106 protein-coding genes and 1 pseudogene (1 of these 107 cut by a window edge) are annotated in these 111430 nt (G+C 64.1%); 56 read left to right on the forward strand and 51 right to left on the reverse strand.

The window, feature by feature from the left end:
• Positions 1-469: 469 nt before the first annotated feature.
• The 3 genes from ACQR03_RS19880 to ACQR03_RS19890 are packed head-to-tail and all read right to left on the reverse strand — an operon-like array spanning position 470 to position 3030.
• The gene (locus ACQR03_RS19880) at positions 470-1180 is read right to left on the reverse strand and encodes a DUF1045 domain-containing protein (protein WP_315752871.1); all 711 of its coding nucleotides are present in this window, start codon (positions 1178-1180) and stop codon (positions 470-472) included.
• 6 nt (positions 1181-1186) lie between these two features.
• Positions 1187-2371 carry an alpha-D-ribose 1-methylphosphonate 5-triphosphate diphosphatase gene (locus ACQR03_RS19885; RefSeq protein ID WP_315752872.1) on the reverse strand — a complete coding sequence of 395 codons (1185 nt, stop codon included), beginning with the start codon at positions 2369-2371 and terminating at the stop codon, positions 1187-1189.
• Positions 2368-3030, reverse strand: coding sequence for a DapH/DapD/GlmU-related protein (locus tag ACQR03_RS19890; RefSeq protein WP_315752873.1), 663 nt, complete (start codon positions 3028-3030; stop codon positions 2368-2370). Before ACQR03_RS19890 ends, ACQR03_RS19885 begins: the two co-directional genes overlap by 4 nt.
• 174 nt (positions 3031-3204) lie before the next feature.
• Here ACQR03_RS19890 and phnC point away from each other — a divergent pair, with 174 nt between their 5' ends.
• The 9 genes from phnC to ACQR03_RS19935 all read left to right on the forward strand — a co-directional run bounded on the left by phnC (position 3205) and on the right by ACQR03_RS19935 (position 11584).
• On the forward strand, positions 3205-4014 hold the full coding sequence (gene phnC / locus ACQR03_RS19895; RefSeq protein ID WP_315752874.1) for a phosphonate ABC transporter ATP-binding protein: 810 nt from the start codon (positions 3205-3207) through the stop codon (positions 4012-4014).
• A 79-nt stretch (positions 4015-4093) separates the two neighbouring features.
• A complete protein-coding gene (phnD, locus tag ACQR03_RS19900; protein WP_315741002.1) occupies positions 4094-5026 on the forward strand; it encodes a phosphonate ABC transporter substrate-binding protein in 933 nt (310 codons plus the stop codon).
• A gap of 95 nt (positions 5027-5121) precedes the next feature.
• The gene (phnE, locus tag ACQR03_RS19905; RefSeq protein WP_315713044.1) at positions 5122-6006 is read left to right on the forward strand and encodes a phosphonate ABC transporter, permease protein PhnE; all 885 of its coding nucleotides are present in this window, start codon (positions 5122-5124) and stop codon (positions 6004-6006) included.
• On the forward strand, positions 6003-6851 hold the full coding sequence (phnE, locus tag ACQR03_RS19910; RefSeq protein ID WP_315713042.1) for a phosphonate ABC transporter, permease protein PhnE: 849 nt from the start codon (positions 6003-6005) through the stop codon (positions 6849-6851). Before phnE (ACQR03_RS19905) ends, phnE (ACQR03_RS19910) begins: the two co-directional genes overlap by 4 nt.
• A 159-nt stretch (positions 6852-7010) precedes the next feature.
• The gene (locus tag ACQR03_RS19915; RefSeq protein WP_315752875.1) at positions 7011-8018 is read left to right on the forward strand and encodes an ABC transporter substrate-binding protein; all 1008 of its coding nucleotides are present in this window, start codon (positions 7011-7013) and stop codon (positions 8016-8018) included.
• Positions 8019-8070: 52 nt separating this feature from the next.
• Entirely contained in the window at positions 8071-8886 is an 816-nt protein-coding gene (locus ACQR03_RS19920) for an ABC transporter permease (protein WP_315752876.1), read from the forward strand.
• A gap of 4 nt (positions 8887-8890) precedes the next feature.
• Positions 8891-9676, forward strand: a complete 786-nt coding sequence (locus ACQR03_RS19925) for an ABC transporter permease (RefSeq protein WP_315752877.1) — start codon at positions 8891-8893, stop codon at positions 9674-9676.
• A 5-nt stretch (positions 9677-9681) separates the two neighbouring features.
• The gene (locus ACQR03_RS19930) at positions 9682-10734 is read left to right on the forward strand and encodes an ABC transporter ATP-binding protein (RefSeq protein ID WP_315752878.1); all 1053 of its coding nucleotides are present in this window, start codon (positions 9682-9684) and stop codon (positions 10732-10734) included.
• A gap of 7 nt (positions 10735-10741) precedes the next feature.
• The gene (locus ACQR03_RS19935; RefSeq protein ID WP_315752879.1) at positions 10742-11584 is read left to right on the forward strand and encodes a phosphodiesterase; all 843 of its coding nucleotides are present in this window, start codon (positions 10742-10744) and stop codon (positions 11582-11584) included.
• Between the two features lie 35 nt (positions 11585-11619).
• On the opposite strand, the gene phnF is transcribed toward ACQR03_RS19935, so the two are convergent.
• A complete protein-coding gene (phnF, locus tag ACQR03_RS19940) occupies positions 11620-12345 on the reverse strand; it encodes a phosphonate metabolism transcriptional regulator PhnF (protein WP_315752880.1) in 726 nt (241 codons plus the stop codon).
• A gap of 119 nt (positions 12346-12464) precedes the next feature.
• On the opposite strand from phnF, the gene phnG reads away from it, so the two are divergent.
• From phnG to ACQR03_RS19985, 9 genes are read left to right on the forward strand one after another with little or no spacing between them, the layout of a single operon-like run.
• The gene (gene phnG / locus ACQR03_RS19945; protein WP_315713029.1) at positions 12465-12920 is read left to right on the forward strand and encodes a phosphonate C-P lyase system protein PhnG; all 456 of its coding nucleotides are present in this window, start codon (positions 12465-12467) and stop codon (positions 12918-12920) included.
• The gene (gene phnH, locus ACQR03_RS19950) at positions 12920-13531 is read left to right on the forward strand and encodes a phosphonate C-P lyase system protein PhnH (protein ID WP_315752881.1); all 612 of its coding nucleotides are present in this window, start codon (positions 12920-12922) and stop codon (positions 13529-13531) included. Before phnG ends, phnH begins: the two co-directional genes overlap by 1 nt.
• Positions 13532-13534: 3 nt before the next feature.
• Positions 13535-14638: a carbon-phosphorus lyase complex subunit PhnI gene (locus tag ACQR03_RS19955; RefSeq protein WP_434841784.1), complete on the forward strand. Its 1104-nt coding sequence runs from the start codon at positions 13535-13537 to the stop codon at positions 14636-14638.
• On the forward strand, positions 14635-15519 hold the full coding sequence (locus ACQR03_RS19960) for an alpha-D-ribose 1-methylphosphonate 5-phosphate C-P-lyase PhnJ (protein WP_316166105.1): 885 nt from the start codon (positions 14635-14637) through the stop codon (positions 15517-15519). The genes ACQR03_RS19955 and ACQR03_RS19960 overlap by 4 nt, the downstream gene beginning before the upstream one ends.
• Positions 15512-16306 carry a phosphonate C-P lyase system protein PhnK gene (gene phnK, locus ACQR03_RS19965; protein ID WP_315825148.1) on the forward strand — a complete coding sequence of 265 codons (795 nt, stop codon included), beginning with the start codon at positions 15512-15514 and terminating at the stop codon, positions 16304-16306. The genes ACQR03_RS19960 and phnK overlap by 8 nt, the downstream gene beginning before the upstream one ends.
• A 19-nt stretch (positions 16307-16325) precedes the next feature.
• A complete protein-coding gene (gene phnL, locus ACQR03_RS19970; RefSeq protein WP_434841785.1) occupies positions 16326-17024 on the forward strand; it encodes a phosphonate C-P lyase system protein PhnL in 699 nt (232 codons plus the stop codon).
• A 15-nt stretch (positions 17025-17039) separates the two neighbouring features.
• Positions 17040-18197 carry an alpha-D-ribose 1-methylphosphonate 5-triphosphate diphosphatase gene (locus tag ACQR03_RS19975; protein WP_316166107.1) on the forward strand — a complete coding sequence of 386 codons (1158 nt, stop codon included), beginning with the start codon at positions 17040-17042 and terminating at the stop codon, positions 18195-18197.
• Positions 18194-18835, forward strand: a complete 642-nt coding sequence (phnN, locus tag ACQR03_RS19980) for a phosphonate metabolism protein/1,5-bisphosphokinase (PRPP-forming) PhnN (RefSeq protein WP_434841786.1) — start codon at positions 18194-18196, stop codon at positions 18833-18835. The genes ACQR03_RS19975 and phnN overlap by 4 nt, the downstream gene beginning before the upstream one ends.
• Positions 18813-19424 carry a pyridoxamine 5'-phosphate oxidase family protein gene (locus ACQR03_RS19985; protein ID WP_315752888.1) on the forward strand — a complete coding sequence of 204 codons (612 nt, stop codon included), beginning with the start codon at positions 18813-18815 and terminating at the stop codon, positions 19422-19424. The genes phnN and ACQR03_RS19985 overlap by 23 nt, the downstream gene beginning before the upstream one ends.
• 47 nt (positions 19425-19471) lie before the next feature.
• Here the strand turns inward: ACQR03_RS19985 and ACQR03_RS19990 are convergent, their stop codons facing one another.
• The 3 genes from ACQR03_RS19990 to ACQR03_RS20000 all read right to left on the reverse strand — a co-directional run bounded on the left by ACQR03_RS19990 (position 19472) and on the right by ACQR03_RS20000 (position 21746).
• The gene (locus tag ACQR03_RS19990) at positions 19472-19693 is read right to left on the reverse strand and encodes a hypothetical protein (RefSeq protein ID WP_315713638.1); all 222 of its coding nucleotides are present in this window, start codon (positions 19691-19693) and stop codon (positions 19472-19474) included.
• A gap of 1291 nt (positions 19694-20984) precedes the next feature.
• Positions 20985-21308, reverse strand: a complete 324-nt coding sequence (locus tag ACQR03_RS19995) for a DMT family transporter (protein WP_315713012.1) — start codon at positions 21306-21308, stop codon at positions 20985-20987.
• A gap of 177 nt (positions 21309-21485) precedes the next feature.
• Positions 21486-21746, reverse strand: coding sequence for a hypothetical protein (locus ACQR03_RS20000; RefSeq protein WP_315825146.1), 261 nt, complete (start codon positions 21744-21746; stop codon positions 21486-21488).
• Positions 21747-21957: 211 nt separating this feature from the next.
• Here ACQR03_RS20000 and ACQR03_RS20005 point away from each other — a divergent pair, with 211 nt between their 5' ends.
• The gene (locus ACQR03_RS20005) at positions 21958-22932 is read left to right on the forward strand and encodes a quinone oxidoreductase family protein (RefSeq protein ID WP_315752890.1); all 975 of its coding nucleotides are present in this window, start codon (positions 21958-21960) and stop codon (positions 22930-22932) included.
• Positions 22933-22982: 50 nt separating this feature from the next.
• On the opposite strand, the gene ACQR03_RS20010 is transcribed toward ACQR03_RS20005, so the two are convergent.
• The 3 genes from ACQR03_RS20010 to ACQR03_RS20020 all read right to left on the reverse strand — a co-directional run bounded on the left by ACQR03_RS20010 (position 22983) and on the right by ACQR03_RS20020 (position 26028).
• The gene (locus ACQR03_RS20010) at positions 22983-23258 is read right to left on the reverse strand and encodes a hypothetical protein (RefSeq protein WP_315713008.1); all 276 of its coding nucleotides are present in this window, start codon (positions 23256-23258) and stop codon (positions 22983-22985) included.
• Positions 23259-23475: 217 nt separating this feature from the next.
• Positions 23476-24465, reverse strand: a complete 990-nt coding sequence (locus tag ACQR03_RS20015) for a hypothetical protein (protein WP_316192889.1) — start codon at positions 24463-24465, stop codon at positions 23476-23478.
• 945 nt (positions 24466-25410) lie between these two features.
• A complete protein-coding gene (locus ACQR03_RS20020; RefSeq protein ID WP_315713004.1) occupies positions 25411-26028 on the reverse strand; it encodes a LexA family transcriptional regulator in 618 nt (205 codons plus the stop codon).
• A gap of 150 nt (positions 26029-26178) precedes the next feature.
• On the opposite strand from ACQR03_RS20020, the gene ACQR03_RS20025 reads away from it, so the two are divergent.
• Complete coding sequence (locus ACQR03_RS20025) at positions 26179-26709, forward strand: GcrA family cell cycle regulator (protein ID WP_434841787.1); 531 nt, start codon at positions 26179-26181, stop codon at positions 26707-26709.
• Positions 26710-26761: 52 nt separating this feature from the next.
• Positions 26762-27361 carry a DUF6456 domain-containing protein gene (locus ACQR03_RS20030; protein ID WP_316195814.1) on the forward strand — a complete coding sequence of 200 codons (600 nt, stop codon included), beginning with the start codon at positions 26762-26764 and terminating at the stop codon, positions 27359-27361.
• 68 nt (positions 27362-27429) lie between these two features.
• On the opposite strand, the gene ACQR03_RS20035 is transcribed toward ACQR03_RS20030, so the two are convergent.
• Positions 27430-27786, reverse strand: a complete 357-nt coding sequence (locus tag ACQR03_RS20035) for a hypothetical protein (RefSeq protein WP_434841788.1) — start codon at positions 27784-27786, stop codon at positions 27430-27432.
• A gap of 250 nt (positions 27787-28036) precedes the next feature.
• On the opposite strand from ACQR03_RS20035, the gene ACQR03_RS20040 reads away from it, so the two are divergent.
• The gene (locus ACQR03_RS20040) at positions 28037-28453 is read left to right on the forward strand and encodes a hypothetical protein (protein ID WP_316166112.1); all 417 of its coding nucleotides are present in this window, start codon (positions 28037-28039) and stop codon (positions 28451-28453) included.
• A 36-nt stretch (positions 28454-28489) separates the two neighbouring features.
• Here the strand turns inward: ACQR03_RS20040 and bamA are convergent, their stop codons facing one another.
• Positions 28490-30811: an outer membrane protein assembly factor BamA gene (bamA, locus tag ACQR03_RS20045; RefSeq protein WP_315825141.1), complete on the reverse strand. Its 2322-nt coding sequence runs from the start codon at positions 30809-30811 to the stop codon at positions 28490-28492.
• 231 nt (positions 30812-31042) lie between these two features.
• Between bamA and ACQR03_RS20050 the strand changes: the two genes are divergently transcribed.
• Positions 31043-32098, forward strand: a complete 1056-nt coding sequence (locus ACQR03_RS20050) for a hypothetical protein (protein ID WP_315825140.1) — start codon at positions 31043-31045, stop codon at positions 32096-32098.
• A gap of 223 nt (positions 32099-32321) precedes the next feature.
• Here ACQR03_RS20050 and ACQR03_RS20055 read toward each other — a convergent pair whose 3' ends face one another.
• A complete protein-coding gene (locus tag ACQR03_RS20055) occupies positions 32322-32555 on the reverse strand; it encodes a DUF6894 family protein (RefSeq protein WP_315712992.1) in 234 nt (77 codons plus the stop codon).
• A gap of 224 nt (positions 32556-32779) precedes the next feature.
• Positions 32780-33010 (reverse strand): hypothetical protein, encoded by a 231-nt coding sequence (locus ACQR03_RS20060; RefSeq protein ID WP_315712990.1) that lies wholly within the window; start codon positions 33008-33010, stop codon positions 32780-32782.
• Between ACQR03_RS20060 and ACQR03_RS20065 the strand changes: the two genes are divergently transcribed.
• Positions 32991-33179, forward strand: a complete 189-nt coding sequence (locus ACQR03_RS20065; RefSeq protein ID WP_315753481.1) for a hypothetical protein — start codon at positions 32991-32993, stop codon at positions 33177-33179. The genes ACQR03_RS20060 and ACQR03_RS20065 overlap by 20 nt on opposite strands.
• A gap of 2 nt (positions 33180-33181) precedes the next feature.
• On the opposite strand, the gene ACQR03_RS20070 is transcribed toward ACQR03_RS20065, so the two are convergent.
• From ACQR03_RS20070 to ACQR03_RS20085, 4 genes are all read right to left on the reverse strand, one after another.
• Entirely contained in the window at positions 33182-33508 is a 327-nt protein-coding gene (locus tag ACQR03_RS20070) for a cupin domain-containing protein (protein WP_315753483.1), read from the reverse strand.
• Complete coding sequence (locus ACQR03_RS20075; RefSeq protein WP_409977957.1) at positions 33505-34167, reverse strand: YqcI/YcgG family protein; 663 nt, start codon at positions 34165-34167, stop codon at positions 33505-33507. The genes ACQR03_RS20070 and ACQR03_RS20075 overlap by 4 nt, the downstream gene beginning before the upstream one ends.
• A 116-nt stretch (positions 34168-34283) precedes the next feature.
• On the reverse strand, positions 34284-35576 hold the full coding sequence (locus tag ACQR03_RS20080; protein ID WP_316201805.1) for an MFS transporter: 1293 nt from the start codon (positions 35574-35576) through the stop codon (positions 34284-34286).
• A complete protein-coding gene (locus tag ACQR03_RS20085) occupies positions 35576-36172 on the reverse strand; it encodes a hypothetical protein (RefSeq protein WP_434841789.1) in 597 nt (198 codons plus the stop codon). The genes ACQR03_RS20080 and ACQR03_RS20085 overlap by 1 nt, the downstream gene beginning before the upstream one ends.
• A gap of 179 nt (positions 36173-36351) precedes the next feature.
• On the opposite strand from ACQR03_RS20085, the gene ACQR03_RS20090 reads away from it, so the two are divergent.
• From ACQR03_RS20090 to ACQR03_RS20100, 3 genes are all read left to right on the forward strand, one after another.
• Entirely contained in the window at positions 36352-37371 is a 1020-nt protein-coding gene (locus ACQR03_RS20090; protein ID WP_315712978.1) for a GlxA family transcriptional regulator, read from the forward strand.
• 194 nt (positions 37372-37565) lie between these two features.
• Complete coding sequence (locus tag ACQR03_RS20095; RefSeq protein ID WP_315712976.1) at positions 37566-37856, forward strand: hypothetical protein; 291 nt, start codon at positions 37566-37568, stop codon at positions 37854-37856.
• Positions 37857-37956: 100 nt separating this feature from the next.
• Positions 37957-38310, forward strand: coding sequence for a phasin (locus ACQR03_RS20100; protein WP_315713636.1), 354 nt, complete (start codon positions 37957-37959; stop codon positions 38308-38310).
• Positions 38311-38418: 108 nt separating this feature from the next.
• Here the strand turns inward: ACQR03_RS20100 and ACQR03_RS20105 are convergent, their stop codons facing one another.
• Both ACQR03_RS20105 and ACQR03_RS20110 read right to left on the reverse strand, forming a co-directional pair.
• Entirely contained in the window at positions 38419-38733 is a 315-nt protein-coding gene (locus ACQR03_RS20105) for a c-type cytochrome (protein WP_315712974.1), read from the reverse strand.
• A gap of 149 nt (positions 38734-38882) precedes the next feature.
• Entirely contained in the window at positions 38883-39035 is a 153-nt protein-coding gene (locus ACQR03_RS20110; protein WP_315712972.1) for a hypothetical protein, read from the reverse strand.
• An 865-nt stretch (positions 39036-39900) separates the two neighbouring features.
• Between ACQR03_RS20110 and ACQR03_RS20115 the strand changes: the two genes are divergently transcribed.
• Complete coding sequence (locus tag ACQR03_RS20115) at positions 39901-41091, forward strand: OpgC domain-containing protein (RefSeq protein WP_410051240.1); 1191 nt, start codon at positions 39901-39903, stop codon at positions 41089-41091.
• 10 nt (positions 41092-41101) lie between these two features.
• Here ACQR03_RS20115 and ACQR03_RS20120 read toward each other — a convergent pair whose 3' ends face one another.
• Complete coding sequence (locus ACQR03_RS20120) at positions 41102-41362, reverse strand: hypothetical protein (RefSeq protein WP_434841790.1); 261 nt, start codon at positions 41360-41362, stop codon at positions 41102-41104.
• Positions 41363-41556: 194 nt separating this feature from the next.
• Here ACQR03_RS20120 and rocF point away from each other — a divergent pair, with 194 nt between their 5' ends.
• Positions 41557-42531, forward strand: coding sequence for an arginase (gene rocF, locus ACQR03_RS20125; RefSeq protein WP_315825134.1), 975 nt, complete (start codon positions 41557-41559; stop codon positions 42529-42531).
• Positions 42532-42586: 55 nt separating this feature from the next.
• Here the strand turns inward: rocF and ACQR03_RS20130 are convergent, their stop codons facing one another.
• Entirely contained in the window at positions 42587-44218 is a 1632-nt protein-coding gene (locus ACQR03_RS20130; RefSeq protein WP_434841850.1) for an NAD-dependent malic enzyme, read from the reverse strand.
• Positions 44219-44414: 196 nt separating this feature from the next.
• Positions 44415-45719, reverse strand: a complete 1305-nt coding sequence (locus tag ACQR03_RS20135) for an NRAMP family divalent metal transporter (RefSeq protein ID WP_316201808.1) — start codon at positions 45717-45719, stop codon at positions 44415-44417.
• A 165-nt stretch (positions 45720-45884) separates the two neighbouring features.
• Between ACQR03_RS20135 and ACQR03_RS20140 the strand changes: the two genes are divergently transcribed.
• Together ACQR03_RS20140 and ACQR03_RS20145 are read left to right on the forward strand one after the other, a co-directional pair.
• Entirely contained in the window at positions 45885-49742 is a 3858-nt protein-coding gene (locus tag ACQR03_RS20140) for an ATP-binding protein (protein ID WP_434841791.1), read from the forward strand.
• Between the two features lie 100 nt (positions 49743-49842).
• Positions 49843-50781, forward strand: a complete 939-nt coding sequence (locus ACQR03_RS20145) for a hypothetical protein (RefSeq protein WP_315753499.1) — start codon at positions 49843-49845, stop codon at positions 50779-50781.
• A gap of 31 nt (positions 50782-50812) precedes the next feature.
• On the opposite strand, the gene ACQR03_RS20150 is transcribed toward ACQR03_RS20145, so the two are convergent.
• The gene (locus tag ACQR03_RS20150) at positions 50813-50998 is read right to left on the reverse strand and encodes a hypothetical protein (RefSeq protein ID WP_315753501.1); all 186 of its coding nucleotides are present in this window, start codon (positions 50996-50998) and stop codon (positions 50813-50815) included.
• Positions 50999-51677: 679 nt separating this feature from the next.
• Between ACQR03_RS20150 and ACQR03_RS20155 the strand changes: the two genes are divergently transcribed.
• On the forward strand, positions 51678-51941 hold the full coding sequence (locus ACQR03_RS20155; RefSeq protein ID WP_316169731.1) for a hypothetical protein: 264 nt from the start codon (positions 51678-51680) through the stop codon (positions 51939-51941).
• Between the two features lie 337 nt (positions 51942-52278).
• The gene (locus ACQR03_RS20160; RefSeq protein WP_434841792.1) at positions 52279-52704 is read left to right on the forward strand and encodes a hypothetical protein; all 426 of its coding nucleotides are present in this window, start codon (positions 52279-52281) and stop codon (positions 52702-52704) included.
• Positions 52705-52993: 289 nt separating this feature from the next.
• Here the strand turns inward: ACQR03_RS20160 and ACQR03_RS20165 are convergent, their stop codons facing one another.
• Positions 52994-53248 carry a hypothetical protein gene (locus ACQR03_RS20165; protein ID WP_434841793.1) on the reverse strand — a complete coding sequence of 85 codons (255 nt, stop codon included), beginning with the start codon at positions 53246-53248 and terminating at the stop codon, positions 52994-52996.
• A gap of 240 nt (positions 53249-53488) precedes the next feature.
• Here ACQR03_RS20165 and ACQR03_RS20170 point away from each other — a divergent pair, with 240 nt between their 5' ends.
• From ACQR03_RS20170 to ACQR03_RS20185, 4 genes and pseudogenes are all read left to right on the forward strand, one after another.
• Positions 53489-54340 carry a hypothetical protein gene (locus ACQR03_RS20170; protein ID WP_434841794.1) on the forward strand — a complete coding sequence of 284 codons (852 nt, stop codon included), beginning with the start codon at positions 53489-53491 and terminating at the stop codon, positions 54338-54340.
• Between the two features lie 33 nt (positions 54341-54373).
• A pseudogene (locus ACQR03_RS20175) lies at positions 54374-54898 on the forward strand (phage terminase large subunit); the annotation flags it as partial.
• A gap of 412 nt (positions 54899-55310) precedes the next feature.
• Positions 55311-55772 carry a GNAT family N-acetyltransferase gene (locus tag ACQR03_RS20180; protein WP_315753505.1) on the forward strand — a complete coding sequence of 154 codons (462 nt, stop codon included), beginning with the start codon at positions 55311-55313 and terminating at the stop codon, positions 55770-55772.
• Between the two features lie 193 nt (positions 55773-55965).
• Entirely contained in the window at positions 55966-57228 is a 1263-nt protein-coding gene (locus tag ACQR03_RS20185) for a CaiB/BaiF CoA transferase family protein (RefSeq protein ID WP_315712958.1), read from the forward strand.
• A 55-nt stretch (positions 57229-57283) separates the two neighbouring features.
• On the opposite strand, the gene ACQR03_RS20190 is transcribed toward ACQR03_RS20185, so the two are convergent.
• Positions 57284-58012, reverse strand: coding sequence for a CBS domain-containing protein (locus ACQR03_RS20190; protein WP_315753506.1), 729 nt, complete (start codon positions 58010-58012; stop codon positions 57284-57286).
• 162 nt (positions 58013-58174) lie between these two features.
• Between ACQR03_RS20190 and ACQR03_RS20195 the strand changes: the two genes are divergently transcribed.
• Both ACQR03_RS20195 and ACQR03_RS20200 read left to right on the forward strand, forming a co-directional pair.
• Positions 58175-58537 (forward strand): hypothetical protein, encoded by a 363-nt coding sequence (locus ACQR03_RS20195; RefSeq protein ID WP_315825132.1) that lies wholly within the window; start codon positions 58175-58177, stop codon positions 58535-58537.
• 209 nt (positions 58538-58746) lie between these two features.
• Positions 58747-60420: a PHA/PHB synthase family protein gene (locus ACQR03_RS20200; RefSeq protein ID WP_409998682.1), complete on the forward strand. Its 1674-nt coding sequence runs from the start codon at positions 58747-58749 to the stop codon at positions 60418-60420.
• A 40-nt stretch (positions 60421-60460) separates the two neighbouring features.
• On the opposite strand, the gene ACQR03_RS20205 is transcribed toward ACQR03_RS20200, so the two are convergent.
• Both ACQR03_RS20205 and ACQR03_RS20210 read right to left on the reverse strand, forming a co-directional pair.
• Entirely contained in the window at positions 60461-62005 is a 1545-nt protein-coding gene (locus ACQR03_RS20205) for an AAA family ATPase (RefSeq protein ID WP_434841795.1), read from the reverse strand.
• Between the two features lie 22 nt (positions 62006-62027).
• A complete protein-coding gene (locus tag ACQR03_RS20210; protein ID WP_315753513.1) occupies positions 62028-63017 on the reverse strand; it encodes a zinc-dependent alcohol dehydrogenase family protein in 990 nt (329 codons plus the stop codon).
• Between the two features lie 250 nt (positions 63018-63267).
• Here ACQR03_RS20210 and ACQR03_RS20215 point away from each other — a divergent pair, with 250 nt between their 5' ends.
• Positions 63268-65961 (forward strand): bifunctional acetate--CoA ligase family protein/GNAT family N-acetyltransferase, encoded by a 2694-nt coding sequence (locus ACQR03_RS20215; protein WP_315712948.1) that lies wholly within the window; start codon positions 63268-63270, stop codon positions 65959-65961.
• Between the two features lie 38 nt (positions 65962-65999).
• Here the strand turns inward: ACQR03_RS20215 and ACQR03_RS20220 are convergent, their stop codons facing one another.
• Both ACQR03_RS20220 and ACQR03_RS20225 read right to left on the reverse strand, forming a co-directional pair.
• A complete protein-coding gene (locus tag ACQR03_RS20220; protein WP_315712946.1) occupies positions 66000-66506 on the reverse strand; it encodes a phage holin family protein in 507 nt (168 codons plus the stop codon).
• Entirely contained in the window at positions 66507-66779 is a 273-nt protein-coding gene (locus ACQR03_RS20225) for a hypothetical protein (RefSeq protein WP_315753516.1), read from the reverse strand.
• 161 nt (positions 66780-66940) lie between these two features.
• On the opposite strand from ACQR03_RS20225, the gene ACQR03_RS20230 reads away from it, so the two are divergent.
• The 3 genes from ACQR03_RS20230 to ACQR03_RS20240 are packed head-to-tail and all read left to right on the forward strand — an operon-like array spanning position 66941 to position 69963.
• Positions 66941-68077 (forward strand): ABC transporter permease, encoded by a 1137-nt coding sequence (locus ACQR03_RS20230; protein ID WP_315753517.1) that lies wholly within the window; start codon positions 66941-66943, stop codon positions 68075-68077.
• A gap of 2 nt (positions 68078-68079) precedes the next feature.
• Positions 68080-68859: an ABC transporter ATP-binding protein gene (locus ACQR03_RS20235; protein WP_315712944.1), complete on the forward strand. Its 780-nt coding sequence runs from the start codon at positions 68080-68082 to the stop codon at positions 68857-68859.
• A 3-nt stretch (positions 68860-68862) separates the two neighbouring features.
• On the forward strand, positions 68863-69963 hold the full coding sequence (locus ACQR03_RS20240; protein ID WP_434841796.1) for an ABC-type transport auxiliary lipoprotein family protein: 1101 nt from the start codon (positions 68863-68865) through the stop codon (positions 69961-69963).
• 10 nt (positions 69964-69973) lie between these two features.
• Here ACQR03_RS20240 and ACQR03_RS20245 read toward each other — a convergent pair whose 3' ends face one another.
• Positions 69974-70291: a c-type cytochrome gene (locus tag ACQR03_RS20245; RefSeq protein WP_315712942.1), complete on the reverse strand. Its 318-nt coding sequence runs from the start codon at positions 70289-70291 to the stop codon at positions 69974-69976.
• 138 nt (positions 70292-70429) lie between these two features.
• On the opposite strand from ACQR03_RS20245, the gene ACQR03_RS20250 reads away from it, so the two are divergent.
• A complete protein-coding gene (locus ACQR03_RS20250; protein ID WP_315712941.1) occupies positions 70430-71143 on the forward strand; it encodes a helix-turn-helix domain-containing protein in 714 nt (237 codons plus the stop codon).
• Positions 71144-71712: 569 nt separating this feature from the next.
• Positions 71713-72444, forward strand: coding sequence for a Crp/Fnr family transcriptional regulator (locus tag ACQR03_RS20255; protein WP_315753521.1), 732 nt, complete (start codon positions 71713-71715; stop codon positions 72442-72444).
• A gap of 29 nt (positions 72445-72473) precedes the next feature.
• Here the strand turns inward: ACQR03_RS20255 and ACQR03_RS20260 are convergent, their stop codons facing one another.
• The 3 genes from ACQR03_RS20260 to ACQR03_RS20270 form a co-directional block, all read right to left on the reverse strand.
• Entirely contained in the window at positions 72474-72662 is a 189-nt protein-coding gene (locus ACQR03_RS20260; protein ID WP_315753523.1) for a TRAP transporter large permease subunit, read from the reverse strand.
• Positions 72663-72868: 206 nt separating this feature from the next.
• Positions 72869-73867, reverse strand: a complete 999-nt coding sequence (locus ACQR03_RS20265) for a TRAP transporter substrate-binding protein (protein ID WP_434841797.1) — start codon at positions 73865-73867, stop codon at positions 72869-72871.
• A 55-nt stretch (positions 73868-73922) separates the two neighbouring features.
• Positions 73923-74609, reverse strand: a complete 687-nt coding sequence (locus ACQR03_RS20270; protein WP_315713634.1) for a GntR family transcriptional regulator — start codon at positions 74607-74609, stop codon at positions 73923-73925.
• A 364-nt stretch (positions 74610-74973) separates the two neighbouring features.
• On the opposite strand from ACQR03_RS20270, the gene ACQR03_RS20275 reads away from it, so the two are divergent.
• The gene (locus ACQR03_RS20275; RefSeq protein ID WP_434841798.1) at positions 74974-77061 is read left to right on the forward strand and encodes a molybdopterin oxidoreductase family protein; all 2088 of its coding nucleotides are present in this window, start codon (positions 74974-74976) and stop codon (positions 77059-77061) included.
• 16 nt (positions 77062-77077) lie between these two features.
• On the opposite strand, the gene ACQR03_RS20280 is transcribed toward ACQR03_RS20275, so the two are convergent.
• Entirely contained in the window at positions 77078-77497 is a 420-nt protein-coding gene (locus ACQR03_RS20280) for a hypothetical protein (RefSeq protein WP_434841799.1), read from the reverse strand.
• A 292-nt stretch (positions 77498-77789) separates the two neighbouring features.
• Here ACQR03_RS20280 and ACQR03_RS20285 point away from each other — a divergent pair, with 292 nt between their 5' ends.
• The 3 genes from ACQR03_RS20285 to ACQR03_RS20295 all read left to right on the forward strand — a co-directional run bounded on the left by ACQR03_RS20285 (position 77790) and on the right by ACQR03_RS20295 (position 82804).
• Positions 77790-81215 (forward strand): acyl-[ACP]--phospholipid O-acyltransferase, encoded by a 3426-nt coding sequence (locus ACQR03_RS20285; RefSeq protein ID WP_316225647.1) that lies wholly within the window; start codon positions 77790-77792, stop codon positions 81213-81215.
• Positions 81215-81952 carry an esterase/lipase family protein gene (locus tag ACQR03_RS20290; protein ID WP_315753624.1) on the forward strand — a complete coding sequence of 246 codons (738 nt, stop codon included), beginning with the start codon at positions 81215-81217 and terminating at the stop codon, positions 81950-81952. Before ACQR03_RS20285 ends, ACQR03_RS20290 begins: the two co-directional genes overlap by 1 nt.
• 72 nt (positions 81953-82024) lie before the next feature.
• Entirely contained in the window at positions 82025-82804 is a 780-nt protein-coding gene (locus tag ACQR03_RS20295; protein WP_315753532.1) for an enoyl-CoA hydratase/isomerase family protein, read from the forward strand.
• A gap of 697 nt (positions 82805-83501) precedes the next feature.
• On the opposite strand, the gene ACQR03_RS20300 is transcribed toward ACQR03_RS20295, so the two are convergent.
• Positions 83502-84611: a DUF418 domain-containing protein gene (locus tag ACQR03_RS20300; RefSeq protein ID WP_315825119.1), complete on the reverse strand. Its 1110-nt coding sequence runs from the start codon at positions 84609-84611 to the stop codon at positions 83502-83504.
• A 145-nt stretch (positions 84612-84756) separates the two neighbouring features.
• Positions 84757-85242, reverse strand: coding sequence for a hypothetical protein (locus tag ACQR03_RS20305; RefSeq protein ID WP_315753536.1), 486 nt, complete (start codon positions 85240-85242; stop codon positions 84757-84759).
• A gap of 211 nt (positions 85243-85453) precedes the next feature.
• Here ACQR03_RS20305 and ACQR03_RS20310 point away from each other — a divergent pair, with 211 nt between their 5' ends.
• Complete coding sequence (locus ACQR03_RS20310; RefSeq protein ID WP_434841800.1) at positions 85454-86278, forward strand: GNAT family N-acetyltransferase; 825 nt, start codon at positions 85454-85456, stop codon at positions 86276-86278.
• A 1-nt stretch (position 86279) separates the two neighbouring features.
• Here ACQR03_RS20310 and ACQR03_RS20315 read toward each other — a convergent pair whose 3' ends face one another.
• The 5 genes from ACQR03_RS20315 to ACQR03_RS20335 all read right to left on the reverse strand — a co-directional run bounded on the left by ACQR03_RS20315 (position 86280) and on the right by ACQR03_RS20335 (position 92366).
• Positions 86280-86642, reverse strand: coding sequence for a VOC family protein (locus ACQR03_RS20315; RefSeq protein WP_316174093.1), 363 nt, complete (start codon positions 86640-86642; stop codon positions 86280-86282).
• 87 nt (positions 86643-86729) lie between these two features.
• Positions 86730-87734 (reverse strand): SDR family oxidoreductase, encoded by a 1005-nt coding sequence (locus tag ACQR03_RS20320; protein WP_434841801.1) that lies wholly within the window; start codon positions 87732-87734, stop codon positions 86730-86732.
• Positions 87735-87940: 206 nt separating this feature from the next.
• Positions 87941-88369 carry a GlcG/HbpS family heme-binding protein gene (locus ACQR03_RS20325; protein ID WP_434841802.1) on the reverse strand — a complete coding sequence of 143 codons (429 nt, stop codon included), beginning with the start codon at positions 88367-88369 and terminating at the stop codon, positions 87941-87943.
• A gap of 167 nt (positions 88370-88536) precedes the next feature.
• Positions 88537-91494 (reverse strand): FAD-binding and (Fe-S)-binding domain-containing protein, encoded by a 2958-nt coding sequence (locus tag ACQR03_RS20330; RefSeq protein ID WP_434841803.1) that lies wholly within the window; start codon positions 91492-91494, stop codon positions 88537-88539.
• Between the two features lie 113 nt (positions 91495-91607).
• On the reverse strand, positions 91608-92366 hold the full coding sequence (locus tag ACQR03_RS20335) for a GntR family transcriptional regulator (RefSeq protein WP_315753548.1): 759 nt from the start codon (positions 92364-92366) through the stop codon (positions 91608-91610).
• 127 nt (positions 92367-92493) lie between these two features.
• Between ACQR03_RS20335 and ACQR03_RS20340 the strand changes: the two genes are divergently transcribed.
• The 6 genes from ACQR03_RS20340 (at position 92494) to ACQR03_RS20365 (ending at position 99232) form a co-directional block, all read left to right on the forward strand.
• Complete coding sequence (locus tag ACQR03_RS20340; RefSeq protein WP_434841804.1) at positions 92494-93699, forward strand: pyridoxal-phosphate-dependent aminotransferase family protein; 1206 nt, start codon at positions 92494-92496, stop codon at positions 93697-93699.
• Between the two features lie 208 nt (positions 93700-93907).
• Entirely contained in the window at positions 93908-95101 is a 1194-nt protein-coding gene (locus ACQR03_RS20345; RefSeq protein WP_434841805.1) for a pyridoxal-phosphate-dependent aminotransferase family protein, read from the forward strand.
• Positions 95101-95898 (forward strand): enoyl-CoA hydratase/isomerase family protein, encoded by a 798-nt coding sequence (locus ACQR03_RS20350; protein WP_316166149.1) that lies wholly within the window; start codon positions 95101-95103, stop codon positions 95896-95898. The genes ACQR03_RS20345 and ACQR03_RS20350 overlap by 1 nt, the downstream gene beginning before the upstream one ends.
• A gap of 132 nt (positions 95899-96030) precedes the next feature.
• Complete coding sequence (locus tag ACQR03_RS20355) at positions 96031-97017, forward strand: tripartite tricarboxylate transporter substrate binding protein (protein ID WP_316169716.1); 987 nt, start codon at positions 96031-96033, stop codon at positions 97015-97017.
• A 32-nt stretch (positions 97018-97049) separates the two neighbouring features.
• On the forward strand, positions 97050-97592 hold the full coding sequence (locus tag ACQR03_RS20360; RefSeq protein WP_315712922.1) for a tripartite tricarboxylate transporter TctB family protein: 543 nt from the start codon (positions 97050-97052) through the stop codon (positions 97590-97592).
• 119 nt (positions 97593-97711) lie between these two features.
• A complete protein-coding gene (locus ACQR03_RS20365) occupies positions 97712-99232 on the forward strand; it encodes a tripartite tricarboxylate transporter permease (protein ID WP_434841806.1) in 1521 nt (506 codons plus the stop codon).
• Between the two features lie 66 nt (positions 99233-99298).
• Here the strand turns inward: ACQR03_RS20365 and ACQR03_RS20370 are convergent, their stop codons facing one another.
• From ACQR03_RS20370 to ACQR03_RS20410, 9 genes are all read right to left on the reverse strand, one after another.
• Positions 99299-102358: an autotransporter outer membrane beta-barrel domain-containing protein gene (locus tag ACQR03_RS20370; RefSeq protein WP_316225650.1), complete on the reverse strand. Its 3060-nt coding sequence runs from the start codon at positions 102356-102358 to the stop codon at positions 99299-99301.
• A gap of 897 nt (positions 102359-103255) precedes the next feature.
• The gene (locus ACQR03_RS20375) at positions 103256-103417 is read right to left on the reverse strand and encodes a hypothetical protein (RefSeq protein WP_315712919.1); all 162 of its coding nucleotides are present in this window, start codon (positions 103415-103417) and stop codon (positions 103256-103258) included.
• Positions 103418-103584: 167 nt separating this feature from the next.
• Positions 103585-104775, reverse strand: a complete 1191-nt coding sequence (locus ACQR03_RS20380) for a CaiB/BaiF CoA transferase family protein (RefSeq protein ID WP_316191404.1) — start codon at positions 104773-104775, stop codon at positions 103585-103587.
• Between the two features lie 137 nt (positions 104776-104912).
• Entirely contained in the window at positions 104913-106133 is a 1221-nt protein-coding gene (locus ACQR03_RS20385; RefSeq protein ID WP_434841851.1) for a phenylacetate--CoA ligase family protein, read from the reverse strand.
• A 126-nt stretch (positions 106134-106259) separates the two neighbouring features.
• The gene (locus ACQR03_RS20390; protein WP_316192900.1) at positions 106260-107096 is read right to left on the reverse strand and encodes an ABC transporter ATP-binding protein; all 837 of its coding nucleotides are present in this window, start codon (positions 107094-107096) and stop codon (positions 106260-106262) included.
• Between the two features lie 166 nt (positions 107097-107262).
• Positions 107263-108549, reverse strand: coding sequence for an ABC transporter substrate-binding protein (locus ACQR03_RS20395; RefSeq protein WP_315712916.1), 1287 nt, complete (start codon positions 108547-108549; stop codon positions 107263-107265).
• A gap of 58 nt (positions 108550-108607) precedes the next feature.
• Positions 108608-109681, reverse strand: coding sequence for a branched-chain amino acid ABC transporter permease (locus ACQR03_RS20400; RefSeq protein ID WP_315712915.1), 1074 nt, complete (start codon positions 109679-109681; stop codon positions 108608-108610).
• A gap of 3 nt (positions 109682-109684) precedes the next feature.
• On the reverse strand, positions 109685-110578 hold the full coding sequence (locus tag ACQR03_RS20405; protein WP_316166153.1) for a branched-chain amino acid ABC transporter permease: 894 nt from the start codon (positions 110576-110578) through the stop codon (positions 109685-109687).
• A gap of 121 nt (positions 110579-110699) precedes the next feature.
• Positions 110700-111430, reverse strand: the end of a protein-coding gene (locus ACQR03_RS20410) for a long-chain fatty acid--CoA ligase (protein WP_316174085.1). It continues 1201 nt past the right edge of the window; 731 of the gene's 1932 nt are visible here — the last part of the coding sequence; the start codon falls outside the window, past its right edge — the gene reads right to left on this strand; its stop codon occupies positions 110700-110702.

Consider the following 111430-nt stretch of genomic DNA (forward strand, 5'->3'; position numbering starts at 1 on the left):
GGCTGCGCTTCATGTCCTGGTCCTTGTCGTGGGCCAGAACGAACTCAAAACTGGATTAAGCCCAGGGGGCAAGGTCAGTTTGACCACGGCGACTCGCTAAGCGGCATGAAGGCGACAAGCCGTCGGCAGATCACGGCGCGGCACGGTGCAAGGTGTCGCACGGCGCACAGTGTTGTCAGCTTTTCAGCAGATCGCGTCTGTTATTTCGCCTTGCTGCGCGATGACCTGACCATAGTCTCCTCGCAGATTTTCATCGGCCTGGGAGGAGTTCATCACCATGAGCGAAACTGTCTCGGCACCAAATGCAAGCGCGAGCCTGTCGATCGATCGACGATTTCTCGCGACCTCAGCCGCGCTCGCGGCAGGATGGGGAGCCCTGCCGCGGGAGCGCGCCGACATCTCGCCGCCACTCTCGGTCTTCGACCGCGAGGCGCCGCCGCACTATGCAGGCCATGCCGAACTGACGCCGCTATCCCCCCTGGACGACCGTGAGCGGCCAGTCTCCGATGATGCGGAAACGTTCGTGGGCATTGGCCTGGCGGAACAGCACAATCCTGTCGATCCGGAGCTTTGTCAGTGACAGTGCCGCGAATCTCTCCTGCAGCATCATCAGGATCGGCCGGCGCCGTTCGTCGGACAGCCGGCAGGTCAGCGTCATGTGGAAGCGGAAATCCTCCATGACATAGGGATAACCCCAACGATCGAGATGATCGCGCTGCCGTGGTGTCAGCAGATCCGGCTTGCGCCGAGCACGGTCGTCGGCCGTCATCGGAGCGCGAAATGGCTCAAAGGCCTGGACACAATCGGCCGCGAGCTGTTGCAGCGCCGGCGACGGCTCGCCGGGGATCATCGCGATGAAGCCGCTGATCGCGTCCACGATCGGACGGATGGCCGGGACGGCTCGCGGCGTGGCCGCGAACGCGGCACAGGCGCTGCGGAGCGCGGCTTCGTTCTCCGCATCGGACAGCTCGAACGGAGCCTTCAAGGTCGCGTGAAAGCCGTATTTGCGCGGGTCTGCGGTCAGCTCAGCCCAGTCTGGAACCGCGCGGACGATCTCGCTCGGAAAGCTGCGGTCATCGCCGCTCCACGCGTCGTATCCGAGCAGGCTCGCGCCGAATTCCGCCAGATCCGCCGTCGCTGGTGGAGCATAATAGATCGCATAGCGCAGAAGATTGGCCATGGTTCGCTACTCCGCCGCCATGGCACGCGCCGGCCGGGCGTTCAGCCGGTCGGTCTCGGTGAGATAGACCAGCCGGCCGGACGCGATCACGGCGACGACATGGGGGCGCAACGGCACGCGGTCGTCGACCAGAATGATATCGGCGCGGCGGCCCTCGGCGAGCGTGCCGCGGTCCGCCAGCCCGGCTGCGCGTGCAGGGCTGCCCGAGATCAGATCCCAGGCGCGCGCCAGCGGAAGAACGCCGTCGGCCGCAAGCCGGTACGCTGCCAGCAGCGGCGCTGGATAGTAGTAGTCGGAGGCCAGCACCGAGCAGAGGCCCTTGGCGATCATGTCGCTGGCCTTCGTCCACCCGGTATGGCTGCCGCCACGGACGACGTTGGGCGCGCCGAATACGATCGCGTCGTCCCCTTGAGCGGCCTCGCGCGCGGTCTCCTCATTGACCGGAAACTCTGCGATGGTCACTCCCTGGCTGCGAAACGCCTTGCGCATGGCCGGGCTGTTGTCGTCATGCGACAGCATGCGGACACCAGCCTTGCGTGCGATCTCGGCCAGCCGCGCGATCGAGGCCGGAACGGCGTCGGCGCGAGCGGCGATGCGCGCGACCAACCGGTCGAACTCCGCGCCGGGCAGGCCGGTGCGGTCGACCATGCGCTGGCGCTTGTGCGGCTTGTCCAGACTCGCCACCGTCGAATCCATGTGATCGTTGAAGGCGAACAGGTCAACGCGCCGGTCGGCGAGCCACCGGCCGATCTCCTCCTCATCGTCGAGATTGAAGGTCTCGTGACGCAGATGAAAGCGCGTGTCGGCTGCGAGCCGCGGGCGCAGCGCTTCGATCGATTCGAGCAGGCGCCGCGCATTGTCGGCGCTGCGCAGGCCCGGCTCCCATGACCAGGTCGTCGCGTGAAAGACCGTGGTGATGCCATTGCTGATGGCCTGGCGGTCGCTGTCGATCAGCGCAACGTCTGTCGGGAAATCGACCCCGGCGCGCGGCATCATCTGGCGCTCGAACGCATCGCCGTGGATGTCGACGATGCCGGGAAGCACAGTGAGCCCCTCCGCATCGAGTTCGAGACCCGACCGGCGTCCCGGTGTCCCGATGCCGGCGATCACGCCGCCGGATATGATCAAGGAAGTGTCTACGAGGTCGGTATCGACGAGGCAGCGGCCTCGCGAGATGCAGATATCGGTCATGGGGCGGCACTCTGCAGCACCGCGACGCGCGCGTCGAGGGCAGCCTCGTATTTGTCGAGAAACGCAGTGATCGCGAGCTTGCGAAAATCCGGCAGCGCCGCGCGCAGCGCCTCGTGATTCCAATCCCACCACGCCAGATCCAGCAGCCGCTGCTCGACCTCGTGCGGAAACCGGCGCTTGATCGGGCGCGCCGGATTGCCGGCGACGACGGTATAGGCCGGAACGTCCTTGGTGACGATGGCGCCAGCCGCCACGACCGCGCCGGTGCCGATGTTGCGGCCCGGCAGCACGATCGCGCCATGGCCGATCCAGACATCGTGTCCGATCTGGACATGATGCTCTCTCCGCCAGGCGAAGAACTCCGCATCGTCCGGCTCTCCTGGAAAATAGGCGCTGGCGCGATAGGTGAAATGGGCCTGCGTCGCCCGCTGCATCGGGTGGTTGCCCGGATTGATCCGGGTCATCGCCGCGATCGAGCAGAACTTCCCGATCCTCGTGTAGGTGATCTGGGAATCGTTGACCACATAGGAGTAGTCGCCCATCGTCACCTCCTGCAGGATGGTGCGGGCGCCTATCTCGCAATAGGCGCCGAGCGTCACGTCCTGGAGCTTGGCCGAGGGATCAACGGTAGGTTCAATCGAAAGCGACTTGCCGGCCATCTCGCGTCCTGTCTCTACGCCTGTGAGGGTGTTGGATCTCCCCTATGACAGAGGCGTGACATCTGCATGACTGTGACCGGCATGTGGACGGACGTGGCGCCGCAGTGTCCCTGTCACATAACTGTAGAATCCAGACGCTAGCGATAGGCCAAAGCGAGGCGTCTGGAGAATTCAATGCTGGTGGTGGATGGCCTGACGTGCCGTTTTGGCATGAAAGCCGCAGTCGACAATGCATCCTTCTCTGTTGCACCGGGCAGCTTCGTCGGCGTGATCGGGCGTTCCGGCGCCGGCAAGTCGACCCTGCTGCGGTCCATCAATCGTCTGAGCCCGGTGAGTGGCGGGCGCGTCCTCTTCAAGGATCTCGACGTGACGGCGCTGCGCGGCCGTGACCTGCGGCAGTGGCGCGCGCGCTCGGCGATGATCTTCCAGCAGTTCAATCTGGTCGGCCGATTGGACGTGCTGACGAACGTGCTGATGGGGCGACTGGCCGAAATCCCGTCGTGGCGCTCGCTGGCGCTGCTCTGGCCAGCGGAGGATGTCGCCATGGCGCTGTCCGCGCTCGAACAGTTCGACATGGCCTCCCTCGCCGCGCAGCGCGCCGATCAGCTCTCGGGCGGGCAGCAGCAGCGCGTCGCGATCGCGCGCGCGATGGTGCAGAACCCCGAGATCATTCTCGCAGACGAGCCGATCGCCTCGCTCGATCCCCGTAACACCAAGATCGTGATGGACGCGTTGCTGCGCATCAACAAGCATTTCGGCATCACCGTCGTCTGCAATCTGCATTCGCTCGATCTGGCGCGCAGCTATTGCGATCGCCTGATCGGCATGGCGACCGGACGGATCGTGTTCGACGACGTGCCGTCGGCGCTGACGGCGCAGATCGCACGTGAACTCTACGATCTCGAGGCGGACGAGGTGATGGGTTCGATCCATCCGGCACCGGCGGCAACGGTGCCGGTACTTGGCGAAGCGGCCGTGGCCTGAGACGCGGATTTCTGCAAGCTCGAGCTTCCGCATGGCGCGGGGGCGAGACCTGTTACTTACTGCAACAAGAGGGCATGTTATGATCAATCGTCGCATCGTTCTGGCGGGCGTCGCTGCGCTGGCTTTCACGGCCTCGGCGTCAGCCGAGGACTGGAAGGCGAAGTATCCTGAGCTGACCTTCGCCGTGGTCCCGGCAGAGAACGCCTCGGGTGTCACCGAGCGCTGGACGCCTTTCGTGAACTATCTCTCGAAAGAGCTGGGCGTGAAGGTGACGCTGCGTATCGCCAACGATTATGCGGCCGTGATCGAAGGCCAGCGCGCCGGCAACATCCACATCGCGAGCTATGGCTCGGCGTCGTTTGCCCGCGCCCGGCTCACCGGGGTCAAGACCGATGCCTTCGCCAACGACATCAACTCCGACGGCAGCACCGGCTACTATTCGGTGTTCTTCGTCAAGGCGAGCAGCCCGTACCGGAAGGTCGAAGACCTCAAGGGCAAGAATCTCGGCCTCGTCGATCCGAACTCAACGTCGGGCAACAACGTGCCCCGCTTCGAGCTCAACAAGATGGGCGTGACCGACGCCGAGACGTATTTTGGCAAGGTTGTCTTCACCGGCAGCCACGAGAACGCGGTGCTGGCCCTTTCGCAGGGGACTGTCGACATCGCGGCCAACCAATGGACGAGCGACAACGATTCGACGTTGGCCCAGATGCTGACCAAGGGCATGCTGAAGAACGCTGACGGTTCGCCGATGAAGAAGGACGACTTCCGCATCATTCACAAGTCGGCGCCGATCATCAACGGCCCCTACGCCTACAACACGGACCTGCCGGACGATCTGAAATCGGCGATCGCCAAGGCCTTCTTCGATGCGCCGATCAAGGACAAGGCCGCCTTCGACCGTCTCTCCGACGGCCAGAAGAAGGGCTTCCACCCTGCCACGACGAAGGACTGGGATGGCACGATCGACCTGATCAAATTCGTCGACAGCCTGCGCAAGAAGGCGTCCTGATCGACGATCCATCGATGGTGAGCCGGGTCTCGTGGGGCCCGGCTCGTCCGTTGAAGAATCCCTCGCACGTCCGAACCAAGAGCAGCACGAAGCCGATGGCTGTTGCCGTTTCGATCCTTCCGAGCCAGCAGCTTGCGGCTCTGAACGAGACCTATCGGCGGGCCGTTTCGCGCCGTCGATTGCGTCTTGCCCTGTCCGCCATGGTATTCCTGGCGGTGCTCTTCGCCGCGGCCATCGGTGCCGAGGTCAATCCGCGGACGTTCTATACCTACTTCGGCAACTTCATCAGCTACTTCGATCGCATCTTCACGCTCGACGACGGGCAGCGGGTCTGGACCAATCTGCCCGAATGGTTCTGGGGCTTCAAGAAGTGGATCAAGCTTCTGGCAGAGACGCTGCTGATCAGCTACGTCGGCACGATGGCCGGAATGCTCGTCGCATTCGGTCTCAACTTCTTCGCCGCCGAGAACACCTCGCCCGCGCCGTGGATCCGCTTCACGGTGCGCCGGCTCCTGGAATTCGCCCGCACCGTTCCGAGCGTCGTGTTCGCCCTGATCTTCGTCATTGCTTTCGGGCTTGGGCCGATCCCGGGCGTCCTCGCCATCGCCCTTCATTCGAGCGGTGCGCTCGGCAAGCTGTTCTCCGAGGTCGTCGAAAACGCCGACATGAAGCCGGTCGAGGGCGTGCGCGCCACCGGCGCGAGCTGGCTGTCCTGCATGCGCTTTGCCGTGCTGCCCCAGGTCATCGCCGGCTTCTCCAGCTACACGCTGCTGCGGTTCGAGATCAACGTGCGCGAGGCGTCCGTGATGGGCTTCGTCGGTGCCGGCGGCATCGGCCAGGAGCTCGTGGTCGCGATCCGCAAGTTCTACTATTCCGACGTCAGCGCCATTCTTGTCATGATCGTGGTCACCGTGTTCCTGATCGACATCGGTACCGGCTGGCTGCGCGGCCGCCTGTTCGGCTCGGAGGCCCGCACATGAGTATCTCCGGCTCACCCGACCCGAAGCAGCTCGCCGAGCGCTATCCGCAGATCTTCAATCGGCCGCTGTCCGCACGCCTTGCAACGCCGCTCGTGCTGGCGTTGGCCGTGGCGATCTTCGTCTTCGGTCTGGTCGATCTCGACTTCTCGCCGTCGCGGATGCTGTCCGGCCTCGGCCAGCTCGGCTGGATCGCGCGGATGATGCTGCCGCCGGATCCCGGCTCATCGCTTCCGATTTATCTCAAGGCGCTCGGCGAGACGCTCTCGATCGCGGTGCTCGGCACCACCTTGGCGGCCGTGTTCGCTCTTCCGGTCAGCCTGCTTGCAGCCAGGAATATCATCCCGTCGGCGATCTTCCGTTTTCCGGTGCGTCGCCTGTTCGACACCATTCGTGGCGTCGACACACTGATCTGGGCGCTGGTCTGGATCAATGTCGTCGGCCTCGGGCCGTTCGCCGGAGTGCTGGCGATTGCGGTCTCGGATTTCGGAGCGCTCGGCAAGCTGTTCTCGGAGGCGATGGAGAGCGCCGACCGGCGGCAGGTCGAGGGCGTTCGCGCTGCCGGCGGCAGCCCGCTGCATGAGATCCGCTTCGGCCTTCTGCCGCAGGTTCTTCCCGTGATTGCCGGCCAGGTGCTCTACTTCATCGAATCCAACACGCGCTCGGCGACGATCATCGGCATCGTCGGCGCGGGAGGCATCGGGCTGCAGCTGGCGGAGCAGATCCGCGTGCTGGAATGGCAGAAGGTGTCGTTCCTGATCCTGATGATCCTCGTTGCGGTGGCTGTGATCGACTGGATCTCAGGCAAGCTGCGCTTTGCGATCATCGGCCGCCGCGCCATTGCTTGAACAGCGCGGCATCCGAAGGTTGCGATCGTTCGCCTACGAACGATCAGGATGCAGTGCCGGCTGTGTGTGCTGCACCGACTGTCGCAAATCCTTCACGTGCCGCCTTTAGGGGAAGCTCCGGAACTGGCTGCCATGCCAGGACATACGGAGTCCGTCTTCATGAAGCTCACTCGCCTCGTTCTCGCGCTGCTCGCGCTATGTGTTGCCGCATCATGGCAGCCGGCCAAAGCCGCGGACGTCATCTGCTACAACTGCCCGCCGGAATGGGCCGACTGGGCCTCGATGCTCAAGGCGATCAAGACCGATCTCGGCTACGACATTCCACACGACAACAAGAACTCCGGCCAGGCGCTGGCGCAGATCCTCGCCGAGAAGAGCAATCCGGTCGGCGACATCGGCTATTTCGGCGTCACCTTCGGCATGAAGGCGAAGACGCAGGACGCGCTGGAGGCCTACAAGCCCGCAAACTGGGATCAGGTCCCCGCCGGCCTGAAGGATGCGGACGGCTACTGGACCACGATCCACTCCGGCACGCTCGGTCTGTTCGTGAACAAGGACGCGCTCGGCGGCAAGCCCGTTCCGGCCTGCTGGAAGGACCTGCTCAAACCCGACTACAAGGGCATGGTGGGCTACCTCGATCCGAGCTCTGCGGCCGTCGGCTATGTCGGCGCCGTTGCCGTCAACCTCGCGCTCGGCGGTTCGCAGGCCAATTTCGAGCCAGCCCTTACGTTCTTCAAGGATCTGCGCAAGAACGATCCGATCGTGCCGAAGCAGACGTCCTATGCGCGTGTCGTCTCGGGCGAGATCCCGATCCTGTTCGACTACGACTTCAACGCCTACCGCGCGAAATATACCGAGAAGGGCAATTTCGAGTTCGTGATTCCCTGCGAAGGCTCGGTGGTCTTTCCCTATGTCGTCGGCCTTGTGAAGAACGCGCCCGACAAGGACAAGGCGAAGAAGGTGATCGACTATCTGCTGTCCGACAAGGGCCAGGCGATCTGGACCAATGCCTATCTGCGTCCGGCGCGCCCGATCGAGCTGCCGGACTCGGTGAAGAACAAGTTCCTGCCGGACAGCGACTACGCCCGCGCCAAGAGCGTGAACTGGGGCGATATGGAAGCTGCGCAAAAGGGCTTCGTCGATCGCTATCTGTCCGAAGTCCGCTGAAGGAGCACCGCGCCTCCGCCGGAGACGATCCGGCGGAGGTGCACTTGATCACATGTCGCACAAATCCTTCGTCCGGCTCTGCCTGCTGCCCCTGGCGGCCGTCACCGCGGCATTCTTCCTGTTGCCGATGGCGAGGCTGCTCGCGACCGGCGCCGAGGGACCGCACGGTCTGACCGAATATCTCGCGATCATTCTCGAGCCGCGCTACCGCACGACACTCCTCAACACGCTGGCGCTGGCGGCGGCCACCACGATCGCGACCCTGGTCATTGCGACGATCGCCGGCCTGTTTCTGCAGCGCCACAGGTTTCCGGGCCGCGCGATCCTGGTTGCGATCCTGACGTTTCCGCTCGCTTTTCCGGGCGTTGTGGTCGGCTTCATGATCATCCTTCTGGCTGGCCGTCAGGGGCTGATCGGCGAGGTCTCGTCCCGGCTCACCGGCGACAAGCTCGTATTCGCCTATTCGATCTACGGGCTGTTCCTCGGCTATCTCTATTTCTCGATTCCGCGGGTGATCCTCACGATCATGGCTGCCGCGCAGAAGCTGGACCCGGGGCTGGAGGAGGCCGCGCGCTCGCTCGGCGCAAGCCCCTGGGCCGTGCTGCGCGACGTGATTCTGCCGGCACTGACCCCGGCGCTGATCGCATCCGGCGCAATCGCGTTCGCGACCGCGATGGGCGCGTTCGGAACGGCATTCACCTTGGCCACGAACATCGACGTGTTGCCGATGCTGATCTACACGGAGTTCACGCTGGCCGGAAACCTGGCCACGTCGGCGGCGCTCTCGGTCGGCCTTGGCCTGATGACCTGGCTGATGCTCGCATTGGCGCGCTCCTTCGCCGGCAGCTCGGTGGCAGCGGCAGGGTAGGCACGTGCGCGACAGAGCCATCTTCATCCTTCAACTGCTGTTCACACTGCTGGTCGCCGCCTTCCTGGCCGTGCCGGCCGGCCTTTCGATCGCCGCGGGCGTGACCGTCAACTACTTCCGCGGCATTCAATCCGGCGTGACGCTGCAGTGGGTGGCCGAGGTCTGGGAGCTCTACGCGGGCACGATCATGGCATCGATCCTGATCGCGCTGGGCACGCTGGCGGTCGCGCTCGTGGTCGGTGTTCCCGCTGCCTATGCGCTGTACGTTCGCGGCGGACGGCTGGCGCGGCTGGTCGAGGAAATCATCACCTTGCCGCTCGCGATTCCCGGGCTCGCCATCGCGCTTGCGCTGTTGCTCACCTATGGCGGGGCGGGAAGCTTCCGCCGCTCATGGCTGTTCATCCTCGCCGGCCATGTGATCTTTACGATGCCATTCATGGTGCGGTCCGTCATGGCGGTGTTCTCGACGATCGACGTGAAGTCGCTCGACGAAGGTGCCGCATCGGTCGGAGCCGCGCCATGGCGCCGCTTCATCGACGTCATCGTTCCCAACGCCGCGCCCGGCATCCTGGCGGGCAGCCTCATGGTGGTGACACTATCTCTCGGAGAGTTCAACCTGACCTGGATGTTGCATACGCCGCTGACCAAGACATTGCCGGTCGGCCTCGCCGACAGCTACGCATCGATGCGGCTCGAGGTCGCGTCCGCCTACACGCTGATCTTCTTCGTCATGATCATCCCGCTGCTGGTGGCCATGCAATGGATCGGCGAGAGAGGAAGCCTGAGGTGAGCACGATGACCCGGCATGGAGCCGCCCTCAAGGTGGAGAATTGCGGCAAGACCTTTGCTGACGGGACCTGCGCGCTCGCGCGCGCCACGCTCGACATCGCGCAGAGCGAGACGCTGGTGCTGTTGGGGCCGTCCGGCTGCGGCAAGACCACGCTGCTGCGGATCGTGGCCGGGCTCGAAACACCCGATGCGGGCGGGCGCGTGCTGTTCGGCGGCAAGGATCTGACGAGGCAGCCGATCGAGAAGCGCAACGTCGGCATGGTGTTTCAATCCTACGCGCTGTTCCCCAACATGACCGTCGCGGACAATATCGGCTACGGGCTCAAGATCCGCGGCGTGCCCAAGCCGGAGCGCGCCTCGCGGGTCGCGGAGCTGGTCACGCTGACCAACCTCGCCGGCCTCGAAGATCGGCGAATCGATCAGCTCTCGGGCGGCCAGCGCCAGCGCGTCGCGCTGGCGCGCGCGGTCGCGATACGGCCGAGCGTGCTGCTGCTCGACGAGCCGCTCACCGCGCTCGATGCGGCCTTGCGAGAGCGCCTGCGCGGCGAGCTCAACGGCTTGTTGCGCACGCTCGGCATCACGGCGATCTACGTCACGCATGACCAGGCCGAAGCCATGGAGCTCGGCGACCGCATCGTCGTGATGCGCAAGGGCGCCATCGCCCAGATCGGGACGCCGCGCGAAATCTATTTCTCGCCCGCCGATCGATTCGTCGCGGAGTTCGTCGGCGCGGCCAACATCATCGAGGCGCCGATCGACGGCGCCCAGCTCGTTCTGCCGGGAGGTCGGCAGCCGATCGCCGATCCCGGTCCACGTAACCTGGCGGTGGCGATGGTTCGGCCGGAAACGATCGGGATCGTCGACGCCGCGGCATCGAGTCTGACTGGCGTCGTCGACAGCGTCCGCTTTGTCGGCGACCGGCAGCGGATCATCGTCCGCGACGCCGCCTCAATTGCACTGACCGTGGACGCGCCGAATTCGATCAGGGTCGCTGCGGGAGAGCGGATCGGCCTATGGATTGCCCCGGACTCCATTCGGCTGTTGCCGGAGAAAGGCTGATCTGCTGATGACCAAGAGCCCCGTCGTCATCGCCCAGATATCCGACCTGCACATCAAGGCGCCCGGCCGGCTCGCCTACCGCCGCGTCAATACGGCGCGCGCGCTGGCCCGTTGCATCACGGAGCTCAACCGGTTCGAGCCGAAATTCGATCTGGTGGTGATCTCGGGCGATCTCGTCGATACGCCGTCGTCGGCCGAGTACGATCATCTCAAGGATCTTCTCGCCGAGCTCGAAACTCCATTCGTCGCCGTGCCCGGCAATCACGATTCACGCGAGCTGATGCGCGCGGCGTTTCCGGACGCTCTGCATGGTCAACCCACCGGTCCGCTGAACCGGTGCGTGGAGTTGGCCGATCTCGATCTGCTTCTGCTCGATTCCAGCGTGCCCGGCCATCCGCATGGCGAGCTCGATGAAGCGAGTCTGCAATGGCTCGACGCCGCGCTGGCCGGATCCAGCGAAAGGCCGGCCCTGCTGTTTCTGCACCACCCGCCGTTCGCCACTGGCATCTGGCACATGGACCGGCAGAACCTGCGCAACGCCGACGATCTCGCGGCCGTCCTCACGCGCCATCCGCGGGTGCAACTGATCGGGTGCGGTCACGTTCATCGCGCGACGCTGACCCGGTTTGCGGGCATCCCCTGCACGATCTGCCCGGCACCGAACCATGCCGTCGCGCTCGACCTGGCCGAGCTTCGCCCGCCATCCTTCCGGATCGAGCCACCGGCCTTTCACCTACATGCCTGGTTTCCGGGACCGGGATTTGGAACGGTCGTCACGCATCAGGTGCCGATCGGGGATTTCGACGGGCCGCATCCGTTCTTCAATCAGGACGGCACGCTCATCGACTGAGGGCGCAAGAACGAAGCGAGGCGGCGGGGTCTGGTCTAGCTCTCGACCTCGAACGTCACGCGCTCCGCCGCGAAGCGCGAGCGCTTGCTGACCAGCGGCGTCCCATCGGCATCGATGTCGGTGCTGTCGACCACCAGCACCGGACGGCCCAGCGCGAGGTCGAGCCGTGCGGCGTCGCTCGCGTCGGCGATGGCCGCCGTGATCCTGGTCGCGCCGCGGCGATAGTCGCGAATGCCGTAGTGCGCAAGCAGCGCCGTCATCGAGCGGAGCGATGCGAAGATGTGGCCGGCCTCGGGAAATCGCTCGGACGACAGCCAGGACGTGCTGACGCAGATGGGGGTCTTGTCGGCAAGACGCAGTGCCTCGATTCGGACCAGCGGCGCCCCCGTCTTCAGTCGGAGCGCGTGCGCGAGTTCGCGCGTCGCCGACTCTTCGGACGCTGCGATCAACTGTCCGCGCGGCTCGCGCCCGCCGGCGCCCACGATCTCGGAGAACCTGGTTCGCGATCTCAGGGGATATGACAGACGAGGCGCTTCGACATAAGTGCCGCTGCCGCGCTCGGCGCGCACGAGGCCGCGCTCGGCCAAGGTCGCGAGCGCGCGACGCACCGTATGACGGTTGACGCGGTAGGTTTCGGCGATCTCGGTCTCGCCGGGCAGGCGGGTGCCGGCCGCGAAGCGGCCGTCGGCGATGTCGCGCTCGATGCCGTCGGCCACCCGGCGCCACAGTGCCACGCCCGAGTCAGCGCCCTGCATGCTCATCTGCGGTTCTCCGCTGCGCGACCTGAAAATCACGCCCATGTCATCAAACAGTCATGGCGCTTCGTTACGAAGTTGTCTATTAACATAGACAACTTCGCGATAGCAAGTTCGGGGTGAAGATGGAAGGCGAGACCGCGATGCAGGACCGGCGCAGGACGGCGATGCGGGTATTGGCGCATGCCTCGCATGCGGACATCCGCGCCAGGCTCGACGGACTGGCGCTGCCTGAGTATCGCGACCTGCGTCCGGCGGAGAATGGTCTCGTGATGCTGCGGGGCCGGATCGGCGGTGATGGCGCGCCGTTCAATGTCGGCGAAGCGACGGTGTCGCGCGCCGCGGTACGGCTGGAGAGCGGCGAGGTCGGGTTCGGCTATGTGCTCGGACGAGACGCCGGCAAGGCGCGTCTGATGGCGCTGTGTGACGCGATGATCCAGTCGTCGAGCCATGCGCGATCGATCGAGACTCAGGTGGTCGCGCCGCTGCAGGAGCAGATGCGCGCATCGCGGGAGCATCGAGCGGAGGAGGCTGCGGCCACGCGTGTCGATTTCTACACCATGGTGCGAGGAGAGGGCTGATGGGTCTCGCGGCATCCGATCTGCAACACGGTTTCGCCGACAATGTTCTGTCCGCGCAATCCACCTTCCGTACCGTCATGGAGGCCATGGCGCGTCCGGGCAATGTGCGGCAGGTCGAGGGCAATGTCGGCCGGCCGTCGTCGTTGATGCCTGGTGCTGCCGCGATCGCGTTGACCTTGTTCGATCACGATACGCCGATCTGGCTCGATGCGCCGCTCGCCGGCACGCCCGAGGTCGGCGCCTGGCTCAAGTTTCACACCGGGGCGCCGATCGTCGCCGATGCCGCGCTCGCCTGCTTTGCGGTGGCGGCGGACCCCGAAGCGCTGCCTGATCTGGATTCATTCGCGCTCGGCAGTGCTGAATACCCTGATCGCTCGACGACGCTGATCCTGCAGGTGCCGAGCTTGTCCGGAGGGCCGGCGTTCAAGCTGCGCGGTCCAGGCATCGACGGGACGACATCGTTCCGTGCAACGGTCGCGCCCGCCGATCTGTTCGAGCGGCTGTCGATCAATGAGAAGCTGTTTCCGCGTGGTGTCGATGTGGTGCTGGTCGATGGCTCGTCCATCGTCGCCATCCCGCGAACGACCCGACTCGTTTCCGCAGGAGAGTGAGGCATGTATGTTGCCGTCAAGGGTGGCGAGCGCGCCATCGAGAACGCGCACCGGCTGCTGGCGCATGAACGCCGGGGTGATCGCGATGTGCCCGAACTTTCGCTGGCGCAGATCTCCGAGCAGTTGGGGCTTGCCGTCGATCGCGTGATGGCCGAGGGCTCGCTGTACGACCGCGAGCTCGCGTCGCTCGCAATCAAGCAGGCACGCGGTGATCTGATCGAGGCGATCTTCCTGGTGCGTGCCTTCCGCGCGACCCTGCCGCGCTTCGGTGCGACCGAGCCGGTCGACACCGGTGCGATGCGGGTGCAGCGGCGCGTCTCGTCGACCTTCAAGGACATTCCGGGCGGCCAGGTGCTCGGGCCGACCTTCGACTATACGCATCGGCTGCTCGATCCGCAGTTGGCGGCCGCCGCCGAGCCGGAGCCGCCGGCCCGTGCCGAGGCGCCGAATGCGCCGACGCCACGTGTCACCGATATTCTCGGCCAGGACGGGCTGATCGAGCCGTCGCCGCAAGCCGATGTTGGCGCGCCGGTCGGCGATCTCACCCGCGATCCCCTAGGCTTTCCCGCCGATCGTGATCTGCGGTTGCAGAATCTCGCACGCGGTGATGAGGGCTTTCTGCTCGCGCTCGGCTACTCGACCCAGCGCGGCTACGGCCGCAACCATCCCTTTGCCGGCGAAATCCGCTTCGGCGAAGTCGAGGTCGAGTTCGTGGCCGAGGAGGTCGGGTTCGCGGTGCCGCTCGGATCGATCGAGCTGACCGAATGCCAGATGGTGAACCAGTTCAAGGGGTCGGCCACCGAGCCGCCGTGCTTCACGCGCGGTTACGGTCTCGCCTTCGGCCAGAGCGAGCGCAAGACGATGTCGATGGCGCTGGTCGACCGCGCCTTGCGGGCGCGTGAGCTGGGTGAGGATGTGATTGCGCCGGCGCAGGATGAGGAGTTCGTGATGTCGCACTCCGACAATGTGCAGGCGACCGGGTTCGTCGAGCATCTGAAGCTGCCGCACTATGTCGACTTCCAGTCCGAGCTCGGCCTGCTGCGCAAGCTGCGCCAGGAATTCGCCGAGGCCAATGCCGTTCCCGAATTGAAGGAAGCTGCGGAATGAGCGCGCCGACCTACAATTTCGCCTATCTCGACGAGCAGACCAAGCGGATGATCCGTCGCGCCATCCTGAAGGCGATCGCGATTCCCGGCTATCAGGTGCCGTTCGCGAGCCGCGAGATGCCGATGCCCTATGGCTGGGGCACCGGCGGTGTGCAGGTCACCGCCGCCATTCTCGGTCCCGACGACGTGCTCAAGGTCATCGATCAGGGATCGGACGATACGACAAATGCGATCTCGATCCGCAAATTCTTCGCCAAGACCGCGGGCGTCGCGACCACGACGTCGACGGAAGAGGCGAGCGTGATCCAGACCCGGCATCGCATTCCCGAGGCGCCGCTTCACGAGGGGCAGGTGCTGGTCTATCAGGTGCCGATCCCGGAGCCGTTGCGCTTTCTCGAGCCGCGCGAGACCGAGACCCGCCGCATGCATGCGCTGGCCGAATATGGCCTGATGCACGTCAAGCTCTATGAGGACATCGCACGCTTCGGTCACATCGCGACGTCCTACGCCTATCCGGTCAAGGTCAATGCGCGCTACGTGATGGATCCGTCGCCGACGCCGAAGTTCGACAATCCCAAGATGGACAATTGCCCGGCGCTGCAATTGTTCGGTGCGGGACGCGAGAAGCGAATCTATGCCATTCCGCCCTATACGCCGGTCGTCTCGCTGGATTTCGAGGACCATCCGTTCACGCGCTACAAGTTCGATGCACCCTGCGCGCTGTGCGGCGCGGAGGATTCCTACCTGGACGAGATCGTGACCGACGACAAGGGCAGCCGCATGTTCGTCTGCTCCGACACCGATTACTGCGAGGGCCGCCAGGCGTCCGGACATCGTGGCGAGCAGAGCGCCGCCCCGCACAAGGAGAGCGCCCATGGCTGAGATGATCAGCGCGTCCGATCAGCCGCTGCTCGTCGCGGAAGGGCTTGCGAAGAGCTACGGCCGGTTGGCAGCCTGCCGCGACGTCTCCTTCGTGCTCTATCCCGGCGAGGTGCTCGCCATCGTCGGCGAGTCCGGCTCGGGCAAATCGACACTCCTGCAGATGCTGTCGGCGCAACTGGCGCCGACGTTGGGCCGCGTGTCCTATCGGATGCGGGACGGGGTGCTGCGCGATCTTGCCGGCCTTGGCGAGGCGGAGCGCCGTTTTCTGTTCCGCACCGATTGGGGCTATGTCCATCAGGACCCGACGCAAGGCTTGCGCATGGCGGTCTCCGCCGGCGCCAATGTCGGCGAGCGGCTGATGGCGGTCGGCTGGAATCACTACGGTCAGATCAGGCAGACCGCCTCGTCCTGGCTCGCGCGCGTGGAGATCGACGTTGCCCGCATCGACGATGCGCCGCGGACCTATTCCGGCGGCATGCGGCAGCGGCTGCAGATCGCGCGCAATCTGGTGACCGAGCCCAGGCTGGTGTTCATGGACGAGCCGACCGGAGGCCTCGATGTCTCCGTGCAGGCGCGCCTGCTCGATCTGATGCGCAGCCTCGTCAACGAACTCGGCCTCGCCGCCATCGTCGTGACCCACGATCTGGCCGTGGCGCGGTTGCTGTCTCATCGTGTGATGGTCATGAAGGAGGGGCGGGTGATCGAGACCGGCCTCACCGACCAGGTGCTCGACGATCCGCGCGAGCCGTACACACAGCTCCTCGTGTCCTCGATCCTGCCGCCATGATGCAATTGGGCCCAATGCGATGACCGTGACGATCGATGTCGAGAATGCAGAGAAGACCTTCACCATGCATCTGCAGGGCGGCATATCGCTGCCCGTGGTGCGCGGCGTGTCGTTCCAAGTCAAGGCCGGCGAATGCGTCGTGTTGTCGGGACCGTCGGGTGCTGGCAAGTCGTCGATCCTGAAGATGATCTTCGGCAACTACCGTTGCGATGGCGGACGCATCGGCGTCCGGCACCTCGGCGAGATGACCGATCTCGCCGGCGCCGAGCCGCGCCTTGTCCTCCATGCGAGGCGGCAGACCATCGGTTATGTCAGTCAGTTCCTGCGCGCGGTGCCGCGCGTCCCTGCGCTCGATGTCGTTGCCGAGCCGCTGCTCGCGGCCGGCCTGCCGCGCGACGATGCGAGGGTGCGAGCGGGGGGACTGCTGCGGCGGCTGAACATTCCCGAGCGGCTGTGGTCGCTGCCGCCATCGACCTTCTCGGGCGGCGAGCAGCAGCGGGTCAACATCGCACGCGGCTTCATCTCCGATGTCCCGGTGCTGCTGCTCGATGAGCCGACCGCGTCGCTCGATGCGGCGAACCGTGCGGTCGTGGTCGACCTGATTGCGGCGAAGAAGAAGGACGGGGTGGCGATGCTCGCGATCGTGCATGATGACGATATCCGTGCGCAGATTGCGGATCGCATGGTCGACGTCATGACATTCGCCGCGGCGGCGTAAAGGGACAAATTGCAGATGAGCGCGAACATGTCCGATCTCGTGATAGGCAATGCCAGGCTGGTCCTCGCCGACCGGGTCGTCGAGCAGGGCTGGGTGGCGATCGCCGGAGGCCGGATCGCGGAACTGGGCGAGGGGGCGGCGCCGGCCGGCAGCCTGGATGCCGGCGGCGACCTGCTGATGCCCGGGTTGGTCGAACTGCACACCGATCACCTCGAGGCGCATTTCGTGCCCCGCCCCAAGGTCTATTGGGATCCCGTTGCTGCGGTCATTTCCTATGACGGGCAACTTGCGACCGCGGGCATCACGACGGTGCTGGATTCGCTGCGGGTGTGGAGCGAGGAGGGCGCCGAGGGCGTCGACGGCCAGGCCAATGTGCTCGCGGAAGCGATCGCGACGGCGCGCGACGGCGGGCTGCTGCGGTCCGATCACTTCCTGCATCTGCGCTGCGAGGTGCCGATGCCGACCGTGGTCGAGGAGGCGCGGCAACTGGCGGGGCGTCCGGATGTGCGGCTGATGTCGCTGATGGATCATACGCCCGGGCAGCGCCAGTTTCGCGACGAAGGCAAGCTGCGCGACTACTATCGCGGCAAGAGCGGCGGCAAGACCGATGCGGAGCTCGACGTGATGTTCGCACGCCGCTTCGCCTATCAGCAGGCCTATGCGGCGCCGAACATGCGCGACATCGTTGCACTGGCGAAGACCCATGACGTGCCCCTGGCCAGTCACGATGACACGACGGAGGAGAACGTCGCCGATGCAATCAAGGACGGCATCGCCGTCGCGGAGTTTCCAACCACGATGGAAGCCGCGCGGGGCCTTCACCAGGCGGGCATCAGCATTCTGATGGGCGCTCCGAACGTGGTGCGCGGCGGGTCTCACTCCGGCAATATCGCCGCCGTGGACCTGGCGCACGAGGGCCTGCTCGACATTCTGTCGTCGGACTACGTCCCGTCGAGCCTGCTGATGGGCGCGCTGCAATTGCCGCAGCGGGTGCCGTCCATCGGTCTTGCGGCGGCCGTCCGCACCGTCACCAAGGCCCCTGCGGACGCCGTCGGCCTGCATGATCGCGGCGAGATCGCGGTGGGCAAGCGTGCGGACCTGATCCGCGTCCATGTCGCGGGCCAGTTGTCGGTCGTGCGCAGCGTCTGGCGGGAAGGACAGCGGGTGGCATGAGCGAAACCGAGGTTGCATCGGCGAAGACGCCCGCGAAGCTCGGTCCCGGCCGCCTGATCCTGGTGGTCGGGCCGAGCGGCGCGGGCAAGGACACCTTGCTCAATGTGGCGCGCCGCGAATGCGCTGGCGACGACCGGATCGTTTTTCCGCGGCGGATCGTCACGCGCGAGGCCTCGGCTTTCGAGGATAATCTCGAGATGAGCGCGTCCGCTTTTCGTGAGGCGCTCAGCGCCGGTGAGTTCGCGCTGCATTGGGAGGCCCACGGACACGACTACGGCGTGCCGCGCGCGATCAAGAATGACATCCTGGCCGGCCGCATCGTGGTCGTGAACGTCTCGCGAACGATCATTCCCGCCGCGCGGCGGGACTATGCCGACGTCATCGTCATCGCCATCACTGCGCCGGCGGATGTTCTCGCCGAACGGCTCGGCAAGCGGCACCGCCCGAGTGACGGCGATATCGGTGAGCGTCTTCACCGGGCGGTGAGCGAGGACGCCGCAGCGGACGTCACGATCGTCAATGTCGGCGATCCCGAGCCGCACGGTCACAGGCTGGCGAACATCATCAAGCGACCGATCGACGCAGAACCGATCGGATCCGAGGGAGGAAGCGGCCATGTCGATCATCACCACGATTGAGCAGCTCGAGGCGATCTATGGCGAGACGGGGCTGGCATCGACGGCGAAGGTGGCTGATCGCGTGACGCCGCACTACCGGATCATGATCGAGAAGTCGCCTTTCGTGGCGCTGGCGACGTGTGGTCCCGAAGGTCTCGACTGTTCGCCGCGCGGCGATCTTCCCGGCTTCATCCGCATCCATGACGACAAGACGCTGATGATGCCGGATCGCCGCGGCAACAATCGCGTGGATTCCTTGCGCAACGTCGTGCGCGATCCGCGGATCGCACTGCTGTTCCTGATTCCGGGATCGGGCAACACGCTGCGTGTGAACGGGCACGGTCACCTGTCGACCGCTCCCGATCTGTTGGAGTCGTTCCGGATGGAAGGCAAGCTGCCGCGCTCCGTCCTGGTCATGACGGTGGGAGAGATCTACTTCCAATGTGCGCGCGCGATCGTTCGTGCCGATCTCTGGAACCCGGACAAGCGGGTCGACCCGCAGCAACTGCCTACGCCGGGACAGATCCTTGCGGCGATGACGGCCAACGACATCGACGGCGCGGCGTACGATCGCGAGTGGCCCGAGCGTGCGCGGAAATCGATGTGGTGAATTCGGAGCGCGGCTCTTCAAAAAAGGGGAGGCCGCGCTCCTAAAGATCAGGCTGCGACATCGAGCAGGCGTGAGGATCCCCTGACGAGCACCTTGCGGCCGGCCATTGTGAGTGTTGCCGCGCCATTGTCGATGGAGGCGAGTCCAAATGCAGTGAGCTCGTCGACAATCATGCCGTTCAGCCTGCGGCGTTCACGCGCGGGAATGCGAAGCGCCTTCAGCGTCTCCCATTGGTCCGGCGTGAGTTCGTGTTCGAATTCCGCGTTCATGCTGCCTCGAATGTTGACGTCCGGCACTCGTCTTAGAAAGTCCGCGTGACGAAGATGCGACCTTCATGCATCCGTACTGATACGGTCCACGTCATTACGCTCGAACCCGCCCGCGATTAATTCAAATTTGAATGATCGCGAATGTGGTGCTGCATTGCAGCTCGCCGTGTTGGTAGCGGTGAACGATCGTCCGTCGTTAACAGATAATTAAGCCATGTGGGCAGCGCACAACGGTAACGCCGCTGTCACATCGGTGTGTCAAACGGCGCCATCGTCCTGCTCGAATCGGCCGGCGCATGTTTGAAGCGAAACACGTTGAATGGCTGACCTGACCGACGTTCCGCCGCTGCGATCGAACCGCAGAATCTGGTTGCGCAGTCTGGGCGGACTGGCCTTGAGCCTCTCGATTGCAGCTGCGGCCGTGTATGTCCTGGCACGCGCCGTCAAGAAGCTCGACCTTGCTCATGTTCTGTCGATCGTCGAGGCCACGGACCTTCATCTGATCGCGATGGCGCTGGCGTTCATCGTCCTCTCCTACGCCAGCCTCACGCTCTACGACCTGTTCGCGTTGCGGACGATCGGCCGCCGGGACATTCCCTATCGCGCCGCCGCGCTCGGCAGCTTCACGAGCTACCCGATCGCGCACGGCATCGGTGCGGTCGCGCTGGTCTCGCCGCTGGTGCGATATCGGATCTACGCGCCGTACCGGCTCGGTGCGATCGACATTGCCAATATCAGCTTCCTGACCGGCCTGACCTTCTGGCTCGGAAATCTCACCGCGCTCGGCCTGAGCTTGATGATCGATCCGGATGCCTTCGGATGGATGGAATATTGGCCGCCGGCGATCAACCGTCTCGTTGCCGCGGCACTGCTTTGCGCCGTTGCCGCCTTCGTCGTGTGGAGCTGGCCCGGGCGGCGAAGTGCGCGCTGGCCCGTTCGACTGCCGTCCGGGCCCGCCGTGCTGCTGCAGATCGTGGTCGGCCTGTTCGAGCTCAGCGCCGCGGCGCTGGCAATGTACGTCCTCATGCCGCCGGAACTCGGCATCGACCTCGCGCGGCTGATGGCGGTCTTCATTGCCGCGACCTTGCTTGGATTTGCCAGCCATGCCCCAGCCGGCATCGGCCTGTTCGACGCAACGATCCTGCTGGGCCTGGGCGGCGTTGACCAGGAGCGCCTGCTGGCGGCGCTGCTGATCTTCCGCGCGCTCTATCACCTGTTGCCGTTTGTGCTCGCCCTGGTCGTGTTCGGCAGCGTCGAGCTGTCGCGCTCCTGCCGGAGGTCGTCGATGGTGTCAGACCGGCGAGTTCAGCTTCAACCCGATCATGCCGGTGATGATCAGCGTGAGGCAGATCAGCCGTGTCGGGTCCGCCGGCTCGCTGTAGAGGATCATGCCGGCGAGGATGCTCCCGGCCGCGCCGATCCCGGTCCATACCGCATAGGCGGTGCCAAACGGCAGTGAGCGCAGCGCGAGCGACATCATCGCGAAGCTGAGCAGAATGGCGATCACGGTGGCGACGCTGGGCCAGAAGCGCGTCAGGCCGTCGGAATGCTTCAGGCCAAGCGCCCAGATGATCTCGAGAGCTCCGGCCGCGAACAGAGCTAGCCAGCCGTTCATGAGGGCCGCGCGCCCAACGGTGTAACATCGCCCACAGATCCGAGGCGGGCCTCGCGAAGCCGCGGATCGCCTGCACCGAGCAGTCCGGCCATTTCGTCATCTCCGCGCCGGTCGAACCTGCCGTCCATCTGCATGGTTTGCGCGACGCGCATATGACAAGCTGGGCGCGCGTCGGGTCTATCTCTCCTCCATCATCGTGAATACGAATCCTGTCAGCGTTGCGCCGACAGCAAAGGACAGCGTCAATACACCGACGAAGATCACGAGCGTCGCGTGCGGATCGACACTGTGGGCGATCAGGGTCGAGATGCCGAACGCATCCAGTTGGGTCAGCCCGAAGGCGAAGCCGAGCCCCATGGCGATGCCCATCAAGGTGTGGCAGGCCAGCTCGATCAGCATGGCCGGATTGACTACTGCGCTGCGTCGTTTGGGCGGCATGGGCTCGGACTCCACGCTATGGCCGATGAACGCTGGAACGGTGAACGTTGTTCCTGTGCCGGCTGGCAAAGCCGATTGCCAAACCGAGCCGACAGCGGCTACGGATGACCGAGGTTCGGTCGCGGAAAAACAAAGCTCGAACGGCCCGCAAGGGGGGCCGGCGCGCGGCCGAGCGGCGCAGCGTCGCGCGATCCGACAGGGAGGATAACCCATGACGAACGCCATTCGTTTCCACAAGACCGGCGGTCCCGAGGTTCTCGCTTGGGAGCAGATCGAGGTCGGCAAGCCCGGCCCCGGCGAGGCGCGTATCCGCCACACGGCGGTCGGGCTCAACTTCATCGACATCTACAATCGTTCCGGGCTCTATCCGGTCCAGCTTCCGAGCGGACTGGGCAGCGAGGGCGCGGGTGTGATCGAGGAACTGGGCGAAGGGGTGACGGACCTGAAGGTGGGCGACCGGGTCGCCTACGGCTCGTCGCCGCTCGGCGCCTATTCAGAGGCGCGGCTGATGCCGGCCGCGCTGCTGTTGAAACTGCCCGACGAGATCGACGACAAGACCGCCGCTGCCATGATGCTCAAGGGCCTGACCGCCCAGTACCTGATCCGGCAGACCTACCGCGTCAAGGCGGGCGAGACCATCCTGCTGCATGCCGCCGCCGGCGGCGTCGGCCTCATCCTCAGCCAGTGGGCCAAGCATCTCGGCGTTCACGTCATCGGCACCGTATCCAGCGATGACAAGGCGCAGCTGGCCAAGGCCCACGGCTGCGAGCACACCATCATCTATACGCGGGAGGACTTCGTCGCGCGCGTCGGCGAGATCACCGGCGGCAAGAAGGTGCCCGTGGTCTATGATTCCGTCGGCAAGGACACGTTCCTGAAATCGCTCGATTGCCTCGCGCCGCTCGGCTACGCCGTGCTGTTCGGCCAGTCCTCCGGCACGGTCGATCCGCTCAATCTCGGGCTGCTCGCCCAGAAGGGCTCGCTGTTCGTGACCCGGCCGACGCTGTTCACCTACGCCGCCAAGCGCGAGAGCCTGGTCGCGATGGCCAACGAGCTGTTCGACGTGGTCAAATCTGGCGCGGTGAAGATCGAGGTCAACCAGACCTATCCGCTCAAGGAGGCGGCCCGGGCTCACGCCGATCTCGCGGCACGCAAGACGACCGGCTCGACGGTCTTTCTGGTCTGATCTGGCGCGTCCTCCGGTCGCGAGATCCCGATAGGGCCGGCGCAGCCGGGTCAAACCCGCTCGTGCTTGCGCAGGTCGCGGAGGTGATCGGACCGGGCGGCCTGCAGGTCGGCGTCCCGCCCATCGATCTCGGGCAGGGCGGCTTCGGACATGATGTCGGCCGTGACGTCGGCAACCGACCGGTCGACGATCTCGTGGATGAAGCTGACGTTCGAATATTCCCCCGACGCGATGCGCGCAACGACGTCGCGCCGGGTCATCTCAGGATCGACCACGGCCTCGCGTCCGCGCCGGCCGTAGTCGATCATCACGACGAAATACTGCATGGAGCGCCGGTTCGCCTTCGGCTGACTGTGATCGCTCCATTATTTCTTTAAATCAGAATTTTGTCAAGACTGATTCGGTCCACCCTCGTCTCACCGACTCCATCCCCAGCCTGCGCGGCCGCGACCACGCCGGTATCAGCGCAGAGATAGTCCAGGCGATGTGACGTGGCGTGCGGAAGCATGTTCCCGCACGCCATGAGGACCGCGTCATCGCCCATCACTGCACGTTGAACGTCGCGCCGGGACATTCGGTGGTCACGCTGATCGGGATCGCCTGCGCCGCCGCCGCGGTCGGCTTCGGCTTCGCAACCACCTTCCAGCGGCCGGGCTTGTTCAGCCAATATCTGTGCCTCGATGTCGCAATGCGGCGCTCGGTATAGGTCGTGCCCTTCCAGATCAAAGGGCCCTTCGGCTTCGGTGCCGCGACCTCATGCCACGGTCCGAACTCGCCGAAGTCCATGAACCACAGATGCCATTCGAGCTTCTGATATTCATGATGGGACGCGACCACCTCGACGATGGGGCGACCGTTCAGCCACGACACCTCGTCCTCGAGTGGCTTGATCTGCTGGCAACGGGTATGCAACGGCTCCTGAACGCGAAGCAGATCGTCTCGCTGGCTTTGCGTGAGCATCGCCGAGGTGACGGGCAGTCCCACGTTCGGATCATCGGCCGGATATGAGCAGATCGGCACCGTCGGCGGCCCCTGGCCCGTCCAGGGATTGTTGCTGCAATAGACGCGCCTCGTCACCGACGAAATGCCGGTGGTCGCCGTTTCCTCCGCCTTTCCGGTTTCCCGGTCCCAGACACCGCTGAACGTCGTCTTTTGATTCGGCGGACAGGCCACGGTCTTGTGGGCCGTCCACCAGTGCGAAACCTCGAATTCATAGTACGAGTAGCGCGGCTCTGGATACAGCACGGCTCTGACGCTGGTCAGCGCGTGGTGCGCTTCGCACGCCGTTCCATAGGTATCCAGCCAGCACACGAGGTGGAAGTTTTCGTTCGGCCAGCATCCCGCACGCGCCGACGACGTAAAGCCGAGTGCGGCGATCACCAAGGTAAAGGCAAGAAGATATCTCCGCATGGCGTTTCCCATGATGGCGTTTCCCCCATGTCCTGCCTGTGCAGCCACAGGTTGAAGATGAGTTTGCTCCGGCGCGGCGCCTGGTCGTTGATCGGGATCAATCCGCTTGCGCGACGCCGTCAACGCCGGCCGGACGTCGGCGATGACGCGATGGCACAGCGGGTCCGCTCGCTGGCGGCCCGTGGATCGTCGGGGCGGGTCACCGCTTGGAGCCGAGATAGCGGAAGACCAGCCTGTCCCACCGCCGCCTCCGAATGCCGACTGCTACGTCCATCGCGATGAGCTGCGGGTCGAGGACTGATCCGGGCGCCGGGCGCGGCTGGTGGCAAGGCGTCACGCCCGTCGGGCGAATCAGGGTCGATGCGCCCGCACGATGGTCCGTTCATGGCCTTCGATCGCCTGCAGACGACGTGTGCGGAAACGCTTGTTTTGGGCGAGGCTTCAACGCATTGCCCCGGTCTGGCCTGCCGGGCCGAAAAATTCTTCTTTCTCTTTTTCAGAATTCATGATTGTCTACGCACATCCCGCCTCATGGAGAGAGGCGTATCGCGGTCGTCACGACACGTGGAGGCGGGGAGTGATGGGCGAGCCGGTTTGCAGCGTGGTCATTCGCGCCGACGAACAACACCGGCTCGTACGGTCAAGTCGCGTGGTCCTGATACCCCGATGCCGGTATCAAGCCTGCGCCGGCGCTGACAGCGCCGCGTGGGTGACGGTGACCAACAAGCCCGGCGCACCGGGGAGAACGCGAAGCAGCCGTGAAAACCATCGCGCAGGGAGGGCCGGATCGTTCCGGCTGGACCTGTGGTACCTGCCGCCTGCGTTTTTTGAGCAGGCGGGCCACGGGCCTCAGTCGAGGTCCGGCCTTCCCTGCACCCTCTCGTTTGAAGAGGGTGAGACCACTGTATCACTCGGACGCCTGGGCGCCGCGAGGCTAAGGACGCACATCCCCATATGTCGCTCAGAATTGTCGATCACGACGGCGCCACAGGCGCGGGGCCTACCCTCCCTTGGAGGCGGGATGCAGGGAGAACGCCGCGGCGTTCCCCCTGCATCCGGCGTCGAGTCTTACTTGTTCGCCGCGCGGGCGCGCGACTTGGCGGCCGCCTTGGCGCGGATCCGCGAGATCTGGCCGCGTGGCAGGGTGACGAAGATCTCGCCGATCCAGTCCAGCTTGACCCCCACGATCGGCTTGGCGTTGAAGCTCTTCAGATTGACCACGGACGGCGATTTGCCGCGTTCAATCGTCTTCAGGTAGCGCTCGCCGGACTTGAGGCGTACCACCGCCTCCTCGCCGTAGAAGCTCGACAGCGGGTGCCGCTGCTCGCGGTAGACCACGATCACGTCGCCATTCTCGTATTTCGGCAGCATCGAATCGCCCGTGACCTCGAAGGCGATGGTCTCCTCGGAGATCGGGAAGGGCAGGGCGACCTCGCCGAGGCCCTCGACGGGCACCTGCTCGTAATCCGGCTCGATCACCGAGCCGGCGCCGACCCGCCCCATGATGGGGACGGAATTGAGCTCCAGATATTCCGTGATGAGCGGAATCTCGGCCGCCTTGATCAGGCGCTGGCCGCCGAGGATCTCGGAGACCGCGCCCGGCCGCACGCCCATGGCGCGGGCCAACCCTCCTTTCGTCTTTCCCGGCTTCTCGAGTGCACGCTCGATCATGGCAACGTCCAACATGGCTTTGACCTCTTTTGCGAATCTCGGAAGGGATTATATGTTTCGAATAATCAGAACTCAAGCTTGACTTTTTCTTCGGAATATCGGAAGATTTGGCCGTCGGGTGAGCCGGCGGATCCGGCGGCCCCGACCCAGAAGGAAGAGGCGAGAATGCAATCCACAGATTGGCCAGACCAGCATTCCAAGATGCTGTGCGAGCTTCATGCCCAGGGGCGGTCCTATGCCGAGATCGCGCGCGCCCTCAATGCGCAGTTCGGAACCGCCTATACGCGGAACGCGACGCTTGGCCGCGGCAAGCGGATCGGGCTGGCCGCGCCGGGCGGGCCGAAAGCCGCGCGATCCGCGCCCCGGTCGATGTCCGCGGCGCCCCGAACCGGACGGCGAGGCGCCGACGCGGCGGTGCGGCCGATGCCGTCCCCGGCGAAGCCCGCCGCGGCCGTCAAGCTGCGTTGCGTCGGCATCAGCCCGCGCCTGCTGTCCCTGGACCAGCTCGAGCGCAACGATTGCCGCTACCCCTATGGCGGCGACCGGGACGACGATCCCATCACCTTTTGTGGCCATCCGCGCCAGCCCGGCTCCTGCTACTGCACGCCGCATTACCATCTCACGCGGCTTCCGCCCGAGGAGGCCGCCGTGCGTCCCGCCGGCCCCTTGATCCTGCGGCTGGTTGCGGCTGCGTAGAGCGCGGCAAACCCGACCCGAACCGACCCCATCCATTTTCCGGAGACGAGACATGGCGCGCCCCAGACGCAGCAAGCCCCATCGCATGTCCAAGACCCACGACCGCAGAGCTCACGACCTGCCGCGAAATGCAGACGTGATTCCCGTGGAGATCGACGATCCGCTGGCGCTCGAGCCCGGTGATAAGATCGTCGCGTTGCGATCGGTCCGCAGCGACCCGCTCGGCCGGCTGCACGCGCATAAGCAGCTGGATGACGCCCAATACCGGGCCGGACGGGCGTTCCAGAATGATTGGGAGCGGGCCGAGCGGGGCCCGCAGGCGATCGATCCCTCGCGCGAGCACGTCGACGGCGCCCGTGGGCGTGAGCCGGTCACCGAAGGCCAGAGGCAGGCGGTGCTGCGGCTCAACCGCGCCGAGCGCGAGCTCGGCGCCGACGGGGCGGCGATCACCCATGACGTCCTGGTGCACGGCCTGACCATGGAGCGGATCGGACACAAGCGGGGGCTCGCCAGCCAGCGCTGGAATGATTATTTCGCCCGGCGCTTCAAGGAGTGCCTGGACCGGCTGGCCGTGGTCTACGGGTTGTCCACCGACAGGATCGCCAGGAAATGCGATGGGGCCGTGCGATCGGGCCGTCGGGGTGAGAGCTAACGGCCGGCACGACCGGCGCTCGTACCGTCGTCGACGGGTACGAGCGCCGGTCGGACAATCGTTTTCCCTCAGGGATGCGGCGTCACGACATAAGTGGTGCTGTAGGGCTCGACGCGCAGCGAGGCATGCGACAGCAAACCGATCTTGGCCGAAGGCGTCATCTGCAGCTCGCCGTTCGGGCCGCGATGAACGTTGTACTGCCAGGCTGAGAGGTCGCCTTTCTGCGCCAATGCGCGCGCAACGGCGCTGGCATCGTTCCCGCCGATCGTCGCCAACTCGTCGCTATTGAGACCGATGACGATCTCGTCCTTGACGGTCACCACCTTGAACAGGGAGGTCGCGCTGTCCCCGGCGCTCGCCATCGAAGCGGTGAGCGCCAGCGCGGCGACGGCGCTGAAGAATGGGCGTGTCAGTCTGGAAGGCATGAGGACTCCTGTTGCCGACGGCATGATGGACGGCGTCGGTGTGCAGCCATTGGTTCCCGACGGGGGGCCGTCGGTTCGAAGAAATCGATGCGGCGGTGGGCTGAACCAGGGGGCGTGACGTCGCGTCTAGGCACGATTGCGGAATGCGTACGTGCCGCCGGACGGCCGGGGTGGTCCCTGAGTTGACACAGGTCAAGCTGCACGCCCGGGCATGTTGTATTTGGGAACGAGTGAAGTGAAGGGTGATGCCATGTTCAGCGGGAAATATCGATCTCCTTCGGCCGGTGGAAAAATCGCGATTGCGGCCGTCGCGGCCATCGCCGTGGTGGCAAGCGCGCCGGCGTCAGCTCATGAGCGGGCGGCGGGTCCGGCCAACAAGCCGGTGGTCGCGACGGCGACAGCCGGCGATTTGACCGATCTCAGCGCTCGCCGGCGCTATCGCCGCGTCTACAGGGGCAATCCAGCCGCCGGCTTGGCCATCATGGGTGCAATGATCGGCACCATCGGCGCAATCGCCGCGCATCAGCACGACGACTATTATTACTATGGGCCCGGCTATTATCCCGGACCCGGCTATTACGGGCCGCCACGGGTGTACTACGCACCGCGGCCATATTATGTTCGTCCGTACTACGGGCCGCCCGGTTACTACTACAGTCCGTACTGACGTGACGCGGCGCTCCGTCCATGTTGCGGTGTCGGCTCAGAAGCCGCCGGCGCTGAAACGGAGCGGCTGCACGACGTCGTACGCCGCCTTGCTGATCGGGACCGCGTAGTCGACGGTAAGCGGTCCGAACGGTGATGCCCAGGTCATGCCGACGCCGACCGAGGAGCGCAGCACGTTCCTGTTCGCCACCTGGACATTCTGGGTCGGGCCGCGATAGCCGAACACGGTTCCGGCGTCGACGAAGGCCGATGCACGCAGGCCGTATTCCTGCGGCAATCCGGGAATGTTGCCCTGCAGCTCCGCCGTGGTCGCCCAAAACAGGCTGCCGCCGACATTGTCCATCGTCGATCCTGGCGTCAGATCGCGCGGCCCAAAGCCGCCCGGCGCGAAGCCGCGCACCATGGTGGGACCGCCGAAGAAGCTGTTGAGCAGCGGCGCCTGCTGGCCGCCCCATCCGGTGATATAGCCGCCTTGCGCGCGCACCATGCCGGTCAGGTCGCTGTTGATCGACCGATAATAGCGGACGTCGCCCGTGGTCCGTAAGAAGCGAACGTCGCCGCCGAGACCGGCGAGATCCTGCGTCAACTGCGAACGAATGCCGCTGGTCGGCACCTTGTTGTTGTCGAGCGAGCTGTAGGTGACGGTATTGCCGAGCGAGGACACCGTCTGCCGTCCGGCTGCGACCGCCTGGCGAACCGGCAGGGACACCGCCGCCGGCGAGATCCCCGGCGCGAGCACCACCCTTTGGTCGTAGAGCGAATAGCGCCACAGCATGGCAGTCTGCTCGCTGACCGGCATGCCCAGGGTGAGGGCACCGCCATAGGTGTTGCTGCCGAACGATTGGAATGTGCTGACCATGCTCTGTCGCGCGAACAGCTCCATGCCGGGTGTCGTTCGGCCGAGGGCGTAGGGCGAGGTGAAGGACAGGCTGGCGCCTCGCGCGAACTGCCCGTAGGTGAAAGTGGCCTGCGCAGTGTTGCCGGTGCCGAGTACGTTGCGGTCACCGATCTTCACCTCGGCGAGCAATCCGTCCGTGGACGAATAGCCGCCGGAGACGTTGAAGTCCCCGGTCGCCTGATCGACTGCCTCGACATCCAGCACCACGCGATCCCTGGCCGAGCCCGGCCGCGTCGAGATCTTGACGGTCTTGAAGTAGTTGAGGTTGCGCAGGCGACGTTCGGCGCGGTCGATCAGCGTCCGGTTGTAGGCGTCGCCCTCGCTGACGTCGAACTCGCGTCGAATCACGTCGTCATGCGTGCGCGTGTTGCCGTGGATCTCGATGCGCTCGACATAGCTGCGCCGTCCCTGCTCGATCTGGAAGGTGACGTCGGCCTGCCGATCCTGCGCATGCCGATCGATCCTGGGCTCGACCTGCGCAAACGGAAAGCCGAGCTTGCCAAGTTCGGCCGCCAGGACGTCCGAGGTCTTGTCGATCTTGCTCTGGTCGAAGGTGTCGCCCTGCTGCGTCAGCAACAATGTGCGCAGGCGGTCGCAGGCCAGCCCCTGCACGTTGCAGGAGACGTCGACTGCGGCGAATTTATAGAGGCCGCCTTCCTCGATCGCAAAGGTGAGGTTGTAGCCGCCATTTGCCGCGTCATAGTCGACGCTCACGTTCGTGACCTCGGCATCGGCGTAGCCGTGGTCACGGTAATATCGCCGCAGCAGCTCGCGGTCCTCGTTGACACGATCTGCGTCGTAGACGTTGCCCCCGGTCACGAAGCTCAGCACGTTGGTGGCCGAGGTCTTGATCACCGCGTGCAATTGTCGGGCGCCATAGGCGCGGTTGCCCGTGAAGTTGATCGCCCTGACCGGCGTCTTCCTGCCTTCGGTGATGGTGAAGACGAGATCGACGCGGTCGTTGCCGCGATCGATGATCTCCGGGACGACGCGGACGTCGTCGCGTCCCGCACGATGATACGCCTGGATGATGCGGGCGACGTCGCCCTGGACAGTTGCGCGTTGCAGGCCGGCTCGCGGCTTTGATAGCACCGCGCCCGTAAGCTCCGCATCCTTCACCTTCTTGTTACCTTCGAAGGCGACGCGATCGAGCACTTTTGCTTCCGAGACGCGGACCACGGTCCGTCCGTCGGCGCGGCTGATCTTCACGTCGTCGAACAGTCCGCTTGCAACCAGCGCCTTCAAGCCGGCGTCGAGCGCGGCGGCGTCGTAGCGCCCGTTGGCGTCAGCGCGAAAATAGGATCGCACGGTGTCGGCATCGACGCGCCGATTGCCCTGTACTGCAAGGGCTTCGCCCGCCACCGCCGGCGGCGCGGACGTCAGCACCGACAGCGTCGCAACGATCAATGCGACGTGTCGCGATCTGCTGTCTCCGCGGTGACGGCTGTTTTGGGTCAACATGCGCGCATCTGCCTGCTCGTCATGCCGGGATGCAAAAGCCGGTGGGCGGCCAAATCATGTCGAGGCCGTGGAGACTCGGGGGCCTGCGATCACGCCTGCGAAGGGTGGCCAGCAGGGAACTGGGCGCGGCCGCAGAATCGACGCAGAGTCGATTCAAACGACGTGCAGCATCGTCCTCATCCGTACGCGCCAGCAGATGCTGATGCGGCGAACGTTTGTCGGGAGCAGACCATGCGCGCGATCGCCTTGGCCCTCATCGCTTGCACTTTCGTTCAATCAGCCCTTGCTGCTGCGGTCGTCCCAGAGATCGACCCACGCGCGTCGCTCGGTGTCGTCCAGAATTGGATCTACAACTATCGCACCAAACCCGACTACGCCCATGTGCCGGCGGCGGTCCGGGTGCTGTTTCATTCGCAGACGTTCAAGGAGCCGGAGAACGCGGGCATCTATCTCGGCTTCATCGCGGGGGCGATCGGCTCCAATCCCGCCAAGGCCGAACAACTCGTCAACAGCTTCTTTCCCGTGCCTCCCGAGGAGGAGTGGGTGGTCGTGCGTGCCATCGCTTATTCGGGTCTGCCGGATTGGCGCAATCTCATGCGCAGGGTCGCGCCGAAGATGCCGGGCCGCCGCGTGATGATCGACGGCTATCTGAGCGGCGCACAGCCGACCTTGATGGACATCCCCTTGGAGGAAACGAAGCCTGGCGTGATGGACAAGCTGCGTGGCGCATTGACGCAGAATCCGTTCAAGAAGGAGGAGCGCAAGCTCGACACGCGGCTCAGCTACGCGACCCACCAGGATCTGCTCGACATCCTCTGGGGTTATTACTTCGCAACCGGCTCGCGCGTACCGATCCAGCGCATCGTGCAGATGCTGCCGTGGTCGAAGAGCCGCGACACGGTCGACAAGCTGACGATCGGCAGCATGGCGCGCTATACGCTTGCCAGCTATTCGGTGCGCGATGCCAGCCTGCGCGACTATCTCCGGGAGGAGCTGGCGCGGCAGTCGGGACCGGTCAAGGAGCCGCTCAGGGAGGTGGTTGAGGCCGCCGATACGGTGCAGCTCGGCGCCGTCCGCAAGGATGCCGTCGCCGCCGTCGAGGAGCTGAAGACCAGGGGCTCTGACGCCCGGCGCAACATGGATTTCTGGGGACAGCTCGGCGTCGGCGCCCTTGCGCTCGGTTGTGTCTCGGCCGCCGCGCTGGGGCAGGTCGCCGTCGGCATCCCTTGCGTGATCGGCGGCTCGGCCTCCCAGGGCCTGCTCTCGTTCTGGGAGAAGCAGCAATAGGCCCTCGGTGGCGCAGCGGCGGCGTTCGTTGGCGGCCGAGGGAAGGGGAGAGCCGGTGGAGTGGACCGGCGGGGCGTCTAGCCCTCAAGGTGCTCTTGCTGCGGAAGCGGCCCGATCGCGTGCCCGATATGCACACTCAAGAGTTGTTCGGCTTTTCGTTTCCTCTACGAAAAGTAGAAAAAGCAGTCAGCGCGCAGTCACTGCCGGCACGCCTATGAAGAAATCAGGACAGGCTGGCTTTCACTGCAGCCGGATAAACCGGCTCGCGGTGAACCTCCGCGCCAGATTCGTCGACGACGACGATGGACAGCCTGCGGTCGGTGATGCGCGGGTCGTGCCGGAGGCGCCGGGCCAAATCCCGGCTGTGCTCGATCGCCCCTGCACTCGTCGCAAATTCCAGGCCGGTCCGGTCTCTGGTCGGAATGCCATCCTTCATATCGAAATAATAAGTGCGCATGGTCTTCCTGCAGCCGCTGTGTCGCGGGAGTGGGCACGGATCCCGAGCGAGATCCGCAACCCATTCTTCCCCCCAAGCAAACTATAGAAGACCTCTAATGTGGAGGACAAGCTTACCGCTGCCGTAATCCCCCCGCCTCGTTCGGTAAACGACCGTTTCCACTGGTATCGTCAGCCAGAAACTGCCAGAAGGCTCAAATTGCGACGCCGAAATCAACCAACCGGTCAGTTCGGCTTGCTGCAAGAGTTGTTCGCTGGCATACTTTCAACCTCGTCGGGTTCCGCACGGTCGATTTCCAGGCGGGCCATCCTGAGGATCAGGGTCGCAGTCGTCAGACCGAGACTTTCAGCCTCGATTGCTGCAGTATCTACCTTGCGTGCAAGGCCTTCACGTTTGCTAAGGACTGGCATTACTGTTTCCTGCCAAAGGTGCGAGATGAAGAATTCAACATTCATCGCGGAGCTGCACACGAAGCTCGGAGCCCCATCGAGCGAAGCCTTGGAAAGCCTTCGTCTGCTGAAGGCATTCCTGAAGCTGGCTCCGGGCCAGCGCATCGAGGTGATCGAGATGGTCGAGCGGTTGACCGCGGAGTCCCTTTCGGAGACCGATCGCCCTCTGTCCTGAGCTCATCCCTCCCGACTACCCGCAATGGTTGCGGGAGGTCGCGTCGCAATCGCATAGATTGCATCATCCAGCGCTTCCGATTCGTGCAGCGTCCCGGCCGGCAGCAGAATCTTGTCGCCGGCCGTGCAGATGCGCTCGCCGCCTTCCCAACGAAACGTGAGTCGTCCCTGGATCACGACGAGGATTTCGTCGACGGGGTGGGTATGGAAGGCGTGAACCTTGCCGGCCGCATCGTGCTGCAGCTCGATGCAGCCCTGCGTCGGCAACAGCGCCAGGATGTCGGGATCGATCGCGAAGCTGGTCTTCGTTCCAGCGATGATCTGGGTCATGCGGCCTGCTCCTTGTCTGCAATGGACGATGGCTTGGTCTGCGCCAGCTTGTGGAAGGGACAGGCCGGCGGCGGCTGGTTGTCGTCGTAGAGGAAGTACTGTTTGAACTCCCGGCCCTCCGGATTGCCGTAGCGTCCGAGCTGGGGCGAAGGCGCCGTCGTGTCGAACGGGACCAGCCGTTTGCGCACCTCGCCGAAGGCCTTGGCGGCCGCCTCCTCCGTGCCGAGCATCCGTTCGAACACCCAGCGCGGCTGGAAGGTCAGCATGAATGCGCTCGAGCGGCGGCTTTGCCGCATCACATGCGCGGGCGTGCTGCAGACGACGAAGATCGGCTCACCGGCAAACGAAAACTCCCACATCGGATGATCGACGGTCTCGGGAATTTCGGCGGGCCACGGCTGGCTGTCGACGCGCGCCAGCTGATCGAGGATGTGCCAGAACTTCTTGTAGTAAGAGTTGATGGTCTGGACCGGGCGCGGGCGCGTGAACAGCACCAGCGAGGTGTTGGGTCCGTGCGAGCGGCTCTCCGAGACGAACAAGGCGAGCTGCTGGCCGAGCACGTCGATGTCGATGGGGTCGAGAAACAGATAACGAAGCTGATCGTGACGATAGCCCGCGACGCCGAATACGCACGGAAAGGGTCTTGCTTCGCTGCTCATCTGAGCCTCGAATTCCGAAAACAGGACACTTTGCCAGGTGCCGGCCTGATGGCCGGATCGGGCTTCGTCCCTTCTCAAATACAAACGCGACATACTGACCCTCTCTGTTCTTATGCTTAAGTACGAAGTATCAATTTGCGCCTCATCATCAGCGGCCCAAGGAGTCCAGGAAGCGACATCAGAACGAGAATTTCGATCAGGGCTGCGTAGCCGGAATCGCTGGCGGCACTGCGCAGGCTTGATCCGATGTCGGGGTTGAGGCCGCTCGCACTCACCATGGCAAAGGCGATCACCGGCTGAGCCAGTCCGGCAAAAATGCCGGCGGCCGTCGTATTGATCGATGCGCCGACGCCGATGCGCTCCGCCGTGTAGAGATGCTTGGTGCTTTTCAGGATCAGCGGCACGGTGCCCCCGGCCACCAGACCGAGCACGGCGAACACCGCGCCGACATAGAAGAAGCCGAAGCTGTGCGCCAGTGCCGGCAACAGCATCACGACGAGCAGCATGCGCAGCAAGGTGATGGAGATCAGAGCTGCATTGAGCGACTGCATCCGGTCCGCGGCATGGCCGAGAAAGACCGATCCGATGGCGTTGCCGACCATGAAAGCGAGCAGGGGACCGCCGGCCGCCGAAGGCGAGATGCCGAAATAATGCGCGACCATCGGGATGCCCCATACCCCGGCGAGCGTGGTCACGACCGCGAAATGGGCAGCGAAGCTCATGGCGCAGCCCCAGGTCGCGGCCGATCCGAGCGCATGCCAGCTTGTGACCAGGACGCTCTTCAGCGTCCGGCTGGTGTAGTTCGCCGGTGCCGATTTCAAGGTCGCGAACGCGCAGGCAAAGTTCACGACGCCGACGCAGGCGATGAAGAGAAAACAGGCGCGCCAGCCGAAGCCGCTGACCGCAGCGGCGAGCGGGGTCGTGGCGAGGACGCCGCCGACATAGCCCGACACCTGGGAGATGCCGGACATCAGGCCGAAACGCTGGTCGGAAAAGCTCTGCGCGACGAGCTTCAGCAGCGCCGTGAACACCAGCGCGTCGCCGCAGGCCACGACCACGCGCGCGACGAAGACGTCGAGCAGGGTGGGCGACAGGGCGAAGGCGGCACTGCCGAGCACCGACGCCGTCATGCTGCACAGCACGACGCGCTTCACACCGTAGCGGTCGACCAGAACGCCCGCGGGGATCTGCATCAAGGTGTAGCCCCAGAAGTAGCTGGAGGCGAGCATCGCGACGCCGGAGGCGTCGGTGCCGAAGTCGCGCATGAAGTCGAGGCCCACGGTCTGCGGCGACATCCGCTGCAGGAAGGCGACGGCGTAGGCGAGCGCGACCGTACCCCACGCAACATAGGCGCGATCGAAGAACCGGAGCGGAGAGGATGCGACCGCTTGTTGTCCGAGCGCCGCCATCACACCCTCGCATAGCCGACGGAGAACAGGGCGTCGGCGGAATCCGGGATGATCCGCGACATCGCGGTCTCAACCAGCGAGGCCCTGCCGTGATAGTCCTGCCTGATGTGCTGGATGTGTCCGTAGGCGCCGCGCATGATCATGCGGGGCACCTCGAGCGGTTTGCCCGGATAGATCGTCGCGCACATCTCGACGCAGGCGGCCTGCAACTCGGCATCCGCCGTCTCATCGAGCAGCGACGGCGCGACTCTCTCGCAGATCTTGGCGTTGGCAGCCCACACGATCGGGTTGCGCGTACGCCATCCGTAAAGAATTTCTTCGCCGGGTGTGGCCGAGCCGGGATGCTTGAGGATCTGCGACGTAAAGAACCCATACAGGCCACGACCCTGATGTGCGGGTAATACTTCGGTCCCACTGCGATAAATGGCCGGCCGCTGCGCGATGGTCATCACGCGATAGACCGAGAACGCGACCAGTCCGACGTGATCGTAGACCAGAACGAGGCCGTATTTGCCGTTGAATGGCGACGAGGCCGCGGTCCAATGCGGTTCGATTGCTTTCCAGTTAATGGCAATGATCGAATTCATCGCATCCATGATCGGCTGCCGATCAGACAGCTCGATCTCCGACGCGTCGGAAAAGCTGTAGACGGTGTAGTCGTCCCAGGGCGAGGCGATGGTCCTGTATCGACCGTCCAAATTGCGCGACATCGCGTGAACTCCACCACTGCAAGGTCGAGCTATACAGGCGGTCCTCCGATGGCTTAAAGGACAATATGCCCTCGAATTCTGCCAACTCTCCCCGGCGTGCTGCGGTGCGTCGAGATAGTGCCGAAAGGCGGCTGGCCATCTTTGCCTTTCCCGGAGTGACGTTGCTCGACGTTTCCGGCCCGGCGCAGGTGTTCGCCGAACTCAGCGAGATCGAGCTGCCGGGGCCGGGCTATGCGCTGAGCTACGTGTCCAAGGAGGGCGGACTGGTGCCGACCGATGTCGGCCTGATGATCGACACTGCGCCACTCTCGTCCCTGAAGCCTGAGGAGGTCGATACGCTGCTGATCCCGGGGGGGCCTGGCATCTGGAAGCTGCGGCAGGACGAGACGGTGATGCAGTGGATCGGCCAGGTGCTCCCCGGTGCCCGGCGCATCGCATCCGTCTGCCTGGGCGCCTTTGCGCTGGCATGGGTCGGCGCGCTGGAGGGCAGGCGGGCCGCGACACATTGGCGCTACTGCCCCCGTCTGCAGGACAGTTTTCCGAACGTGAAGGTCGAGCCCGACGCGATCTTTGTGCAGGATGGCCGGGTCTGGTCATCCGCAGGCGTGAGCGCCGGCATCGATCTCGCGCTGGCGATGATCGAGGAGGATTTCGGCCATACGATCGCGCTCGACGTGGCGCGCCGGCTCGTCGTCTTTCTGAAACGTCCTGGTGGCCAGAGTCAGTTTTCGACCGTCCTGGCGGCGCAGGCGTCCGACGTCGAGGGTCGGTTCAGTGCGCTGCATGCCTGGATCATCGAGAACATCGCCAGCGACTTGCGGGTCGAGGCGCTGGCCGCGCGAGCCGGCATGACGCCGCGCACCTTTGCGCGCACCTATGTCAGCCGCACCGGCATGACCCCGGCACAGGGAGTCGAGGCGCTCAGGGTCGAGACGGCGCGCCTCCTACTCGAAAGCCGCCAGATCGAAAACGTGGTCGAAATCGCCAAACGGGCGGGCTTTGGCGACGACGAGCGCATGCGGCGGGCGTTCCTGCGGCATCTCGGCGTGTCGCCGTCGGAGTATCGGCGCCGCTTCTCGGGCTGAGCGGCGCTTGCCGCAACCGGGGCTGACAAGATCCGCCGGACTCGGCGCCCTTTCCTTTGCTTTCGGGTCAATCCCGCCGCTCGCTTTGAGGCCGGTGCGGCCATGCCTTATGCGAGCGCTCAAAGCCTTCCGTAAAAGGCCACGTGTATAATGCTGAAAATTTGCAGATCCGCCTCCGCCGAGGGGAAAGGCCAATGACCAACATCGTTCCCTTTCGCACGAGGACACTCTCTCCTGAGGCCGCCTTTGCGAGCGCTGAGCAGAAGGCGGTGGTTGTGGTGGCCGGTGCTGGCCTCATGGACACCGTGCGAGTCGGTGCATTCAGCGTCAGGGAGGATGCGAGAAAAACTGTCCTCCTCCTCGATCTTGCCCTGCAGCATGCGCGAGAGCTCTCGGGCCTGTTGCGGACGAGCGCGCGCGACGGATCTATGATCGTCACCTCGCTTCGATCGAATACGCTTTGCAGATTGCGCGTCAACGTATAGCCGCATTCTGACAGCCGCTGGCGGCTTTCCTCCGCATCCATTTGTACGGCGACGCAGGGAGTCGGATGTGGTAGTTGGATCTGTCGTGGAGGAAGCAACGATGACCCAAACCAAACTGGAAGTGCCCGCTGAACTGCGGGACCTGGCCGAAAAGACCATCTCGCAGGCTGAAAAAGCATTCGAGATGTTCTTCGACGCAGCCGGCAAGTCGATCGGCACAGTTCCCGGGCCTGCCGCCGACATGTCCAAGCAGGCGCTCACTCTTACCGAGCAGAACATCAAGACGGCCTTCGAGCACGCTCGAAAGCTCGTTCACGCCACCGAGCTCGAGGAGGCGATGCGGATCCAGTCCGAGTTCCTGCGCAGCCAGTTCACCAACGCCGGTGAACACATGAAGACGATCACGGCGAGCATCATGTCGGCCGCGAGCAAGGCGACCGAGCCCAAGAGCTGAAGCGCGAGCCTCGCCGTCGCAGGAGCGACGGTCTGCATGGACGGAACTCGGCGGCAGTGCTGCCGCCGAATGGATGCGAGCGGACGAGACGGGCGAAAGAGCCCAGCCCTATTTTCGCAGGCTGCCGATATAGGCGGCGATGTCGGCTGCCTCCAGCCGGTTGAGCGGGAAGCTTGGCATCTTCGGATGCGGGTCGAGCAGGAAAAACGCGACCTTCTCCGGCGTGAAATCCGTTCTCTGAGCAATCTGGGCGAAGGAGGGAACGTCCGCGCTGGCCTGCTTCTGCGTCCCCTCGATGAGGTGGCACGAGGCGCACCAGCGACGGGCCAGATCTCCGCCGTGATCCGGATCGGCGGCCCAGGCCGGTGTCGATGCCGCAGCCGCGATCGCGATCGCCATAACTCTCATCACCGAGGCGTGCATCAAGGAACTCCTGATCTTTGTCTGTTGGGTGGTGGCATACCTCGCCGGAGTGACGGCGGGTGGCTCACGAAGGAATGTTTCGCCCCGGAGAGGAGCGTCTTGGCGGCTCCGTCTCGCAGGCACGCGCGGCACGTCGATGAATCTCGACGTCAATTACAGCATGATTTGGGAAAGTGGGACAGGTCGATCCGGCTGACGATTGCCTTCAGGAGCGCGGTCGCGCGGCGCAGCCAAGACATATCGGCCGGGCGAGACACGTCGGTCGAGGCGGTGATCGTCAACTCTTCCGCAACGTAGGACATGTCGAGCCCTCCCTGTCGCTCAGCATCTTTCCGCTCAGCCTGTTGACGAGATGCGTACCGCCACATGCTGGGCATGCGGCCGCCTCATAGGCATCGAACTGGTCGGCAAGAACCGGTGCGGCCAAGTCGATCTGAACGTTCGATCCCGTCTGGGAGCAGCGAAAAACGAGAGTTTCCATCATCTGAACATGACAAATGCCGGCATCGATGCCTTGATCTGTCTCAACAGACGATGAGGCGACCGGCGCGTGCCGGACTGCCGGAGGACAGAATGTCAGGTCAGGCTATGCGATGCGGCCTTCGCCCTGCCGATCCGTTCGGCAACGTTTACCGTGGACACGGAACCCGTCTGGGCCGCACGGAGGGCCGCATCGATCTTCGACTTCACGCGCCGCGCTGCGAGCGCAGCGAGTCTGGTCTGGGTGCGTCCGGTCTTGATCTGATCGCCAAACTCGTACCGCCATTCCCAAATGTCCGGTTCAGCAGTCGCCACGACGGTATATTGAACACCTCGGTGGATCACGGAACCCCCCCTGTCAACACTTCCACTCAAAGTCAATGTCTAACCAATCTACAATCAATCCGGGCAAATACGGGACTGGAACAATTGCCAGCTCCGCGGTGGTTAGAGGGTTAACACCACCATGCCGACAATGTTCCGCAGGTGCCCGGCTTCCGTGCACACTTTTCCGGTGCGGATATCGGCCGTGCACAATCGGCGGAAATCGCGGGGCAGCCTGAAGACGCAGACGGGGGCTGCGTTCAAGGGCCCGAAATCTGCCAGAAGGGCGGACGACGCGTGTGGCGGATTCGAGTTCCGATCGATGGCCGGCAGGAGATATCAAGGCACGACATGCCGGAGTCGATGTTAGTCCGCCATCCCGAGACGAGGTCCATCTTGCTTGCCGATGATCAAGAGCTGGCGAAGACAGATAGCGTGGCAGCCGGCAACGGCAACCGAGGTCGTGACCTCCGGGTCGACGCGTTCCGGGGGCTCGCCCTTTGGTTCATCTTCATCGATCATGTTCCGGACAATTCGCTGGCGTGGCTGACGCTGCGCAACTACGGCTTCAGCGACACCTCCGAGGTGTTCGTCTTCGTCTCCGGCTACACCTGCATGCTCGCCTATGGCGGAGCGCTGCCGAAGCAGGGCTGGGCGACCACGGTGGTGCGGGCGCTGCGGCGCGCCTGGGAGATCTATGCGGCGTTCCTGGTGCTGCTGCTCGCCTATGCGGCGCTGGTCTGGGTGATCGGCGGCGGCACGCGCTTCGTCGACGAGACCAACACCGGCTTCTTCTTTCGCGAGCCCGGGCCCACGCTGGTGCATGTGGCGCTGCTGCAATTCGCGCCCGTCAACACCGACATCCTGCTGACGTTCGCAATCCTGCACATCTGCTTTCCCGTCATCCTGTGGCTGATGATCACCAGCGCGACGTTGACGCTGGTGCTTTCATTCCTGCTCTACATGATGGTTCAGCTGTTCAGCTGGCAGGTGCCGGCATGGCCGAGCGGCGAACTGTATTTCAATCCGTTCGCCTGGCAGTTCCTGTTCGTGATCGGCGCCTGGTACGGCTGTGCCGGCACCACGCGCCTGCGTCCGCTCCTCGACTCGCGAGCGCTGTTGATCGTGGCGATCACCTATCTCGCGTTCAGCCTGTTGATGGCGCTCAGCTGGGAGTTCAAGAGTCTCGAGAACCTGATCCCGTCGGCCATCAACGGCCTGATCTATCCGATCTACAAGAGCCACCTGGCGCCGGTGCGGCTCTTGCACTTCCTGGCGCTTGCCTTCGTGGTGTCGCGGCTGGCGCCGCGGGACTGGAAGGGGCCGATTCGTCCGCTGATGACGGCCATGATCAGGTGCGGCGAGAACTCGCTCCCGATCTATTGCCAGGGTGTGCTGCTGGCCTTCCTCGGCCAGGTCATTCTGACCGACGTGGCGAGCGGGTTGGCGATGCAGCTGCTGATCAGTGTCGCCGGGATCGCGATCATGACCATCGCGGCCACGCTGCTGACATGGGAATCACAGCTCGACCGGCGCGGGCCGCGGCTGTTCTGACCACCGCTCCTCAACGCCGGCGTGCGACGGTGACCCCGAGCAGGAAGGCGACGAACAGGCTCGCGAGCGGCACCTCGCGGGTGATCGCGCTGATGGTCGACAGGGCGGTCCCCGGCCGCCGCGCGGCCCTTGCCGCTTCGCTCAGTCGGTCGACGGCCGCTCCCAGCGTGCCCACCACCTCGCCGAGTGTGTGTGACATGTCCGTCGCGGTGTCGAGCGCGCGTTCGGCAACGCCCGGCTGTGGAGGTGTTTCGAACGTTTCGCTGTTCACTGTCGTTGCCTTCTTGCCGCGGCTCGTCGGATTGGCACCCCCGTGCCGACGCGATTCGGCCGAGGGCGAATGTAATGCTCCTGAAAATGCCGGCTGATGCGATTGGTTCCCATGGACCGAGACGTCGCTGGCGAAGCATGCGGTGCAAAATCGCGCTACGCTGGGCGACCGGCCGTCGATGAAAGGATTCCGTCTTGGCTTCTCCAGACCTTACAGCGCCACATCGCATCGCCGTCCTTGGTGCGCCGATCGATCTCGGCGCGTCGGTCCGCGGTACGCTGATGGGGCCTGCTGCGCTGCGCACCGCAGGTCTCGTCACCGTGCTGGAAAGCCTCGGGCTCGACGTCACCGACTACGGCGACGTCGGCATCGCCGACATCACGGAGCAGGTTGACGAGCCCCCGATGAAGGCCAAGCACTATCGCCAGATCCAGCGCTGGTCGCGGGTGCTGGCGCGTCGCAGTCAAGAGCTGGCGCAGACCGGCGCCATCCCGGTGTTCCTCGGCGGCGACCATTCGCTGTCGATGGGGTCTGTGAACGGGATCGCGCGCCATTGCCGCGAGATCGGGCGGGAGCTGTTCGTGCTCTGGCTCGACGCACATGCCGACTACAACACGCCTGAAACCACCATCACGGCGAACATGCACGGCATGTCCGCCGCGTTCTTGTGCGGCGAGCCGGGTCTCGATGGTCTGCTCGGCGACGAGGCACGCACGTCCATCACCCCAGATCAGTTGGAGCTGTTCGGCATCCGCTCGATCGACAGAGCGGAAAAGGAACTGCTGCGTCTCCGGCGTATCAGCATCGCCGACATGCGCGCCATCGACGAATTCGGCGTCGGCGTGCTGATGCGCCGGATCCTCGACAAGGTTCGTGCGCGGAACGGCGTCCTGCATGTGAGCTTCGATGTCGACTTCCTCGATCCCGAGGTCGCCCCCGGCGTCGGCACGACCGTACCGGGCGGCGCGACCTATCGCGAGGCGCATCTCATCATGGAGATGCTGCACGATTCCGGCCTGGTCCGTTCGGTCGACATCGTCGAGCTCAACCCGTTCCTCGACGAGCGCGGCAAGACCGCGCGCGTCGCCGTCGAACTGGTCGCCAGCCTGTTCGGTCAGCAGATCACGGACCGGCCGACGCCGAGCAATGCGATCGTTCCGGATCAATAGAGCGGATGCCTCCTCACTCGACCTCGGTGAGCCCGAGGCATCCGCGATCTCGGGCTCAGTAGCGGGCGTCGTACATCTTCGACTCGACGAAGCCGAGCAGATCGTTCGGCGCAGGCCCTGTGGCGAGCCCGTTCTGATAGGCAACGCCGGCCACCGCGGCGCCGATATAGGCAGACACCTCGCGGATGCGCGGCAGCGCCGGGTAAAGGCTGCCCTGCTCAAGATCGGCGCCGGTGACGCAGTTCGCCAGGGTATGCGCGGCGGCCATGAACATCTCGTCGGTCACCAGCCGCGCGCCGCTGGCGATGGCACCCAGGCCGACGCCGGGAAAGATGTAGGAGTTGTTGCCCTGGCGCGGCACGAAGGTCTTGCCGTCGAGCTTGACCGGATCGTAGGGGCTGCCGCAGGCGAACAGCGCGCGGCCCTGGGTATAGCGATAGGCCGACTCCGCGGAGCATTCCGCCTTCGAGGTCGGGTTGGAGAGCGCGAAGATGATGGGTCGCTCGTTCAGTTCGGCCATGGCCTGCAGCACTTCTGGCGTGAAGGCGCCGCCGACGGCCGCCACGCCGATGATCGCGGTCGGCTTCAGCGTCCTGATCGCGGTCAGGAAGTCTGCGATCGGCGCCTGGTCGTGCGCATAGCGCAGCTTGTGGCCGTGCAGGTTCTCTCGCCTCTTGATGACGAGGCCGCGCGAGTCCGTCAGCCAGTTGCGCCGCAGCGCCTCTGCTTCGGACAGGCCCTCGGCCATCATGGCGGAGACGACGAGATCCGCGATGCCGGTGGCCGCCTCGCCGGCCCCGAGGAACAGCACCGTCTGGTCGCGGAGCTTGCCGCCGGTGATGCGCAGCGCCGAAAACAGGCCGGCAAGCGCCACCGCCGCCGTGCCCTGGATGTCGTCGTTGAAGACGCAGGCGTCGTCGCGATATTTGTGCAGCAGCTTGAATGCGGCGTGATTGGCGAAGTCCTCGAACTGAATCAGCACGCCCGGGAAGGCGGCGCGGGCCGCGGTCATGAACTCGTCGACGAACGTGTCGTAGGCTTCGCCCGTAAGGCGCTTCTGGCGCAGCCCAATGTAGTAGGGGTCGGCCAGAAGCTCTTCGTTGTTGGTGCCGACATCGAGCATGACGGGCAGGCACTCTTCCGGATGGATGCCGGCGCAGGCCGAGTACAGCGACAGCTTGCCGACCGGAATGCCCATGCCGTTGGCGCCGAGATCGCCGAGCCCGAGAATGCGCTCACCGTCGGTGACGACGATGAGCTTGGCGCGATACGGCCAGTTGGCGAGGATCTCCGCGATCCGGCCGCGGTCATTGGCCGAGATGAACAGGCCGCGCGGACGCTGGAAGATCAGGCCGAATTTCTGGCAGGCGAGGCCGACGGTCGGCGTGTAGATCAGCGGCTGGATCTCGTCGATGTTGTCGCAGACCACCCGGAAGAACAGCGCTTCGTTGCGGTCATGCAGTGCGTTCAGTGCCACGTACTTCTCGAGGTCGCTGGACAGGCTGCGAAGATTGACCAGGATCCGCTCGGCCTGGGCCTGCATCGACATGACCCCGGCGGGCAGGAAGCCGCGCAGGCCGAGCGCATCGCGCTCCTGCTCGGTAAAGCCGGTGCCCTTGTTGAGCAGCGGATCGCGCAGCAGCGCAAGTCCGCGCGGAGAATAGGGGGGTAGCGTCGATGCGCTCATGCGTTGCGGCTGGGTCAAGGCAGTCTCCGAGGTCCTTTGTTCGAGCACCGCCATACCGGAGCGCGCCCGGCGTTGATCGGCATCAATCGCGGCGGGATGGCGGGAACGGGACTGTTAACACAGTTTACGTTCCGCATTGCACCAATGACGTTGTGCAACTGCGTTGCAGCCCACGCAGAGGAAAATGCGATGGCCGCTAGGCGCGGCCCGTGACGAATGACCAAAGCAGCGCCAGCACGGCGATGGCCATGATACCTGTCCCCATCCACCCCAGGGCGATCAGCCAGGTCCGTCCGCGGAAGCGGCCCATCAGCCTGGGATTGGACACGATCACCATCATCATCGCCATGATCGGCACGGCGGCGATGCCGTTGAGCACGGCGCTCCACACCAGCATGTGGATCGGGTCGATGCCGGTGAAGCCGAGCCCGAAGCCGATGATCGTGGCGGCAGCGATGATGCTGTAGAAGCCGACCGCCTCGTCCGGCTTGGCCTCCAGGGTCGCGTGCCAGCCGAAGATCTCGGCGACGGCGTATGCCGCCGAGCCCGCCAGCACCGGGATCGCCAGCATGCCGGTCCCGATGATGCCGAGCGCGAACAACAGGAAGGTGAAGTCGCCCGCGAGCGGGCGCAGGGCTTCGGCCGCCTGCGTCGCCGAGTCGATCTTGGTAATGCCATGCGCGTGCAGCACCGTGGCGGTCGTCACGATGATGAAGAACGCGATCGCGTTCGAGAAGATCATGCCGATCGTGGTGTCGATCCTGATCCGTCGGAGGTCGGGGTGGTCCTTCTTCGACAGCTCGCGCAAGGGACGGTCGACCTTGCCCTGGTTCATCTCCTCGACCTCCTGCGAGGCCTGCCAGAAGAACAGGTAGGGGCTGATGGTGGTGCCGAGCACAGCCACCACCGTCAGCAGATAGTTGGCCTCCGTCGAGAAGCTGGGCCAAACCGCCGCGAGCAGCGCCGTGCTCCAGGGCACTTTGACCATCAAGGCGGTCGCGACGTAGGCGAACAGGCTGAGGGTCAGCACCTTGATGAAGGGTGCGTAGCGGCGGTAGGGCAGGAATACTTGGAGCAGCGTCGAGCCGGCGGCGAAGATCAGCGCGTGCTCATGATTGAGACCGCCGATCACCAGCGACAGCGACTCCGCCATCGCCGCAATGTCGGCTGCGATGTTGAAGGTGTTGGCGCCGACCAGGAGCGCGACGAGGCCGAAGACGATGCCGCGTGGCGCAAGCGCGGTGATGTTGGCCGCCAGCCCTTTGCCGGTGACACGGCCAATGCGCGCGCTCACCAGCTGGATCGCGATCATGAAAGGCGCTGTCAGAAAGACCGTCCACAACAGCCCGTAGCCGAACTGCGCGCCGGCCTGGGAGTACGTCGCTATTCCCGACGGATCGTCGTCGGCGGCACCGGTCACGAGACCTGGACCCAACAGCCGGAATACGCTCCAGAGCGACCGTTTCGGCTTGTTCGGTTCAGATCCGATGGTCGTGGCCATGGCAGCGCTCCCCCGGCGGTGTATGTCTCTCGAAGTCGCACGACCCCTTTTTGTTCCCGGCTCCGGAACCGGAGGAGATTACCAGCGTTCCAGATCACGTCGGATTTCGACCAGGGGGAGCGCGTGCCGGACCAGCGACAAACAGGGCACGATCAGGAGCTCGGCATGGCCGAGCGCGAGAGGCTTTTTTCCGGAGGCAGTGAGCTGGCCGGACTGATGTTGCGGTTCGATTGGGAGAGCACCTCGATCGGACCGCCGGCGCGTTGGCCGCAGAGCCTGAAGACGGCCGTCAGGATCATGTTGACATCCCAACAGCCGATCTGGATCGGTTGGGGCAGGGAGCTGATCTATCTCTACAACGATGCTTACAAGACCATCATCGGCGGCAAACATCCGTGGGCTCTCGGCCGACCGATCTCTGCAGTCTGGCACGAGATCTGGGAGGACATCGGTCCGTTGCTGGCCAAGGCCGGCGGCGGTGATCAGGGCACCTATGTCGAGGCGCAACTCCTGATCATGGAGCGCAACGGCTTTCCCGAGGAGACGTACTACACATTTTCCTACAGTCCCATTCCGGACGACGATGGATCACCCGGAGGAATCTTCTGCGCGAACACCGATGACACTCAGCGCGTGATCAGCGAGCGCCAGCTCTCGTTGCTGCGCGAACTGGCAAATGCCGGGGCCGGGGCCCGCAGCATCGATCAGGCCTGCGCAAGCTGCGCGGACGCCTTGGCGCGGGAGTCGCGCGACCTGCCGTTCGCAATGATCTACATGACCGACCCGGACGGCGAGGCGGCGCGACTGGAGGCCCTGACCGGCATCGACCGCGATCATCCTGCCGTTCAGCCGAGGCTGAGAATTCAGCCGGAGGGAACGTGGCCTCTGGCTGAAGCGCTGAAGCTGCAGGATGCGGTGCTGGTTCGTGACCTTCCGCGGCGGTTCGGCCTCAGCTTTCCGACCGGCGGATGGCGTCAGCCGCCACAGCACGCCGTTGTGCTTCCGCTGCCCGCGTCGGGGGAAGCCGGACGGGGCGGATTCCTCATCGCAGGTCTCAATCCGTTCCGTCTCTACGACGAGAGCTATGCCCGCTTCCTGAACCTCGTCGCGGGGCAGATTGCAGCGGCCGTCAGCAATGGCGGGGCCTATCAGGCAGAGCGGCGTCGGGCGGAAGCGCTGGCCGAAATCGACCGCGCCAAGACGACGTTCTTTTCCAACATCAGCCACGAGTTTCGCACGCCGCTGACGCTGATGTTGAGCCCGCTGGAAGACCTGCTCGGCCGCGACGAGGCCCAACTCACCTCCGACGCGCGATCCGTCCTCAGCCTGATCCACCGCAACGGCATTCGCCTGTTGAAGCTCGTGAACACTCTGCTCGACTTTTCGCGCATCGAGGCCGGCCGCATGACCGCGCACTTCGAGCCGATCGATCTTGCGGTTTTCACGGCCGAGCTCGTGTCCAACTTCCGCTCGGCGACGGATCCTGCCGGCCTGCGTCTCACCATCGACCCCACGCCCCTGTCCGAGCCGGTGTATGTCGACCGCGACATGTGGGAGAAGATCGTTCTCAATCTGGTGTCGAATGCGTTCAAGTTCACCTTCGAAGGTGAAATCGCGGTGTCGATCGGCTTGTCCACTGACGGCAATCATGCCGAGCTCAGGGTTCGCGACACCGGCACCGGCATCCCGCCCAGTGAACTGCCGCACCTGTTCGAACGGTTCCGTCGCATCGAAGGCGCGCGCGGCCGATCCTTCGAGGGCAGCGGCATCGGTCTCGCTCTCGTTCAGGAGCTGGTGAGGCTTCATGGAGGGGAGATCGCTGTAGACAGCGAGCTCGGCCGCGGCTCGGTTTTCACCGTGCGAATTCCGCTAGGCTCGGCGCATCTGCCAGCGGGCCAGATCGGACCTTCCCGTGTCCTGGCCGTTACCAACGTCCGTGCCGAAGCCTACATCGAGGAGGCGCTCGGGTGGTTGAACGGCGGTGTGCCGTTCGAGCTTCCTCACCCGTCATCATCCGACGACCTGGGAGTTCGCTCCGCGACGGCATCGGCCCGTGATCGCGTGGTGCTCGCGGACGACAATCCTGATATGCGCGACTACGTCCGCCGTCTGCTCGGCGAGGATTATGACGTGGAGGCGGTCAGCGATGGCATGGCGGCCCTGGAGGCCGTCCGACAGCGCCGCCCCGATCTCGTGCTGACCGACGTCATGATGCCGGGGCTCGACGGCTTCGGCCTGCTGAAAGCGCTGCGTAGCGATGCGCAGCTTCGCGACATTCCTGTGGTCATGCTGTCGGCGCGCGCCGGAGAGGAGGCCAAGGTCGAGGGGCTTGATGCCGGGGCGAGCGACTATCTCACCAAGCCGTTCAGCGCGCGCGAGCTGCTGGCGCGGGTGCGCGCCAATATCGATCTGTCGCGGGTGCGGCACGAGGCCGAGATCGCGCTGCGTGAGCTGAACGAGCGTCTGGAGACGCAGGTCTCCGAGCGTACCGCGGAGCTGCAGGCCAAGGAGGCGCGGCTGCGGACGATCTTCGAGGCGAGCTACACGTTCCAAGCGCTGCTCTCGTCCGATGGGACGCTTCTGGACGCCAATGCGACCTCGCTCGAAGCGATCGCTGCGCCGCTGCACGAGGTCGCGGGGCTGCCATTCTGGGAGACGCCGTGGTTTGCGGGTACGCCCGGCATGCCCGAGGTGATCAGATCCCTGGTCGACGCCGTCGCTCGCGGCGACGGGGCGCGCCAGGAGCTGCAGCTCGAACTGCCGGTCGGCGGCTCGCGCTGGTTCGACTTCCAGATGCGGCCGGTGCGGGACGAGACCGGACAGGTGGCCGCCATCGTGCCCGAGGCGGTCGAGCTGACCGAACGGCGCAAGGCGGAGGAAGCATTCCGCCAGGCCCAGAAGATGGAGGCGATCGGCCAGCTCACCGGCGGCGTCGCGCACGACTTTAACAATCTGCTGACCGTGATCCGGTCGTCGGCCGACCTGTTGCGCCGGCGCCAGCTGTCCCCGGAGCGCATGCGGCGCTACGTGGATGCGATCTCGGACACGGCGGATCGCGCCGCCAAGCTCACCGGACAGTTGCTCGCCTTCGCGCGGCGGACGCCGATGGAGCGCCGCGTCTTCGATGCCGCGGGGCATATCGAGCGGATCGAAGAGATGCTGCAGACCGTCCTCGGAGCGCCGGCCGTGATCGAACTCGACCTCGCATTGCGGCCGCTTCCGGTCGACGTCGACATCAATCAGTTCGAGACGGCGCTCGTGAACCTCGTCGCCAATGCGCGTGATGCGATGGAGGGGCAGGGCGTCCTGACCATTCGCGGCGAGATCGTCCGAGAGGACGGTCAGTCCGGGCAGTCGTCGTTCGTCTCCATCGCCGTCAGCGACACCGGATCCGGCATTCCTCCGGATCAGATCGACCGAATCTTCGAGCCGTTTTTCACCACCAAGGGCGTTGGGCGCGGCACCGGCCTCGGCCTGTCTCAGGTCTACGGCTTCGTTCATCAGTCCGGTGGACGGGTGCTGGTCGACAGCGAGCTCGGCAAGGGCACGAAGCTGACATTGTTGCTCCCGCTGACGCACAAGCCGCTGGGACCGCGCGAGCGGAGCGAGCAGGGTCCCGAACAGCTCGCCGCGCGCTGGAATGTGCTGGTCGTCGAGGACAATCCGGAAATCGGCGAGTTCTCCACGCAGTTGCTCGAGGATCTCGGCTACCGAACGGTGCTCGCGCGCAGCGGAACGGATGCGCTGCGGATGATCGACGAGGATCCCGAGAGCTTCGATCTCGTGCTCAGCGACGTCGTGATGCCCGGCATGGACGGGGTGACGCTCGGCCAGGAAATCCGCCGGCGGCTGCCGATGATCCCGATCGTGCTCAACAGCGGCTACAGCCATGTCCTCGCCGACGGCGACCGCCACGGTTTCAGCCTGATCCAGAAGCCTTACTCGGTCGACGAGCTGTCGCGCGTGCTGCGGCAGGTCATGGCCGCGCGAGCCGCAGGCGCGAAGCCGGCGTCGTCGGCATGAGAACCGCGGCAGCTTTCCCCTGACCATGGTGGGCCTCGCGCGATCCGCACTTGAAGGATCGCGCCGGACCGGCGTATTTTCGGTCTCCGGGGGAAGTCTCATGGCAGACGAGAAATGGCGGCTGCGTGGCGGTCGGGCGCAGCGGCGGATATTCGCTCTTGTCTCGGGCGCGGCGCTGGTGACGAGCGGCGGCGCCCTTGCCAAGGACGATGAGGCGGACGCGCCGGCGCCGGGCCTTGCCAACGTCTACATCGATTTCCGCACGAACTACGCCTATGTGCCCGGCGGAGCATTGTCGACGGGCCTTGGCGACACCTCCCTGTTCGGAACTCTGTCGCAGCTCGCGACCTTGCGCAAGCTGCTCGACCGTCCAGCCTTGCCAGGACGGCCGCAACTGTCGGCTCCGACCAACCAGGGCCTTGGCGTCGACGTTCCGCTCACGGTCGATCTCGGCGACGCGTTGTCGCTCTACGCGGGCTTCACCGGCAGCACGTCGTACAACGGCCTGTCCGGCTGGTCCGACGTGGCGGTCACGAGCTGGTTCCTCGGCTTCCAGGCCGATGTCTATCAGCAGAACGGCGGCGCGCTTCCGACGCTCACCTTGCAGTCGACGCTGACCCGGTCGGTGCCGGACGCGCCGTTGGCGACGACCTCGTTCAACACCGTCATCGAAGCCAAATACGCGCTCGATCCGGATGAGATGAAAGGCTGGCTCGCCGGCGTTCAATATACCCATGTCGAGGTCGACTCAGTGCTAGCGCATGTCGGCAGCACGACGGCGGGCTATGTCGGCGGCTTCTATCAGTGGGAGAACAACTGGAAGGTCTCCGCGCGCGTCGGCCTCCAGTCGTTCGGCGGTGCGCAGCTGCTTGCTGTCACGCCGATCGCGCCCTACACGCAGCCGCTGGTCAGGCTGGATCTCGACCGCATGGACGATGACGACAACCGGCTGTTCGGCATCACCGCGCAGATCGCCTGGGCGCCGAAGCCGGTCTACCAGCTGACGGTGAGAACGCCGCTCTACGCGATCAAGAACTGACGGGTTGATCGAAGCTTCGCGCCGGCTCGTGTCAGCGCATGCTCACGAACTTGCCCCAGAGGGCGGCCAGCAACGCGCCCGTCATCATGTAGTGCGGCTTGTCGCAGAACAGGCTGCCATATTGACAGACATCGGCGCCGACCGCTCCGAGCTGGTGCTGGCTCGCCACATAGAACAGGGCGGACAAGCCGGCGAGCACGACCGCAACGACATACATCGGAAGATCTCCTCCGCCGGCCGCGCCCGACGGGCTGAAGTTGCGTTGCCGGCCGGCGCAACTATCTGCGCTTGACACGTCGGGCAAATCAGGCGCATTTTGCCATCGTCGAAGAAATCATAGAGCCCGCGCCGCGAACTCGGCAGCGGGCTTTTTGTTCGCTCGGACCGGATTTGGAGCGGCGGTTATCGAAATCGCAAGGCCTGACTGCTGCATTTCGATCAAATTTGACACGTCGGGCAAATCACCGGCATAGTGTTATTATCGAATTTTCCGAAAAGATGATGTCGGGTTGTCCACGGGCATTTGACGTGAGCAGCGCAGGCCGGCATCGGCTGTCGACCATGATCGCCGGCAATTCATCGCGCGCCGGCGCGAAGACAACTTCGAACATCCGGTTACTCGCTGGCCCGCGCGAACGGGCCGGCGCGTGGGCGTGGCGACCGTCGCTCCGCCCGCAGCGGTCCCTTGTTTGAGCCGAGGGATAGGGTTCGCGCCTGAAACGATCGCGCGTTCGGCTGCGATCTGCCGCACTTTTCCTTCGCCCAGGAGAGAGGGGAAGATGACCGCCTATCTCATCGCGCTCGCCCTGATCGGCCTGGTGATGATCGCAGCCGCCGATGCGATCTCGTGACGATCACCAACCTCGCATTCATCATCCATGATACCGGACTTGACCATGTCGAAGACGATCACCGAAATTCGCTCGATGGCCCGCAGCCACACCAAGACGGCGATCAATACGCTGGTTGGCGTGATGCGCTCGCCGAAGGCGACACATGCCGCGCGCGTGTCCGCCGCCAACGCCATCCTCGACCGCGGTTGGGGGAAGGCGCCTCAGGCGCTGCAGAACAGCGAGGACGGCGCCCTCGAGCTGATCCACCGCATCGAGCGTGTCATCGTGCATCCGGATGGAGAGGACGATGCACAGGAGGATGAGTGATCCCGGTGGTGGGTGAGGCGTGTGCGCTCGTACGATCGGAAGATCGACGTTCAATTGAGTGGCGGCTTGCTGTTCACCCCGGCTTCCGCGACGGTGGCGAAACCAGATCAAAACGCGTCGGCCCGAAATAGTGTGTCAAGACGGACTCAGCGCCCAAACAAGTAGGAAAAGTCGGAGCCGGCCGACTTGACGCCGACGCGCGTCTGTTCGAGCTTTGTTCTCGATGCGAACGTCGCCCCGCGTCGTTTCTTTCCGTGGGAAATCGCAGTCTGGATATCTTCGGGTCATCAACATGATTGCATCAGCATGGTCTCGGCCGGCGCGAGTTGTGAGTGTCTTGAAGCGGCTGCTTGCTCTCTGGCTGTTGCTCTTCGGATTATCGTGCCGCGCGGCTGTCGCAAGCGATGTCCTCATCAGCTATGCGGTTGAAGCCAAGGGAGAGACGGACAGCGGCAATCTCAACGATTGCGAAAAGGTCGGCGTATGCCGCTTCCACGCTGCCGGTCTGGACGTTGAAATCGTCCTCTATTCAGAAGCAGGCGTTGCCATGCTGGAGATGATTGTCAAAGGACCGCCTGACTGCTGTTATACCTTCGAGGCCAAAGAGCAATTTCGAGCGACCATCAAACCCGGCCTGACGCGGTTGGAGATCTATCAGCGCATGTGGTCACCGCACGATGATTTCGTCAGGACCCCATTCTCGTGGAATGGACGGATTGGAACCGTCTATCTCGCATTCTTACAAAAGCGCTTGGCGAAGTAATCGGGCGCGTGGGAGCTGGCCGTTGACAATTCCTCCGTAATCTGATGTTCTGTTTTTGTTCCAGGGGAGCTCAGCTCGTGCGACTGTCCTCGTTCGCCCCTCGCCTCAGAGGCTGGAGGCCGTCGGATGACACTTGTCGCGACGAGCCTCAGCACTTCGGTAGCCCGCATGCGTTGCGCGGTAGAGGAGGCGTATTGTGCGACCTAATAAGGGGGGACTGATCGCTTCGGCCCTCTACGCCGTGCACTTTCTGGTGTTCAGCTGCCTGTCATATTTCGCCGGCTTGAAGTCAAGCGTATTGCTGGCCGAAATGGCTGTTCTTCCGGCCGGGATGATCCTTGGTTGGTTGTGGCCAGCCTTGGGTCTTCACGATCCGCCCTTCGATATCGATAGTTGGATGAATAGCTATCTCTTCTATTTCCCCGTAAGCCTGCTTGTGTCGTATCTTTTCGGATGGATGCTTCATAGTCTCTGGCGTCTGGCTGTCAGACGCATTGGTCCTGGCCTGGACCGGATCGACGCCCGTTTGATCAAACGATTCCATCGGGATTAGTCGCACGACGCGACGACCGGTGGCCTCGTTGCGCGGCGAGCGCCGATCCGCATAGCGGCGCAGGACGGACTGCCCGCTCCAACATTCGCGGTCGCAAGATGAATGAGCCCGACGCTGAGCCGCCGGCGTCGTTCATATGGATAGCTGCGCCACCACGTCGCGTCCAACTGCGCTCGCGGCGAGCAGGCAGCGTTCATTCAACAATCTCTATCAACACAAACGGAGGCGACTATGGCCGCTCGACACTCGCTCACATTTCAGATCAATCCCGGCCTGCCGGGGCACGCCGCCGTCGTCGTCAATGATCCGACCGGGCAGGTGTATGCGGGATTCGGGCCAGAGCATCATGGTTCGATTTCTGACAAGGGAAGATTCGACGCTCATTCGATGCAGGATGGAAAGGCGCCACCGAACGACTTTTCCAGCGTTGCGGATGAGGGCCAATACGCAACGTTCACAGTTCCAATCACCGAACGGCAAGCGGATCTCGCCCGTGGGGAGATCGCAAAGCTCAGTGCCGAGCCTCTCTTTTACAATGGCTGGGATCTTGCTCGTTTTTCACAAGACCCCCGCATCTGTACTTCGATCGTGAACCGGATCACCGAAGCTGCAGGTCTCGGAAAGCACCTCTATCCGGTTCCGCAAGCCAACTACGAGTATCTGTCCGACATAGCCGACACGTTGGGGAAGGATCCAAAAGCGCGGAGATTGGCACGAACCGGATTGCCAGTTCCTGACGCCCTTCGTGGAATTCAGAAGGACTACGCCTACGTCGGCGGTGGAGCGGACACTCCTTCCGAGCGATTGGGACGGTTTCCCGGTCAATCAAACAGCGGCGCGCGATCCGTGCCCGCCGCCCTCTTCGATGAGCGGTTTGGAGACTGGATCAATCCGGTGGAAGGAGCCGCCGTGCCAAGGCAGGCCGAGTCGGGCTTCACCATCGAGGACAAGCGTCAGCCCGTACGCCGTCTTCGATCGCGGCAGTCGACTCCGACGGATCAATCCGTATTCGATGCTGGGGCTCCGCCCGTGCCCTTCCTGTCGGGCCCGTGGACCGCGCAGCCGCCCGGCAGAAGCAGGTGATCATTGTCTACGCTGAAAATCCTCACCGCAAGAGTGTTCGAGCCACTGCTCGCGCCGGCTCGCTACAAGGGCGCGTTCGGTGGGCGTGGCTCGGGCAAGTCGCACTTCTTCGGCGAACTGCTGGTCGAGACCTGCCAGGCCGAACGAGGTACGCTCGCCGTCTGCATTCGCGAGGCGCAACGCACCTTGGCGCAATCATCCAAGCGGCTGATCGAGGACAAGATCGCGGCGCTCGGCCTCGGCCAAGGCTTTCGGTCGTTCAGCGACCGCATCGCGACGCCGGGCGACGGGCTCATCATCTTTCGCGGCATGCAGGATCACACCGCGGAATCGATCAAGTCGCTGGAGGGATTTCGCATCGCCTGGATCGACGAGGCACAGACCCTGAGCGCGCGCTCGCTGGCGTTGCTGCGGCCGACGATCCGCGCGCCGCGCTCGGAACTGTGGGCGAGTTGGAATCCTCGCCGCAAGTCGGATGCCGTCGACGATTTCCTGCGCAGCCGCAAGCCGGACGGGGCGGTCGTGGTGAAGGCGAATTGGCGCGACAACCCGTGGCTTCCGGCGGTGCTTGACGAAGAGCGCCGACTCGACCTCGCGCTCTATCCCGACCGTTACGAGCACATTTGGGAGGGCGACTACGTGCGCGCGTTCGAAGGAGCCTATTTCGCCGATCTGCTGGCGCAAGCGAAGCGCGACGGGCGGATCGGCAAGCTGGCGGCGGATCCGCTGCTGCCGTTGCGCGCCTTCGTCGATATCGGGGGCGCCGGCGCCACAGCCGACGCGTTCACGATCTGGATCGTGCAGTGGGTCGGCAACGAAATGAGAGCCGATTTCCAGCACCTGCGGCGCTGGCGCAAGAGCGTGGAGCAGGCTCAGAGCTATACGTTCAAGGCCGTCATCACGGTCATCGCGACCGGTCTGATCGGTGCGATCTGGCTCGGCATCAAAGTCGTGCTCGGAAGGTGATGCCGTGCCAGCCAGGATCTCACGGCGAGGCCGCCGCTTCCGCATCAGGGAGGTCGACGCTTGCGAGCCTGACGTCCTCGACACCTTGAAGGAGCTCCATGCGCGCACATTCCTCGATTGCGCGCCTCTGCCCGATTTCGAGAGCGGACAATGGTGGATATCGACCGAGCTCGGACGGCCCGTCGCCTTTGCAGGAATGGTGCCGTCATCCCTCGGCAAAGGCATAGCCTATCTTTCGAGGGTTGGTGTTCTCCAAGAGCGATGTGGTTACGGCCTGCAGCGGCGGCTGATGCGTGCGATCGAACTGCGCGCGCGTCGCTCGGGCCTGGATTGCATCGTTTCGGACACGACCTGCAACATTGTCTCCGCGAACAATTCCATTCGGTGCGGATATGTGTTGTTCCAACCGGGCCGGCCCTGGGCCTGGGGGAACTCGCTCTATTGGCGCAAGATGATCGGCCGGTGAGCTGTCGACCGACGCCTCATGCAGATTGCATTGCGCTGCAGCAGAATTAAGCCGGTCCGACAGCTCCGACCCGGGCCTTTTTTTGCGGCCGTCGTTGAGCTAACCATGCGTTGTCGGACGTTGGAGACAAGCCGCGCCCGGCAGTTAACGGAAGATCGCTTCAGACGATCAAAGCAGCGGGAAGGACTCTGGGATGCCGGCCGAGGTCACCCTGCCAGAGCGTGCGCCACGGCCGCCTGACGCGCCAACCGCGCTGGCGGGTCTGCTGGTGATCGACTTCACGCGCGTTGTCGCAGGGCCGGCGTGTACACAGACGCTGGCCGATTTCGGCGCCGAGGTGATCAAGATCGAGCAGCCGCTCACGGGAGACGATACCCGCGCATACGAGCACGCCGAGCTCGGCGGAGAGAGCGCGGCGTTCCTCAGCCTCAACCGGAACAAGCGCGGTATGGTGTTGGATCTCACGATACCGCAGGCCAGAGACGTCGCTCGTGCGCTGATCGCCAAGGCCGACATCGTCGTGGAGAATTTCTCGTCGTCCGTCATGGAGAGGTTCGGGCTGGACTATCAAACACTGTCCAGCACCAATCCCGGGCTGATCTATTGCTCGATCTCGGCCTACGGACGCTCAGGTCCATTCGCGTGGCGATCAGGGTTCGATCCAATCACCCAGGCGGAAAGCGGGTTCATGTCCCTCAACGGTTTCGCCGACGGTCCGCCGGTGCGGACCGGTCCTCCGATCGTTGATCTGGCCACCGGCATGTCCGCCTGCAATGCCATCCTGCTGGCACTTGCCGCCCGGCAGCGGCTCGGTCGCGGGCAGCACGTCGAAGTGGCGCTGTTCGACATCGCCTTGGCGATGACGGGCTTCTCCGGAATGGCGTATTTGATGAGCGGCGTGAACCCCACGCGAACGGGCAATTCGCCGAACGACTCTCCGACGGTCGGCGTCTTTGAAGCGTCAGATGGCCCGCTCTACATCGCATGTGCCAACGATCGACTCTACCGCCGGTTGGCAACGGAGGTACTTGGTCGTCCGGATCTCCTGAGCGATCCTCGCTTTGCCACGCGAAGAGCGAGATGGGTCAACCGTGCGCAACTGCGCGGCCTCATCGCCGACATCCTTGCCGCGGAACGGATGGATGTCTGGATATCTCGGATGAACCAGGCTGGAGTTCCGGTTGGACACGTTCGAACGGTCGAACAGGCGTTCAACGCGGCCGAGGTCCGGATGCGCGACCGCACCTGTCGTATTCCGCACCCGACGGCAGGCTCGATACCCAACGTCGAGCCGGCAATCACCATGAAGCTCACACCGACCGTCGAGCCCACGGCGGCGCCGCGGCTGGGAGAGCATACGGCCGCAATTCTGCGCGACAGGCTTCGGTACACCGAGCAGGAGATCGAAGCCCTGCGTCAGGTAGGGGCGTTCGGACGCAACGATCCGGGAGCCTAAGGCATCGTCACTGGTGCCGGACACGGAAGAAGAGCGGCAGCGTCCTCAGCAGCCATCAGCCGGCTTTGGCCATCTCATCGTCTTCCGGTGAGTTCAGATACATGCCCGACATGGTGTCGACCCAGCACAGATGATCATGCACCTTCTTGACGCCAGAGATGTTCTCGGTGGCAACGATCGCCGCCTGCCGCGACCGCTCTTCGGTAATGACGCCGCTCAGATGAACGATACCGTCCTTGACGATGACGGACAATCCGAACGGGCACCAGTCGTTCTTCTCGAGGGCGTCGATCACGCGGTTGCGGATGTGATCGTCGTCGGCCGTTGGATCTGGAACCTGCCGCCCGAGCGCGGCAACCGCTTGCAGCAGGTTCGCCCGTGACACGATGCCGATCACCCGGTCTCCCTTGACCACGGGCAACCGCTTCACGTGGTTCTTTTCCATCAGTTCCACGATCTCAGCCAGCGCGGCGTCTTCGGTGATCGTCAAGGGAGACTTGGTCATCACCTCTGACACTTTGCGACCATGCTCGTGGACGAAGTCGGCGGCCGACTTTCCGGGCCCGAGAATGAATCGCAGCCAACGGCCGCGCTTTCGCCCAGTGCCGATCTCCGTTCGGCGAATGAAATCGCCTTCCGAGACGACGCCCACCAGCTTTCCGCCGGGGTCGACCACTGGAAGGCCGCTGACGTGCCGTTGAAGCATGATATTTGCCGCATCCACGATGGAAGTGTCAGGGGTCACAGTGATGACGGGACGGGTCATGATCTGATGGGCGCGCATAGCGAACTCCAATGTCAAAGGCTAAGAAAAAGTAACCCGCTGCGACGGTCTTGAATTGACGCAGGTCAAAGGAGGTGCCGCCGCCGTCATTGACGCAGCTCAAGGTCTTGGCATTGAATTGCAGCTATAAAGCATTCTGATCCAGCGAGAGGAGAGGTGCCCATGTCCGAGTTCTCCGGGACCAAGATCCTGGCCGACGAAACGGCCGAACTGTCCGAACGTGTCGCTCTCTCCAACAAGCACGCACTTGAGCTGCTAGTTGGTTCGCAGCAGATCGTCATGGAGGAGGTTCTGTTTGCCAGCAACGAAGTGCTGGATCGCGCGCGTACGGAGACGCATCTGCTGGCCGAGTTCGTGTCGAAGCTGGCTGGCGTGCATTCCGTGATGGGAATCCAGGCGATGGTTCAGGAATGTGGACGGCATCAGATTGATTTCGTCAGGCGGGATTGCGATCGACTCTTCAAGCACGGGCAACGCCTGATTGATGCCAGCGTGAATCTTATGGGGCAACGGTGGCGAAACTGAAGAGTGCGGGTGTGTCGCGTCTCGAGGCGCGGGAGCGTGAGAGAATAACCGACAACGACCGGAGCAAGGCCGTTGTCTCCGTAGAGACCTCTTTGAAGCCGGCGGGGGGGCTCGCTACATCGAACGCAAGGTCGCTCTGTCAGGAAGCCGACGCGGGCTCCGGGGCATTTCGGCGCGAGGACCACGAGCTGGACAAGGCGTTCAGCGCGATGCTGGCTCGACTCACCGCGGGGATATCGCCGGCTGCTCTGTCGATGGCGTATCTGGATTGGGTGTGCCATCTGGCGGCTGCGCCTCAGCGTCAAATCGAGATCGTCCGAGACGCCTGGAACGGCGCGAAGCTGGTTGCCGAACGGTCATTGCATTTTGCGGATCCCAATCGCGGTCCTTGGGATCTGATCAGGCCGCAGGCCAACGATCATCGCTTTTCCAAGCCGCAATGGACGGCCCAACCGTTCAACTTGTTCGCCCAGGCGTTCCTGCTTGGAGAAGATTGGTGGCACAAGGCGACCACCGGCATTCGTGGTGTCGACCCCGCCAACGAAGCCGTCGTCGACTTTTCAATTCGTCAACTGCTCGACATTTTAGCGCCATCGAACTTTGCAGCGACCAACCCGGAAGTTCTGGAAAGGACGTTTCAAAGCGGTGGCGAGAACCTGATCTTCGGCTGGCAGAACTGGCTCGCCGATATCATGCAGGTGATGCAGCCGGGAAAGATATCGAGCAATGGTGAGTTCGTCGTCGGCAAGACTGTCGCGACGGCACCGGGCAAGGTTGTGCTTCGCAATCAGTTGATTGAGCTGATTCAATACATGCCGACGACCGAGAAGGTGCGACCAGAGCCGGTCCTGATCGTACCGGCTTGGATCATGAAGTATTACATCCTGGATCTGTCGCCGCACAATTCGCTGGTCCGATACCTGACCGACCAGGGCTTTACGGTTTTCATGATCTCCTGGCGAAACCCCGGAGCGGAAGACCGGGATCTTGCGTTTGACGACTACCGCTCGCTGGGCGTCATGGCTGCCCTGGACATGATCGGAACGATCATTCCGAATACGCCGGTCCATGCCGCAGGCTATTGTCTCGGGGGAACGCTTCTTTCGATCACGGCGGCAGCCATGGCACGGGATGGCGACCAGCGTCTGAAGACAATCACGCTGTTTGCGGCCCAGACCGATTTCACGGAAGCGGGAGAGCTGACGCTCTTCATCAATGAAAGCCAGGTCGCCTTTCTCGAAGACATGATGTGGGAGCGTGGATATCTCGATACCACCCAGATGGCGGGCGCATTTCAATTGCTGCGCTCCAACGATCTGATCTGGTCTCGTGTCTCGCGCGACTATCTTCTCGGCGAGCGCGCAAACCCGAGCGACTTGATGGCATGGAACGCAGATGCGACGCGGCTGCCGTATCGGATGCACTCCGAATATCTGCGCAAGCTCTTCCTGAACAACGATCTCGCCGAGGGGCGGTATCGGGTCGAGGGGAAGCCTGTTTCGCTCTCCGATATCCACACGCCGATGTTCGTCGTCGGGACGCTGCGTGATCACGTTGCGCCTTGGAAATCGACGTACAAGGTCCATTACGAGGTTGATGCTGACGTCACTTTCGTGCTCGCGAGCGGCGGCCACAATGCCGGCATCGTGTCGCCGCCGGGCGAGCAGGGGCGCTCCCATCAGATGCGGACCAAGGCTGCCGACGCTCCTTATCTCGGGCCGGACGAGTGGCAGAGCAGCTCTCCAAAGCTGGAGGGATCGTGGTGGCCGGCCTGGACAACATGGCTCGGACAGCAGTCGGGAGCGCCGGGCGCGCCGCCGCAAGTCGGGACAGATCGTTCGAATGATCTTGGAGACGCGCCGGGCGACTACGTGCACACGTGATCGCCGCATGTTGCGGCCAAGGAGCACCATCCCGTCGGACTTAGGCGCTGGCCCGGAGCAATGAAAGGCTTCGGTCCAATGTCGTCTCAGCCGTGCCTGACGCATCGACCTGGAGCCAATCGAGACCACCGATATCGTAGTGTTCCTGATCCTCGGCAACCCCGACCGTTGCATCGGACGCATCGGCGACTCGATGGTGAATCCGCTCCTGCCGGCTGCGCAAATCTGCAACGAGGAAGAGGCCGGCAAAGGGCACCTTCAGCCGTTTCGCGAGATCATGGATCTCCTGCCGTTCATCCGAACGTGCAAACACGGCGTCGATGATCACCGTGAAACCTTGTGAGAGCACGCGGCTGGCCCGCGTCGTCAACTCTCGATAGACTCGTGCACTCGATTCCGGCGTATAGGCCTCAGCTGGGAGGCGTTCGGTTTCCTTCACGCCAGACAGTTGCTTGCGCAGCACATCGCTGCGCAACACGATTGCTCCCGGTGGAGGAACCAAGAGAGGAGCGAGAGTCCGGGCGAGCGCAGATTTCCCCGTTCCCGACAGGCCTCCGACCGCGATCATCCTCGGCTCCGCCGGCCGAATCAGGCTGCGCGCAAGTTGAAAGTAGCTCTCTGCGGTCTCGATCGTTGCGGAGCGATCTGCGTCCGAGTGTTCAGCATCAAGGCGGTCGAACCTTGCGACAAAGACTTGTGCACGGATGGCGGCCCGGATCGCCATGAACAGAGGCAGAGCAGCCAATCCTTCGGTCTGGTCGGGCGCTGCGGTCGAGAGGTAGCGGTTCAAGAGGTGGCTTGCAGCGACCGGCTGCGCGAAGTGCAAGAGGTCCATCAGTGGAAAGGCGAGGTCGTACAGGACGTCGATCGTGGCTATTCGGTCGTCGAACTCGATGGCGTCGAACAGCACCGGCTTGTCGTCAATGAGGACAATGTTGGCCAGATGGAGGTCGCCATGGCAGCGTTTCACGTGCCCGTCCTTTGCACGTTGCTCGAGCAGGGGGCGGAGCCGCGCGAAGGCCGAGTGGCAAAGGACGCGGAGTTCTTCGACCTCCGTTTCGCCAAATCGCGAGACTGTCCGAAAGCTGGCGACGAATGCGTCGATCCAGATTGGAATGGACTCCGTCCACAGATTGGAGGAGCTCCGAACGGCGACTGCATGCGACGCTGCGATCGTCTCTGCCAGACGCTCGCCCAATCCGACGTCCAACTGCTGGCGGCGAGAAAGATGATCAAGCGTCTGGCTGTCATCGAAGCGACGCATCTCGACGGCATATTCGACCGGAGTGCCGGATCCACCGACATCGAATGACCCGTCTGGCGCCTTGGTGATGGCGACGACACGCAGATAGATGTCCGGAGCAAACGGGTGATTGATCTCCATTTCCTTTACGCACGCGGCCTTGCGCCGATCGAGCGTCGAATAGTCCAGAAATGGCAGCCGAACGGCGCGCTTGATCTTCAGGGCGCGGTCGCCGATCAGAAACACGGAAGCCGCGTGCGTGTCGATCCGGCGGACACCTGGATGTCGGGCGGTATTGCCCAAGAAGGAGAAGACCAGTTCCTGATCGGATGGTGATGCCATGGGCGGTGTTGCCACGTTCAATTCAAAAGTCCGGGATGAGCACCGCCGCGCCGACGACGTCACCCCGCCTCAGGCGAGCCAGAACGTCATTTGCGTCGGACAGCGGATAGGGCGTCGTATGGGTCCGTATTTGAGCCTGCTGCGCGACTCGCAGGAAATCGAGACCGTCTTGCCGCGTCAGGTTGGCGACGGACACCACCTGGCGTTCGCCCCAGAGGAGGGAATACGGGAACGTCGGAATGTCGCTCATATGGATACCTGCGCAGACCACCCGGCCGCCCTTCCGAACAGCCCGCAGAGCGGCCGGAACGAGCTCGCCAGCCGGCGCGTAGATGACGGCCGCATCCAGAGCAACATCGGGACGCTGGCCCGCCGCTCCGGCCCATGTGGCGCCAAGTTGGCGCGCCAAATCCTGCGCAGCCTCGTCGTGCTCGCGGGTGAACGCATAGATCTGGCGCCCCTGCCAGCGGGCCACCTGGGCAACGATGTGACCGGCCGCGCCGAATCCGTAGATGCCAAGCCTCTCGGCGTTCCCTGCCATGACCAGGGATCGCCAGCCGATCAGGCCGGCGCACAACAGCGGTGCGGTGGCGACGTCATCCTCCAGACCTCCGAGCGGGAACGCATAATTTGCGTCGACGACGGTGTGGGTCGCATAGCCGCCATCGCGCGTATAGCCGGTAAACGTCGGCTGGTCGCAGAGATTTTCCATGCCACGTGCGCAGAACGTGCAGTGGCCGCATGTGTGCCCCAGCCATGGAATTCCGACGCGCTCGCCGAGCCTGTGCGTCGTCACACCAGGACCAATCTGATCGACATGACCGACGATCTCGTGTCCGGGGATGATCGGATACCGGATGTCGGGGAGCTCACCGTCGAACACATGCAGGTCAGTGCGACACACACCGCATGCCCTGACCTTGACGCGGATCTCACCGGGACCAGGATCGGGGTCCGCGAGTGTCTCGGGCTGCAGAGGCGCTCCAGGCTTTCGCAGAACCATCGCTCGCATCGGAGAGCCTCCCGGACGAATTTGCAGGGTAATAAGATAATCAGCCCGGCAATCGTTTGATGCTCATCAAGGACTTGGTTCGAATACTGCGGCCTACCGAGCAGAGCCGGCAGGTGCGGTCGGGGAACGGAGCGGTATTGCATCCGTCACTATGCTGGGATGATAAGTCGCGCTAGACCCGCTGCGGATTGAAACTAAGATCAATCTCCGGGATTCACCCGCCTTTCACCAACTGATGTTGGACGTGCAAATGTCGACCTACCGATTGCGGAACCTGCTTTTGCCTCGCTCCATCGCTCTGATCGGAGGGAGTCCGCGACCGAACTCGGTAGGGAAGGCCATTCTCGACAATATCGTCAAGGCGCGGTTCGAGGGCAAGCTTGGCCTGGTCAATTCCCGCTATCGGGAAATATCCAACATCGCAGCCGTTGGCAGTCTCGCCGAATTGGCGTTTGTGCCGGAACTTGTGGTGATCACGACGCCACCCCCTTCGATCCCGGATCTCATTCATCGCGCAGGCGCGTTGGGGACGGCAGGGGCTCTGATCATTACCTCGGGTCTCGGGCACGGAGAGGGGTCCCTCGCCGATCAGGCAGAGAAGGCAGCGCAGAAATACGGCATGCGTCTCATTGGGCCGAACTGTCTCGGCATCATGATGCCGACCATCAAGCTCAATGCGAGCTTTTCGGCGCACATGCCGGTTGCAGGCAGCCTGGCGCTCATTTCACAGTCCGGCGCTATCGCGGCGGGGATGGTAGATTGGGCTGCTCAGCGCGGTGTTGGGTTTTCTGGAATCGTCTCGATCGGCGATCAGTTGGACGTCGATCTCGCAGATCTTCTTGACCACTTCGCGCTGGACGGTGGGACCCGCGCGATCCTGCTCTACATCGAAGCCGTCAAGGACGCTCGAAAGTTCATGTCCGCGGCGCGAGCGGCGGCAAGGGTCAAGCCGGTTGTGGTCGTGAAATCGGGCCGCGGTGCCGTCGGTGCGCAAGCTGCCGCGACACATACGGGCGCGCTGGCGGGAGCGGATGCCGTCTACGATGCGGCTTTTCGCCGGGCCGGCGTTCTGCGGGTCTCCGATCTGCGCGAGTTGTTCGACTGCGCCGAAACGCTGGGGCGGGTGGAGTCGCCCATGGGCAAGAGGCTCGCCATTCTCACGAATGGCGGCGGGATCGGCGTGCTCGCGGTGGATCGACTGGTCGAGCTCGGAGGCGTGCCTGCCGCACTCTCGCCGGTCGTCCACGACAAACTCGACGCCATCCTGCCGCCGACCTGGTCCGGATCCAACCCGGTCGACATCGTCGGCGATGCCGATGCTGCACGCTACACGCTCGCGCTCGAGGCGCTGCTCGCCGATCGAGCCAACGATGCAATTCTCGTCATGAACGTTCAGACCGCGATTGCATCCGCGAGCGCCATTGCCACGGCTGTCACCGAGTTCGTCAGTACCTATCGAAAGCAGCACCGGCGCTGGGCAAAGCCGGTTCTGGCGGCATGGGTCGGTGCGGAGCAGTCGGTCATCGAGACCTTGAGCGGGGCAGGAATTCCGAACTACCCAACGGAGGATGATGCCGTTCGCGGCTTCATGCATCTCGTTCGTCATCGGGAGGTGGTCGAATCGCTTGCCGCTGTGCCGCCGGCCATGCCGAGCTCTTTTGCGCCCGACGTCGAGGCAGCCCGCAGAATTGTAGCGACAGCCCTCGCCGACGGGCGGACCTGGCTCGATCCGGTCGAGATCAGTCGCCTGCTGGAGGCCTATGATATTGCGATGGTTCCGACGTTCGCTGCGTCCTCGGTCGACGAGGCGGTCGGATATGCGGAGCAGTTGTTCGCTCAAGGCACAACTGTCGTGCTCAAGATCTTGTCGAGAGATATCATTCACAAATCCGACGTCGGCGGTGTCGTGCTCAATCTCACTACGGCCGAGGCCGTGCGTAACGCCGCGAACGAGATCATGGCCCGCGCGAAGGCCGTTCGGCCCGACGCACGGATTTCCGGCGTGATCGTGCAAGCCATGATCGTCCGCGCCAAGGCGAGGGAGCTGATCATGGGCATTGCCGACGATCCGACCTTCGGAACCGTGATCGTGTTCGGCAGGGGCGGTACCGCCGTCGAGATCATCAACGACAAAGCGCTCGGTCTGCCTCCGCTCGATCTCCATCTGGCGCGAAACCTCATCGAGCGGACGCGCGTCTCACGATTGCTGCGCGCCTATCGTGATGTCCCAGCGGTCAAGCCCGATGCAGTCGCACTGGTGCTGGTCAAGCTTGCGCAGCTTGCAGCAGACGTTCCGGAGATTCGCGAACTCGATATCAATCCGCTGCTCGCCGACGAGAGCGGCGTCATGGCCGTCGATGCGCGCGTCGCCGTCGGCAGGGTTCCGCCGAAATTCAAAGGCTCTGGTCCGTCGAATTTCGCCGTTCGGCCCTATCCGAGCCAATGGGAACGGCATCTCCAGGTCAAGGACGGCTGGCGGATCCTTGCGCGGCCGATCCGACCCGAGGATGAGCCAACCATTCATGAGTTCCTCAAGCATGTCACTGCGGAAGACCTGCGTCTTCGATTCTTTGCTCCAATGAAGGAGTTCACGCACGAGTTCATCGCGCGCCTGACGCAGCTCGACTATGCGCGCGCGATGGCTTTTGTGGCTCTCGATGAAGCGACAAACGAACTGGTCGGCGTCGTGAGGATTCACTCCGACTCGGTTTACGAGAGCGGGGAATACGCGATCCTGTTGCGGTCGGATCTCAAGGGACGCGGACTCGGCTGGGCATTGATGCAGCTGATCATCGAATACGCCAAGTCGGAGGGCCTGAAGATGATCTCCGGCGACGTCCTGCAGGAGAATGTCGTCATGCTGGAGATGTGTAGGAATCTCGGTTTCGAGGTCAAAACCGATCCAACCGAGCGCGACCTTTGCAATGTCAAACTCAGGCTCTAAGCTCAGATCTTCGGTGTCCTCTCACCCGGTCCATCGGTTCAGGTCGGATGGTGGTCGTCATTGGACGGCGGACTCGCCGCCTCGCCTTCGGAAGCGCCATGCGAGCGGAGAGTTCTGATGATCATCGTCGCAATGGGAACGATGAGCAGCGGAATGAGGCTGTTGAGCGGATGGTTGACCACGCTCGAGATTCGGGACTGCAAAGCTCGTGCTTCCAATTGCAGCGAGTCCATCGCCGAGGAGTGAATCTCGTTGGCTAGTTCGAGTTCCCGGCCGGACGGTGCACGGGATGCGATGATCAGCAGGATCGCCGCAATCGCGATATTGCAGGCTCCGAGTGCCGCGGCTGCCACGACCGCGGAGGTGACCTGGACCAATGCAAGATAGGCCGCCAGCTCGAACATCAGGAGGCCAAAGACGGCGATCAGCGCCGCAAAGGCCCGGAGGCCAAGCCCGACGAGCAAGTGCCGAAGCCTGATGTCGGCAATGACCCGGTCCGTCCGCCAGAGAAGGCGTAAATGTTTAACGACATTTTCGGTATCCACTTAAGTTCTCCGCAGCAGGAGGCCAACGGCAAGCCCGAGGGCGAAGGCCGAAGCCGTCGCCACGATCGGACGATCCCTGATCATTCGTTCCACCTGAACGTCTGTCTCGCTTAGACGCATGTCTAGCACCTCGATCGCTGCAGCGAGCATTCCGGCGGCGGCTGGTTGCGCGTCCGGGTTGTCACGCGGCGTACCCGCGCCCCGCAACAGCTGGCTTAGCTCTCGCGTCAGGCTCTCCAGCTCGGTCCGGAGGGTCGTCGGGTCGATGGCCATGTTTTGTCCTTGCGTCAAAATCACTGTAGAACGTAGCTCGGCACGATGCTTGATTTCGCTCAACCCGTTGCGCTGACGGGATTGACGCAGATCAAGCGAGGCAGATCGGCGCGATTTAGGAACGGGTGTGCCTCGGCACGCCGACTGAGGGAGACATCCAATTGCGTGCTCATCCGGGACTGACCGCGGCGACGACAGAGGATGTGCTCGAGCTTCGTCCGAGCGGATCATGGGTGTCCCTGAACGTGGCAGAGCTCGAGAGCTTGACCAGCTCTGTCGGCAACAGCATCAACAGCGCGACCGCCGTGAAGCTCGATCTTGGGGCCGTCAGCGAAATCGATACCGTCGGTGCTTGGTTGCTTGAGAAGCTCGGCCGCCGGGCTGCTGCGGGCGATCGTCGGGTCGAGATGATCGGGGTAGCAGAAAACTACGTCGGCCTCGTCGAGGAGGTCCGGCAGGTCAATCGACGAGTCGTCGAGCCGGCACCGAGACTGAACCCGATCCTCGCCAAACTCACCGACCTCGGTCGTTCGAGTCTGGGGGCCGCCCAGGACATCAAGGTGTTTCTGGACATGTTGGCCGCGCTGTTCTTTGCGCTGCTGCGCACGCTGCGCCGGCCTCAATCTCTGCGCGTGACCTCCCTCGTCTATCAGATGTACCGCATCGGGTGGCAGGCCATTCCAATCGTGGTGTTGATCACATTCCTGATCGGCGCCATCATCGCCCAGCAGGGGATCTTCCATTTTCGACGTTTCGGTGCCGAGTCTTACGTCGTCGACATGGTCGGAATTCTGGTCCTGCGCGAGCTTGGCGTTCTGATCGTCGCGATCATGGTGGCAGGGCGGTCGGGAAGCGCCTACACGGCCGAGCTTGGATCGATGAAGATGCGCGAGGAGATCGACGCGCTGGTGACGATGGGACTTGATCCTGTCGAGGTGCTGATTCTGCCCCGTATCGTTGCGTTGATCTTGACCTTGCCAATTCTCGCCTTCATCGGCTCGATGGCCGGCCTGTATGGAGGAGGGCTGGTGGCCCAGCTCTATGGCGGCATGGGACCGGCAATCTTCATCGCCCGGCTACACGATGCCATCTCGGTGACGCACTTCGAAGTGGGAATATTGAAGGCGCCGTTCATGGCCCTGGTGATCGGCATTGTTGCCTGCAGTGAGGGACTTCGTGTGAAAGGTAGTGCCGAATCGCTGGGGCAACAGACTACGACATCCGTGGTGAAATCCATTTTCCTGGTCATCGTGCTCGATGGTCTTTTCGCCGTGTTTTTTGCGTCCATTGGAATGTAGCGATGGATGATCTTGGCGTGTCCAGCGCGATCCGCGTGACCGATCTCGTTGTCGGGTTCGGCCGGCAGCTCGTTCTGAACAATCTTTCGCTCGACGTTCGTCGCGGTGAGATTCTCGGGTTGGTTGGCGCGTCGGGCGGCGGAAAATCCGTCCTGATGCGGACGATCATCGGACTCATTCCTCGGCGCAGCGGGACCATTGAGGTCATGGGGACAACCGTTGGGGGCGCCGAGGAGCGGACGACGCAGGCTGCAGCGAAGCGCTGGGGAATTCTGTTCCAGCAGGGTGCTCTGTTCTCGTCACTGACGGTCAAACAGAACGTACAGTTTCCGCTGCGCGAGAGCCTGCAGATGTCGCAGGAGTTGATGGATGAGATCGCGATAGCCAAGCTCGAAATGGTCGGCCTTCGCGCAGAGGACGGTGATAAATTCCCAGCCGAGCTATCCGGCGGCATGACGAAGCGCGCCGCGCTGGCGCGCGCCCTCGCTCTCGATCCGGCGATCGTATTTCTTGATGAGCCGACCTCCGGCCTCGATCCGATCTCCGCCGGCGACTTCGACGCCCTGATCAAGACGCTCCAGCTGACGTTGGGATTGACGGTGTTCATGGTGACCCATGACCTCGCCAGCCTCAACACGGTCTGCGACCGTGTCGCTGCGTTGGCCGATGGCAGGATCGTGGCGATTGGTCCTATGAGCGACCTCCTCCGATCAGAACATCCATGGGTCAAAGCCTATTTTCACGGCAAGCGATCCCAGATGCTGCAACCAAAAGCGAGTTGAAAGATGGAAACCCGTGCGCCCTTCGCTGTCATCGGCGGCTTCGTGCTGGCGGCCATCGTCGCGATCTTTGGCTTCGTTTACTGGCTCAACAACACCGGAGGACTCGGGCCTCGCACGACCTATCACGTGCAGTTCGAGGGCTCGGTGCCCGGCCTGCTGGTCGGGGCTGCCGTTCTGTTCAACGGAATCCGGGTCGGCGAGGTGACTGAGCTCGGTCTGGCGCCGAACGATCCGCGTCGGGTCAACGCAACGATTTCCGTGGCGTCGACGACCCCGGTGCGCGCCGACACCAAAGTAGGGTTGGAATTTCAGGGGCTGACCGGAGTGCCGGTGATCGCGCTGGAGGGCGGCGCGTCTGCAGGAGCGGCGAGTGCCGTATCGACCTTGATTGCAGAACCAGGCGCCGGACAAAGCATGACGCAGGCCGCCCGGGACGCCCTGCGGCGTGTCGACGCAGTTCTTGCGGAGAATGCCGGGCCGCTCAAAGATACGATCGCCAACCTCAAGACATTCTCGGACGGCCTCGCGCGGAATACCGGCAAGCTCGATGGAATCGTCTCGGGTCTGGAGAAAATGACGGGAGGCGGTGCTCCAGCACAGAAAGTCACCTATGATCTGAGCGCGCCAAGAGAACTGGGGCCGGTCAACAAGACCATCAAGGGTCAGCTCTCGATACCTGAGCCCACGGCCGTGGCGATGCTGCAGACTCAGCGCATACTGTTCACGCCCACAAAGGACTACCCCGGGTTCGGTGATTTCCTGTGGGCTGACAGCATCCCCAAGTTGTTGCAATCACGTCTGATCGATGCCTTCGAGAACTACGATGTGGCCCACGCTCCGCTGCGGACATCCGATTTGGGCCAGCCGGATTTTCAGCTGCTGATCGATGTCCGCCGTTTCCGGATCAATGGCGATACCGCCGCGGTGGAAATTGGCCTGTCGGCTCGCCTCGTCGACAAGAACGGCAAGGCCATCGCGTCTCGGCTGTTTGACGAAAACCAGCCCGTTGCCCGGCTTGATCCTGCTGATGCCGTGTCCGCCTTCGATGAGGCCTTCGGCCGGATTGCCAAATCGATTCTGACCTGGACGATACAGGCGCTCTGAATCGATCGGGCTATTCCAAGCTCTTCAAATACGAGAGCAGATCGTGGATCTGCGGCGGCGCAAGCTGGAATTGGGGCATGGCCGGGTGACCAGTCATGATCCCCTCCGCGAGCGCTTCGCCCAAAGATTCGATCGGGTAGCGGAGATGGAGGCTTCGGAACGGAGGAGCCGGTTCGAACGGGCTATCTCCCGTTCGACCAATGGCGTGACATCGTGCGCAGTGGGCCTTCGCGAAAGCCTGTCCGCGTTGCTGCGCCGTCGACGCCGCGTATGACGGGGTCGCTAACGCAATCGCGGCGAGAAGGTGGCACAGAACAAGCCGCTGCATTCACGATATCCATTGGTTGGGAGTGGCGGCCACGATAGGGCCCGGATTGTTGGTTCGTTTGATTTGAATCAATCGGAACTTCGAGCGTCCGTTAGAATGCAATCATTCTCTTTGCGCTTGGCCCACCGGAGCCCCCGTATGAAGACGTCTCTTGTTGCAATCGATTTCCACGGGCAGGCCTGTGCCGATTGTGCCGTGCGGGGATTCAGTGTCTGTGCGTCGCTCGACCAGTTCGAAATGCGCGAATTCGAGCACCTCAGCCGCCGAGCGCATTTTGCGACCTGCGAGACGGTTTTCGCGCAGGAAGACACGTCGTCCTGCTTCTACAATTTATTGGATGGGGTCATGAGGCTCTACAAGCTTCTCCCCGACGGACGCAGGCAGATCGTCGGATTTGCGCTCCCCGGTGACTTCGTCGGCATGACGACGGAGGAACGGCACGGATTTTCGGCTGACGCGATCGGTCCCGTCACCGTCTGCCAGTTCGCGAAGGGACCGTTCGGACGGTTTGCCGAGGACAAGCCGAATCTGCTGCGCCGGATGAACGAACTGGCCGTGCAGGAGCTGAATCAGGCGCGTGATCACATGGTACTTCTTGGGCGCCGATCAGCCGAGGAGAAGGTCGCGACATTCCTCGTTGGCTGGAGGGATCGGCTGGTGGAGCTTCGGGGACCCTCTAACATGGTACCGTTGCCGATGAGTCGGCAGGATATCGCCGACTATCTCGGGCTCACCATCGAGACCGTCAGTCGAACGTTCACGAAGCTCGAACGGGAGGGCATCATCGCGATCCTGCCCGGGGGCGTCTCGCTTCGGGACTCGGCGCGAGCCGAAGCAATGGCTGCTGCCTGACATCGTTGGCGAAATCCGCATTGCATTGATCTGGATCAAGGACTGTCGCGCAGCCCGTAGGGAACTGTGTCTCAAACTCGAACAGGGGAGAGAGACATGCCGCTCGACGCTATGATCGTCAGCTTTGCAGTTGTGGGGGTTTTTGTCGGGTTCGCTGCGGTCCTGCTTTGGGCTGATTCACAGACAAGGCATCGGGTGTGAGGTACAGGCTGCCCTTGGACTGCGGCATCTTGCGCTCAGAAGAGTAGCACTGCTGGTCCGACGGGGCGGCTGGACGACGCTCACGCGTTGCACAATGTATGCCGGCCCGTCTCGGCGGCGGAAACGCCCCCGGCGTCGATTGGCACTGGCTTCGCCGTTGAGCGTTCGCCGCATTTTCCTGGACAATCCGCCGATCTGCCGTATTCCGAGGTGCAATGAAATCGAGGATCGGTGGTCGCAAGTCCGAGGGATCGTCTTTGCTGGTGGCTGTAGGCGTGTCCATAGTCCCCTGACATTTGCGGGGCCTTGGCCACCGGCTTTGGACCTCTCCCTTGGGCGGCGGTATTCGGACGCCTGGGAGATGCGGTGTGGCTGAGGAAAAGCGGGCGAGCGTCCGACCTACCAACAACGGCAAGCTGTCGGTGCTGCGTCAGCACCCGATTTTTTGTGAACTCGAGGCTGATGCGGTCGATCAGCTCTGCCGCTACGCCAAGCCGACATCGCTCAAGCGCGGTGCAACCATCTTCTCAAAAGGCGATCCCGGCTCGAGCTTGTATGCCGTGATCAGTGGCACCGTCAAAATCAGTGTCTCGTCGCCCGACGGTCGCAATGCTATCCTGAACCTGATCAGCGCCGGCGAGATATTCGGCGAAGTCGCCGTGCTCGACGGACGAGAACGTACAGCCGATGCAACGGCCAATACGAACTGCGAGATCCTGGTCATCGATCGGCGCGAATTCCTGCCGTTCGTAAAGAGCCAGCCGGTGCTGGCAATGAAGTTCATCGAGCTGCTTTGCGATCGGCTGCGCTGGACCAGCGACCAGGTCGAGCAGGTCATCCTTCAGGATCTTCCCCGCCGCCTTGCCAGTGCGCTGCTCGGCCTGACCGACAAGCGCAAGCTGGATGCCGCGAGCCGCACCATAGCCATCACGCAGCAGGAGATCAGCGAAATGGTCGGCATGACGCGGGAGAGCATCAACAAGCAGTTGCGTGCATGGGCCGCGCGGGACTGGGTCCGCCTCGAGCACGGGGCGATCGTGCTTCTGAACCCCGAGCCGCTACGCGGATTGGCGGAGGCTGGTCAAGACGAAGACGAGTAGGGGCGGCGCGGCAGTTTCCGGCGTCCTACCTAGCCGATGATGGCCGGACCCGCTGGCCGTGGGGGATGGCCCTCACGATAGGCGATCACGATGCAGAGCAGGATCAGCGAGAGGCCGAGCAGTGGCCCCGGGAATACACCCGCCATGAACAGTGCGCTGATCGAGATCGTTCCGCCGGGCGCGAGCGCGTGAAGGACGGCGTTATGGCTTGGTGGCACCAGCACAACAGGACGGCCATCGCTTCGGGCCAGGAAGCGGCGCCGTTCTGGACGTAGCGGGTGAAGACCGCCCAAGGGATGACGGCTGAGATCAGCACGAGCGCCGTTACGCCCACGATGACGCAAGCGGGATACAGTGCATCGATCGCCCGGCGATAGAGTCCGGCCATCGTAAGCCTCTTGATCGTCCGAACCGAGCATGCGGTCTATGCGATGTCCTGAATGCGCTTGATCATTTCTTGGTACTTCGGACCGTATTTGTCCCAGACCGGCTTCACGGCCTTCTGGAACGGCGCCTTGTCGGCGATTTCGACGATCTCGGAGCCACCGGCCTTGGCCTTCTCAATCGCTTCCCGCTCGTAGGCCTTCCAGAGTTCGCGCTCCTCCATCTGCGCTTCGCGCGCGAACTTCTTGATCAAGGTCTGGTCGTCGGTCGACAGGTTTGCCCAGGACCGCTTCGAGAACACGAGGATTTCCGGAATGACGAGATGCTGGGTGAGCGAATAGTAGTTCGCGGCCGTATAATGATTGCTGGAGACGTAGCTCGGCGGATTGTTTTCGGCCCCATCGATCACGCCGGTCTGCAGCGCGCTGAAGACCTGATCGTAGCCCATCGCGACGCCGTTGCCGCCGAGCGCGTTCATCATGTCGATGAAGATGGGATTGCCGATCACGCGGATCTTGAGCCCCTTGACGTCCTCGACCGTCCTGATGGGCTTCTTGGTGTTGTAGATGCTGCGCGCGCCAGAATTCATCCAGCAGAGTGCGACGAGATTTGCGCTGGCATTGGCGCTGACGCGGTCCAGAAGGTCCTGACCGATCGGACCGTCCATCATCTTTTCAGAATGTTCGATGCTCTTGAACAGGAATGGCATGTTGACGACGTTGACGTCGTCGACGATCGGACCGAGCGCGCCGGCGCTGACCCGCAGTATCTGGATCGCCCCGATCTGGGTCTGCTCGATAGTCTCTTTCTCGCCGCCGAGCTGAGCGGAGGGATACATCTGGATCGACAGCCTGCCGTTGGTTGCCGCTGCAAGCTTCTTGCCGAGGTTTTCTGTTGCTGCAACCGTCGGATAACCCGGCGGCTGAACGTCGGATGCCTTGAACACCGCCTTCGATTGCGCAAGGGCGGCCGAGATCGGCGGCAGCGTTGCAACGCCCGCAAAGCCCACGCTCAGTCTGATGAAATCGCGTCTTTTCATGGCGTCTCTCCGACGGAATGATCGTGTCGCCGCAAGGTTCGATGCGATCATCTCGTTAGCCTGGTTGATCGAAATACTCTGGATTCTTGGTCTGAATTTCAGAGATGTCGTCGAGCAGGCGTTCCAGATGACTCGCCATGGCAGCCCTGGCACGATCCGGATCGCGCCGTTCGATGGCCTGGAGAATTGGTTCGTGCTCTGCGATCACTTCGGCCATCCGTCCGATCTGCGGCAGGGTCAGTCGACGATAGCGGTCGACGTGAACCTTGACCTGAACGATCAGCTTCCAGATCCCGGGATAGCCGGCGACCTCGGCGATGCCAGCGTGAAACATCTCGTCCGCCTGGTGGAAGGCTTCGCGATCCTTTGCGGCGCAGGCCTCGCGCTGACGTTCGAGGGTCGCATGCAGGTTGAGCAACTGGCTCGATGTCGCATGCTCGGCCGCCATCCGTGCGGTCGTCTCCTCGAGAGACTTTCGGATGATGATGGTCTCGGGGAGTGCTGCGACCGGAATGCGCGAGACGAAGATGCCGGACTGCGGAAAGATCTCGACCAGCCCTTCGTCCGCGAGTTTCAGAATGGCCTCGCGGACCGGTGTCCTGCTGACGCCATAGGCCGTCGCGATCTGCGCTTCCGAAATCGGTTCGCCCGGCAGGCGCACGAGCGACACGAGTTCGGACCTGAGATCGGTGTAGATGCGTGACGCTGCTGTCGCGCCGCGGGGGCGACCATTGCGGCGCATGCGGGCGACCACGGGCCGTGGCGCTGCGGCCAATTTCCTCGGGGGGCGACCGGACATCTTCGTTTCCTCAGCTGATATATTAATATATGAAACTGGCTTTGCAATCGAAATTGCCGTCAGCTGAGGACTCGTGATGGTGCACTGCGCTGTACGCAGGCAGCAACAACCACGAGCACGCAACAGAGCCTATCGTCTTTTCTTGCCGTCTTCATCTCGCCCCTAACGCCGGATCGGCCGTTGTCGGCGGCGACTTGTCCACATCCAGAAGCAAATCTGCGGTGGAGCAGACACGCACGAATCTCGTTCGTGCGAATGCCTCGCGAATGCTCTCGGCGGATGCATTCTTTGATGCTACCAATCGGGCATGAACCAGCAGACTCGGGTCGATATCCGCCATTCTACCTGCCCGCACGATTGTCCGTCGGCCTGCGCGCTCGACGTCGAAGTGCTCGATCGGAAGACGATCGGCCGCGTTCGCGGCTCGAAACGGCAGACCTATACGGCTGGCGTGGTTTGCGCCAAGGTCGCGAGATATGCCGAGCGGATTCATCATCCTGAGAGGCTGATGCATCCGATGCGTCGCGTCGGCCCGAAAGGCTCAGGGCAATTTGCACGCATCACCTGGGACGAGGCGTTGGACGTGATCGCCGAGCGGTTTCTCCAGGTGGAGCGCGACTTTGGCGCTCAGTCGGTCTGGCCGTATTATTACGCGGGCACGATGGGTCTCGTGATGCGCGATGGCCTCAACCGTCTCACCCATGTGAAGAAGTACTCGCGGTTCTACTCGACGATCTGCGCCAATGTCGCGCGCATCGGCTTTGCCATCGGCACCGGGAAGATTGCCGGCGTCGATCCGCGGGAGATGGCGCTCTCGGATCTGGTCGTGATCTGGGGCACGAACCCGGTGAACACGCAGGTCAATGTCATGACTCATGCGGCGCGCGCCCGGAAGGAACGAGGCGCCAAGATCGCGGCGATCGATGTCTACGACAATGAGACCATGAAGCAGGCCGACATCAAGGTCATCCTGCGACCTGGGACCGACGGCGCATTTGCCTGCGGCGTGATGCACGTGCTGTTTCGCGATGGCTATGCCGACCGCGCCTATATGGAGAAGTACACGGATTGTCCTGCCGAACTCGAAGCGCATCTGGAGACCCGGACGCCGCAATGGGCATCGCAAATCTCTGGCGTTCCCGTGGCCGAAATCGAGGCGTTCGCCCGTCTGGTCGGAGAGACGAAGCGGACCTTCTTCCGACTGGGTTATGGTTTCACCCGCAGCAGGAACGGCGCGGCGCAGATGCATGCGGCATCGTGCATTCCCGCGGTGACCGGCGCCTGGCAGTATGAGGGAGGCGGAGCCTTCTTCAACAACGCGGCGCTGTGGCATTTCGATGAAACGATCATCGAGGGCCATGATGCTGTCGATCATTCCACCCGCTTTCTCGATCAGTCGCAGATCGGGCGTATCCTCACCGGGGATCGAGCAGCGTTGTGCGGCGGTCCGCCGGTCAAGGCGATGCTGATCCAGAACACCAATCCGATGACGGTGGCGCCCGAGCAGGAGCTGGTTCGCAACGGATTTGCGCGCGAGGATCTTTTCGTCGCGGTCCACGAGCAGTTCATGACCGAGACGGCGCAGATGGCGGATATCGTGCTGCCCGCCACGATGTTCATGGAGCATGACGATCTCTATTACGGCGGCGGCCATCAGCACATTTCGATCGGACCGAAGCTGATCGACCCGCCCGGCGAGTGCCGGTCCAATCATGAGGTGCTGCAGGGCCTGGCGCGCCGGCTGCGGGCGGTGCATCCGGGCTTCGAGATGTCGCCGCGCGAGCTGATCGATGCGACGTTGAAGAAGAGCGGCCATGGCGATATCGCCGGGCTCGAGGCCGATGTCTGGCGCGACCTTCAGCCGGACTTCCGCACCTCGCACTATCTCGACGGCTTCGCGCACAGCGACGGGAAATTTCACTTCAAGGCCGACTGGGCGCATCCACCATTCGGCCGCGTCATGGGCAATCCTGAACGCATGCCGTCGTTGCCCGACCATTGGGCGGTGACCGAAGAGGTCGATCAGCAGCATCCGTTTCGGCTTGCGACCAGCCCCGCGCGCTCGTTCCTCAACACCTCCTTCAACGAGACGCCATCGTCGCAGGCGCGGGAAGGGGGACCCTCCGTCATGATCCATCCGCTCGATGCAGCCCCGCTCGGCATCGTCGACGGCGATATCGTCACGCTCGGCAACGAGCGTGGCCAGACCTCGCTTGCGGCCCGGCTGTTCGACGGAGTCCGGCGCGGGGTGCTGATCGCCGAATCCATCCATCCCAATCGCGCCCATGTCGGGGGGCGGGGCATCAACGTGCTCACCGCTGCCGACACCGTCGCGCCGATCGGGGGCGCGGCCTTTCACGACAACAAGGTCTGGCTGCGCAAATCGGCCGGGTGACGCCGACCTAGGCGGGTCATCGGAAATATTTTTTTATAATCAATGGCTTGATGCCCTGCTTGGTGTACTGGCCGCGGCCGGGAAGACTTCGTTTACCCAATCGCTCCGCCTTATCGAATTTTATTGAGCGGCGCTCATTTTTGAGATATGAATTTTGAGCGTTGCTCAAAATTAGAGGAGTAATCCCATGCAGGTTCTCAGCTTTCGCGGTCCGCAGCTTTTTCCCGTCGTCGATCTCCAGCCGTTGCTGAACGGTTTGGCTCGGGCTGCGTCTCACCTTGTGGCGGCACGCGTTGAGCGCATCGCCAACGCCTGTGACGTTGCCGGCCTGCTGGCCGCGCGGCGCGCAAGGCGGGTGCCCGGAGACCGGCTTTTTCGCGCAGCTGCTCGCGAGGGACGCCGGCCTCGCCGCGGTGGCCTGTTCGGCCGCTTCCACTACCTGAGTGAGCTGAGTTGATCACGGCTCAAATCCCCGGCTCATACGCAAGGAAGCGGTCACCATGTCCTCGCGTCCCATAACCTCCGTCCAGCTGCCCTCGGTCTGGATAAGCCTTTTGCACACGACCTTCGGGCTACTCTTCGTGCTGGTCGGCGGCCGACAACAGAACGGCAGACCGCATGACCGCGTCTAACAGGGTGCATCACCGGCACCACCTCATTTCATCACCAACCTTCAAGACTCTTGCCATCCTTGCGGCCGAGCCGCCGCAGCACACCAGGAAACGACCATGATCAAGCAGTTGATGTCGTCGCGCCGTTTTGCCCCGCTGTTCTGGGCGCAATTCTCCTCGGCGCTGAACGACAACGTCCTGAAGAATGCGCTCGTCATCATGCTGCTCTATGGCGCCATGGCCGTGCATGGCGATGCGCTGGTGACCGTGGCCGGTGCGGTGTTCATCTTCCCATTCTTCATTCTTTCGGGACTCGGCGGCGAGTTGGCCGACAGGTACGTCAAGGGCATCGTCGCGCGCAGGCTGAAGTTCGCCGAGATATTCGCTGCCGGCTTCGCGGCGCTGGGTTTCTTCATGCATTCGATCCCGCTGCTGTTCGTCGCCCTCGGCATGTTCGGTGTCATCGCCGCGCTGTTCGGCCCGGTGAAATACGCCATGCTGCCGGACCAGCTGACGGTCGGCGAGCTCGCCACCGGCAATGCGCTAGTGGAAGGTGCGACCTTCATGGCCATCCTGATTGGCACCATCGCCGGCGGCCAGCTTGTCTCCGGCTCCTCGCACATGGGCTGGGTCGCTCTCGCGGTGATCGGCCTTGCCGTCATCTCCTGGGCCTCCGCCTCGCGCATCCCGCACACGGTGCCGTCCGCGCCGGATCTGCGGATCACAGCCAACCCCTGGACCTCGACCTTGCACCTTCTGAAGTCGTTACATGCCGCGCCCCGACTGTGGGACGGCATGGTGATCGTGTCCTGGTTCTGGCTGGTGGGTGCCGTCGTGCTGTCGCTGCTGCCGGCCCTGGTCAAGGACGTCGTCGGCGGTACCGAGGGCGTCGTCACCCTGTGTCTCGCCATCTTTGCGGTCGGCATCGCGATCGGCTCGCTGTTCGCCGCGCATCTTAGCCACGTCAGGCCGAACCTCGCGCTGGTGCCGATCGGCGCCATCATCATGGGCGTGCTCGGCCTCGACTTGTCCTGGGCGATCGGCACGACGGAGATCGCGAAGGGAATCACGCCGCTGGGATTCATCGGCTCCTGGTCAGGCTCGCGCATGCTGTTCGATTTCGCCTTGTTCGCCTTCGGCGGCGGCCTCTTCGTGGTTCCTGCGTTCGCCGCTGTGCAGGCGTGGTCGGAGCCCACCGAGCGCGCCCGGGTCATCGCCGCCGGCAACGTGCTGCAGGCCGCTTTCATGGTGGTCGGCTCGCTGGGCGTGGCTGGCCTGCAGGCTGCAGGCGTCTCGATCGCCTGGATCTTCTTCGGTCTGGCCTTGGCGAGCTTCGGCGCCGTCTGGTTCGTGCTCACCAAATGGGGCAGGGAGGGCGTGCGCGACTTCGGCGCGATGCTGTTCCGCGCGCTGTTCCGCACTGAGGTGCGTGGGCTGGAGAACCTGCCGCCGGTCGGCACCCGCATGCTGATCGCGCCGAACCATGTCAGCCTGATCGACGGTCCGCTGCTCCACGCGGTGCTGCCGATCGATACCACCTTTGCCGTCGACACCGGGATCTCCAAGGCCTGGTGGGCGAAGATCTTCCTGAAACTGGTGAGCCACATCACGATCGACCCGACCAAGCCGCTCGGCGCGCGCGACCTGATCAAGCTGGTCGCCAGCCAGGAACCGGTGGTGATCTTCCCGGAGGGCCGCATCACGGTGTCGGGCTCGCTGATGAAGGTCTATGACGGCACCGCGATGATCGCCGACAAGGCCGATGCCGTCGTGGTGCCCGTCCGCATCGAGGGCGCGCAGCGCTCGCATCTCAGCTATCTCAAGGATGGCCAGATCAAGCGCTCGTGGTTTCCCAAGGTGACGGTGACGATCCTGCCGCCGGTGAAGCTCACCATCGATGCAGCTCTCAAGGGCAAGACCCGCCGCAACGCGGCTGGCGCTGCGCTGCAGGACGTGATGATCGAAGCCATGGTCAAGAACGCCATGCTGGATCGGACACTGTTCGAGGCGCTCGCCCATGCCCATCGCGACCACGACACCGGCAAGGTGATGATCGAGGATCCGCTCGGCACCAAGCTGACCTATCGCAAGCTGCTGCTTGGCTCGCAGGTGCTCAGCCGCAAGCTCGAGCAGGGCACGATGGTGGGCGAGAACATCGGCCTGTTGCTGCCGAACTCCGCCGGCGTCGCCGTGGTCTTCATGGCGCTGCAGTCGATCGGCCGCGTGCCGGCAATGCTGAATTTCTCTGCCGGCCCGGTGAACGTGCTGGCGGCGATGAAGGCGGCGCAGGTCACGACCGTTCTGACGTCGCGGGCCTTCATCGAGAAGGGCAAGCTCGACAAGCTGATCGCGGCGATCGAGGGGCAGGCCCGTCTGGTCTATCTCGAGGACGTCAAGGCCTCGGTCAGCCTGGCCGACAAGATCAAGGGAATGATCGACGGCACCAGGCCGCGCGTCGCCCGCAATGCCGACCACCCCGCCGTGATTCTGTTCACGTCCGGCTCCGAAGGCACGCCAAAGGGCGTCGTCCTGTCCCATCGCAACATTCTCGCGAACGCCGCCCAGGCATTGGCGAGGGTCGATGCCAACGCTAACGATCTTGTGTTCAATGTTTTGCCGGTGTTCCACTCCTTCGGCCTCACCGGCGGCATGATGATGCCCATGTTGGCGGGCATTCCGATCTATATGTACCCGTCGCCGCTGCATTACCGGATCGTGCCCGAACTGATCTATCAGACTGGCGCCACGATCTTGTTCGGCACCGACACCTTCCTGACTGGTTACGCACGCTCCGCTCATGCCTATGATTTCCGCACGCTGCGGCTGGTCATCGCCGGCGCCGAGCCGGTCAAGGATCGGACACGGCAGATCTACATGGAGCGTTATGGCATCCGCCTGCTCGAAGGCTATGGCGTCACCGAGACCGCGCCGGTGCTGGCGATGAACACGCCGATGGCCAACCGGGTCGGCACCGTCGGGCGCCTGTCGCCGCTGATGGAGTACCGGCTCGACAAGGTGCCGGGCATCGAGGAGGGCGGGCGGCTTTCGGTCCGGGGGCCCAATGTCATGCTCGGCTATGTCAGGGCCGAAAATCCCGGCGTGCTCGAGGCGCTGCCGGAGGGCTGGCACGACACCGGCGACATCGTCACCATCGACGCGCAGGGCTTCATCACGATCAAGGGCCGCGCCAAGCGCTTTGCCAAGATCGCCGGTGAGATGGTGTCGCTGACGGTGGTCGAGCAGATCGCCGCGACCTTGTGGCCGCAGGCGGCTTCGGTCGCGGTGTCGATCCCCGATCAGCGCAAGGGCGAGCGCATCGTGCTGATCACGACGCAGAAGGATGCCGAACGCTCCGCGATGCAGCGCCAGGCCAAAGGCCAAGGTGCGCCGGAGCTTGCGGTGCCGGCCGTCGTGATGGTGGTCGACAAGATCCCGCTGCTCGGTTCCGGCAAGACCGACTATGTCGGCGCCAAGGCACTTGCCGAGGCGAGTGCGGCAACCGCTACGACGGAGCGTGAGCCGGAGGAGCGGGAAGTCGCGTGATCGCATCGCTGCGCCGGCGTTCTCAGCACAGTGGCCCCCGCGGCGCGGGGGTTGTGCTGCTGCATGGCATCGCCGGCCGATCATTGATGCTGCGTCCACTGGAAAAGCGGTTGCAGCGCGCAGGTTTTGCGACGCTGAACCTCGACTATGAAAGCCGCAAGAAACCGCTCGAGTTTCTTGCCGACGACATCCGCCCGGCGATCGCCGATTTCACAGCCAGGATCGACGGTCCGATCCACTTCGTCACCCACTCGATGGGCGGGCTGCTGGCACGGGTCGCGATTGCGAAGCATCGGCCGGCGCGGCTCGGCCGTGTCGTCATGTTGGGAACGCCCAATGGCGGCAGCGAGCTTGCCGACCGGCTGCAGAACGTCGGGCTCTATCGCGCTTATTTCGGTCCAGCCGGCCTGCAATTGGTGACCACGAAGGACGTCACGCTCGCCTCTCTGCCACCCGCCGACTACGAGATCGGCGTGATCGCCGGCAACCGCTTCCTCGATCCGATCGCCGGGCTGTTCCTGCTGCCGTGGCCGAACGACGGCCGCGTCTCCGTCGAGAGCTGCAAGCTCGCCGGGATGACGGACCACACCACCATCAAGGCGTCGCACATGGGCCTGCTGGTGCATCCGACGTCGTTCCGGCAGACCATCGCGTTCCTGCGCACTGGCCAGTTCGAGCCGGTGCGTCCGCTGCTGCACGGGGTCATCGCCGAGATCGGCCGCCGCGCGGCCTCTTGACGCAAGTTTTCCTTGCCCGCGGCAGCTATCCCGCGACAATCTCGCATCCGACATCAAGCGACAGGCAAGGCGATGACCGACGACAGCGTGATTCTCGACAAGCGCGGGCAGGCCCTCTGGATCACCATCAATCGTCCGGAGAAGCGCAACGCGCTGAATGGCGACGTGATCGCCGGGATCTCGCGCGGCTATCGCACGGCACATGACGATCCCGAGGTGCGCGTGATCGTGCTGACCGGCGCAGGAGACAAGGCGTTCTGCGCCGGCGCCGACCTGCAGAACTCCGGCGCGGCCTTCGCGATGGATTTCTCCCGCCCGAATGTCGATTACGCGGACTTGCTCCGGCTGTCGCAGAATTCCACCAAGCCGGCGATTGCGCGCGTCGGCGGCGTCTGTATGGCCGGCGGCATGGGCTTGCTGTGTATGACCGACATGGCGGTCGCAGCCGATCACGTCGTCTTCGGCCTGCCGGAGGTGAAGGTCGGCGTGTTCCCGATGCAGGTCCTGAGCCTCTTGCAGAGTATCGCGCCGCCGCGTCTCGTCAACGAATGGGCGCTCACGGGCGAGCCGTTCGACGCCAAGACTGCACAGGCTGCCGGGCTGCTCAACCATGTCGTTCCCGCCGCCGAGCTCGACGGCAAGATGGACTGGCTGATCGGCCGTCTCGTCGACAAGTCGCCGACCGCCATCCGCCGCGGCAAATACGCCATGCGCGCCATCGCCTCGATGTCGTTCGACGAGTCCATCGCCTATCTCGAAAGCCAGATCGCGCTGCTGGCGATGACCGAGGATGCCAAGGAGGGCCTGAGGGCGTTTGCCGAGAAGCGCAAGCCGGTGTGGCCGGGGAAGTAGCTCGCTGCGGGTAGAGTGTGTGACGGCGGCTCTGTTGTTGCCGCTGTCATGCTCCGCGAAGGCGGAGCATCCAGTACGCCGAGGCCTCCCGGTTCGATGACCACGGCCTCTGGAATACTGGATAGCCGGCTTTCGCGGGCGATGACAGTGGAGGGGTGGAAAGGTTCTTTGCTCCAACAATATTTGTCCACATAGGGTGATACATGGATCCGCGATCTCGCGACGCTTCGCGTCCGAGTCTTGCGTCAGATTTCGCCCTCTGAACGAAGAGGGCGCAGGGAAGGCCGGGCGCTCGCCGCCCCCATGCCCGCCTGCAGGAAGAAAAGCAGGCGGCAGTGACCACAGGTTTGGCCGCAACTACCGGCCTTCCCTGCGCGACGGGCTTACGGCTTATACGTGATCTCCCTGGTGCGCCGGGCTTTCTGGCCACCATCCCCGCGCGAAGCAAAGCCTCGTCGCGAGTTGACATCAGCGTCGGGATGTCAGGACCACACGATTTCGCCGTCCGCCACGCCACCAGTCGTCTTGCGCAAACGCGCCTGATGCCGCGACGGCCATCGCATCACCGGCCCAACGCTTGTGACGATCGCGAGGCGCCCCTCTCGTAAGCCGCGACGCCGTGAAATGTGCAGCTGATTTGCCCGACAAGACAACACCCACCGGGGTGCGACATAGTAACCCGACGGGCAAAGTCGTGTCAGGAGTGCGGCCGAAGCCGCATCGGCTGCAGCTTGTTGTACATCAGGCTGCGCCACAGCCATTCGATGGGGCCGAACTGAAACAGCCTCAGCCAGCACCAGCTCGCGATCACCTGGAGCACATAGACGACCACGCCGATGCCAAGTGCGAGCGAGACGCTGAGCCGGCCGAACAGGCCGAGGCCATAGCCGTAGAACACGACGCCGAAGATGACGGACTGCATGAGATAGTTGGTGAAGGCCATCCGGCCGACGAGAGCCGCCCAGCCGAGCAGGCGGGCGCCCCAGATGGTGCTTGCAGCCGAAAGGATCAGCGCACCATAGGCAAGCGCCAGGCTCACAGTCGCAAGCGATGCGCCGGCGTCGATCGTGACAGCGAGTGCGGCCAGGGCCGTCAGCAGCAGCATGACGCGGTGATGCGGCATATCGCGCAGAAGGCCGGATCGCCAGATGACGATGCCGGCGAGGAAAAGTCCGAGCGTGCGCGGAAAGATCCACAAATGCAGCGGCGCGATGGCGCTGATTTCGGACAGCCGGAACACCAGGATCTGCGAGAAGTTGCCGTTGGCATAGATGCGATTGGCATCGACAACATGCTGCATCATCCAGGAGGAGCTTAGTAGCGGCAGCACGGGAATAAGCCAGCTGGTGAAGTACAGCCCGAGCAGGGTGAGGCTGCTCGCGATCACCAGCCAGCTTGGCGCGAACAGGAACGGCAGCACGAGCAGTCCGGCAAGCGCATATTCGGTCAGGATGTCACCATTCCACAGCAGCGTCAGGTGCAAAATGCCGATCGCGAGCAGGACGAGCAGCCGCCGGAGCAGCAGGGGGATACGTCGCTCCGGAGCGATCCGGTCGAACTGCATGGCCAGCCCGATGCCGAACAGCAGCGAGAACAGGGCAAGCGCCTTCATGGAGACGGCGCGCGCGAGACCATCTTCGATGGCGCGATTGAAGGGCGAGTCTCCGACGATGGCCCACAAAAGCTTGACCGTCTCCGGTGATGACGATCCGGCGAAGAAGGTCGTGCCCGCTTCGTGCGCTCTCGGCGTCGGCAGAAATTGCTGGAAGATCGAGATACGGAACTCAAATACGACGTTGATGGCCATGACGCCAAAGAGGGCGAGGCCCCGGAGGATGTCGATGGCTGGCAGCCGGTCGCCACCAGAGGCAGGCCCCGTCGGATTAGCTGATCCGATCGTCGCAGTCATAGGGCTGAGAACTCATAAGCAGGGAATGGACTGACTTCCGCGTTCACAGGCAGGCGTCATGATGGCTTGCTGTCACCTCTGTGATCGCTCCTGCATCGTCTGACTTCCAGGTCACGTCGATCGTCTGCACACAGGCTGGATTGCCCCATCGATAGAAATGGACATTGGCGGTCTCGGACGTTCGGCATGGTGCATGAATCTCTCCCAGCCGCACCACGATATGTCCGTCGCGGACGCAATCCGGGAACGGTTCGAATCCTTGCTTCAGCAGCGTTGCTGTCAACATCGCGGCTGGTGTTCCGGATGGGAATTCCGCCTGAAGGTGGGCCGTGAGCCGTTTTCCGCTCTCCACTGATTTGAGCCAGGAGTCCGCAACGTCGTTCTCGAACATCGGAGGTGGCCGTGTATTCATGAACAGCGGCGAGGTGAGTATTGAAAGAAATAGAACGGCGGCCGGTGGATTGAAGATGGCGATGAAAGCTGACCCCGTCGCGAGCAATGCGGCACTGGCCATGAGGCCACGCAGCATCCATGTCAGCCACCGAGGGCGCATGCGATCGGTTTGTGCGTTTCGTCGTATCATGGGAGATGAACGTTAGCCCTGCGCAGCGTTGTGCGCAACGATCGCAATATTCCCGCCCAAGGGCATCTTTGTTGCTGCGAAGGACGGCAGTTGGCGCTAGCGTTGTGAGATGATGCAAAGTGGCCCAATTGCAACCGACGGCCTTCTCATCCGGCCGATGCGGCCGGAAGAGATTCCGCTGGCCATCGACTGGGCGGCGGCCGAGGGCTGGAATCCCGGCCTGTCCGATGCCGCGTGCTTTTCCGTGGTCGATCCGCAGGGATTTCTCATCGCCGAACGTGACGGTGTGCCGGTCGCGACGGTGTCCTGCGTCAACTACGACGAACGCTTCGCGTTTCTCGGCTTCTACATCGTACGTCCTGATCTGCGCGGGCATGGCTACGGCCTGCGGCTCTGGCAGGCTGCGATGGCGCATGCGGGATCGCGTGTCGTCGGCCTCGACGGTGTCGTCGCGCAGCAGGACAATTATCGAAAGTCCGGCTTCAGATATGCCTATGCCAATGTCCGCTACGGCGGGAAGGCCGCTACGGTGCTGCCGGCTGCTGCGCGATCGGACTTCGTTGCGCTGAGCGACGTGCCGCTGGCCGATATCGAGGCCTCCGATGCGGCTGTGTTTCCGGCGCCGCGCCGCGCGTTCCTGCGGGCCTGGATCGGAGCCCCCGGCCATGTCGGCCGCGCTGTCATCCGCGATGGCGCGCTTGCCGCCTGGGGCGTGATCCGGCCATGCCGCACCGGCTCTAAGATCGGTCCGCTGGTCGCGCACAGCCGGGCCGATGCCGAGGCCATCGTCTCGGCGCTGCTGAGCGAGATCGGCGACTCCGAGGTCTTCCTCGATGTGCCGGCGATCAACCCGGAGGCGGTGGCGCTGGCGGAGAGTCTCGGGCTGAAGCCGGTGTTCGAGACCGCGCGAATGTACACCCGCCCGATCGCGCCACTACGCATCGAGCGGCTGTTCGGCGTCACCACTTTCGAACTCGGCTAGCTCATTTGCCGAGCGGCCGCGCGAAGCTCAATTCGTGACCGTCGGGATCGGTGAGATGGAAGTAGCGCTCGCCCCATTCGGCGTCGCGCGGCGCGGTGGAGGGCGAGAAGCCGGCAGCCAGCGCCTTGGCGTAGACGGCGTCGACGTCCGAGACATGGAAGATGATGCGGCCCCACCAGCTCCACTGCTTATCCTCGGGCACGACAATCAGGTTGAGATAGCCAGTGCCGATGCGGAAGGTCGTGAACGGGCCGTCGGCGCCGCCATATGGGATATCGTCGAAGCCGAGCGCGCGATAGAAGGCGACTGCGCGGGCCATATCGTGGGTGGCAATGGTGATCGCGCTGATGCTTTCGATGGTCATGCAGGCGCTCCGGATGGGAATGGATAGCGCGGAGCAGAGAAGCGCATCTCGCCGGTGTCACGCAAGCACCGCGTTGCAACGCGCGGCCTAGCGCCTCCCCCGCCGGCTCAGCGTCGCTCCCAGCGCAAAGAAGACAGCGGCCCCGATTGCGACGGTCGCGGCGCGGGCCACATCCCCGGGCACGAGCATCGCGTGCAGGGCCGCGCCGCGGCTGAACGAGCCGCGGGTGCGGTGCAGGCGTGTAACCGGGTGATCGAGATTGTCGGTGCGGTCGGGCACCAGCGGCACGTCGGTCTGCTGCCCGGCGATCGCCTTGGAGGCGAGGTAGCGGTCGAGCAAGGCCGGGGCGACGGCGTTGCCGAGGATCGTCAGCAGCGTCGGCCAGCCGATCCAATATTCGCGGAAGCCGCCATCGGCAACGCGATAGACGGCGTCAGCGATCACCTCAGGCTCCACCGGCCGGCCCATTGGCCGTGGCGTATGCGCAAGGTGCGCGCGAGCCCAGTCGAATTGCGGTGTGTTCACCGCGGGCAGATCGACGATGCAGAGCGTGATGCCTGAGCGCTCGTGCATCAGCTCGGCCCGCAGCGAGTCGGTGAAGCCCCGGATCGCATGTTTGGCGCCGCAATAGGCCGCCTGTAGCGGAATGCCGCGATAGGCGAGCGCCGAACCGATCTGGATGATGCGGCCTTCGCCGCGCCGGCGCATCGATCGCAGCGCCGCCATCGTGCCGTGCACGAAACCGAGATAGGTCACCTCGGTGACGCGGCGGAATTCCTCCGGTGTGATGTCGGCCACGGTCGAGAACACCGTTTCCATGGCGTCATTGATCCAGATGTCGACCGGACCCAGGCGCTGCTCGAGCCGCTCGGCAGCGTCGAACAGGGCCTGCGCATCGGCGACATCGACGGCCTCGTATTCGGCATGGGCAAACCGCGCCTGTAGCTCGCGCTGGACGTCGCGCAGCGCATGCTCATCGCGCGCGATCAGGCCGATGCGATCGCCGGCCTCGCCGAAGCGGTTCGCGATGGCACGGCCGACGCCGGCGGAGGCGCCAGTGATGATGATGGTGCGAGTTCGTCTGCGAGGCATGTCCGGTTCTCCACGCGCCCCGTCATACAAACGTGCAGCAGCCGGCAATGTTTCGGGCCGGTCAAGCCGGCCGAATGAATTCTCCGTCAGCCGCGATCTGAGCCGTGGAATTCGACGCATGATCGATCAGGCTCCGAGAGGGCGGCCAGCCCCCTCGACATTGTGGGACGGAAAAGCTCGCTGAGCTTTGCAGGTGCGACCGGAGCTCAGCCTGGATTGGCCTTGAGGCCGGCGGCCTCGATACCGGCGACGGCGCAGATCTCGTCATTGTCGGAGCTGTCGCCGGAGACGCCGACGGCGCCGACGAGCGTCGTGCCGTCCATGATCAGCACGCCGCCGGGCACCGGGACCATGCGGCCCTGGGCCAGCGTGTTCACGGCGTCGATGAAATAGGCCTGCTCCTGGGCGCGCTGGAACAGGGCGCGGGAGCCGAGGCCGAGCGCCAGCGCGCCATAAGCCTTGCCATGCGCGACCTCGGCCCGCATCAGGCTGGTGCCGTCCTGGGCGGCGGCCGCCTTCAGGCAGCCGCGGGCGTCGAGCACCATCACGGCGAGCGGCTTGAGCTTCTTCTCGATGCCCTTCGCGAGCGTGGCATCCAGAATCTTGCGAGCGGCGTCGAGCTTGAGATCGGTCATGTCCGTGTCCTTTGCGATTTGTGATGAAAAGTCGGCTCTATCATCCGTCATTGCGAGCGAAGCGAAGCAATCCAGGACGTAAGAAAAGGTCTGGATTGCTTCGTCGCTTCGCTCCTCGCAATGACGAACATTGAGGTCGCGCTCCGCGGCGTCCGGTCTCTCGTGACCTACGTTGATGCTTGCGCCCGCTCCAGGCTCATCGCCAGGAGCTGCGCGGCGTGAACGGCACCGCGGGCGGCGCCGTCCTGGATCTGGTGGCGGCAGGAGGTGCCGTCGGCAACGATGAACGTTGCGGCGTCGGCGTTGCGCACGGCGGGCAGCAGCGACGCCTCCGCCATCTGCAGCGAGACCTCGTAGGTCTCCGCGCCATAGCCGAACGCGCCGGCCATGCCGCAGCAGGAGGATTCGATGGTCTCGACCGTGAGCTCCGGAATGAGTCGCAGCACCTGCTCGACAGGCTTGAAGGCGGCGAAGGATTTCTGATGGCAATGGCCGTGCAACAAGGCCTTACCGGGCAGGGGGGCGAGCGGCAGCGCCAGCCGGCCGCTCTCCGCCTCGCGCGCCAGAAACTCTTCCAGCAGCAGCGCGTGTGCGCTGATTGTTTTCGCGGTGGCGTCGTTGCGCAGCGACAGCAGTTCGTCGCGCAGCGTCAGCAGACAGCTTGGCTCGAGGCCAATGATCGGCACGCCGCGCGAGGCGAACGGCGCGTAGGTCTCGACCAGGCGCTGCAGCTCGGACTTGGCCTCGTCGACGAGGCCGGCGGAGAGGAAGGTCCGGCCGCAGCACAGGGCGCGGCCGCCATCGGCCGGCTTGGGAAGATAGACGCGATAGCCGCCGGCGATCAGCACGCGCAGCGCGGCGTCGAGATTTTCGCGCTCATAGACGCGGTTGAAGGTATCGCCGAACAGCACGACCTCGGGGCCATCAGCCGGACCGAACGCGTCGGCGTCGACGCGGAAGGTGTCGGTGCGGAAGGCCGGCAGCTTGCGCTTGGCGCTGATGCCCGCAACGCGCTCCGTCAGCACGCGCAGGGGCGCAACATGATTGCGCAGGTTCACCAGTGGCGCGAAGCGGGCGGCGACATCGGCGTAGCGCGGCAGATAGGCGACGAGCCGGTCGCGCAGCGTGAGGCCATGCGTCTTCGCCCGTGCCGCCAGCACCTCGATCTTCATCTTGGCCATGTCAACGCCGGTCGGGCACTCGCGGCGGCAGGCCTTGCAGGAGACGCAGAGCTTCAAGGTCTCCATCATCTCGTCGGACGACAGCGCGCCGGGACCGAGCTGGCCGGAGATCGCGAGCCGCAAGGTATTGGCGCGGCCGCGCGTGACATCCTTCTCGTCGCGGGTGGCGCGATAGGACGGGCACATCACGCCGCCGTCGAGCTTGCGGCAGGCGCCGTTGTTGTTGCACATCTCGACCGCGCCCTGGAAGCCGCCGGCGGCACCCGGATAGGCCGACCAGTCGAGCACCGGCTTGATGTCGTCGACGATGCGGTAGTCCGGCGGATAGCGGAACAGCGAGCGGTCGTCCATCCGGGGTGGATCGACGATGCGGCCAGGATTGAGCACGTTCGCCGGATCGAAGCGCTGCTTGACCTCCTTGAAGTCGGCGACGATGCGGCTGCCGAACATCTGCTCGTGGAATTCTGAGCGCACGATGCCATCGCCATGCTCGCCGGAATGCGAGCCCTTGTACTCGCGCACCATGGCGAAAGCTTCCTCGGCGATGGCGCGCATCGCCTTGACGTCCTTCTCCAGCTTCAGGTTCAGCACCGGGCGCACATGCAGGCAGCCCTCGGAGGCGTGCGCGTACATCGTGCCGCGCGTGCCGTGCCTGGCGAACACCTCGTTGAGCCGCGCGGTGTAGTCGGCGAGGTGGGGCAGCGGCACGGCGCAGTCCTCGACGAACGACACCGGCTTGCCGGCCTCCTTCATCGACATCATCACGTTGAGGCCGGCGGCGCGGAAGTCGGCGACGGCGGTCTGCAGCGCAGGGTCTGATATCTCGACGACGCCGCCCCATTTGCAGATCTCGTTGCTCCAGGAGAAGCCGAGATCACCCATCAGCTCGGAGAGCTGCTTCAGCTTGGCGAGGTTCTCGTCCTTCGTCTCCTCCGCGAACTCGACCACCAGGATCGCGTCGGGATCGCCGCGCACGGCCGCCGCGATCACCGGCTGGAACATCGCGATGTCGCGGCCCAGCCCGATCATGGTGCGGTCGACCAGCTCGACCGCGATCGGCTTCAGCTTGACCAGATGCTGGGCCGCATCCATCGCCTGATAGAAGCTGCCGAAATGACAGACGCCGAGCACCTTGGTGCGGATCAGCGGCCACAGCTTGAGCTCGATCCGGGTGGAGAAGGCCAGCGTGCCCTCGGAGCCGACCAGCAGATGGGCCAGGTTGTTGGCGGCGTTGCGCGGCGTCAGTGCGTCGAGATTGTAGCCGCCGACGCGGCGCTGCACCTTGGGAAACCTGTCGGCGATCTCCGCGGCCTCGCGCTCGCCCAGCGCCAGCATGTCGCGAAACAACCTGCGCGCGCTGTCCGGCGCGCTGACGTCACGAAGGTCTCGCGCCACCTCGCCGAAATGCGCCAGCGTGCCGTCGGCCAGCGCGGCGTCGATGGCGATGGTGTTGTCGCGCATCGTGCCGTAGCGCAGCGAGCGGCCGCCGCAGGAATTGTTGCCGGCCATGCCGCCGATCGTGGCGCGGGACGCCGTGGAGACGTCGACCGGAAACCAAAGGCCGTGCTTCTTGAGCTGGCGATTGAGGTCGTCGAGCACGATGCCCGGCTCGACCACGCAGGTCCGCCCCTCGACATCGAGCGAGACGATGCGGTTCAGGTGCTTGGAGAAGTCGACGACGATCCCCTCGTTGACCGTCTGGCCGCATTGCGAGGTGCCGCCGCCGCGGGGCGTGACGATGCGGCCGTCGTCGCGGGCGATGGCGAGCGCACGCAGCGCCTCGTCCATCGTGCGCGGCACGACCACGCCCGCCGGAATGACTTGGTAGAACGAGGCGTCTGTGGCGTAGCGGCCGCGGTTGAAGCGGTCGAAGAAGACGTCGCCTGTCATCTCGGCGCGGAGCTTCTGTTCGAGCCTGGACGGACCGGCTTTGGCGTTCGGCATGGTGATCCCTGGTGGGGCCCGGCTGTCGTCCGGCGGGCGCTGTTCCGCCCGGTGTCATTCATTTCCGCAAATGCGTCAATCTGATTGCATGCAAATTTGCGCAATCCCCGGCGTTATTCGACCTTGTCTGGCTTGGCTGCCGCCAGCGGCGGCTGGCTCTCGGCGAAGTACGCGATCGCAGCCGCGCCCTTGTTGCGCAGATGCTGGAACAGGATGTCGGACAGCTCGCTTCCGGCGCGCCGGCGCAGGGCATCGAGGATCAGCTCATGCTCGCGCATGGCCTCGCTCCAGCGTTCGCGCTTGCGGGCGAAATTGGCCGAGAAGCGCACCCGGCGGATGCGGCCCGCCAGGCTCTCATAGGTCGCATGAAGGGTGGCGTTGGCGGCGGCGTCGACGATCGCCCGGTGGATCAACTGGTTCATGCGGAAATAGCCCTGCATGTCCTGCCGCATGTAGAATCCGTACATATCATGATGAAACTGCTCGATTTCCGCGATCGCTTCATCTGAAATCTTCTCGCAGGCGAGGCGTCCGGCGAGGCCTTCCAGGCCTCCCATCAGGTCGAACAATTCGTGGATGTCGGCGGCGCTGAGCGGGCGCACCCGGGCGCCGCGATTGGGCAGCAGCTCGACCAGCCCCTCGGCTGCGAGCACCTTGAGCGCTTCGCGCAAGGGGGTGCGGGACACCCCCAGCATTTCGCAGAGCTGGCGCTCGGACAGGCGTCCGCCGTCGGCGACATGGCCCTCGACGATGTAGTCGCGCAGCCGCGCCAGGATCTCGTCATGCAGCGAGGTCTCGTCCCGCGCAGGCACGGATCGACCGCTTGGCCCGGCCAAGGGTGGCGTCTCGATATCGGGAATCGTGGAATTCATCTTACGCATTGTAGCGGTAGTTACAGATGTGGTCGACCTCGTACGTGCATGCGCTTAAGCTCTTGCACGCTGAAGAATTGAATGCAATCATGGGTGCCAGAATGCCGTCGTCGCCCGGAGCTCTGTCGTGACCCGTCCCCAAGGCCGTCATTTCTTGCATATTCCGGGCCCGAGTCCGGTGCCCGAGCGGGTGCTGCGGGCGATGGATATGCCGGTGATCGATCACCGCAGCGCCGAGTTCGCCGAACTCGGCAAGGCCGTGCTCGGCGGCTCGCAGGCGATCTTCAAGACCACGAGCCCGGTGATCATCTATCCGTCCTCGGGCACCGGCGCATGGGAGGCTGCCATCGTCAACACGTTGTCGCCGGGCGACAAGGTGCTGATGGTCGAGACCGGCCACTTCGCCACGCTGTGGCGGCAGATGGCGGCGCGGTGGGGAATCGAGGTCGACTTCATTCCCGGCGACTGGCGCCGTGGCGTCGACCCTGCCGTCATCGAGGAGGCGTTGGTTGCCGACGCCGGTCATCGGCTCAAGGCGGTGATGGTCGTGCACAACGAAACCTCGACCGGCGCGACCAGCCGGATCGGTGAGGTGCGCGCCGCGATGGACCGCGCCAAGCATCCTGCGCTGCTGATGGTCGACACCATCTCCGGTCTCGCCTCGGCCGACTTCCGCTTCGACGAGTGGAAGGTCGATGTCGCCGTGTCCTGCTCGCAGAAGGGCTTCATGCTGCCGCCGGGGCTCGGCTTCAACGCCGTCTCGGACAAGGCGCGCCTTGTTGCCAAGGCCAACAAGATGCCGCGCTCGTTCTGGGATTGGGAGGACATGCTGAAGCTGAACGCGAACGGCTTCTTCCCCTATACCCCGGCGACGAACCTGCTCTATGGCCTGCGCGAAGCGATTGCCATGCTGCTCGAGGAGGGACTCGACCAGGTGTTCGCGCGCCACCAGCGGCTTGCGGCCGCGACCCGCGCCGCGGTCGAGCATTGGGGTCTCGAGGTGCTGTGCCAGGAGCCGAAGGATTTTTCCCCGGTGCTGACCGCCGTGCTGATGCCGCCGGGCCACGACGCCGATCAGTTCCGCCGGGTCGTGCTCGACAATTACAACATGTCGCTCGGCTCGGGCCTGTCCAAGGTCGCGGGCAAGGTGTTCCGCATCGGCCATCTCGGCGAGTGCAATGCGCTGAGCCTGATGGCGGCGCTGAGCGGGGTCGAGATGGGGCTGCGTGCGGCCGGCGTGCCGCATCGCGCGGGCGGCGTCGATGCCGCGATGGTGCTGCTGGATGAGCCATCGCAGGGCAATGCGCCGCGCCAGCTTGCGGCGGTGAAATGAGGCCAAACCGCGTGCAGCAAGCTGGGGCGTCCCGCTATGCCGCACTGCACAGAAGAAGGGGGTTTGTGTGCATCTGAGGGATGTCGGCCCGAAGCGATCGGCGCTTGCGTCTTCTTTGTTGACGCCAGCGGTCCGGCGGGAGAAAAGCGCGGCCAGCGCGTGGCATGCCACGTCCGCGCACCAACCAAATGACCGGGGATGGACGCCAATGACTGTGCACACGGGACGGCATTTTCTTCAGATTCCGGGGCCGACCAACGTGCCCGACCGCGTGCTGCGCGCGATGGACATGCCGACGCTGGACCACCGCGGCCCCGAGTTCGCCGAGCTCGGCTTCGCCGTGCTGGCGGCCAGCCAGCGCATCTTCCGCACCAAGCAGCCGGTGATCATCTATCCGTCGTCGGGCACCGGCGCGTGGGAAGCCGCGATCGTCAACTCGCTCGCGCCCGGCGACAGGGTGCTGATGGTTGAGACCGGCCAGTTCGCTGTGCTGTGGCGGGGCATCGCCGACAAGTTCAAGCTCGACGTCGACTTCATCCCCGGCGACTGGCGTCATGGCGCCGACATCGCGGCGATCGAGCAGCGTCTGGTCGACGACAAGGCGCACAAGATCAAGGCCGTCTGCGTCGTGCACAACGAGACCTCGACCGGCTGCCTGACGCCGCCGCTCGAGGTGCGCAAGGCGCTCGACCGGTCCGGCCACCCGGCACTCCTGATGGTCGACACCATCTCCGGCCTCGGCTCGATGGAGTATGAGCACGACGCCTGGGGCATCGACGTCTCCGTCGCGGGCTCGCAGAAGGGCCTGATGCTGCCGCCGGGCCTCGGCTTCAACGCCGTCTCGGAGAAGGCGCTCGCCGCCGCCAAGGCCAATCCCGGCATGCGCTCCTACTGGGACTGGCAGGAGATCATCACCTTCAACAAGCTCGGCACCTTCCCGTACACGCCGGCCTGCAATCTGCTGATGGGCCTCAACGAGGCGCTGAAGATGCTGGAGGAGGAGGGGCACGAGAACGTGTTCGCCCGCCACCGCCGCCACAGCCTTGCGACGCGCGCCGCCGTGAAGGCGTGGGGCCTCGACACGCAATGCGCCGATCCGCAGGCGCATTCGCCGGCGCTGACCGGCGTGGTCATGCCCGAAGGCCATGACGCCGATCAGTTCCGCAAGACCGTGCTGGAAAACTTCGACATGTCGCTCGGCACCGGCCTCAACAAGATCAAGGGCAAGGTGTTCCGTATCGGCCACATCGGTCATTTCAACGACCTGATGCTGATGGGGACGCTCGCCGGCGTCGAGATGGGCCTTGCGCTCGCCAATGTGCCGCATCGCGCCGGTGGCGTGCTCGCGGCAATGGACGTCCTGAAGGCGCGCGAGGCGGCGCCAATTCCGAAGGTGGCCTGATGACCGCGCCTGTGACCGGCTCCGACGATCTGATCTATGCCGTCGACGACGGCATCGCCAAGATCACCTTCAACCGGCCGCAGGCGCGCAACGCGATGACCTTCGCGATGTACGACCGGATGGCCTCGATCTGCGAGGCCATCAACGCCGATCGGTCGATCAAGGCGCTGATCCTGACCGGCGCGGGCGACAAGGCTTTCGCTTCCGGCACCGACATTTCCCAGTTCCGCGCCTTCAAGACCGCGCAGGATGCGCTCGACTACGAGGCGCGGATCGACCGCGTGCTCGGCACGCTGGAGCTGTGCCGTGTGCCGGTGATTGCGGCGATTGCGGGCGCCTGCACCGGCGGCGGCGCCGGCATTGCCGCCTGCTGCGACATTCGCATCGGCACCGAGACGACACGTATCGGTTTTCCGATCGCGCGCACGCTCGGCAACTGCCTGTCGATGTCGAACATCTCGCGCGTGGTCTCCTTGATCGGACCGGCGCGCACCAAGGATCTGATCTTCAAGGCACGGTTGGTCGAGGCGCCGGAGGCGCTCGCGCTCGGTCTGCTCAACGAGATCGTGCCTGACGTCGAGACGCTGCAGACACGCGCGCTGGAGACCGCGAGGCTCATCGCCTCGCACGCGCCGATCACCCTCGAGGTGACCAAGGAGGCGGTGCGCCGCATTCGCCGGACTCTGTCGCGGGACGAGGGCGAGGATTTGATCCTGCGCGCCTATATGAGTGAGGATTTCCGCGAGGGCATGGAGGCGTTCCTCAACAAGCGGACGCCGAACTGGAAAGGCAAGTAGTCCGATGCCGTGCTTGCGACCTTATGCCGAGGAACATGAGGCCGCATCATGCTTGTGTTCTTGAACTGACCACAATAAGCCAGCAGTATCCTGGTAGGATGCAAGCTGGCGCTTCGAACGGGGAAGAAACACGTGCGCAAACTCATCAAGATCGCGGCCGCAACGGCGGCCTTTTTCGCAACTGCGCCCGCCTTTGCCGGCTGGGAGCCGACCAAGCCGGTCGAGATTGTCGTCGCCGCAGGCGCCGGCGGTGCATCAGACCAGATGGCGCGGATGATGCAGGCTGCCATTCAGAAGAACAATCTTCTGAAGCAGCCGGTTGTCGTGTCGCTGAAGGGCGGCGCGTCGGGCGCCGAAGCCCTGATGTACATGAAGTCCAGCGACGGCGATCCGAACAAGATCCTGATCGCCTATTCGCTGATCTACATGCTGCCGCTGTCGGCCAAGCTGCCGTTCGACTGGCACGAGCTGTCGCCGGTCGCGGTGATCGCACTCGATCAGTTCGTGCTGTGGGACAACGTCAACGGCCCCAAGACGGTGAAGGAGTTCATCGAGGCTGCCAAGGCGTCGAGCTCCCCGTTCAAGTTGGGCGGCACCGGTTCCAAGCGCGAAGATCACGTGCTCACGGTCTTCATGGAGAAGAAGACCGGCGCTAAGTTCTCCTATCTGCCCTACAAGTCGGGCGGCGAGGCCGCGACCCAACTGGTCGGCGGGCACACCGAAGCGAACGTCAACAATCCTTCCGAGAATCTCGAAGTCTGGCGCGCCGGCCAGGTGCGTCCGCTCTGCGTGTTCGACAAGGAGCGCATCTCCTACACGACCAAGGTCACGGAGACGCAGTCCTGGAACGACATTCCGACCTGCAAGGAGGAGGGGCTGGACGTGCAATACCTGATGCTGCGCGCGATGTTCCTGCCGGGCAAGGTGACGCAGGAACAGCAGGAGTTCTACATCGACCTGTTCAGCAAGCTGGTGCAGACACCGGAGTACAAGGACTACATGGAGAAGCAGGCGCTGAAGCCGATCTTCCTCACCGGCAAGGACATGCTGCAGTTCCTCGAAGAGGACGGCTCGCTCAACAAGCAGCTGATGACGGAAGCCGGCTTCGTCGCCAAGTGAGGCTGGGCGGGGCGAGGGGATGAGGAGGATCGATGTCCAACGCTGAGCTCGAGATTGCCGTCGACGATCCGACCGCGCCGGAGGAGAATTCTCCGGCCGTCACCTCCACCCGGACCGTCGACGTCGCGGTGTCGCTGCTGCTGCTCGCGCTCGCGGCCGTACTCGCCTGGGACAATTGGCGGACCGGTGCGTCCTGGGACTCGACCGGTCCGGAGCCCGGCTACTTTCCGTTCTATCTCTCGGTCATCCTCGGCGGCGCCAGCCTTTACGGGATCGGCGCGGCGTTTCTGTCCAGCAAAGAAGCGGTCGAGACTTTCGTGACGCGCGCGCAACTGCGGCGCGTGATGGCGGTGTTCGTGCCGACCCTGTTGTTCTGCATCGCGATGCAGTTTCTCGGCATCTATGTCGCGAGCTTCCTGCTCATCGCCGGGTTCATGCGTCTCGTCGGCAAGATCGCGATCTGGAAATCGCTGCTCACGGCGTTCCTGTTCAGCGCCGTGATGTTCGTGACGTTCGATGTCGTGTTCGACGTGATCATGCCGAAGGGCCCGCTCGAAGCGGCGTTCGGGTACTGACACCGGTCTCTCCCCCGTCATTGCGAGGAGCAACGCGACGACGCAATCCAGGGCTGCGCACTCGACTCTGGATTGCTTCGCTGCGCTCGCAATGACGAGGAAACAGTTGGAATGAAATCATGGAAGCCTTGGGTCTGCTGCTGCACGGGTTCGCGGTCCTCCTGACCTGGAAGACGCTGCTGCTGATGATGGTTGGGCTCGTGCTCGGCGTCTTCGTCGGCGTGCTGCCCGGGCTGGGGGGGCCCAACGGCGTCGCCATCCTGCTGCCGCTGACCTTCTCGATGGACCCGACCTCGGCCATCGTGATGCTGTCCTGCATCTACTGGGGCGCGCTGTTCGGCGGCGCCATCACCTCGATCCTGTTCAACATTCCCGGCGAGGCGTGGTCGGTGGCGACCACTTTCGACGGCTATCCCATGGCGCAGCAGGGCAAGGCAGCGGAGGCGCTGACGGCCGCCTTCACCTCGTCGTTCATCGGCTCGCTGGTCGCGGTGATGCTGATCACCTTCCTGGCGCCCTGGATCTCGTCGTTTGCGCTGAAGTTCGGTCCGCCTGAATTCTTCGCCGTGTATCTCCTGACCTTCTGCTCGTTCGTGGGCTTGGGACGCGAGGACAAGCACAAGACGGTCATTGCGATGGCGCTCGGTCTGCTGCTTGCCGGCGTCGGCATGGACACCGTGTCCGGTCAGTTGCGGATGACCTTCGGCTCGACCGATCTGTTGCGCGGCATCAATTTCCTGGTCGCGGTCATCGGCCTGTTCGGCATCAGCGAGATCCTGCTGACGATGGAGGAACGCCTGGCGCTGCGCGGTCACGCCGCCGCGATCTCCTTGCGCACGGTGCTCGCCGTCTGGAAGGACCTGCCGAAATACTGGATGACCCTGCTGCGTTCCTCGGTGATCGGCTGCTGGCTCGGCATCACGCCGGGCGGCGCGATCGCGGCCTCCTTCATGGGCTACAACCTCGCCAAGCGCTTCTCCAAGAATCCGGACAGTTTTGGCAAGGGACGCATCGAGGGCGTGTTCGCGCCCGAGACCGCAGCGCATGCCTCAGGCACGGCGGCGCTGCTGCCGATGCTGGCGCTCGGCATTCCTGGCTCGGGCACCGCGGCGATCCTGCTCGGCGGCCTGATGGTGTGGGGCCTCAATCCCGGCCCGCTGCTGTTCGTGGAGCACAAGGACTTCGTCTGGGGCCTGATCGCCTCGATGTATCTCGGCAATGTCGTCGGCCTCGTGCTCGTGCTTTCCACCGTGCCGATCTTCGCCTCGATCCTGCGCGTGCCGTTCGCGGCCGTGGCGCCGATGATCGTGGTGTCCTGCGCCATCGGCGCCTACGCGATCCAGAACGCGATGTTCGACGTCTGGCTGATGCTCGGCTTCGGCGTCGTCGGCTATGTCTTCAAGAAGATCAAGATCCCGCTGGCGCCGTTCACCTTGGCGCTGGTGCTCGGCAGCCGTGCCGAGGACGCGTTCCGGCAGTCGATGATCATCTCCGGCGGCAACATGAAGGTGTTCTGGGCGAACGGGCTGGTGGGCACCATCACGACGCTGGCGATCGTGCTGCTGTTCTGGCCGCTGATCGATCGTGCGATCGCGACCTTCAGCAAGTCGGGAGCGCCGGCCGCGAAGGCCGAGGCTTAGTACGGTTGTCGCTGATCACCCGTGCCCTGCCAGCTGGACGCCTGCGCTCGATCGGCTACGCCGCTCCTACCACGAGTAGCGCACGCTGCCCTTGCCGGCATAGGAACGGGTGACGCTCGAGAACTCGCCTTCGAACGTCGCCATGGCGCTCCAGCCGTTCTGCCAGCTCATCTCGACCGAGGTCGTCGTCAGCGCGGAGTCGCGCGCCTGCGCGGCGCCGTTGACGACGAAGCTTGCGCCCGGCAGCGTCTGGAACGTCGCCGCGACCGAACGATCGGGATTGAAGTCGTGCGCCCAGGCGAGGCGGCCGCGCAAGGTGAGGGCGCCGTCTGCCAGCGCATGGGACTTGTCGGTGCGCAGGCCGAACTCGGTGCGTGTGTCGGTGACGGTCTTGCCGGTGTAGCTCAGCGCGAAGGTCGACGTGCCGGAGATGGCCTGCTCCACATAGGCCGGTAGGCGCAGGCTCGTCACCTGCGCAGCCGCGTAAGGCGTCAGGCCGATGCCGCCGATGGGAGCGACGAAGCGCGTGCCGCCCTCGATGCGGCCGATCCAGGCATTGGCTTGATAGGTCGCGCGCAGCCGGTCGACACCGGAGATGGTGACGGTGCGATCCGCGGTGACGTCCTGCCAGCCATAGGCCAGGGCCGCTCTCAGATAGCTCGGGCCGATATGATGATGCAGATAGGCGCCGGCCTGGAACAGGTCGGAGCGGCCGGAGCCGAGGCCGTTGACGCTGAAGCTGGTGCCGCCGCCGCCGAGCGCGAAGCCCGCAATCGTGCGCGGTGCGATCCGGTAGTCGGCGCCGACGGCGGTGCCGGCGATGCGGCTGGTGGTATCGTTGGAGCCGACGACTGCATTGCCGCTGGTCGTTTGCGAGCCGCCGAAGCCCGCCGCCCAGACATTCCAGCGCTGCGCAAACTCGGCTGGCCTGTCGTCAGTCAGCATCGCGAAAGCATCGGTGCGCTTGCGGGATGTGTCAGCATAGCTGATCGCGCCCCCGCCGCTGGCTTGACGTTGTGCGAAGGGATCGGTCAGCAGGCTGGCGAACTGGCTCATGGCGTTGAACGTGGTCTGTTGCACGCCGGTGGCGCTCTCGCCGGACGCCTGCGTAAGGCCCGCCTGGTTCAACTTGCCGAACACGACGGGAATATCGCCGGTGCGATCGAAGAACGCCGACAGCGTATCGCCGACCGTCTTCTGATTGCCGTTGAGTCCGCCGGGCACGGCGAAGGCGAGGATCAGATCGAGATAGACGTTGTTGGCGTCGTAGCTCAGGCTGGTCTTGAAGCCGGAGGGCAGGTTGGTCTTCACCACCGATCCGAAGCCGCCCGAGATGCCGCCGCTCGTGGTCAGGATGGTGTAGCGCTTGTCGATATAACCGCCGCCGGTGCCGAACACGGCGTTGACGGTGGCGCCGCCGAGGGTGGCCGATCCGGTGACGCTCGCGAATGAGGCCGTGGTCGGATCGAGCTGCACCAGATAGTACGCACCGGACTGGAAGGCGAGATTGCCGACGATGGTCATCGACGAGCCGGCGGTGCCATTGCCCGGCGCCAGCGTGCCGCCGGCATTGATGCCGACCGTCATCGGCGGATCGACGAGACCCGCACCCGTCAGGGTGCCGCCGGCATTCACGGTCACCCCAGAGGTGTTCGTGATCGCACCTTCGACGTCGAGCACGCCGCCGTCGATGGTCGTCGCCCCGGTGTAGCTGCTGGTGCCTGACAAGGTCAGGATGCCTACGCCGACCTTGGTGAGCCCGCCCGTGCCCGAAATCGTCCCGCTGAGTGTCGCGTTGTTGCCGTTGGTATCGAACGTGCCGCCGCCGGCATTGAGGGTCACGGTCCGGCTGGAGCTGAAGCCGGCGAGATATTGCAGCGTGCCGCCACCGAACGACACGCCGCCGGAAGCATCGCCGAGATTGGCATCTGATGACACCGCGAGCGCGCCCTGGTTGATGCTCCACGGCGTAACCTCGGTCGTCGTGCCGGTCAGCGTCCAGGTCGCGGTGCCCGTCTTCACGAAACTCGAGAAGCCCTGGTATTGCGCGGTCGCGCCGATCGTGGAAACGTCGAAGCTGCCGTTCGCGGCGCCGCCGAGCCGGAACGTATCGGTGCCGGTGCCGACGACATTGCCATTGATGATCGAGCTCGCCCAGATCTCCAGCACGTTGCTGCCGCCGGTGAAGCTGATGGCGGCGGGGGCTACGAAAGATCCAAAGCCGTTACCGCGCGAGATCGTGCCGCTGTTGATGATCGCGAGATTGGCGCCGATGACGCCCGCACCGGCCCTTCCAGCCGTGCCGGAGTGACTTGTATCCGTCGCGCCGGCCACGCCTGCGTCGCCGCCGGTGATGGTGCCGGAGTTGATCAGCGTGCCGTCCGCGGCGAAGGCGACGCCGGCGGCACCACTACCACCGTCGCCACTCGCATTCGGTTGGGTGCTGGATGGCGCGTCACCACCATTTCCGCCGCCACCGCCTTTGATGGTGCCGGCGTTGGTCAGCACGACGCTGCTTCCCGTCAGAAAGATACCGTAACCGCCCTGGCCGCCATTGCCACCCCAGCCATTCACGACGACATTTAGCGAGGCAGCCGCGCCGCCATTGCCGCCCTTGCCTCCCGTGATGCTGCTGCCATTGCTGTAGGTGAGCCCGCTGCCATCGACGACCACCCCGTATCCGCCGGCGCCGCCGCCGCCACCGCCGAAATCCCCGGTGGTGGCGCCGCCACGTCCACCATTGCCGCCGGACACCGCTGCGGAGTTGCTCGTGTCCGTGGTTACGACGGCGCCATGTGCGCCACCGCCACCTCCGCCTCCGCTGTGAATCGAGAAGCCGCTTTGACCGCTTAGTCCGTTGGCGCCCGGACCGATCCCGCCGCTGCCACCCGGTGCGGCACCGGTCGAATCGCTGCCGCCGGCCCCGCCGAGTGTGCCGGCGCCGCCACCGCCGCCGCCTCGGGTAGGAATAGGTGCATTGGCGCCGACATTTCCAACGGCCGTGGCCGAGCTGGCACCGCCATTGGCGAAGGTGTCCTGGCTGCTGCCGCCGGCGCCGCCTCTGGTGGCCTGCGCAATGGCTGGCGCCGCCGCAAGCACCGGGGTGACCAGCGCGGCCGCTGACAACCAGCACAACCGCCTCGAGCGCGAGACCGTATGGGGACCGGATCGGTTTGCGATCAGCACGTCAGCCTTTGCATCTTCGCGATTGAATCCATGTCATGCAGGCGCCGTCAGGCGCCTCCAATCGTGCCAGACCGCATATCGCAGCCAAGATCGCCTCGGCGGGTACTGTGATTTTTTGGGTGGATTTCGAGATGGCCTAAGTTCGTCGCTGCCTGTGACCGTCGTGCAACATTCGATACGAACCAGCCTCCGCCTCCGGTTGTGCGTGGTCGTTCCGCAACCGAATGGCGCGCATGCGGCGGGCTTGTGCAGCATGGGCTGTGGCATCAGCGATCCTGCCTCAAACGCTGCGGATAGACCGCGACGAGCACCTGAATTGCCCAGATTCTCCCTGCGCGTCAGCCTCGCGGACCGAGCCGGCCAAACGCGGCGGGTGAACAGGCCACAGGCTGAGGCTCCCACGACCATCGGCATCAGTTGCGAGTTTCTGATTGGGACCATGCCGTAATTGGTTCACGGGTTGTGGTGGATAGGGCTTGGCTGGGGATACCAAAACAATCGTACCGATGTTCGAAGCCGTCCGGCGCTTCTCCAGAGGTTGTGTCTTTGCGATGACAGCATTTTAGGCAGAGCGGTGATAGGCTCCATTCATGGGCAGATATCGTTCTGCTCACGCGCGGTGCCTGATCTCTGGTCATCGCGCCCTGATGTTTCCTCCCGAGACGATCACCTTGCCCGGCGCGTGCGTCGGGCTTTTTTTTTGCGTTCGGCGGATCAGAGTTCGCAGCTCATCCCGCCGCCCTCGAAAAGAAAAAGCCTCCGTCCGGCTTTCGGAACGAAGGCTTCGAGCAAAGATGATTCAGGTCAGCGAGCGCGCGGACCCGAGTTAAGTCAGCCTCAGTGGGCCTTCTCCGCAACCGGCATGTGGTACCAGTCGGACTCGTTGTCGAGCATCGTTTCGTCGAACGGCAGAACGCCGACGTGATTCAGAGCGGCCGCGTTGACGTCGCGCACCATGTCCATCGCCGTCAGAAACTCGTTCAATTCCGTCGCGCTCATGGAAGGCTACTCCTCACACGCGCGGGCCGAAGGGGTCCGCGATCAACTGATGCGAAGAGATTAACGCGGTCTCGCTCTGGCCTCAATCCCGCCCAGGTCGAAGTTCCAACGTGGTGACATCTGGGCCACAGCGGCGGGATGCCGCAGCTTGGTCATATTGCACCTGCTCACACGACGCGGTGCAGCCGCAGATCGGCGATCTCGCCATCGGTGAAGCCGAACTCGGAGAGGATCTCCTCGGTCTGCTCGCCGAACTCCGGCGGCCGTGCCGCCATCCGGCTCGGCGTGCGCGACAAGGTGAAGGGCTGCGCCACCAGCGTGATGTCGCGGCCGTCGTCGCTGGCGACCTGCTGCGCCATGCCGAGATGCTTCACCTGCGGGTCCTCGAACATCTGATCGATCGCGTAGATCGGCCCGCAGGGCACGCCGGCGGCATTGAGCTCGGCGACCCATTGCTCGCTCGTCTTCGCCAGCGTGCGCGCATTGATCTCGGCGTTGAGCGCATCGCGGTTCTTGGAGCGCGCCGGCGCGGTCGCGTAGTCCGGATTGTCGATCCATTCGGGCGCGCCGAGCGTCTGGCACAGCCGCTCCCAGATCCGCCCCCCCGTGGCGGCGATGTTGATGTAGCCGTCGGAAGTCTTGAACACGCCGGTCGGAATGCTGGTCGGATGGTTGTTGCCGGCTTGAGGGGCGACCTCCTTCTCCATCAGCCAGCGTGCGGCCTGGAAGTCGAGCATGAAGATCTGCGCCTGCAACAACGACGTCTGCACCCACTGGCCCTCACCGGAGACCTCGCGCTCGAGCAGCGCGGTGAGGATGCCCATCGCGCAGGACAGGCCTGCGGAGAGATCGGCGATCGGGATGCCCGCGCGCATCGGGCCCTCGCCGGGCGCGCCGGTGATCGACATCAGCCCGCCCATGCCCTGCGCGATCTGATCGAAGCCCGGCCGCTTCGCATAGGGGCCGTCCTGGCCGAAACCGGAGATGCTGCCATAGACGATGCGGGGATTGACGTTGCGCACGGCCTCGTAGTCGATGCCGAGCTTGGTCTTCACATCAGGGCGATAGTTCTCGATCACGACATCGGCCCGCTTGGCCAGTCGCATGAACACGTCGACGCCCTTTGGGTCTTTCAAGTTGAGCGTCATCGCGCGCTTGTTGCGATGCAGGTTTTGGAAGTCGGAACCGCGGCGCGGGCCGCCCAGGGCCTCGCCACCATCCTCCATCATGGCGTCGATCTTGATGACGTTGGCGCCCCAATCGGCGAACTGCCGCGCGCAGGTCGGGCCGGCGCGCACCCGCGTCAAATCGAGGACAGTGAAGCGGGACAGGGCTTTGGACGCGCGCGGAAAGGCCATGCGGACGAACTCCGAGAGAACGTGACATGGCTGTATAGGAGAGCGCGCGGGAGGCGACAATTGCGTGCGGGTGGTGCGGGCCGCCCCGCTCATGCCGCTGGCGCAGGGCTTCCTGCTACGGGAACAACGCGAGGACTTCACCGCTCGTCGGCGATCACCTTGCCGTCGTTGGGCAGCGTGCCCGGTGCGATCAGCTCGATGCTGCCGCCGAGCTTGGTGATGCTGCGCAGGCTGGCGGCGAGCGCGTCCTGCAGGCCATCTGATGGCGAGGCGCATTCCGCCTTCAGCGTCATCGCATCGGTCTCGCCGGCGCGGGTGACGACCAGGCGGAGGCGGCCGAGCTCCGGGTGGCGCTTGCCGATCTCGGCGACCTGCTCGGGGCGCACGAACATGCCCTTGATCTTGGTCGTCTGGTCGGCGCGGCCCATCCAGCCCTTGATGCGCATGTTGGTGCGGCCGCAGGCGCTGGTGCCGGGCAGGGCGGCGGTGAGGTCGCCGAGGGCAAGGCGAATCCAGGGATGGTGGGGATCGAGCGAGGTGACGACGATCTCGCCGACATCGCCTGGCGCCACCGGATCGCCGGTGCCGGGGCGGACGATCTCCAAGATCAGGTCCTCGTTGACGACCATGCCGTCGCGCGCTGCGGTCTCATAGGCGACGATGCCAAGATCGGCGGTGCCGAACGCCTGATAGGCATCGATGCCGCGCGCCTTCATCTCGGCCTGCAGTGACGGCGGGAACGCCGCGCCCGACACCAGCGCGCGCTTGAGCGAGGACACGTCGCGGCCGGCGCTGGCGGCGCTGTCGAGCAGGATCTTCAGGAAGTCGGGCGTGCCGCTGTAGCCGATCGGGCGATAGGCCTCGATCAACTCGAACTGCGCCTCGGTGTTGCCGGGGCCAGCCGGGATCACCGCGCAGCCGAGCGCGCGCGCCGAGGCGTCGAAGATGAAGCCGCCGGGCGTGAGGTGATAGCTGAAGGTATTGAGCACGATATCGCCGCTGCGGAAGCCCGAGGCGAACAGGGCGCGGGCGCCGCGCCAGGGATCGCTGTGCGCCGCCTCCGGTTCGAAGATCGGCCCGGGCGACGTGAACAGACGCGAGAACGCGCCGGGCGCCTGCGCGACGAAGCCGCCGAATGGCGGGGCCGCCTTGTGCAGGGCAGGCAGCTCGGATTTGCGCAGCACCGGCAGTTGCGCGAGCGCAGCGCGCGTCGTGATGTCCTGGGGATCGATGCCCTGCAGCAGCGCGGCATAGGCCGGCGCCTTCATCGCCGCGTGCAGCACGTCGGGCAGGCGGCCGAACAGATCCTGCTCGCGGGCTGCGGGATCACGGGTTTCGAGGGCGTCGTAGTGGGTCATCGTACCCAGTCCTTGAATCTTGCGGTCGTCATGCCCGGGCTTGTCCTGGGCATCCACGTCGTTCATCGTTGCGGCTCGTGCGTGGATGGCCGGGTCAAGCCCGGCCATGACGAGGAGAGAGTTCGGCTACAGCCACCGCTTCCGCCGCTTGAAGCTCTTCAGGTTCTTGAAGCTCTTGCGCTGGTCGCCGGCGCCGCCGAGGTAGAATTCCTTGACGTCCTCGTTGTCGCGCAAGCTGTCGGCGGTGCCGTCGAGCACCACCTTTCCCTGTTCCATGATGTAGCCGTGGCTGGCCACCGACAGCGCCGCGCGCGCATTCTGTTCGACCAGCAGGATGGTGACGCCGAGATCCCTGTTGATCTCCTTGATGATCGCGAACACTTCCTTCACCAGCAGCGGCGACAGGCCCATCGACGGCTCATCCATCAGGATCATCTTCGGCCGCGCCATCAGCGCCCGTCCGATCGCCAGCATCTGCTGTTCGCCGCCGGAAAGATAACCCGCAAGGCCGGTGCGTTCCTTCAGCCGCGGGAAATAGTTGAACACCATCTCGATGTCACTGTTGACCTCGCGATCGGATCGCGTGAACGCCCCGAGCTTGAGGTTCTCCAGCGACGTCATGTCGGAGACGATGCGGCGGCCCTCCATGACCTGGAAGATGCCGCGGCGGACGATCTTCTCCGGATCGATGCCGTCGATGCGCGTGCCGTCGAACATGATCTCGCCGCGCGTGACCTCGCCGTCCTCGGTCTTCAACAGGCCGGAGATCGCCTTCAGCGTCGTCGACTTGCCGGCGCCGTTGGCGCCGAGCAGCGCAACGATCGCGCCCTTGGACACGTCGAGGCTGAGGCCGCGCAGCACCAGGATGACGTCGTCATAGACGACCTCGATGTTGCGGACGGAGAGCAGGGGGGCTGCGCTCGCGGTCGCATTTGCATTGGGCTTATCGAGGGTCTCAACCATATCCGTTCACCTCACTGTCGTCCCCCGCGGGAGGCGGGGGGCCCAGTATTCCAGAGCCGCCGATGCTCGGTGGAGAAGCCGCGGCGTACCGGATCCCCCGCTTTCGCGGGGGATGACGATGGCGTGCGGAGCGGCTGCTGAGTTGATTCAGCGGCCGCCTGGCAACCTACCAACCCGCCCATTCCGCCTTGCGCGGCAGCTCGATGGTCTTGACCTTCTCGAGCTTGATCGTGCCCTTGGCCATGAGATCGTTGAGGTCGCCATCGGTCGGGCCGGTCACCTTGGCGCGATAGAGGTCGACCTTCATCGTGCCGCGGTGATCCTTGTCGGTCCAGGTCGAGGGGCTGCAGACGCCTTCCATCCCTGCGGGCACCCAGTCCTTCTTCTGGTAGAAGCCCTTGGCGACGTTCTCGCCGGTGGCGCCGCCATTCTTCGCAGCCCACTCGATCGCCTCCTTCATGTAGAGCGACGAGCAGACCGCGGCGACATAGTGCACCGGTCGATAGACCTTGCCGGTCGGGTCGGACATCTTGGAGATCTCCTGCACCGTCTTCATGCCCGGCGCATCGCCGCCCCAGGCCACCGAGGTGCGCAGCGGAAAGACGACGCCGTCGGCGGCATCGCCCGCGGTCTTGGCGGCGTTCTCGTCCATGCCCCAGACGTTGGACAGGAATTGGACGTCGACGCCGGCATTCTTGCAGGCCTTCATCACCGAGATGTTGGAGGCCGCGGTGTTGCCCAGATAGGCGTAGTTGGCGCCGGAGCTCTTCAGGCTCAGGCACTGCGCGCTGTAGTCGCCGGGCGCCAGCGCGAACACCAGCGGCGGCAGCACCTCGAAGCCGAGCTCGGTGGCGAGCGCTTCGCCCGCGGCCTTCGGCGCGTTGGGATAGGGATGGTTGGCGCCCATGTGCACGAATTTCGGCTTGCCGGGCTTGCCCTTGGCCTTCCAGTCCTCGGCCGCCCAGGTCAGCTCGGCGCGCAGTGCGTCCGAGTAGCTTGGGCCGTAGAAGAAGTTGTACGGCGCGGCCTTGGCCTTGCCGCTGGTGCCTTCAGGGTCGGTCAGCGCGGCGGCGTAGGAGCCGGACATGTCAGGGATCTTGTCGTTGGCGAGGAAGCCGGTCAGCGCCTCGGTGTCCGCGGTGCCCCAGCCCATGATCGCCGCGACCTTGTTGTCCGGGGCCGACCACTTCTTGTACAGCGCGATCGCGCGCGGCACCTGGTAGCCGTAGTCGTTGCTGTCGACCGCGAGCTGCTTGCCGCCGATGCCGCCGTTCTTGTTGACCCAGGCGAAGGTGTCCATCACGGCCTGGCCATAGGGCGTGCCGACGTCGGACGTGCCGCCCGAGAGATCCTGCAGATGTCCGATTGCGATCTGCTGCGCCTGCGCCGTTGAGGCGAAGGCGCCTGCGAGCAGCGCCAGCGCCGCCGAGCCGAGCAATGATTTCATCGTCATAGTGCTTCCTCCTGTGATGCGTTCGGGCCGGATTGTCGCCGGTCCCTGTTGGTTGAGTTCAATGTGAGAACGGATAGAGCTTCCAGTATGTCTTGATCTGGCGCCAGCGATGCGCCAGCCCGTCGGGCTCGAACATCAGGAAGGCGATGATGATCAGGCCGATCGCGATCTCGCGCAAAAAAGTGATGTTGTTGTTGAGCGCGAGCGCCTTGTCGATCGCGCCGCCCTTGAGGTGGTGGCTCAGCCATTCCATCGATTCCGGCAGCAGAACGACGAATGCTGTCCCCATCAGGGTGCCCATGATCGAACCGGTGCCGCCGATGATGATCATGGCGAGAAACAGGATCGAGCGCTCGATGCCAAAGCCTTCCTGCGAGATCACCAGCTGGTAGTGCGCGTAGAGCGCGCCGGCAATGCCGGCGAAGAACGCGGCGAGGCCGAACGACAGCGTCCGGTACTTCGTCAGGTTGATGCCCATGATCTCGGCCGAGAGATAGTGGTCGCGGATTGCGATCAGCGCGCGGCCGTCGCGGGTGCGCATCAGGTTGGTGACCAGGAGGTAGCACACCACGACATAGGCCAGCACGACGTAGAAATATTGCCGGTCGCCGCGCAGCGTATAGCCGAAAATCGAGAACGGATTGGCGGAGGCCGGCACCGAGCCGCCGGAGAACCACTCGGCGCGGGAGAAGAAGTCGAGCAGGATGTATTGCGCGGCGAGGGTGGCGATGACGAGATAGAGACCCTTCAGCCGCGCCGCCGGAAGTCCGAAAATCAGCCCGACGAGTGCTGTGATCACCCCGGCGAGCGGGATCGCGAAGAACACCGGGATCGCGTAGGTGTTGTTGATATAGGCCGAGGTGAAGGCGCCGAGCAGGAAGAAGCCGGCCTGTCCGATCGAGATCTGGCCGGTGAAGCCGACCAGGATGTTGAGGCCTAGTGCGGCGATGGCGAAGATGCCGATCTGGATCGAGACCGACAGCCAGTATTCGGAGAACACCTGCGGCGCGAAGCACAGGAGGATCACGCCGGCGATCGCGAAATTGCGGCTGGTTCTGGTCGGGAAGATCGTGGTGTCGGCCGCGTAAGAGGTGCGGAAGTCGCCGGCGGGTATCGTGGAGCGCGCAACCATGATTCAGATCCGCTCGATGTCTTTGGTGCCGAACAGGCCGTAGGGCTTGATCATCAGGATGATGATCAGCACGTAGAATGGCGCGATCTCGTACAGATTGCCCCAGTGCAGATACTGGCTGTCGACATACTGCGCGATGTTCTCGAGGAGGCCGATGATGATGCCGCCGAGCACGGCGCCACCGACCGAGTCGAGGCCGCCGAGGATCGCCGCCGGAAAAACCTTGATGCCGTAGGCCGACAGGCCGGAGGAGACGCCGTTGACCACGGCGACGACAACACCGGCCACGGCCGAGACCGTTGCCGAGATGGCCCAGGCCATCGCGAACACGTTCTTGACGGAGATGCCGAGCGACTGCGCGACCTGCTGGTTGAAGGCGGTCGCCCGCATCGCCAGGCCATATTTGGAGGCCTTGAAGAACCAAGCCATGCCGAGCATCATCAGGACCGATACCACGAGGCTCATGACGTAGACCGTCTGGATTTGAAGTCCGAACAGGTCGACGGACGTGCTGGCGAACACTGGCGGGAACGGCTGGGGGTTGACGCCGAACATCCATTTCAGCGCCGCCTGAAACACGGTCGAAAGGCCGATCGTGACCATGATGACGGAGATGATCGGCTCCCCGATCATCGGACGGAGGATCACGACCTGGATCGCGATGCCGAACGCGAACATGAAGACCAGCGTCAGCGGCATGCCGACCCAGAACGGCACCTGATATTTCGTCAGCAATGCCCAGCACACCCAGGCGCCGATCAGCAGCAGCTCGCCTTGCGCGAAATTGACGACCTGGGTCGCCTTGTAGATCAGCACGAACGACATCGCGACCACGCCATAGAGCGTTCCGACGACGAGGCCGTTGACCAGGAGCTGGATGAGGAAGGCGGTGTTCATGATCGTTCTCACTCGTCACCGCCGGGCTTGACCCGGCGATCCATCGCGAAGGAGATTTTCGGAAGAGGATGGATGCGCGGGTCAAGCCCGCGCATGACGACCTCATGTGGCAGAAGGCGCATCACTCCGCGGCCTCCGCCATGGCGCCATGTCCACCCAGATCCACCACCTTCAGCGTCGTGCGGATGCGCTGGGTGGTGCCGTCCTGGAAGCGGATGACGGTATCGACGGGGATGGCAGGCTTGCCGCCATAGATGCCGTCGATGATATCGGCGTACTTCTCGTTGATGACGCTGCGACGCACCTTGCGCGTACGTGTGAGCTCGCCGTCGTCGGCGTCGAGCTCCTTGTAGAGCAGGAGGAAGCGGGCGATGCGCTGCGCCGGCGGCAGGTGGGCGTTGACGGTCTCGACCTCCTTCTGCAACAGCGCGTAGACCTCGTTGCGCGAGGCGAGATCGGAGTAGGTGGTGAACGCGATGCGGTTCTTCTCCGCCCATTTCGAGATGATCGAGTAGCGGATGCAGATCATCGCGGCGAGATGCTCGCGGCCGGCGCCGAGCACGACGGCCTCGGCAATATACGGCGAGAACTTCAGCTTGTTCTCGATATATTGCGGCGAGAAGCGTTCGCCGCGCGCGGTCTCGGCGAGATCCTTGATGCGGTCGATGACGACGAGCTGCTTCGCCTCGTTGAAATAGCCGGCGTCGCCCGAATGCATCCAGCCGTCCTTGACGTCGGCGGCCGAGGCTTCCGGGGCCTTGTAGTAGCCCAGGAACATGTTCGGATGGCGTACCAGGATCTCGCCGATCCCCTGGCTGTCGGGCTGGTCGATCTTGATCTCGATGTCCTCAG

Origin of the sequence: Bradyrhizobium sp. HKCCYLS3070 (assembly GCF_051167575.1) — a bacterium.
Taxonomy (GTDB): Bacteria; Pseudomonadota; Alphaproteobacteria; order Rhizobiales; family Xanthobacteraceae; genus Bradyrhizobium.

What these genes read in the sequence shown, in the direction of transcription:
- ACQR03_RS19880 (WP_315752871.1), bottom strand. Translation starts at nt 1,180, where the DNA reads ATGGCCAATCTTCTGCGCTATGCGATCTATTATGCTCCACCAGCGACG.
- ACQR03_RS19885 (WP_315752872.1), bottom strand. Translation starts at nt 2,371, where the DNA reads ATGACCGATATCTGCATCTCGCGAGGCCGCTGCCTCGTCGATACCGAC.
- ACQR03_RS19890 (WP_315752873.1), bottom strand. Translation starts at nt 3,030, where the DNA reads ATGGCCGGCAAGTCGCTTTCGATTGAACCTACCGTTGATCCCTCGGCC.
- phnC (WP_315752874.1), top strand. Translation starts at nt 3,205, where the DNA reads ATGCTGGTGGTGGATGGCCTGACGTGCCGTTTTGGCATGAAAGCCGCA.
- phnD (WP_315741002.1), top strand. Translation starts at nt 4,094, where the DNA reads ATGATCAATCGTCGCATCGTTCTGGCGGGCGTCGCTGCGCTGGCTTTC.
- phnE (WP_315713044.1), top strand. Translation starts at nt 5,122, where the DNA reads ATGGCTGTTGCCGTTTCGATCCTTCCGAGCCAGCAGCTTGCGGCTCTG.
- phnE (WP_315713042.1), top strand. Translation starts at nt 6,003, where the DNA reads ATGAGTATCTCCGGCTCACCCGACCCGAAGCAGCTCGCCGAGCGCTAT.
- ACQR03_RS19915 (WP_315752875.1), top strand. Translation starts at nt 7,011, where the DNA reads ATGAAGCTCACTCGCCTCGTTCTCGCGCTGCTCGCGCTATGTGTTGCC.
- ACQR03_RS19920 (WP_315752876.1), top strand. Translation starts at nt 8,071, where the DNA reads ATGTCGCACAAATCCTTCGTCCGGCTCTGCCTGCTGCCCCTGGCGGCC.
- ACQR03_RS19930 (WP_315752878.1), top strand. Translation starts at nt 9,682, where the DNA reads ATGACCCGGCATGGAGCCGCCCTCAAGGTGGAGAATTGCGGCAAGACC.
- ACQR03_RS19935 (WP_315752879.1), top strand. Translation starts at nt 10,742, where the DNA reads ATGACCAAGAGCCCCGTCGTCATCGCCCAGATATCCGACCTGCACATC.
- phnF (WP_315752880.1), bottom strand. Translation starts at nt 12,345, where the DNA reads ATGAGCATGCAGGGCGCTGACTCGGGCGTGGCACTGTGGCGCCGGGTG.
- phnG (WP_315713029.1), top strand. Translation starts at nt 12,465, where the DNA reads ATGGAAGGCGAGACCGCGATGCAGGACCGGCGCAGGACGGCGATGCGG.
- phnH (WP_315752881.1), top strand. Translation starts at nt 12,920, where the DNA reads ATGGGTCTCGCGGCATCCGATCTGCAACACGGTTTCGCCGACAATGTT.
- ACQR03_RS19955 (WP_434841784.1), top strand. Translation starts at nt 13,535, where the DNA reads ATGTATGTTGCCGTCAAGGGTGGCGAGCGCGCCATCGAGAACGCGCAC.
- ACQR03_RS19960 (WP_316166105.1), top strand. Translation starts at nt 14,635, where the DNA reads ATGAGCGCGCCGACCTACAATTTCGCCTATCTCGACGAGCAGACCAAG.
- phnK (WP_315825148.1), top strand. Translation starts at nt 15,512, where the DNA reads ATGGCTGAGATGATCAGCGCGTCCGATCAGCCGCTGCTCGTCGCGGAA.
- phnL (WP_434841785.1), top strand. Translation starts at nt 16,326, where the DNA reads ATGACCGTGACGATCGATGTCGAGAATGCAGAGAAGACCTTCACCATG.
- ACQR03_RS19975 (WP_316166107.1), top strand. Translation starts at nt 17,040, where the DNA reads ATGAGCGCGAACATGTCCGATCTCGTGATAGGCAATGCCAGGCTGGTC.
- phnN (WP_434841786.1), top strand. Translation starts at nt 18,194, where the DNA reads ATGAGCGAAACCGAGGTTGCATCGGCGAAGACGCCCGCGAAGCTCGGT.
- ACQR03_RS19985 (WP_315752888.1), top strand. Translation starts at nt 18,813, where the DNA reads ATGTCGATCATCACCACGATTGAGCAGCTCGAGGCGATCTATGGCGAG.
- ACQR03_RS19990 (WP_315713638.1), bottom strand. Translation starts at nt 19,693, where the DNA reads ATGAACGCGGAATTCGAACACGAACTCACGCCGGACCAATGGGAGACG.
- ACQR03_RS19995 (WP_315713012.1), bottom strand. Translation starts at nt 21,308, where the DNA reads ATGAACGGCTGGCTAGCTCTGTTCGCGGCCGGAGCTCTCGAGATCATC.
- ACQR03_RS20000 (WP_315825146.1), bottom strand. Translation starts at nt 21,746, where the DNA reads ATGCCGCCCAAACGACGCAGCGCAGTAGTCAATCCGGCCATGCTGATC.
- ACQR03_RS20005 (WP_315752890.1), top strand. Translation starts at nt 21,958, where the DNA reads ATGACGAACGCCATTCGTTTCCACAAGACCGGCGGTCCCGAGGTTCTC.
- ACQR03_RS20010 (WP_315713008.1), bottom strand. Translation starts at nt 23,258, where the DNA reads ATGCAGTATTTCGTCGTGATGATCGACTACGGCCGGCGCGGACGCGAG.
- ACQR03_RS20020 (WP_315713004.1), bottom strand. Translation starts at nt 26,028, where the DNA reads ATGTTGGACGTTGCCATGATCGAGCGTGCACTCGAGAAGCCGGGAAAG.
- ACQR03_RS20025 (WP_434841787.1), top strand. Translation starts at nt 26,179, where the DNA reads ATGCAATCCACAGATTGGCCAGACCAGCATTCCAAGATGCTGTGCGAG.
- ACQR03_RS20030 (WP_316195814.1), top strand. Translation starts at nt 26,762, where the DNA reads ATGGCGCGCCCCAGACGCAGCAAGCCCCATCGCATGTCCAAGACCCAC.
- ACQR03_RS20035 (WP_434841788.1), bottom strand. Translation starts at nt 27,786, where the DNA reads ATGCCTTCCAGACTGACACGCCCATTCTTCAGCGCCGTCGCCGCGCTG.
- ACQR03_RS20040 (WP_316166112.1), top strand. Translation starts at nt 28,037, where the DNA reads ATGTTCAGCGGGAAATATCGATCTCCTTCGGCCGGTGGAAAAATCGCG.
- bamA (WP_315825141.1), bottom strand. Translation starts at nt 30,811, where the DNA reads ATGTTGACCCAAAACAGCCGTCACCGCGGAGACAGCAGATCGCGACAC.
- ACQR03_RS20050 (WP_315825140.1), top strand. Translation starts at nt 31,043, where the DNA reads ATGCGCGCGATCGCCTTGGCCCTCATCGCTTGCACTTTCGTTCAATCA.
- ACQR03_RS20055 (WP_315712992.1), bottom strand. Translation starts at nt 32,555, where the DNA reads ATGCGCACTTATTATTTCGATATGAAGGATGGCATTCCGACCAGAGAC.
- ACQR03_RS20065 (WP_315753481.1), top strand. Translation starts at nt 32,991, where the DNA reads ATGAAGAATTCAACATTCATCGCGGAGCTGCACACGAAGCTCGGAGCC.
- ACQR03_RS20060 (WP_315712990.1), bottom strand. Translation starts at nt 33,010, where the DNA reads ATGAATGTTGAATTCTTCATCTCGCACCTTTGGCAGGAAACAGTAATG.
- ACQR03_RS20070 (WP_315753483.1), bottom strand. Translation starts at nt 33,508, where the DNA reads ATGACCCAGATCATCGCTGGAACGAAGACCAGCTTCGCGATCGATCCC.
- ACQR03_RS20075 (WP_409977957.1), bottom strand. Translation starts at nt 34,167, where the DNA reads ATGAGCAGCGAAGCAAGACCCTTTCCGTGCGTATTCGGCGTCGCGGGC.
- ACQR03_RS20080 (WP_316201805.1), bottom strand. Translation starts at nt 35,576, where the DNA reads ATGGCGGCGCTCGGACAACAAGCGGTCGCATCCTCTCCGCTCCGGTTC.
- ACQR03_RS20085 (WP_434841789.1), bottom strand. Translation starts at nt 36,172, where the DNA reads ATGGATGCGATGAATTCGATCATTGCCATTAACTGGAAAGCAATCGAA.
- ACQR03_RS20090 (WP_315712978.1), top strand. Translation starts at nt 36,352, where the DNA reads ATGCCCTCGAATTCTGCCAACTCTCCCCGGCGTGCTGCGGTGCGTCGA.
- ACQR03_RS20095 (WP_315712976.1), top strand. Translation starts at nt 37,566, where the DNA reads ATGACCAACATCGTTCCCTTTCGCACGAGGACACTCTCTCCTGAGGCC.
- ACQR03_RS20100 (WP_315713636.1), top strand. Translation starts at nt 37,957, where the DNA reads ATGACCCAAACCAAACTGGAAGTGCCCGCTGAACTGCGGGACCTGGCC.
- ACQR03_RS20105 (WP_315712974.1), bottom strand. Translation starts at nt 38,733, where the DNA reads ATGCACGCCTCGGTGATGAGAGTTATGGCGATCGCGATCGCGGCTGCG.
- ACQR03_RS20110 (WP_315712972.1), bottom strand. Translation starts at nt 39,035, where the DNA reads ATGTCCTACGTTGCGGAAGAGTTGACGATCACCGCCTCGACCGACGTG.
- ACQR03_RS20115 (WP_410051240.1), top strand. Translation starts at nt 39,901, where the DNA reads ATGTTAGTCCGCCATCCCGAGACGAGGTCCATCTTGCTTGCCGATGAT.
- ACQR03_RS20130 (WP_434841850.1), bottom strand. Translation starts at nt 44,218, where the DNA reads ATGAGCGCATCGACGCTACCCCCCTATTCTCCGCGCGGACTTGCGCTG.
- ACQR03_RS20135 (WP_316201808.1), bottom strand. Translation starts at nt 45,719, where the DNA reads ATGGCCACGACCATCGGATCTGAACCGAACAAGCCGAAACGGTCGCTC.
- ACQR03_RS20140 (WP_434841791.1), top strand. Translation starts at nt 45,885, where the DNA reads ATGGCCGAGCGCGAGAGGCTTTTTTCCGGAGGCAGTGAGCTGGCCGGA.
- ACQR03_RS20145 (WP_315753499.1), top strand. Translation starts at nt 49,843, where the DNA reads ATGGCAGACGAGAAATGGCGGCTGCGTGGCGGTCGGGCGCAGCGGCGG.
- ACQR03_RS20150 (WP_315753501.1), bottom strand. Translation starts at nt 50,998, where the DNA reads ATGTATGTCGTTGCGGTCGTGCTCGCCGGCTTGTCCGCCCTGTTCTAT.
- ACQR03_RS20155 (WP_316169731.1), top strand. Translation starts at nt 51,678, where the DNA reads ATGTCGAAGACGATCACCGAAATTCGCTCGATGGCCCGCAGCCACACC.
- ACQR03_RS20165 (WP_434841793.1), bottom strand. Translation starts at nt 53,248, where the DNA reads ATGGAATCGTTTGATCAAACGGGCGTCGATCCGGTCCAGGCCAGGACC.
- ACQR03_RS20170 (WP_434841794.1), top strand. Translation starts at nt 53,489, where the DNA reads ATGGCCGCTCGACACTCGCTCACATTTCAGATCAATCCCGGCCTGCCG.
- ACQR03_RS20185 (WP_315712958.1), top strand. Translation starts at nt 55,966, where the DNA reads ATGCCGGCCGAGGTCACCCTGCCAGAGCGTGCGCCACGGCCGCCTGAC.
- ACQR03_RS20190 (WP_315753506.1), bottom strand. Translation starts at nt 58,012, where the DNA reads ATGCGCGCCCATCAGATCATGACCCGTCCCGTCATCACTGTGACCCCT.
- ACQR03_RS20195 (WP_315825132.1), top strand. Translation starts at nt 58,175, where the DNA reads ATGTCCGAGTTCTCCGGGACCAAGATCCTGGCCGACGAAACGGCCGAA.
- ACQR03_RS20200 (WP_409998682.1), top strand. Translation starts at nt 58,747, where the DNA reads ATGCTGGCTCGACTCACCGCGGGGATATCGCCGGCTGCTCTGTCGATG.
- ACQR03_RS20205 (WP_434841795.1), bottom strand. Translation starts at nt 62,005, where the DNA reads ATGGCATCACCATCCGATCAGGAACTGGTCTTCTCCTTCTTGGGCAAT.
- ACQR03_RS20210 (WP_315753513.1), bottom strand. Translation starts at nt 63,017, where the DNA reads ATGCGAGCGATGGTTCTGCGAAAGCCTGGAGCGCCTCTGCAGCCCGAG.
- ACQR03_RS20215 (WP_315712948.1), top strand. Translation starts at nt 63,268, where the DNA reads ATGTCGACCTACCGATTGCGGAACCTGCTTTTGCCTCGCTCCATCGCT.
- ACQR03_RS20225 (WP_315753516.1), bottom strand. Translation starts at nt 66,779, where the DNA reads ATGGCCATCGACCCGACGACCCTCCGGACCGAGCTGGAGAGCCTGACG.
- ACQR03_RS20235 (WP_315712944.1), top strand. Translation starts at nt 68,080, where the DNA reads ATGGATGATCTTGGCGTGTCCAGCGCGATCCGCGTGACCGATCTCGTT.
- ACQR03_RS20240 (WP_434841796.1), top strand. Translation starts at nt 68,863, where the DNA reads ATGGAAACCCGTGCGCCCTTCGCTGTCATCGGCGGCTTCGTGCTGGCG.
- ACQR03_RS20245 (WP_315712942.1), bottom strand. Translation starts at nt 70,291, where the DNA reads ATGCAGCGGCTTGTTCTGTGCCACCTTCTCGCCGCGATTGCGTTAGCG.
- ACQR03_RS20250 (WP_315712941.1), top strand. Translation starts at nt 70,430, where the DNA reads ATGAAGACGTCTCTTGTTGCAATCGATTTCCACGGGCAGGCCTGTGCC.
- ACQR03_RS20265 (WP_434841797.1), bottom strand. Translation starts at nt 73,867, where the DNA reads ATGAAAAGACGCGATTTCATCAGACTGAGCGTGGGCTTTGCGGGCGTT.
- ACQR03_RS20270 (WP_315713634.1), bottom strand. Translation starts at nt 74,609, where the DNA reads ATGCGCCGCAATGGTCGCCCCCGCGGCGCGACAGCAGCGTCACGCATC.
- ACQR03_RS20275 (WP_434841798.1), top strand. Translation starts at nt 74,974, where the DNA reads ATGAACCAGCAGACTCGGGTCGATATCCGCCATTCTACCTGCCCGCAC.
- ACQR03_RS20285 (WP_316225647.1), top strand. Translation starts at nt 77,790, where the DNA reads ATGATCAAGCAGTTGATGTCGTCGCGCCGTTTTGCCCCGCTGTTCTGG.
- ACQR03_RS20295 (WP_315753532.1), top strand. Translation starts at nt 82,025, where the DNA reads ATGACCGACGACAGCGTGATTCTCGACAAGCGCGGGCAGGCCCTCTGG.
- ACQR03_RS20300 (WP_315825119.1), bottom strand. Translation starts at nt 84,611, where the DNA reads ATGGCCATCAACGTCGTATTTGAGTTCCGTATCTCGATCTTCCAGCAA.
- ACQR03_RS20305 (WP_315753536.1), bottom strand. Translation starts at nt 85,242, where the DNA reads ATGCTGCGTGGCCTCATGGCCAGTGCCGCATTGCTCGCGACGGGGTCA.
- ACQR03_RS20310 (WP_434841800.1), top strand. Translation starts at nt 85,454, where the DNA reads ATGCGGCCGGAAGAGATTCCGCTGGCCATCGACTGGGCGGCGGCCGAG.
- ACQR03_RS20315 (WP_316174093.1), bottom strand. Translation starts at nt 86,642, where the DNA reads ATGACCATCGAAAGCATCAGCGCGATCACCATTGCCACCCACGATATG.
- ACQR03_RS20320 (WP_434841801.1), bottom strand. Translation starts at nt 87,734, where the DNA reads ATGCCTCGCAGACGAACTCGCACCATCATCATCACTGGCGCCTCCGCC.
- ACQR03_RS20325 (WP_434841802.1), bottom strand. Translation starts at nt 88,369, where the DNA reads ATGACCGATCTCAAGCTCGACGCCGCTCGCAAGATTCTGGATGCCACG.
- ACQR03_RS20330 (WP_434841803.1), bottom strand. Translation starts at nt 91,494, where the DNA reads ATGCCGAACGCCAAAGCCGGTCCGTCCAGGCTCGAACAGAAGCTCCGC.
- ACQR03_RS20335 (WP_315753548.1), bottom strand. Translation starts at nt 92,366, where the DNA reads ATGAATTCCACGATTCCCGATATCGAGACGCCACCCTTGGCCGGGCCA.
- ACQR03_RS20345 (WP_434841805.1), top strand. Translation starts at nt 93,908, where the DNA reads ATGACTGTGCACACGGGACGGCATTTTCTTCAGATTCCGGGGCCGACC.
- ACQR03_RS20350 (WP_316166149.1), top strand. Translation starts at nt 95,101, where the DNA reads ATGACCGCGCCTGTGACCGGCTCCGACGATCTGATCTATGCCGTCGAC.
- ACQR03_RS20360 (WP_315712922.1), top strand. Translation starts at nt 97,050, where the DNA reads ATGTCCAACGCTGAGCTCGAGATTGCCGTCGACGATCCGACCGCGCCG.
- ACQR03_RS20365 (WP_434841806.1), top strand. Translation starts at nt 97,712, where the DNA reads ATGGAAGCCTTGGGTCTGCTGCTGCACGGGTTCGCGGTCCTCCTGACC.
- ACQR03_RS20375 (WP_315712919.1), bottom strand. Translation starts at nt 103,417, where the DNA reads ATGAGCGCGACGGAATTGAACGAGTTTCTGACGGCGATGGACATGGTG.
- ACQR03_RS20380 (WP_316191404.1), bottom strand. Translation starts at nt 104,775, where the DNA reads ATGGCCTTTCCGCGCGCGTCCAAAGCCCTGTCCCGCTTCACTGTCCTC.
- ACQR03_RS20385 (WP_434841851.1), bottom strand. Translation starts at nt 106,133, where the DNA reads ATGACCCACTACGACGCCCTCGAAACCCGTGATCCCGCAGCCCGCGAG.
- ACQR03_RS20390 (WP_316192900.1), bottom strand. Translation starts at nt 107,096, where the DNA reads ATGGTTGAGACCCTCGATAAGCCCAATGCAAATGCGACCGCGAGCGCA.
- ACQR03_RS20395 (WP_315712916.1), bottom strand. Translation starts at nt 108,549, where the DNA reads ATGACGATGAAATCATTGCTCGGCTCGGCGGCGCTGGCGCTGCTCGCA.
- ACQR03_RS20400 (WP_315712915.1), bottom strand. Translation starts at nt 109,681, where the DNA reads ATGGTTGCGCGCTCCACGATACCCGCCGGCGACTTCCGCACCTCTTAC.
- ACQR03_RS20405 (WP_316166153.1), bottom strand. Translation starts at nt 110,578, where the DNA reads ATGAACACCGCCTTCCTCATCCAGCTCCTGGTCAACGGCCTCGTCGTC.